Source organism: Paracoccus luteus (genome assembly GCF_004522155.1).
In the GTDB taxonomy this organism is placed as follows: Bacteria; Pseudomonadota; Alphaproteobacteria; order Rhodobacterales; family Rhodobacteraceae; genus Paracoccus; species Paracoccus luteus.
Genome location: NZ_SDEA01000006.1, coordinates 57672 through 167781, shown reverse-complemented (window position 1 = coordinate 167781; position 110110 = coordinate 57672). Strand labels below are relative to the sequence as shown.

Sequence of the window (110110 nt, the reverse complement as noted above, 5' to 3'; positions counted from 1 at the left end):
TCAGGCAGATGAACTGGTGCGGCCGCGCCAGATGCCGGCGCACCCCGCGCGCAAGGTTGTTCACATCCGCCGCGCCATACAGCGTGCCCCATTTCATGCACAGGATCAGCACCGGGTCGGACATCGCGGCTCCAACGCAAAACGCCCCCCGGTGTGGCCGGGGGGCACATCGAAAGTCAACGGGCGGCAGTTCAGGACAGCCCGACCAGCCCCATCTGTTCCAGCTTCAGCAGAACCTGCTGGGCGGCGAAATCGACGTCCACGCCCTCGGTCTGGACGCGCAGCTCGGGGTTCTCGGGCACCTCGTAGGGGTCGGAAATGCCGGTGAACTCCTTGATCTTGCCCTCGCGCGCCAGCTTGTAGAGGCCTTTGCGGTCGCGGCGCTCGCACTCCTCGACGCTGGTCGCCACATGCACTTCAAGGAAGGCGCCGAACTGCTCGACCATCTCGCGGACCGCGCGGCGCGTCGCGGTATAGGGCGCGATGGGGGCGCAGATCGCGATGCCGCCGTTCTTGGTGATCTCGGACGCGACATAGCCGATGCGCTTTATGTTGATGTCGCGGTGCTCTTTCGAGAAGCCCAGTTCCGACGACAGGTGCTTGCGCACCACGTCGCCGTCCAGCAGCGTCACCGGGCGGCCGCCCATCTCCATCAGCTTGACCATCAGCGCGTTGGCGATGGTGGACTTGCCCGACCCGCTGAGGCCGGTGAAGAACACCGTGAAGCCCTGCTTGTGGCGCGGCGGCGAGGTGCGGCGCAGCTGGGCCACGACCTCGGGGAAGCTGAACCATTCGGGGATGTCCAGCCCCTCGCGCAGGCGACGACGCAGTTCGGTGCCCGAGATGTCGAGGATGGTCGCGCCCGCCTCGACCTCGTCGCGCGGCTCGTATTGCGCGCGTTCCTGCACATAGACCATCTGCTTGAAATCGACCATCTCGATGCCGATCTCGTCCTGGTTCTTGCGGAACAGTTCCTGCGCGTCATAGGGGCCATAGAAATCCTGGCCCTGGCTGTTCTTGCCCGGCCCGGCGTGGTCGCGGCCGACGATCATGTGGGTCATGCCGTGGTTGCGGCGGATGATGCCGTGCCACACCGCCTCGCGCGGGCCGGCCATGCGCATCGCAAGGTTCAGCAGCGACAGATGGGTGGTGGCCTGCGGATACTTGTCCAGCACCGCCTCATAGCACCGCACGCGGGTGAAATGGTCCACGTCGCCGGGCTTGGTCATGCCCACGACCGGGTGGATCAGCAGGTTCGCCTGCGCCTCGCGGGCGGCGCGGAAGGTCAGTTCCTGATGCGCGCGGTGCAGCGGGTTGCGGGTCTGGAAGGCCACGATGCGGCGCCAGCCCAGCTTGCGGAAAAAGGCGCGCAGTTCGTTCGGCGTGTCGCGGCGGGCGCGGAAATCGTAATGCGTCGGCGGCTGGATGCCGGTGATCGGCCCGCCCAGATAGACCGGACCCGCGACGTTGTGCAGATAGTTGACGGCCGGATGCGCCAGGTCGTCGGCGCCAAAGACCTTTTCGGCCTCGCGCTTCTTGTTGGGCGTCCACTTGTCGGTGACCGACATGATCGCCAGAATCACGCCCTCCTGGTCGCGCAGCGCGATGTCGGTGCCCGGCTCAAGCCCGTCGGCGAAGGCCTCGCTCACGTCCAGGTTGATCGGCATGGGCCACAGCGCGCCGCTGGTCAGGTGCATGTCCTCGACCACGCCATCGTAATCGGCCTCGGTCAGAAAGCCCTTCAGCGGATAGAACCCGCCGTTCATCAGCAGCTCCAGATCGCAGATCTGGCGCGGCGTCAGATCCCAGGAAGGCATGTTGCCCGCCTCGACCTTCAACTTTTGCGCCGAATCGGCGTTCACATACAGTTCCGGGATCGGCGCAAGGTTCGGCTGCTGGGTCATCGGACAACTCGGGTTCAGGACAGGGCCGCAGGGCCGCCGGATGCGGCCGCGCGAGTGATCGCGGCCGCTTTACGGTGCAAGCCTCGGTTGCGCAACCGGCCCGGCCGCGAAAACCCGCCAGCCGCCTGGCGCATGGGTCGGGGCTAGCTTCAGGCCCGCGCCGCGTCCAGTGCCGACAGGTAATGCTCGGCGTCCAGCGCCGCCATGCAGCCCATGCCGGCGCTGGTGACCGCCTGGCGATAGACGTCGTCGGTCAGGTCGCCCGCCGCGAACACGCCGGGAACCGAGGTGCGGGTGCTGCCGGGATGGACCCAGACATAGCCGCCCTCGCGCAGGTCCAGCTGATCCCTGACCAGCTCCGATGCGGGCGTGTGGCCGATGGCCACGAACACGCCGTCCGCCGCGATGGTGCTGGTGGTGCCGTCCGTCGTGGACCGCAGCACCGCGCCGGTGACGCCCAGGGGGCTTTGGTCGCCGGTGATCTCGACCACCTCGGCGTTCCAGATCACGTCGATCTTTGGATGGGCGAACAGGCGGTCCTGCATGATCCGTTCGGCGCGCAGGCTGGCGCGGCGGTGGACCAGCGTGACCTTGCTGGCGAAATTGGTCAGGAACAGCGCCTCCTCGACCGCGGTGTTGCCGCCGCCGACGACGATCACCTGCTTGCCGCGGTAGAAGAAGCCGTCGCAGGTCGCACAGGCGCTGACGCCAAAGCCCTGGAACATCTGTTCGCTGGGCAGGCCCAGCCAGCGCGCCTGCGCGCCGGTGGCAAGGATCACCGCATCGGCCGTCATCCGCGCGCCGCTGTCGCATTCGGCGAGGAAGGGCCGCGCCGACAAATCCAGCCGCGTCACGGTGTCGGTCACGATCTCGGCCCCCATTGCGCGGGCGTGCGCCTCCATCCTCACCATCAGGTCGGGGCCCTGCACCGACGCGTCGCCGGGCCAGTTCTCGACCTCGGTCGTGATGGTCAGCTGGCCGCCCGGCTGCATCCCCTGCACCAGCCGCGGCTTCAGCATGGCGCGCGCCGCATAGACGGCAGCGGTATAGCCGGCCGGGCCGGAGCCTACGATCAGGACGCGCAGGTGGTCGGGGGCGGGGGCGGGGGCGTCTTGGGCGATGGCGGGGTCTTGGGCGGACATGGCGGGCCTTTCGGAACGGTCGGTGCATCAGCTATGCCACCGGGCGCCCCGTCGCAATGGCGGCTGCCGCACGGCTGACCGATCCTGCACCCGCGCGATAACGCTTGCGCCCTGCCCCCTGTCCCCGGACACTTTCCTGACCCGACGCCGAGGGACCGCCCATGAAACCCGCCCGACAGGACACACCGCCCGAACCGCCGCATTTTCCGGTTTCCGCCGGCATCCTCTTCGGCCTTGGGCTGGGCGGGTTCTTCGACGGCATCGTGCTGCACCAGATCCTGCAGTGGCACCACATGCTGACCAGCGCCGGATTTCCCGCCGACAGCGTGCCCAACCTGCGGCTGAACACGCTGGCCGACGGGCTGTTTCACGCCGCGACCTATGTGTTCGTGGTCCTTGGACTGCTGGTCCTGTGGCGTCAGGCCCGCAGGCGGCATCTGCGCTGGTCGGGCAAGCTGCTGGCGGGGTCGATGCTGATGGGCTTCGGCCTCTTCAACCTGGCTGAGGGGGCGATCAACCATCACCTGCTGGGCATCCACCACGTCAACGAAACGGCGCCAACCACGCAGTGGATATGGTGGGACGCCGGGTTTCTGGCGTGGGGGGCGGCCATGCTGCTGGGCGGCTGGGCGCTGCTGCGGGCGGGCCGCCGCCAGACCCCCGACTAAGGTTTCCGCCGCGTCGCCATTTGCGAAAGAATGTTGCGCCCGCCGCGCCGCATGGGTAAGGAACCGTCGGATTGCGGCAGGGAACAGCATGGCGGGCAACAGACTGGACGACATCGACCGCCGCATCCTCGCCGAATTGCAGGCCGACGGCCGCATGACGAACGTCGAGCTGGCCCGGCGGGTGGGCATCTCGGCCCCGCCGTGCCTGCGACGCGTCCGCACGCTGGAGGAGGCGGGCTATATCCGCGGCTATCACGCCGACATCGACCCGCGCGAACTGGGATTCGAGGTGCAGGTCTTCGCGATGGTCCGCCTGCACAGCCAGTCCGAACGCGACCTGACCGCGTTCGAGAACCGCGCCCGCGACTGGGCGCTGGTGCGTGAATGCCACATGCTGAACGGCGAGATCGACTTCATCCTGAAATGCGTGGCCCCCGACCTGTCCAGCTTCCAGCGGTTCCTGACCGACCAGCTGACCGCCGCCGACAACGTGGCCAGCGTCAAGACCAGCCTGGTGATCCGCTGCGCCAAGGACGAACCGGGCGTCCCCTTCGACGTGGTCGAGGCGCGCGGCTGAGCGGCGCCCCTGGCACCTTCCTGGCCCAGATACTCACGCGACCGCCAAGCCCGCCCGGGCCATCTGACCTGTTCAAGGCGCGCGGCTCAGCGGCGTCCGGGCATTTTTCTGGCCCAAATACTCACGCGACCGCCAAGCCCGCGCGGGCCGTCTGACCTGGTCAAGGCGCGCGGCTCAGCGGGGTCCAGGCATCTTCTTGGCCCAAATACTCATGCAACCGCCAAGCCCGCGCCCGGCCCGCCCCTCTACAGCGCGATGGCCGAGATCAGCCGGCCGTAATCCGCCTGCCCCTGGTGGGTGGAGCGGCGATAGGAAAAGAACCGCTCGGCGTCGGAATAGGTGCAGTGGCCCGTCCAGTCCGCCTCGACCCCCAGGGCGCGCAGCCTGTGCCGGCCAAAGCCGGGCAGGTCGAACATCGGCCGGCCGTGGGGGCCGCCGGCAAAGAACCGGTCGTTTTCCGCGTCCTCGGCCAGGAACCGGTCCATGAACTCGTCGCCGACCTCATAGGCGCGCTGGCTGATGCATGGGCCGATGACGGCGCGGATGCGGTCGGCGCCTAGCGCGCGCATGGCGGCGACGGTGGCGTCCAGGATGCCGTCCACCGCGCCCTTCCACCCCGCATGGGCCGCGCCGATCACCCCGGCGCCCGCATCCGCCAGCAGCACCGGCTGGCAATCGGCGGTCAGCACCGCGATGGCGATGCCGGGGGTGGCGGTGACGATGGCGTCGGCCTCGGTGCGGCAGGCGGCGGCCGGGTCGTCGCCGGGCCGCAGGGTCAACACGCGGGCGGAATGGGTCTGGTGGACCGTCGCCAGCCGGTCCGGCGCGACCCGCATGGCCTCGGCCACCCGGGCGCGGTTCACCGCCACCGCGTCGGCCTGGTCGGACGATCCCCGGCCGCAGTTCAGCCCGGCGAACAGCCCCGACGACGCCCCGCCCTTGCGGGTGAAAAACCCGTGGCGCAGCGGCGCCAGCAGCGGGTGCGTCAGGATTTCCAGCGTTGTCTGCATCGGCGGCAACTCGGGTCTGGACAGGGTGGCGCGGGCAGGGTCGGCGCGGGCGGGGTCGGGGCGGGCGGGGTCGGGGCGGGCGGGGTCGGCGTGGACGAGGTCGGCGCGGGCGGATCGGTGTGGCGGGGCGACAGCGGTCCCGCGGCGCGCGGGGCCGGTCTTCAGGTCTCGGGCGGGCGGCACGGGGCCGGGGCGGGCCGCGTCAGTGCAAGAAAGCCGGGCGGCGGCGGGGCGGGACGTGGCCAGACGGCCATCGCCTTGAACAACTGTCCCATCCGGACGGGGCTGGTCAAGCGGTCAAGCGCCCCGGCCGCGCCCGCGTCGCCCGCGGCCGCCAGCCGCGACGCGCGCTGCGCGATGCCCAGTCCCAGCAGCCAGTCGCCCTGCGGCACAGGCGCCGAGGCGGCGGCCCCCGCCGCCAGCGCCGCCGCAGCCAGCGGTGCGAAATCGACATGCGCCGTCAGGTCGGCCAGCCCCGGCTGGGCCAGCGGGTCCGTGGGCGCATGGCCCCGCAGCGCCTGGAAACTGTCGCCGCGCCCGTCCCATGTGCCATAGTCGATGACGATCGCGGCCCCGCCGTGGCGCGCGATCCTGCCCGCGACGGCGGCCATGACGGGCAGCGCCTCGGCGCAGGTCTCCCACACCTCGCCATCAGATGCCTGCCGGTCCAGCGCGACGGGCGGGGCCAGCGCCATCGCCAGGCGGTCGCCTGCCAGCGTCACCATGCGTTCCGCCCAGCCGCACCGGACCCGCTGGAACTGCCGGATCGGCAGCGCGTCAAAGAACTCGTTGGCGACAAGGAACAGCGGCCGGTCGTCGGGCAGCGCACCGGCGTCGTCGCAATGCGCAACCGCGCCCAGCCGGTCGCGCTGGACGCCGCGCAGATGCGCCGACGCCTCGACCAGCACGACGCGGGCGGCATCGGCAAAGCCGGGCACCTTGCGCGTCGCCCGCAGGATGTCGGCCATCAGCGTGCCGCGCCCCGGCCCCAGCTCGGCCAGCGTGAATGGCGCCGGCGCGCCCTGGTCCAGCCACGCCTGCGCCAGCGCAAGCCCGACCATCTCGCTGAACATCTGGCTGATTTCCGGCGCGGTGGTGAAATCGCCGCCCGCGCCGAACGGGTCGCGGGTCGCGTAATAGCCATGATCGGGGTGCAGCAGGCACAGCCGCATATAGTCGTCCAGCCGCATCGGCCCCTCGGCCGCGATGCGGGCGGCGATGATGCGGCCCAGGGCCGTCATCGCCCCCGCCGCGCCCACAGCACAAAGCCCAGCCCGGCAAGGATCATCGGCAGCGACAGCAGCTGCCCCATCGTCAGCCCCCAGACCGGCCCGCCCAGCACATGCCCCCAGGGGTTGTCCGGCGTGACGAACTGCGCGTCGGCCTGGCGGAAGAACTCGACGATGAACCGCGCAAGGCCATAGCCCGACAGGAACACCCCCAGCGCCAGCCCCGGGCGGCGCAGGCCGCCGCGGCGGACCAGCCACAGCAGGGCAAGGCCCAGCAGGATGCCCTCCATCCCGGCCTCGTACAGTTGACTGGGGTGGCGGGCGCAGGGGCCGGTGACGCCGGGGCAGTCCTGCGCGGCCTGGCCGGGGAAGATCACGCCCCAGGGCAGGTCGGTCGGACGGCCCCACAGCTCGGCGTTGATGAAATTGGCGATGCGGCCCAGAAACAGCCCGACGGGCGTCGCCACCGCCAGCGCGTCGGCCAGCCGCAGGGGCGCGATGCCGTTGCGGCGGGCAAACAGCCACGCGGCGGCGACGACGCCCAGAAAGCCGCCGTGAAACGACATGCCCCCCTGCCACAGGATCGGGATCTGGCCGGGGTTCGCCAGGTAATAGGCCGGCTCGTAGAACAGCACGAATCCCAGCCGTCCGCCCAGCACCACACCCGCGACGATCCAGGTCAGCAGCTCCTCGACCCTTTCGGGGGCCATCGGCGCGGTGCCGCCCCACAGCGCCGGGCGGCGCATCAGCGCGACGATGATCCGCCAGCCGGCGATCAGCCCGACCAGATAGGCCATCGCATACCAGCGCAGGGCGAACTCGCGGCCGAACAGATCGACGGTGAAGATTTCGGGCGAAATGTCTGGAAAAGGGATCATCGGCTCCTCGCGCGGGTGGCGCAGGCTTGGCGGCGCGCGCGCAAGGTGTCAACCGCGGGACATTGAAGCAAACCCGCCCCCGCGCCATATAGGCGGCAACGGACGCGAAAGGATCGCCCATGACCAGCCCCGGACCCAACCGCTTTTTCGACGACATGGCCCGCCTGATGACCAACGCGATGGGCGTGGCGCAGGGCGCCAAGGACGAGGCCGAGACCGCCTTCAAGGGCTGGGTGGACCGCTGGCTGGCCGAGCGCGACTTTGTCACCCGCGAAGAGTTCGAGGCCGTGCGCGAGATGGCGATCAAGGCCCGGACCGAGAATGCGGAACTGCGCGCCCTGATCGGGGGTATGGGCGGGTCCGCAGACGCCTCGGCACCCGGCGGCGCGCCTGCACAGGCCCCGCATGTCAGCCAGGCCGACGCCCCCGCGGCGGACATGACGTCCCCCGACGCGGGCAAGGCGGAGGCGGCAGACGCGCCGCACGTCAGCCAGGCCGACGCACCCGCCGCGGACATGGGTGCCGCCGGGACGACCGACGCGGGCAAGGCGGGCGCGGCAGATGCGCCGCATGTCAGCCAGGCGGACGCGCCGCCTGCCGACATGGAGCCTGCCGGCAAGGGCTGAGATCGCGCCCCGCGCCCCCCCAACCCCCGCGCCCGGCGGCAATCACGCGTCCGGCGCGACCCTTTGGCGCAGCGCGCCGGTGCGGTCGTAAAGCAGGATCTCGCCCCCGTCGGTCACCACCACCGTCCAGTCGCGGGCGAACGTCACCGCCGCCGCCCGCGCGCCTGCGGGCAGGGCGATGGCGCCGGGCAGTTCCGGCAGCGGCGGCTGCGACAGGCGCAGCCATAGGATCGCCACGATCGCCGCGATCCCCAGCCCCATGACCAGCGCCAGGCCGACGACGACGCGGCGCAGCAGGGCCAGTTCCGGCACTTTCGCCGCCGCGCCGGTATCGCTATCATGCCGCGCCATGCCTGACCTCATCCTGACCATACCCGAAGGGCCGCGGGACGGCCCCGCCGACGGGACCGACCCCGAGCGGCTTGATAAGGCGCTGGCCGCCGCCGCGCCAGCGGGTGCGGCGCTGTCACGCTCGCGCCTGTCGCGGCTGATCGCGCAGGGCGCCGTGACCGGACCCGGCGGCCCCGTCACCGACGGCAAGGCCCGCGCCCGGCCCGGCGACTATCGCGTGACCATCGGCGAGCCCGCCCCGATCGAGGCGCAGCCGCAGGCGATGGACCTGTCCGTCGTCTACGAGGACGACGCCCTGATCGTCATCGACAAGCCCGCCGGCATGGTCGTCCACCCCGCCCCCGGCAGTCCCGACGGCACGCTGGTCAACGCGCTGCTGGCGCATTGCGCGGGCAGCCTGTCGGGCATCGGCGGCGCGGCGCGGCCGGGGATCGTGCACCGCATCGACAAGGACACCTCGGGGTTGCTGGTCGTCGCCAAGACCGACCTGGCGCACCAGACGCTTGCCGCGCAGTTCGCCGACCATTCGGCCGCGCGCCGCTATCTGGCGGTGGCGCACGGCACCATCGACGCCGCCGACCCCCGCCTGCGCGGCCTGCGCGGCGTCACGATGGAACCGGGCGGCGTGCTGCGGATCGCCACGGGGCTGGACCGCCACCCGACCGACCGGCAGCGGCAGGCGGTGCGGTTCGACGGCGGCCGTGCGGCTGTCACGCGGGCGCGGATGATCGAGGCGTTCGGCACGCCCCCCGCGGCAATGCTGGCGGAATGCCGGCTGGAAACGGGACGGACACACCAGATCCGCGTGCATCTGGCGCATTGCGGGCTGGGGCTGGTCGGCGACCCGACCTATGGCGGCGCGCGCAAGCCCTCGGCCCGCGCGCTGGGGGCGGAGGCGGCGGCCGCCATCGCGGCATTCCCGCGGCAGGCGCTGCATGCCGCACATCTGGGATTTGCCCATCCCGACGGGCGCTGGCTGGCGTTCGACAGCCCCCTGCCCCCTGACATGGCCGCGCTGCTGGCCCGTGTGCGGGGAACCCCGGCCCCCTAGGGGCGTTCGATTCGCAAGCGGCCGCCCATCCAAGGGGGCCAGACAGGATTCCGATGGCCAGCTATACCAACCTTCCCGCGCCCAGCCCCGAACAGGGGCTGAACCGCTATCTGCAGGAAATCCGCAAGTTCCCCCTGCTGGAACCGGAAGAGGAATACATGCTGGCCAAGGCGTGGGTCGACCACGAGGACAGCGAGGCCGCCCACAGGCTTGTGACCAGCCACCTGCGCCTGGCGGCCAAGATCGCGATGGGCTATCGCGGCTATGGCCTGCCACAGGCCGAGGTCATATCCGAGGCGAATGTCGGGCTGATGCAGGCGGTCAAGCGATTCGACCCGGAACGCGGCTTTCGCCTTGCCACCTATGCGATGTGGTGGATCAGGGCGTCGATCCAGGAATACATCCTGCGATCCTGGAGCCTGGTGAAGATGGGCACCACCAGCGGGCAGAAAAAGCTGTTCTTCAACCTGCGCAAGGCCAAGTCCAAGCTGGGTGCGCTGGAAGAGGGCGATTTGCGGCCCGAAAACGTGGCGCGCATCGCCAAGGATCTCAGCGTGACGGAGCGCGAGGTGGTCGAGATGAATCGCCGCCTGTCGGGCGGCGACGCCTCGCTGAACGCCACGGTGGGCGGGGCCGAGGGCGATTCGGCCGCTCAGTGGCAGGACTGGCTGGAGGACGAGACTGCCAACCAGGCTGAAGCCTTTGCCGAGGCCGACGAGCTGGACACCCGCCGCCAGATGCTGGCGGCCGCCATTGACGTGCTGAACGACCGCGAACGCGACATTCTGGTGGAACGCCGCCTGCGCGACGACCCGATGACGCTTGAGGATCTGTCGGTGCGCTATGGCGTCTCGCGCGAGCGTATCCGCCAGATCGAGGTCCGCGCCTTTGAAAAGCTGCAGGAACGGATGCGCAAGCTGGCCCGCGAACGCGGAATGGCCCCGGCCGAGGAGTGAGCGCCCGCCCTGCCGCCCCCCCTGCCGCCGGACCCGCCATGCGCGCGCCTTGGATGGATGATCTGGACGGCGATCTGGACGGACGGGCCCCAAGGCCGCAAAGTGGCCGTGATCACACGGGCAAGGGGCTTTCGCACAGGTGACCGCGCTTGCGCAGTATCAGCGGCTTGAATCGTCGGGGGTCTGGCGTCCCTCGCCCGACGACCGGCTGCGCGACGTGGTGGTGGCCTTCGGCGACGCCACGCTGATCCTGCGCGATCCGCGGTCCGAGGAACCGCTGTCGCACTGGTCGTTGCCCGCCGTTACCCGGCTGAACCCCGGCCAGCGCCCCGCGATATTCGCCCCCGGCGGGACCGAGCGGGACGAGGTGCTGGAAATCGACGACACGCTGATGGTGGACGCCATCGAGCGTATCCACACCGCCATATCGGCGGGCCGCCCCCGGCCGGGCCGGGTCCGTGGCGGGATGATGCTGGCGCTGGCGGCTGTCGCGCTGGTCGCGGCGGCGGTCTGGATGCCGGGCGCGATCCAGCGCCACGCGGCGCGCATCTCGCCCCCCGCGCAGCAGGTCGCCATCGGCAACCAGATACTGGCCGACCTGCGGCTGGCCACCGGGCCGGAATGTTCGCGCGCCGCCGGATCGGCGGTGCTGGACCGGCTGGCCGGGCGGCTGCTGGGACCGCAGGGGCGCATCGTCGTGCTGCCCGCGACGCTGCGGGGCGCGCGCGCCCTGCCGGGCCGCATGATCGTGATCGGGGACGATCTGATCGCCGGCAAGGACGACCCCGCCATCGCCGCGGGCCACGTGCTGGCCGCGGACGAGGTGGCCAACGCCCACGATCCCCTGCTGGGCGCGATCCAGCGGGCGGGGACACGGGCCGCGATCGAGATGCTGACCGCAGGCGAGATGCCGGCCGGCGCGCTTGCGGGCTATGGTCAGACGCTGCTGGCGGGGCCGGTGGCGCGTCCCGCCGACGAGGCGCTGCTGGCGCGGATGGAACAGGCGGGCGTGCCCAGCGAGCCTTACGCCCGGTCGCTGGACCCCACGGGCGAATCGGTCCTGCCGCTGATCGAGGCCGACCCGTTCCGCACCGCCCCCCCGGCCCGGCCGATCCTGTCGGCGGGCGAATGGGTGCAACTGCAGCAGATCTGCAGCATCTGAGCGGGCGGCGGACGCCCGGCGGGCGCTAGCGTCAGGCTGCAGCGGACGCGCTACGCAGCCCTGATCCTCATGCGACTTGTCCCGGCCTCGCGCCCGAGGATGCGCTACGCGGCCCCCTTCCTCGCGCGGACGACCCGCGCCCCGCGTCAGCGGCCCCAGTCGTCATGCGGGCCGCCCCGCCCCGCGTCCGCGGGGCAACGTCGCCCCCGTCCTATGCGGACTGCCGCCCCGCGTCAGCGGCTGCCATGCAGTCCCCGGCCGCAGGCGGGTTGCGCCGCGCGGTCCACCCGGCGCGGGGGTCGGCGGTGATACGTCGGGCGGGCAATCCCGCCTCAGCGCACGCCAGGCAGCCCTGCCCCGACGCGAATGCCCCGCCGCTGCATCAGCGGCTGCTACGCAGTCCCCGACCTCAGCCGGGTTGCGCCGCGTGGCCCACCCGGTGCGCGGGTCCGCGGCAACACGGCAGGCGGGGCGCCAAGCCCCAACGGATGCGCAACGCAGCCCCCGTCCGCACCCGCGCAAGCCGCCGCCCGCCTCAGCGGTCGCGGAACTGCGCCTCGCGCTTTTCGACGAACGCGGCCATGCCTTCCTTCTGGTCCTCGGTGGCGAACAGCGCCTGAAAGGCGCGGCGCTCGAACAGCAGCCCCTCGCGCAGCGAGGTTTCCAGCGCGCGGTTGACGGTTTCCTTGGCGACGCCCACGGCCACGGCGGATTTCGCGGCGATCTTCTTCGCCGCGCCCATCGCCTCATCCATCAGCTTGTCAGCGGGCACCACGCGGCTGACCAGCCCCGACCGCTCGGCCTCGGTCGCGTCCATGAAGCGGCCGGTCAGGTGCATGTCCATCGACTTGGACTTGCCCACCAGCCCGGTCAGGCGCTGCGTGCCGCCGATCCCGGCCATCACGCCCAGGTTGATTTCCGGCTGGCCGAACTTGGCGTTGTCGGCGCAGATGATGAAATCGCACATCATCGCCAGCTCGCATCCGCCGCCCAGAGCATAGCCCGACACCGCCGCGATGATCGGCTTGCGCGTGGCGCTGATCGCGTCGATGTCTGACCCGAACAGATTGCCGGTCAGCGCCTCGACATAGCTGCGGTCGGCCATTTCCTTGATGTCGGCGCCCGCGGCGAACGCCTTTTCGCTGCCGGTCAGCACGACGCAGCGCACCGCCTTGTCCGCGTCCGCGGCCTTCAGCGCGGCGGCGAGTTCCGACAGCAGCTGCGCGTTCAGCGCGTTCAGCGCCTCGGGTCGGTTCAGGCGGATCAGCGCGACATTGTCGGCGATCTCGACGATCAGGGTCTGATAGGCCATCGAAGCATTCTCCCACAGGGTTGAGGAATGGTTATCAAAGCTGCGTGTGCGGTTCCAGCCGCGACTGAGGGCATGGTTTCCATCCCGTTATCGCCGGGGGTGGCGGTCAGTGCTGGCAGGCGGGACAATACCAGCTGGACCGGCCCGACTGCACGATGCGCCGGATGCTGCCCGCGCAGCCGGGGCGCAGGCAGGGCTGCCCCTCGCGCCCATAGACACGGAAGGCGTGCTGGAAATATCCCAGCTCGCCCGAGGTCTGGCGATGGTCGCGCAGCGACGATCCCCCCGCCTCGATCGCGTCGGCCAGCACGTCGCGGATATGGCCGACCAGCGCCGCCAGCCGCGCGCGCCCGATGCGTCCGGCGGCGCGCGCGGGGTGGATACCGGCACGGAACAGCGCCTCGCACACATAGATGTTGCCCAGTCCCGCGACGAGCCGCTGGTCCAGCAGCATCGACTTGATCGGCGCGCGCCGGCCCGACAACGCGTCGGCCAGCCGGTCCGCGTCGAACTCGGCCGCGAAGGGTTCGGGGCCAAGCGCCGCCAGCAGGGGGTGCGTTTCGCCCTCGCGCACCAGATCGACGGCGCCAAAGCGGCGGGCGTCGTTCAGGGTGATCGTCGTGCCGGCGTCGGTCGTCAGCACCAGATGATCGTGCTGCGGCAGGATCGTCGCGTCATGGTGGAACTGCCCCAGCCCCGCGCCCTCGATGCGGATGCGCCCCGACATGCCCAGATGCACCAGCAGGCTGCCGCCCCGGTCAAGGTCGGCCAGCAGGTATTTCGACCGCCGCCGCAGCGCCGTCACCTGCGCGCCGGTCAGCACCTGCACAAGGTCCGGCGGCATGGGCCAGCGCAGGTCAGGGCGGCGCTGGTCCACCCGCGCGATCCGCCGCCCCGTCAGGTGCGGCTCAAGGCCGCGACGCACGGTTTCCACCTCTGGCAGTTCTGGCATTCCGCCCCCATCCGTCGCATGGTGCCGCGCGCAACGGCACGGAAAGACTGACCTATGACCGACCCCCGCCCGACACAATCCGGCCGCCAGACCCATTTCGGGTTCCGCGACGTGGCCGAGGATGAAAAGGCCGGTCTGGTCCACGGCGTCTTTTCCCGCGTGGCGTCCAAATACGACGTCATGAACGATTTGATGAGCGTGGGCGTCCACCGCGTCTGGAAGACGGCGATGATGGACTGGCTGGCGCCCCGCGACGGCCAGCACCTGCTGGACGTGGCGGGCGGGACCGGCGACATCGCCTTTCGCTTTCTGGGCCGCGCGCCCGCCGCCCGCGTGACGGTCTGCGACATGACGGAATCGATGCTGGTCGAGGGGCGCAAGCGCGCCGAGGCCGACCGGCTGGCCGACCGCCTGGCCTGGGTCACGGGCGATGCGATGGCCCTGCCCTTTGCCGACGCCAGCTTTGACCGCTATACGATCAGCTTCGGCATCCGCAACGTGACCCGCATCCCCGATGCCTTGGCCGAGGCGCGGCGCGTCCTGCGCCCCGGCGGCCGCCTGATGGTGCTGGAGTTCAGCCAGTTGCCGGTGCCCGCGCTGCAATGGGCCTATGACCGCTATTCCTTCAACGTCATTCCGCCGCTGGGCCAGATCGTCGCGGGCGACCGCGACAGCTATCAGTATCTGGTGGAATCCATCCGCCGCTTTCCCGATCAGGAAACCTTTGCCGCGATGATCCGCGATGCGGGCTTTGGCCGCGTCCAGTATCGCAACCTGTCGATGGGCATCGCCGCGCTGCATTCCGGCTGGGTGATCTGACATGCGCGGCCCCCACAACATCTGGCGCCTGATCCGCACGGGCGCCACGTTCGAACGCACGGGCGCGATGGGCGCCGCGCTGGACGCGATGAACGCGCCCCCCCGCGTGCGGCTGGCCGCGCGCATCATGGGCTGGCCCTTTGCGTGGCTGGGCTATCGCGGCGATCCGGCGCTGCCGCCCGTCACGCGGGCGATCACGGCGCTGGGGCCGGCCTATATCAAGTTCGGGCAGATCCTTTCCACCCGCCCCGATGTGGTGGGGGCCGAGATGGCGGGCCAGCTGCGGATGCTGCAGGACCGGCTGCCGCCGTTTCCGCAGGCGACGGCGCGGGCGCTGGTGGCCTCGGAACTCGCCGCCCCGGTCGAGACGCTGTTCACCGAGTTTTCCGAACCCGTCGCCGCCGCCTCGATCGCGCAGGTGCATTACGCGCGCCGCGCCCGCGACGGGGCCGAGGTCGCCGTCAAGGTGCTGCGCCCCGGGATCGAGGCCGCGTTCCGCCGCGACATCGACGCCTTTCACTTTGCCGCCGGGCTGATCGAGCGTCTGTCGCCGTCCAGCCGCCGCCTGCGGCCGCGCGACGTCATCGGGCACTTCGAATCGGTGGTGCTGGGGGAACTGGACTTCCGGCTCGAGGCCGCGTCGGCCTCGGCCTTTGCGGAAAACACCCGCGAGGATGCGGGCTTCGATGTGCCCCGCCCCGACTGGGGCCTGTCGTCGCGCCGCGTGCTGACCAGCGACTGGATGCACGGCGTCCCGATGGGCGACGTCCCCGCGATCCGCGCCGCCGGCCACGACACGCGCGCGCTGGCCGAACGCATGATCCAGCTGTTCCTGTCCCACGCGCTGCGCGACGGGTTCTTTCACGCCGACATGCACCAGGGCAACCTGCGCGTGTCGCCCAACGGCGACATCGCGGCGTTCGATTTCGGCATCATGGGCGAGATCGACGAATACACCCGCCGGATCTATGCCGAGATCCTGATGGGCTTCATCCAGCGCGACTATGACCGCGTGGCCCGCGTGCACTTCGAGGCGGGCTATGTCCCGCGCGACCGCGACGTCGCCGCATTCTCGCGCGCGCTGCGCGCCGTGGGCGAGCCGATCTTCGGCGCCGACGCCAGCCGCATCTCGATGGCGAACCTGCTGGCCTATCTGTTCGAGGTGACCGAACGCTTCGGCATGCAGACCCGGACGGAACTGATCCTGCTGCAGCGCACGATGGTCGTAGTCGAGGGCGTGGCCCGCACGCTGGACCCGCAGATCAACATGTGGAAGGCCGCGGGCCCGGTCGTGGAACGCTATATCCGCGACAGCCTCGGGCCGCGCGCGGCGCTGCGCGACGGGCTTCGGGCGGTGCAGACGCTGGGCCGCTATGGCCCGCTGCTGCCCGAGTTGATCGAGCGCGGGCTGGACGCCGCCACCCGCCCGCCGCCCCCGCCACCCCGCTGGACCCCGGCCCTGCGGGCGCGCGACTGGCTGATCGGCGGCGTGCTGGTCGCCGCCGGGACGGTCATGGGAACGATGCTGGGCTAAAGCCGCACGCGCGGCCGCGCGGTGGCGGCTGTCACTGCATTTTCGCTTTACAGTCCGCCCGATTCCCCCCTTAGCCTATGTTGTATCAGGATCGCGGCTGACCCCCCGGTCTTGTGGCAGCCACCAAAGGTTGGGGGTAAACCCGGCCGCAGACAGGCAGGGCACGACATGGCGCAGCTGGACCATTTCATCCACAGCGACGACATCCACCCCATCGACATCGTCGAGACGGTCGCCGCGCATCACGACTGGGACTTCGACCGTCTGGCCGACGACCAGATCGCGATGGCCGTTCAGGGACAGTGGCGCAACTATTCCCTGACGCTGGCGTGGTCCCCGCGCGACGAGGTTCTGCGCCTGATCTGCAGCTTTGACATGGACCCGCCGGCGGCGCGGCTGCCGGTCCTGCACGAGGTGCTGAACCTTGCCAACGACCAGGTATGGGACGGCGGCTTCACCTTCTGGGCGGCGCAAAAGCTGATGGTCTGGCGCTATGGCCTGGTGCTGGCCGGCGAGGCGATCGCCGGCCCCGAGCAGATCGACCGCATGATTCGCGCCGCGCTTGAGGCATGCGAGCGGTTCTATCCCGCCTTCCAGCTGGCCTGCTGGGCCGATGCCACCGCGCCCGCCGCGATGGAGGTGGCGCTGTCGGCCGCCTATGGCCGCGCCTGAACGCAGGGCGCGCGCCGCCAGCGCGCTTTCTCCTGCGCCAAATATCCCGGGGGCGGCCCGCAGGGCCGGGGGCAGCGCCCCCATCTTTGTCCCCCCTTGCCCATCCCGCCACGCCTGCTAGGCCTTGCGGGACCACGGGGGACGGCGATGGATCTTGCACATCTGAACGAACGCGGACTGGTGCTGGTGGGCTGCGGCCGCATGGGCGGCGGTTTGCTGAAAGGCTGGCTGGCGCAGGGGCTTGCCACGCGGGCCGTCCATGTCGTGGACCCCGCCCCGCTCGCCTGGATCCAGGAACGCGGCATCGCGGTCAACTGGCCGCTGCGCGCCGATCCCGCCGTTCTGGTGCTGGCGGTCAAGCCGCAGATGATGGGCGCCGTGCTGCCGGAACTGACGGCACTTGGCGGACGCGGCACGCTGGTGCTGTCCGTCGCGGCGGGCGTCACCCTCGCGGCCTATGATGCGGCCTTTCCGGGTGCCGCGGTGGTGCGCGCCATGCCGAACACCCCCGCCGCCATCGGGCAGGGCATCACCGCCCTTGTGGGCAACTCCCGCGCGGGGGCGGCCGAGATGGACCTGGCCGAAAGCCTGATGGCCACGGTGGGCCGCGTGGTGCGGCTGGACGACGAAACGCAGATGGACGCCGTCACCGCCCTGTCGGGGTCGGGCCCCGCCTATGTCTTTCACCTGATCGAGGCGATGGCCGCCGCCGGCGTGGCCGAGGGGCTGTCCGCGCCGCTGGCGCTGGAACTCGCCCGCGCCACCGTCGCGGGCGCGGGCGCGCTGGCCGTCCACGAGGATCAGGATCCCGCCGCGCTGCGCGAGGCCGTGACCTCGCCCGGCGGCACCACGGCGGCGGGCTTGGCGCAGCTGATGGACCCGGAAACCGGCCTGCCGCCCCTGATGCGGCGCACCATCGCCGCCGCCGCCGCGCGCGGGCGGGAACTGGGGGCATGAGCGGCACGGCCGACCCTGCCCCGCAGATCGCCTGGGACGATTTCGCCGCCGTCGATATCCGCGCGGGCACCGTGATCCGCGCCGAACCCTTCCCCGAGGCGCGGGTGCCCGCGATCAAGCTGTGGGTCGATTTCGGCCCCGGCATCGGGGAAAAGCGCAGCTCGGCCCAGATCACGCGCCACTATGACCCCGCCGCGCTGGTCGGGCGGCAGGTGCTGGCGGTCGTGAACTTTCCCCCTCGCCAGATCGGCAAGGTCATGTCCGAGGTGCTGGTCCTGGGCCTGCCCGACCCGGACGGCCAGGTGGTGCTGATCGGCCCCGACAGCCCGGTCCCGAACGGCGGACGGATGTTCTGATGCGCCTGCTTGTCACCCGCCGGATGACCGACCGCGCCGAGGCGGCCCTGCGCGCCCGCTTCGACGCCACCCTTCGCGACGACACCGCCCCCCTGACCGAGGCCGAGGCCCGCGCGGCGCTGGCCGGATACGACGCGATCATCCCGACGCTGGGTGACGGCTTCACCGCCGCCGCGCTGGCGGGCGGGCCGCATCGCTGCCGGCTGCTGGCGAATTTCGGCGCGGGGTTCAACCACATCGACGTGGACGCGGCCCGCGCGGCGGGCGTCGCCGTCACCAACACCCCCGGCGTCGTCACCGACGCCACCGCCGACATCGCGCTGACCCTGATCCTGATGACCGCCCGCCGCGCGGCCGAGGGCGAGCGGCTGGTCCGCGCCGGTCGCTGGACCGGCTGGCAGCCGACCCAGTTGCTGGGGATGCACGTCACCGGCCGCACCGTGGGCATCGTGGGCATGGGGCGGATCGGACAGGCCATCGCGCGGCGCTGTCATTTCGGCTTTGGGATGCGGGTGCTGTTTCACAACCGCTCGCGCGTGGCCGTGGATTTCCCCGCCGAGCAGGCGGCCGACCTGCCCGCGCTGCTGGCCGCGTCGGACATCGTGGTGCTGGCGGTTCCGGGCGGCAGCGCCACCCGCCACCTGATCGGCGCGGCCGAGCTTGCCGCCATGCCGCCGCACGCGATCCTGATCAACGTCGCGCGCGGCGACGTGGTGGACGAGGCGGCACTGATCGCGGCGCTGTCTGCGCGCCGCATCGCGGGCGCGGGCCTTGACGTCTATGAGCGTGAGCCGGTCGTCCCCCCTGCCCTGACCGCGCTGGAAAACGCCGTGCTGTTGCCGCATCTGGGCACCGCGGCGGACGACGTGCGCACCGACATGGCGCTGCGCGCGATGGCGAATGTCGTGGCGCTGGACGAAGGGCGCGACCTGCCCGACCGGGTCGCCTGACGGGGACGCCGGAACCGAGACCGCGCGCAGCGCGTTGAAATCCCGTAACCACATCCAAAGGAGGATGCGATGAACTGGGATGTCATCCAAGGCAAATGGGACCAACTCAAGGGCTCGGTCAAACAGCAGTGGGGCGACCTGACCGACGACGATCTGACCCAGATCGAGGGCGACCGCGACCGCATGGCGGGCAAGCTGCAGGAACGCTATGGCTGGGCCAAGACCGAGGTCGACGAGAAGATGAACGACTTTTTCCGCCGCCACGTCTGATCGGCCGGAGAGTTTCGGAAAAAGGGGGGCGCCAGCGGGCGCCCCCTTTGCCGTTCCGGCGCGGTGTCCCAACGGGCACCCCCGCGATTTCGGTCACGGGGTCAGCGCTGCCAGGTCGAAGCGGCGATCAGGGCGCGGGAATATTCCTCGCGCGGGGTCGCAGCGCGCAAGGTCGCGGCGTCCATGATTTCCACGATGCGCCCCGCCTGCATGACGGCCAGACGGTCGCACATATGCGCCACCACCGCCAGATCGTGGCTGACCATCACATAGGTCAGCTGATGTTCGGCCCGCAGATCCTTGAGCAGGTTCAGGATTTCCGCCTGCACGCTGACATCCAGCGCGCTGGTCGGTTCGTCCAGCAGCAACAGCCGCGGTTCTGCCGCAAGCGCCCGCGCGATGGCCACGCGCTGGCGCTGCCCGCCCGACAGCTGGTGCGGATAGCGAAACCGGAAGCCGCGGCCCAGCCCCACATCCTCAAGCAGGCGCGTGATGCGGCGGTCCACGTCGCCCAGACCCTGCAGCGCCAGCGTTTCCGACAGCACCCGGTCCACCGAATGGCGCGGGTGCAGGCTGGCATAGGGATCCTGGAACACCATCTGCACGGTCTTCTGGAACGCCCGGTCGCGGCGCATGGCCGTGACCGCCTTGCCCTCGACCGCGATGCGGCCGGACCAGCCGGAAATCAGCCCGGTCACCGCCCGCAGGATGGTCGATTTCCCCGACCCGCTTTCGCCGACCAGCCCAAAGCTTTCGCCGGGGGCGACGGCAAAGGTCGCGCCCCGGACCGCCGTCACGCGGTCATGCGCGGGGCCGAACCACACGTCCAGCCCGGCCACGTCCAGCATCGGGGTCATCGCAATCCCCCCGGCTGCGCGTCCAGCATCGACCCTTCGATCGCTTCGGTCCGCCAGCTCTCCTCACGCTCGAGCACCGCCAGCCGGTCCACCGGCGCGTCCAGCCGCGGCAGGCTGTCCAGCAGCCCGCGCGTATAGGGGTGGCGGGCGGCGTGCAGGTCGCGCGCGGGCAGTTCCTCGACCACGCGGCCGGCATACATGATCAGCACCCGGTCGCAGAACTGCGCGACAAGGTTCAGGTCGTGGCTGATGAAGATCAGCCCCATGCCGCGGTCGCGCACCAGCGCGTCCATGATGTTCAGAACCTCGGCCCGGACCGACACGTCCAGCGCGCTGGTCGGTTCGTCCGCGATCAGGATTTCGGGGTCGGGGGCCAGCATCATGGCGATCATGATGCGCTGGCCCATGCCGCCCGAGACCTCGTGCGGATAAAGGTCAAAGACGCGTTCCGGGTCGCGGATCTGGACGGCGGCCAGCATTTCCATCGCCTTGGCGCGGGCCTGCGCGCGACCGCCGCCGGCGTGCAGGCGATAGGCCTCGATGATCTGCTGGCCCACGCGCATGACGGGGTTCAGGCTGAACTTGGGGTCTTGCATGACCATGCTGATCCGCCCGCCGCGGATCGCCCGCATCCGCCGCTCGGGCAGGTTCAGGATGGGCTGTCCGTCCAAGTCCATGCGCGCGGCCGTGACCCGTCCCGGCGGGCGCACCAGTCCGAGGATGGCGCGCCCGGTCATCGACTTGCCCGAGCCGCTTTCGCCGACGACGCCCAGACGCTCGCGGCCAAGGTCAAAGCTGACGCCGCGCACGGCCTGAAACTCGCCCTGACGCGTCGGGAACGTCACGCGCAGGTCGCGGATGGACAGCAGCGGGGCGGTCATTCCTTGGCCCCCTTGGGGTCCAGCACGTCGCGCAAGCCATCACCCAGCAGGTTGAACGCAAGGCTGACGATGAAGATCGCCATCCCCGGCATCGCCGCCACCCACCAGTGATCCAGGATATAGGTTCGCCCGTCGGAAATCATCGCGCCCCATTCCGGCAGGGGCGGCTGCGCGCCGAGGCCAAGAAAGCCCAGCCCCGCAGCCGACAGGATGATCCCCGCCATGTCCAGCGCCACCCGCACGATCAGGGAACTCACGCACATCGGCCAGACGTGCCCGATCAGCAGCCGCGCCGGTCCCGCGCCCTGCAGCCGCGCCGCGGCGATATAGTCGGCATTGCGCACCGCCAGCGTCTCGGCCCGCGCGAGCCGGGCATAGGGCGGCCAGCCGGTGATCGCCAGCGCCAGCACCGCGTTGACGATGCCCGGCCCCAGCGCCGCGACCAGCGCCAGCGCAAGGATAAGCTTGGGGAATGCCAGAAAGATGTCGGTGATCCGCATCAGGATCTGGTCCACCCAGCCGCCGGCAAAACCCGCGACCGTCCCGATCAGCAGTCCCAGGATGGGCGAGATCAGCGCGACGGTGCCCACGATGAACAGCGTCACCCGGCTGCCCCAGATGATCCGGGACAGGATGTCGCGCCCCAGCGCGTCCGTGCCCAGCCAATGCGCCGCCGAAGGCGGCATCAGCCGGTCGGCAAGGTTCTGCGCCACCGGGTCATAGGGCGAAAGCCACGGCGCAAAAATCGCCATCAGCGCCAGCGCGATCAGGATGACCAGCCCGACCATCGCCAGCGTGTTGGCGCGGAAGGTCAGCCAGCCCTGATACAGCGACCCCAGCCGCGCCTGCCGCCGCGTGGACGGCGCGTCGGACAGCAGCCAGTCGCGGGTGGACGGAGAGCGGGTGGACAGATCGGTCATGCCGCCCTCGGGTCAAGGAAGCGATACAGCAGGTCGGACAGCACGTTCAGCCCGATGAAGCAGACGCCCACCACGATGGTCCCGCCAAGGACGGCGTTCATGTCGCCCGCCAGCAGCGTCTTGGTGATATAGCTGCCGATGCCGGGCCAGCTGAAGATGATCTCGGTCAGGACCGACCCTTCGAGCAGCGACCCGAACGACAGCGCGATCACCGTGACCAGCGGCACGGCGATGTTGCGGAAGGCGTGGCCCCAGACCACGCGGCGTTCCGACAGGCCCTTGACCCGCGCGGTGGTGATGTATTCCGCAGACAGCTGTTCCAGCATGAAGCTGCGGGTCATGCGGCTGATATAGGCCAGGCTGAAATAGCCCAGCAGGCTGGCGGGCAGGATGATGTGGGAAAACGCGTCGCGGAACGCGCCCCAGTCGCCGGCCAGCGCGCTGTCGATCAGCAGAAGCCGCGTCACCTCGGGGACCATGCCGTCATAGATGATGTCCTGCCGCCCCGGCCCGCCGACCCAGCCGAGGATGCCGTAAAAGACCAGCAGCCCCATCAGCCCCAGCCAGAAGATCGGCATCGAATAGCCGACCAGCGCCGCCACGCGGGCGATCTGGTCCACCCAGCCGCCGCGCCGCGCGGCCGCCACGACCCCCAGCGGGACGCCGATCAGCACCCCGATCAGCGTGCCCAGCGCCGCCAGTTCCAGCGTGGCCGGAAACACCCGGCGCAGGTCTTCCGACACCGGATGCCCGGTCGAGATCGAGCGCCCGAAATCGCCCCGCAGCACGTCGCCGATATAGCCGATGAACTGCACGACCAGCGGCTGGTCCAGCCCCATCGCCTGGCGCGCAGCCTCGTATTGCGCGGGCGTCGCGCGCTCGCCCACGACCTTCAGCACCGGGTCGATGGGCATGACGCGGCCGATGATGAAGGTGACCAGCAGCAGCCCCAGCAGGGTCAGCGCCAGCGACAAAAGGATGCCGCCCAGCGCCTTGGCGCGCCGCCCGGTCGCGGCCATGCGGCCCGATCCCGGCGCGGGACCGGGGGCGGCGGATGCGGGGGGCATGGCCTGCCCCCCGGTATGGTCGCTCACGCTCAACGGCTCATTCGCCCTTGGTGACCTGGTGATACATGACCGAGGTCACGGCCCCGCCCGCCGACCAGCCCTGCACGGTGTCGCGCATGGCGGCCTGTTCGACGCGCTGGAACAGCGGCAGGATCGGGGCGTCGGCGCGGTATTCGGACTGGATGTCCAGATACATCTGCTTGCGCTTGTCGCTGTCGCCTTCCAGCGTCGCGGCCTTGACCGTTTCCTGCATGGCGGCGGGCACGGCATAGCTGTTGCGCCACGCCAGCGTGGACCCCTTGCCCTCGTTGTCGGGGTTCCAGGCGAAGGTGCCGGCGTTGGTCTGCGGGTCGGCGTAATCCGGCCCCCATTCGCCCAAAAAGATCGGCACCTCGCGGGCGCGATAGGCGTCCAGCACCTGCGCGCCGGTCATCTGTTCGATGTTCAGCGTCAGCCCGGCCTGCGCCATCGACGCCTGGATGGTCTGCGCCACGTCCAGATATTCGCGCAGGTCGCGCACCTTGGTCGTGATCGTCGCGTTGGTGATGCCGGCGTCGGCCAGGATCTTCTTCGCCGCCTCGACGTCGTATTTCCACGGGTTCTCGTCGGACGCGCCAAGATACCCCTCGGGGATGAAGTTCTGGTGGATCTTCCACTGGCCTTTCAGGAAGCTGTTGGCCATCCCCTCGAAGTCGATCAGGTGGCGCATGGCCTGCTGCACCGGTGCCTGGGACAGCATCGGGTCGCGCTGGCTCATCCCCATGTACAGGATGCGGCCGCGGGGTTCGTCCTTGATGACGATCCCCTCCTTGCCGGTCACGCCCTCGATGTCGCTGGGGGTCAGGTTGCGGGCCACGTCGATGTCGCCCGCCTCAAGCTGCAGGCGCTGCGCGCTGGATTCCTGCACGTTCTTGACGATCACCCGCTTCATCTTGGGCGCGCCGCCGAAATACCCGTCGAAGGCCGTCAGCTGCACCACCTCGTTCGGACGCCACGCCGCCAGCGCATAGGCGCCCGACCCGGCCGAGTTCGTGGTCAGCCAGGTGTTGCCCATGTCCTCGCCCTCGACGTGCTGCATGACCGTTTCCTTGTCGATCACGCTGGCCACGCTGGCCGACAGGCAGTTCAGCACGAAGGACTGGGCATAGGGCTGGTCCATCGTGATGGACACGGTGTTGCCGTCGGCCTTGACCATCTGGTCCACGTTGTCGGGCGTCAGGCCGAACTGGGTCAGGATGAAGGCGGGCGACTTGTCCAGCTTGACCGCGCGCTGCAGCGACCATGCCGCGTCTTCGGCCCGGACGGGGTTGCCGGACTGGAAGGTCACGCCCTCGCGCAGGGTCAGGGTGATGGTCTTGCCGTCCTCGCTCACCTCCCATTTCTCGGCCAGGCTGGGCTGGAAGCCTGCTTCCAGGTTCAGCGGGTCGAAATCGACCAGGCGGCTGTAGAGGTTCTGCGTGACGTCGTTGCCCGAGAACTCGAAGCTCTGCGCGGGGTCCAGGCTGATGATGTCGTCGATGGTCCCGGCGACGACCAGCACGTCGGCGGGCGTGTCGGCCCATGCCGCCGACAGGGGCGCGACGGCGATGGCGGACGCCAGCAGGATCGCACGGGGGGAAAATCGGGTCATGTCAGTCTCCCTGTTGGTCCCCGTCGTTCAGCGGGGTTGATCGCGTTTTTGTGCGCTGTTCCGCAACGCGGGGCAAGAACCTGTGTTCGCCCCGGGCGAAATGCCGTTCAGTCCGGCAGAATGACGGAGCCCGCGTCCTTCACCGCCTCCATCGCGACATAGGTCGAGGTGGCGGCGACATGCGGCAGGGTGCTGATGCGGTCGGCCATCACCCGGCGATAGGCGGCGATGTCGGTCGTGCGCACCTTCAGCAGGTAATCGAAGCCGCCGGCGATCATGTGGCATTCCTCGATTTCCGGCACCGCCATGACGGCCCGGTTAAAGGCGCGCAGCGCCGGCTCGCGCGTGTCCGACAGCTTCAGCTCGACAAACGCCACATGCGCCGCGTTCAGCCGCACCGGGTCCAGCACGGCGCGATAGCCGCGGATCACGCCCGCCTGTTCCAGCCGCCGCATCCGCGCCTGCACGGGGGTCTTGGACAGCCCCACGCGGGCCGCAAGGTCGGTCACGCTGATGCGCCCGTCGGCGGCCAGCGCGGCCAGAATGGCGCGGTCGATGCGGTCCAGCGCGATCGCGTCGCGCGCGCCCGCGTCTTTGGTGGAAACGGCCATGCGTCTGCCTCTCTTTGGCCGAACGGCCTGCCTGCCGCCGCTTATCATGCGCCATCCGACAGGGACAGCGACATGACCTATACCACCGCCCTTTCCGCCATCGACGCCGCCACGCTTGCGCCCGAACCGCCGCTGATCCGCGACCTGATCGCGCAGGCCGCGCTGTCGTCCGCCGACCGGGCGCGCATCGCGGCCGCCGGGGCCGATCTGGTCGCCCGCATCCGCGCCGACCTGCACCCCGGCATGATGGAGGTGTTCCTGGCCGAATACGGCCTGTCCACCGACGAGGGGCTGGCCCTGATGACGTTGGCCGAGGCGCTGTTGCGGGTGCCCGACGCCGAGACTTCGGACGCGCTGATCGCCGACAAGATCGCGCCCGCCGACTGGTCCAGCCACAAGGGCCGGTCGCGGTCGCGCATGGTCAACCTGTCCACCCGCGGGCTGATGCTGACCGGCGGCGTGCTGGACCGCCGCCACGCCGGGCTGATCCGGGGCGCGGTGCGCCGGCTGGGCCAGCCGGTGATCCGCGCCGCCGTCACCCGCGCCATGCGCGAGATGGGCCGCCAGTTCGTGCGGGGCCAGACCATTCAGGACGCGATGGACCGCGCCCGCGAGACGCCGACCGCCACCCACAGCTATGACATGCTGGGCGAGGCCGCGATGACGCAGGGCGACGCCGACCGCTATGCCGACGCCTATGCCCGCGCCATCGCGGCCATCGCGCGGGCCTGCAAGCCCGGCGCGGTGCGCGACAACCCCGGCATCTCGGTCAAGCTGTCGGCGCTGCACCCGCGGTATGAGACGGCGCAGGAAGGCCGCGTCATGGCCGAGCTTGTGCCCGTGCTGGCGCGGCTGGCCCGCGCGGCGGCGGCCGCCGACATGGCCCTGACCATCGACGCCGAGGAATCGTTCCGCCTGACCCTGTCGCTGCAGGTGATCGAGGCGGTGCTGGCCGACCGCCGCCTGGCGGGCTGGGACGGCTTTGGCGTCGTCGTGCAGGCCTATGGCCGCCGCGCCGGGCCAGTCATCGACTGGCTGCACGACCTGGCGGTGCGGACGGACCGCAGGCTGATGGTGCGGCTGGTCAAGGGTGCCTATTGGGACGCCGAGATCAAACGCGCGCAGGTGCTGGGGCTGCCCGATTTCCCCGTGTTCACCCGCAAGATCGCGACCGACGCAAGCTATGTCGGGCTGGCCCGCAAGCTGCTGGGCATGACCGACCGCATCTATCCCCAGTTCGCCACCCACAACGCCCACACCGTCGCCGCCGTCCTGGACATGGCCGGGGACAAACCGTTCGAGTTCCAGCGCCTGCACGGCATGGGCGAGAACCTGCACCGCATCGTGCAGGCCGACCGCGGCACCCGCCTGCGCATCTATGCCCCCGTCGGCGCGCACCGCGAGCTGCTGGCCTATCTCGTGCGGCGGCTGCTGGAAAACGGGGCGAACTCGTCGTTCGTCAACCAGATCGTGGACGAGGCGATCCCCCCCGCGACGGTCGCCGCCTGCCCGCTGACCGCGGTGGAGACGCTGGCGCAGGTCGAGAACCCGGCGCTGGCGCGCGGCCCCGCGCTGTTCGCGCCGCAGCGGGAAAACTCGGCCGGGGTCGATCTGGCCGACCGGCCGGTTCTGGCGGCGATGCAGGGGGCGCGCGCGGCCCACATGGGCGACCTGCCGGCCGCGGCGCCGATCCTTGCGGCGCCGGTGCCGGACGGCCCCGCCCGCCCGGTCCCGAACCCCGCCACCGGCGCGGCGGCGGGCACCGTCGCCGACGCCACGGCCCCGCAGGTCGCCGCCGCCATCGACGCCGCCCGGCCGTGGACCGCGGGGGCGGCGCAGCGCGCCGAGACCCTGCGCCGCGCCGCCGATCTTTACGAACAGCACGCGCCCGAGATCATGGCCCTGCTGACGCGCGAGGCGGGCAAGACCTGGTCCGACGCCGTCAACGAACTGCGCGAGGCCGTGGACTTCCTGCGCTATTACGCGGCAGGTGCCCCGGCCCTGCGCCACCCCGCGCGCGGCGTCTTCGCGGCGATCAGCCCGTGGAACTTTCCGCTGGCGATCTTCACCGGCCAGATCGCGGGCGCGCTGGCGGCGGGCAACGCGGTGCTGGCCAAGCCCGCCGAACAGACGCCGCTGATCGCGCATCTGGCGACCCGGCTGATGCTGCAGGCGGGCGTCCCCGCCGCCGCGCTGCAACTGTTGCCGGGCGACGGCGCGACGGTGGGCGCGGCGCTGTCCGCCGATCCCCGCGTGGCGGGCGTCGTCTTTACCGGCGGCACCGACACCGCGCAGGCGATCCGGCGCAGCATGGCCGACCATCTGGACCCGACCGCGCCGCTGATCGCGGAAACCGGCGGGCTGAACGCGATGGTGGTCGATTCGACCGCCCTGCCCGAACAGGCGGTGCGCGACATCGTGGCCAGCGGCTTTCAGTCGGCGGGCCAGCGCTGTTCGGCGCTGCGCTGCCTGTATCTGCAGGACGACATCGCCGCCCCGGTGCTGGACATGCTGACGGGCGCGATGCGCGAGCTGACCGTGGGCGATCCGGCCGACATCGCCACCGACATCGGCCCGGTCATCGACGCGGACGCGGTGGCCGCCATCCGCGCGCATATCGACGCGGCGCGGGCCGAGGGGCGGGTGATCCTTGAACTGCCCTCGCCCGATCCGGCGCGGTTCGTCGGGCCGACGCTGATCCGGGTCGAGGCCATCGGCGACATGGGGCGCGAGATCTTCGGCCCCGTGGTCCATGTCGCGACCTTCCCCGCCGACGGGCTGGACCGGGTGATCGCCGAGGTGAACGCCAGCGGCTACGGCCTGACCTTCGGCCTGCACAGCCGGATCGAGGCACGGGCGGACCGCCTGTCGGGCGCGGTCCACGCGGGCAACATCTATGTCAACCGCAACCAGATCGGCGCGGTCGTGGGCAGCCAGCCCTTTGGCGGCGAGGGGCTGTCGGGCACCGGACCCAAGGCGGGCGGGCCGCTGTATCTGGACCGCTTCACCGCCGCGCCCGCCAGCCCTGCGGGCGTGCCCCAGCCGCCGGGCGGCGCATCGGTGCAGGCGCTGATCGACCGTGCCCGCGCGCCGCGTCCGGCGCTGTCCGACACCGCCCTGCCCGGCCCCACGGGCGAATCGAACCGGCTGGCCGTCCTGCCCCGCGATCCCGTGCTGTGCCTTGGGCCCGGTCATGACACCGCCAAGGCGCAGGCGGCCGAGCTGGCGCGGCTGGGCGGCGTCGGGGTCGCGCTGGACACCCTGCCCGACCCGTCCGCGCTGACCGCCGCGCAGGGGTTCGGGGGCGCGGTCTGGTGGGGTGATACGGAACGCGGCCGCGCCTATGCCCGCGCGCTGGCCGTCCGCCCCGGCCCGATCCTGCCGCTGATCGGCGGCATCGACGCGGGCCACGCCGTCGCCGAACGCCATGTCTGCATCGACACCACCGCGTCGGGCGGCAACGCCGCGCTGCTGGCGGGCGAGGCGCTGGGGGCCGCCGCCACGCGCTAGCCGCCCCGGCGGCGGGCGCACTTGCATCGCGGCGCGCCCCTTGCCACATCGGGGTAACCAACAAGGCGCGCCATGCACAAGATCAACCTTCCCGAACGTCCCGGCTGGCGCGACCGCGCCGCCGAACTGGGTTTCACCTTCGCCGACATGGGGGGCGAACCCTATTGGGACGAAACCAGCGCCTATCGCCTGACCCTGCGCCAGGTCGAGGACGACATCGAAGACCCCGCGACCGAACTGCACGCCATGTGCCGCGAGGCGGTGGCGGCGGCGGTCGTGTCCGAGGAATGGATGGAGCGGCTGGCCATCCCCCGCCCCTATTGGGATTTCGTCGAACGGTCCTGGGCCGCAGGCGAGCCCGAGCTTTATGGCCGGTTCGACCTGGCGTATGACGGCCACGGCCCGGCGAAACTGCTGGAATACAACGCCGACACGCCGACCTCGCTTTACGAATCCGCGTCCTTCCAGTGGCTGTGGTTCGAGGAAAGCCGCGACGCGGGCGTGCTGTCCCCCGACACCGACCAGTTCAACCGCATCCACGAGGCGCTTGTCGAACGCTGGGCCGAGATCTGCGCCCCCGGCGAGGACGTGCATTTCGCCGCCGACCGCGACAACCCCGAGGATTACGCCACCGTCGAGGCCATCGCCTGGGCCGCGCGCGAGGCGGGACTGGGCGCGCATTTCACCGCGCTGACTGAAATCGGTGTCACCGAGGAAGGACAGCTGGCCGACGACAAGGACCGCGTCATCGGCACGCTTTTCAAGCTGTATCCGTGGGAGGACATGCTGCGCGACGCCTTCGCGCCGAACCTGCAACCCTCGCAGACCCGGTTCATCGAGCCGCCGTGGAAATCGGTGCTGTCGAACAAGGGGCTGCTGCCCTTGCTGTGGTCGATGTTCCCCGGCCACCCGAACCTGCTGCCCGCGTTCTTCGCCGCCGACGTCGAGGCCGCGCGCCGGGGCGAGCCCAGCCCCTTTGCCGACGCCATCGCCGAGGCCGGGCCCGCGCTGGCCCGCGGCCACGTCACCAAGCCGATCTTTTCGCGCGAAGGGTCCGGCGTCGTCATCACCGAGGGCGGGCGCGAGACCGGCCGCGCCCCCGACGACAGCTATTCCCATCACCCGCAGGTCGTGCAGGTCCTGGCGCCGTTGCCGGTGTTCGACGGGTTCCACCCGGTTCTGGGCGCGTGGATGGTCGGGCAGGCCTGCGCGGGCCTTGGCATCCGCGAGGACCGGGCGCGCATCACCCACAACCTCAGCCGCTTCAAGCCGCATTTCATCGAAGGGTAAGCCATGACCGACCTGTCGCCCCCCCGTTGCCGCAAGCGGTCGCGCCACGTCGCGCTGATGCTGGCCGGCGCCGCCGTGCTGACCCTGGCCGCGTGCGAGGATGACAAGACCGACGCGCAGGCGTTCCCCAACCTGGACGCCTGCCTTGCCGCCGCCAAGGAAGGCGGGCTGTGGTTCACCGCCGACGACTGCCGCACCCAGTTCGCCGAGGCGGAAAAGACCCATCTGGAAACCGCGCCGCGCTATGAATCGCGCGAGTTGTGCGAACAGGAACACGGCGCGGGGGCCTGCGGGGCCGATCCCGCGCAGACGGCGGCGGCGGACCCGAACGCGCCCGTCGATCCGAACGCCCCGGCGGCGCAACAACAGGGCGGGGGCGGGTTCAGCTTCATGCCGCTGCTGGTGGGCTATATGATGGGGTCGATGCTGTCGCGCGGCGGCGGGGTGTTCAGCCAGCCGATGGTGCGCACGCCCGGCGGCTATTCGACGCCGAACGGCGGGCAGACATTTTCCAGCAACACCGGCGCGGGCCGGGTGCCGGCGACGACCTTCAACCGCGCGCCCGCCACCATCGGGCAGCAGCCCATGACCCGCGCGCAGGTGGCGCAGCGCGGCGGGTTCGGCGCGGGCGCGACCGCGCGCACCGCCACCGGCGCGGCGCGCAGCGTCGGCGGCTGACCGGCGACGCTGCGCAACGGGCGGCGAGACCCGGCGCGCCCTCTTGCGCCCCTGCTCCGCGGCTGCTCTCNCGCTGCGCAACGGGCGGCGAGACCCGGCGCGCCCTCTTGCGCCCCTGCTCCGCGGCTGCTCTCCGCGTCCGTGCATCCCGCCCCGTCCCGGCGCGCCCCCATGCGGCCCCGCGCAATCGCCTGCCCCGCGGCTGCTCTCCGCATCCCTCTGCATCGCGCCCCGTCCCGGCGCCCCCTCGTGCGGCCCCGTGCGCCCCTGCCCCGCGGCTGCTCTCCGCGTCCCTGCATCGCGCCCCGTCCCGGCGCGCCCTCGCGCGGCCCCCCGCAATCGCCCTGCCCCGCGGCGGCTCGTCGCGGCCCGTCGCAGCCGCCTTCGCCGCGACCCGGCCGTGCCAAAGCCCGCTTGCAGCCGCGCCGCGCCTGTCGCAGGGTGCGCGCGCAGCAGACGAAAGATCCACCATGACCCCCGAACACCAGTCGGCGCGCACGCGCGCCCTGTGCGGTCTTGCTCCGGTCATCCCGGTGATCGTCCTGTCCAACCCCGACTGGGCCGAACCGCTGGCCCGCGCGCTGGTCGCGGGCGGCCTGCCGGTGCTGGAGGTGACGCTGCGCACCCCCGCCGCGCTGGAGGCGATCGGCATCATGGCGCAGGTGCCCGGCGCGCAGGTCGGCGCCGGCACGGTGCTGAGCGCGGCCGATGTCCACCGCGCGCGCAAGGCGGGCGCGACCTTCGCCGTCTCGCCGGGGCTGACCGACGCGCTGGCCGACAGCTGCAAGGACGCGGCCCTGCCGCTGCTGCCCGGCGCGGCGACGGCGACCGAGGCGATGCAGGCCGCCGATCGCGGCTATACCATGCTCAAGTTCTTTCCGGCCGAGGCGGCGGGCGGCGTGGCCATGCTGAAATCGCTGGGCGGGCCGCTGCCGGGGCTGTCGTTCTGCCCGACGGGCGGGATCACGGCGGACAATGCGGCCGCCTATCTGGGGCTGCCGAATGTCGCCTGCGTGGGCGGCAGCTGGATCGCGCCGGAAACGCTGATGGCCGCTGGCGACTGGGCCGGAATCGAGGCGCGGGCCCGCGCCGCCGCCGCCCTGCGCCGTTGACCGTCCGTCAGCCAGCCGTGCCGGGCAACCCGCCATGACCACCATCGCAGACACGCCCGCCGCCCGCCGGCAAAGCTGGCGCAACCTGGGGGTGCTGATCGCGGCGCAGGCGATCCTGGGATCGCAGATGTCGATGATCTTCATCGTCGGCGGGCTGGCGGGGGCGACGCTGGCGCCCAACCGGTGCCTTGCGACCCTGCCGCTGTCGATGGTGATGCTGGGGTCGGCGGTGTCGGCGCGCTGGCTGTCGGGCTTCATGGCGCGGCACGGGCGGCAGGCGGGGTTCACGCTGGCCTGCATGATCGCGGCCGTGGGCGCGATGCTGGCCGTGGCGGGCCTGCGCGCGGGCAGCTTTGCGCTGTTCACCGCCGGCACCACGCTCTGCGGCGTCTATATGTCGGCGCAGGGGTTCTATCGCTTTGCCGCGACCGATACCGCGCCTGTGGACCTGCAGCCGCGCATGATCAGCCTGGTGCAGGCGGGCGGGCTGTTTTCCGCGCTGCTGGGGCCGGGGCTGGTCACGCTGACGGCGGAACGCACGGCCATTCCGTTCGCGCTGACCTTTGCGGTGATCGCCGGGCTGAACCTGCTGGGTCCGCTGCTGTTTGCCGCGCTGGACATGCCCCGCGCGACCGCGGGCACGGTCCGGCTGTCGGGCGGGCGCAGCGTGGGGCAGATGCTGCGCGATCCGCGCATCGCGGTGGCGATGATCTGCGCGATGGTCAGCTATGCGCTGATGAACCTGGTCATGACCTCGACCCCGCTGGCGATGGTCGGCTGCGGCTATGGCACGGCCGACGCCTCGCAGGTGGTGTCGGCGCATGTGCTGGCGATGTTCGTGCCGTCGTTCTTCACCGGGCACCTGATCGTGCGGTTCGGCGCGGCGCGGATCGTGGCGGTGGGGCTTGCGATCCTGGCCGCCGCGGGCGCAGTCGCGCTGAGCGGGGTCGAGATCGAGCGCTTCTTCGCCGCACTGGTCCTGCTGGGGATCGGCTGGAACTTCGGCTTCATCGGGGCGACGGCGATGCTGACCGCCGCCCATTCGGTCGAGGAACGGGGCCGCATCCAGGGGATCAACGACGCCGTGGTGTTCGGCGGCGTGTTCCTGGCGTCGCTGTCGTCAGGGGGGCTGATGGGCTGCACCGGCGGATCCGCGCAGGCGGGCTGGTCGGCGGTCAACATGGCGATGCTGCCGTTCCTGGTGCTGGCCGGGGGCGCGCTGATCTGGCTGACCCTGCGCCCCCGCGAGACGCGCTAGAACAGCGACCCCTGATCTGGGGCCTTATCCGGTTCCCGGTCGCGGGCTGGGGGCCGCCGCCGGCGCGGGGCCGGGACGTCCGCACGGGTGGCCGCGTCGGGTTCGCCCGCCTCGGTCTTTTGCCGGGAGGCTGCTGGCGCGACGGATGCCGCCTCGGCCTTGCCGGGCACCCTTGCCCTGTTTCCGGGCGCATGTCCGGGCGGCGCTGCGGTGTCCCCGACTGCGGGTGTGCCATCGACGGTCGCGCCCGGGCCATCTCGGCCGCCTTTGCCGTCGCCACCTTCGCCGCCCCCGCCATCGCCGCCGTCCAGCGGCCGGACGGCCAGATCTCCGTCGTGGAACTGCACCTGCAGCCTTGGGACCGCAGCGGCGGCGGCCACCGATGTGACCAGCCCGTCCGGGCCGCGCACGATGGCAAAGCCCCGCCGCAGCGTTTCGGTGTGGCCCAGCGTCTGGCGCAGGCGGTCCAGCGCGGACAGCGCCTCGGCCCGGTCGGCGGTCAGGCGCGGACCTTGCGCATCCAGCCGCCGGGTCAGGCCGTCAAGCGCCGCCCGGCGCTGCACGGTCCCGCGTCGCGCATCGGCCAGCGTGCGCGCCCGGGCGCCGTTCAGCCGCGCGCCCAACCCGTCCAGCCGCTCGGCCTGACGGGCAGCGCCGCGCCGCGCGGCCGGGTCCAGCCCGCGGCCGGCCGCGTCCAGCGCCCGCCGGGCATCGCCCGTCGCGCGCGCCAGCCACCGGGCGTTCAGCGCGGGCAGCATCGCCCGCCGCCGGTCGCGGTCGCGCCCCCGCGCCTGCGTCAGGGCCAGCGACGCGCGGTCGAACCACTCGCGCCGCGCCGCCATGAACCCGCGCAGCGAGGCGCGGGGCAGCCCCAGCCCCTCGACCCCGCGGCGGCGGTCGCGCAGAAAGCCGCGCAGCGCCGGGTCCAGACGCGGCCCCGTCAGGTCCAGCCGCTGCCGCGCGGCGCCCGTCAGCGCCTGCGGCCGCCCAAGGCCGCGTCCCAGATCGGCCAGCCGCTGTCCCGGACGGTCCAGCCGCCCGCGCACGCCGCGGATCAGCCGCCCCTGCGTGTCGGCCAGCCGCCCGGCCAGTTCCGCCAGCACCGGCACCGCCATTTCGGCGGCGGCCGTGGGCGTCGGCGCGCGCAGGTCGGCCGCGTGGTCGATCAGCGTGGTGTCGGTTTCATGGCCCACGGCGGAAATCAGCGGGATCGTCCCGCCCGCGACGGCGCGGATCACCGCCTCGTCGTTGAAGCCCCACAGATCCTCGACCGAGCCGCCGCCGCGCGCCACGATGATCAGATCGGGGCGCGGCACGCGGCCGCCGGGGGCCAGCGCGTTCAGCCGCCGGACCGCGTCGGCGACCTGAGGCGCGCAAGCGGTGCCCTGCACCGCCACGGGCCAGATCAGCACGCGCGACGGAAAACGGTCGCGCAGCCGGTGCAGGATGTCGCGGATCACCGCCCCGCTGGGCGAGGTCACGACCGCGATCACGCCCGGCAGATAGGGGATCGGCCGCTTGCGGGCGGGGTCGAACAGCCCCTCGGCGGCCAGCATCCGGCGGCGCTTTTCCAGCATCGCCATCAGCGCGCCAAGGCCGGCGGGCTCGACCTGTTCGACCAGCAGCTGGTATTTGGACTGGCCGGGAAAGGTCGTCAGCCGGCCGGTGACGACGATCTCCATCCCCTCTTCGGGGCGATGGGTCAGCCGGCCCGCCTGGGTCTTCCAGCAGACCGCCGCGATGCAGGCGTTGTCGTCCTTGAGGTCGAAATACAGGTGCCCCGATCCGGGCCGCGACACGCGCCCGACCTCGCCGCGCACGCGGACGCGGCCGAACTCGCCCTCGATCACGCGCTTCACCGCGCCCGAGATTTCGGACACGGTCAGGGCGGGCGCGTTTCCGGCGGCGGTTTCGGCGGCGGGGGTGCCGCTGTCCTCGAACAGATCCATGCGTTCAGATGTGGCGCAGCCGCAGGGCGGGCGCAAGCGCACGGGAATGGCGCATTGATCGCGCGCCCCGGCCGTCCCAGATTGGGGCCATGATAAAGCTGACCCCGATCCTGCTGATCGTCCTTTACGCGCTGGCGATGTGGGCGTTTTCCGCCTGGCGCCTGCGGGCCGAACTGAACGCGAGGTCCACGCCGCTGACCGATCCGCGGCTGGCGGCGGCGCTGGACCGGCTGGGTGCTGCGATGGGGCTGGGGCGGGTGCGCGCCCATGTCTATGAGATCGCGCCCGTGAACGGGCTGGCCGCGCCGGACGGGCGGGTGTTCCTGACGCGGGGCTTTCTGGACCAGCTGGACGCCGGCCGCGTGACCGAGGCCGAGCTGGCCTCCGTCATCGCGCACGAGCTGGGCCACGTCGCCCACGGCCACACCCGCCGCCGGATGCTGGACTTCGCCGGCCAGAACGTCGTGCGCGCCGTGCTGGTCGGCGTCTTTGGCCGGATGGTGCCGGTGGTCGGCCCGTGGCTGGCCGGGCTGGTCGCGACCGCGCTGGCCGCCCGGCTGTCGCGTCAGGATGAATACCAGGCCGACGCCTTTGCCGCCGCGCTGATGATCAAGGCAGGCTTCGGGACGGGACCGCAAAAGGCACTGCTGGGGCGGCTGGACGCGATGACCGGCGCGGGCGGCGCGCGGGGGCTGGCGTGGGCGCAGTCGCATCCCCCGGCGGCAAGCCGCGTCGCCGCGATCGAGGCCTTGGAGGCGCGCTGGCAGGTCCGCTGACGCCGCCCCGGCGCGGTCGGCCGGCCCGCGCCGTGGCCTGCGGCGGCATCGCCTTTCCCTGCGCCGCCCACGCCGCTATGCTGCGGCTGCATTGCACGGGCAGACCGCATGACCCGACCCTTTCGCCGCCGCGTCCTTTACATCCCCGGCTACGACCCGATCCCGCCCCGCCGCTATCGCGAGCTTTACCGGCGCGAGGGGGCCGCGCAGGCGGCCATCGCGGGCTATCGGCTGGACTTCGGCCCGCGCCGCGACCGCACCGGCTTTGGCTGGGGGGTCAGCGGCGACTTTCCGGGCGGCGCAGCGCAAACCGACATCGAGGTGCTGGTCTGGGCCGATGTCGTGCAAGGGTCGATGGGGCGCAGCATCGCGGCCACCTATGGCCAGCTTGTCCGCACCGCCTGGGCCTATGTGGCGTCGGGGGCGCTGTTCCGGCTGATGCGCCTGCGGCGGGGGCCGGTGATCGCGGCGCTTTATCCCATCGCCGTGCTGATCGCGCAGCTTGCGGTGGCGATGGCCGTCGGGGCGCTGGCGGGGTGGATCGCCGCGCGGGCGCTTTCGGCGGCGGGGCTGCCCGGACCCGGCCCGGCGCTGGCCGCGCTTGCGCTGGCGGCGGCCGTCACTGCCGCCGGGCTGATCCTGTTCCGCCGCATGGATGGCCGGTTCTTCGCCTATTACCTGATGCATGATTACGCCTTTACCGCGCGGGACGGGGGCGCCTATCCGCCGGAACTGGCGGCGCGGATCACCCGCTTTGCCGACCGCGTGGCCGAGGTGCTGGCCGACGACTGGGACGAGGTGCTGGTCGTCGGCCATTCCTCGGGGGCATATCTGGCGGTGTCGGTGCTGGCCGAACTGATCGCATCGGGCCGGGCCGATTGCGACGGGCGGCTGGCGCTGCTGACGCTGGGCCATGTCGTGCCGATGGCGTCGTTCCTGCCGCGCGCGGGCCGCCTGCGGTCGGACCTGCGGTATCTGTCGGCGCGGGCCGAACTGGACTGGGTGGACGTGACCGCGCCGGGCGACCCCTGCTGTTTCGGTCTGTGCGATCCGGTCGCGGTGTCGGGGGTGGAACCCCCCGGCCGCCGCCACCCGCTGGTCCTGTCCGCGGCCTTTCGCCAGACCCTGTCGCCCGACCGGCGGCGGACGCTGCGCGGGCGGTGGTTCCGGCTGCATTTCCAGTATCTGTGCGCCTTTGACCGGCCCGAACGCTATGACTATTTCGCCATCACTGCCGGGCCGCAGCGGCTGGGCGCGCGCTTTGCCGGGCGCGGGCATTCGCCGGGCCGCATCACCCGCGCGGTGAACGACTGGCCGGGCCGGTCGCGGGGCGCGCCGTGATCCCGCCGCGCCCCGACGCAGCGCCCCCCGGCCGCGGGCTGGTCCGCATCGCGCGGGCGTTCCGGCGCGACCTGCTGTCGGCGCTGCCCGACAAGCTGTATCGCGCCTGGATGGCCGAGTTCCGCAGCCCGCTGGTCCGCAGCGTGCTGTGCAACGACCCCGCGCTGGTGCGGCTGGTGCTGTCGGAACGCCCGCGCGATTTCCCGAAATCCGGCCGCCTGCGCGAGGGGCTGGCGCCGCTGCTGGGCCAGTCCGTCTTCGTCACCAACGGCGAGACATGGGCGCGCCAGCGCCGCATCATCGACCCCGCGTTCGAGGGCGGCCGCATCCGCGAGACCTGGCCCGCCATGTGGCAGGCCGCTCGCGCCGCCACCCTGCGCCTGACCGCCGCCGCGGGAACCCAGATCGACGTCGAGCCGGAAACCAGCCACGCCGCCGCCGACGTGATCTTTCGCGCGCTGTTTTCCATGCCCATCGAACACCGCATCGCCGCGCGGGTCTTTGCGGCCTTTCGCGCGCATCAGGACGCGCAGCCGCTGGTCAACCCGGCCGCGCTGATCCCCATGCCGCGCTGGCTGCCGCGCTGGCATTCGCGGCGCACCCGCGCCACCGCCGCGACGATCCGCGGCCTGATCCGCGACCTTGTGGCGGCACGGACCGCCGCCATCGCGGACGGCACCGCGCCCGACGACCTGGCGACAAAGATCATGACCACCCCCGATCCCGTCACCGGCCGGTGTTTCGCCCCGGCCGAGATGGTGGACCAGGTCGCGATCTTTTTCCTGGCCGGGCACGAGACGTCGGCCAGCGCGCTGGCCTGGGCGCTGTGGCTGCTGGCCGCCAACCCCGACTGGCAGGACCGCGTCGCGGCCGAGGCCGCCGAGGCGCTGCAACCGGCCGGCGACCCGCCCGATTTCGGGGCCGTCAGCCGCCTGCGCGCCGCCCGCGCGGTGTTCCGCGAAGCGATGCGGCTTTATCCGCCCGTGCCGATGATGGTGCGCGAGACTGCGCGGCCGGAAACCCTGCGCGGCCGGCCCCTGCCCCGCGGCACGCAGGTCGTGCTGTCGCCCTGGCACCTGCACCGGCACCGGCGGCTGTGGGACGATCCCGACAGCTTTGACCCCGGCCGCTGGGATACGCCGAATGGCCGGGCCTGCGCGCGCGAGGCCTATGTCCCCTTCAGCGCCGGGCAGCGGGTCTGCCCCGGCGCGGGGTTTGCGATGATCGAAGGGCCGCTGATGCTGGCGATGATCTGCCGCGACCTGCGGCTGTCGCGGGGCGACGCCGATCCGGTGCCGGTCGCACGGCTGACGCTGCGGGGCCGCGACGGGGTCCGCCTGCGGATCGACCGGCGCTGATGGAACAGGCGGGGCGTCAGTCCCGCCAGCGATCCACCAGCCACAGCAGGATCAGCGCCCCGGCCACGGCCCCAAGCGCGCCGACCAGCAGACCCAGCAGCCCGATCAGCACCCACAGCCCGACACCCCCCGCCGCGCCGCCGACCGCGCCGACAACCGCCGAGGTCACGCGCCCGCGCCCGATCTGCCCGGCCGCAAGCCAGCCGATGACGGCGCCGACGATTGCAAAGATCACGATCATGCCCATCCGCCCGACATAGGGCCGCCCGTGCCGACCGCAAGTCCCCTAGCGCAGGATCGGCGGTGCCGCGCGGTCGTCGCGCAGGTCGCGCACGCCCATCCGCAGCCCCGCGCCGATCCGGTGCGCCAGCGCCGACCAGGCCCGCGCCGTGGGCTGGGGCAGCGTGCGGATCAGCGTCGCATCGAACAGCATCAGCCAGGGGTCGAAATGTTCGGCCCGCACGTCGCCCGCCGCCATGTGGACGCGCATCGGATTGCCGTCATAACTGCGCTCATACAAAATCGCGTTGCGCCAGAAGGCGGCGATCCTGCTTTCGTGCGCAGGCCAGTCCGCGACATGACGGCCAAAGACCGGACCCAGCACCTCGTGCCGGCGGACGGCGGCGTAAAACACGGCGACCACGCGGTCGATCTGTTCGGGGGTGACGTCGAAACGGGGCGGGATCATGGCGCCTATGTGGGGGCCGCAGGCGGCGGGGGCAAGCGGCGGGGTGTCACAGGCGGCCGTCCAGCCATGCCTGCAGCAGCCAGCCCGCGATGGCGCCCGGACGCGGCGCGCGCAGGCTGGCGTGGGTGCCCGCGCATACCGCCGCCAGCTCGTCCCGGCCGACCCAGCGCGCGTCCTCCAGCTCGACCGGATCCAGGGTGATCGTCTCGGTTTCCGCATCGCCCGCGCAGCCCAGCATCAGCGACGCCGGGAACGGCCAAGGCTGGCTGGCCGCATAGCGGACCACGCCGACGGTGACGCCGGTTTCCTCGGCCACCTCGCGGCGGACGGCGGCCTCGATCGTCTCGCCCGGCTCGATAAAGCCGGCAAGGCAGGAATACATCCCCTCGGGCCAGCCGGGCGAGCGGCCCAGCAGCACGCGGTCGCCGCGCGCGACCAGCATGATGACGACCGGATCGGTGCGCGGGAAATGCATCGCCCCGCAGGACGGACAGCGCCGCTGCCAGCCCGACTGCGCCGGTTCCGACCGCGCCCCGCACGCGGCGCAGAACCGGTGCGCGCCATGCCAACCGGTCAGCGCCCGCGCGGTCGCGGCCAGTTCGGCGTCCAGCGGGGACAGCCGCGACATCACGCCGCGCAGTTCCACAAAGCGCGCGTCCGGGATCAGCGGGTGGACCTGTTCGGTCGGGTCGAAGAACAGCTGCGTCTCGGGAAGGCTGGGGGGCGCCCAGGCGCTGATGTCCTGCGCGGCGGCGGCCGTCGCGCCGTCCAGTCCCAGCAGCACCGGCGGCTCGGCCCCGGCCAGCGCTGGGTGGTCGGCGGGCAGTCGCGCCAGCCGGTCGTCGCCGCCCACCAGCACCTTGCCGCGCCAGACCGGCAGCACGGCCGCGCCGTCGCGCCAGCCGTCGCCGCCGCGCCGGTCCGCCGCCCGGTCCAGCCCGCCGCCCGCAAATGCCAGCCCTGTCGTGTCGATGCCCATGCCGCGCCCCCGCCCCGGTCCGCCGCCACGCTGCCGCGCGTGGCCGGGAATGCCAAGGCCGCGCGCGGCCCATCTGCCGTTGCGCCCCCGTGCCGCCCCCCCTACATTCCCGCGCAAGCCCAGGGGACCGCATGACCGAAACGCAAGCCTATCAGGTGCTGGCCCGGAAATACCGGCCCGAGACGTTTGCCGATCTGGTCGGTCAGGACGCGATGGTCCGCACGCTGCAGAACGCGTTCGCGGCCGACCGCATCGCGCAGGCGTTCATCATGACCGGCATCCGGGGCACCGGAAAGACGACCACCGCGCGGATCATCGCCAAGGGCATGAACTGCACCGGGCCGGACGGCACCGGCGGGCCGACGACCAGCCCCTGCGGGGTCTGCGAGCATTGCGTGTCCATCGCCGAGGGGCGGCACGTGGACGTGCTGGAAATGGACGCGGCGTCCAGAACCGGCGTCAACGACATCCGGGAAATCATTGATTCCGTTCACTATCGCGCCGCTGTCGCGCGCTATAAGATCTATATCATCGACGAGGTCCACATGCTGTCCACCAGCGCGTTCAACGCGCTGCTGAAGACGCTTGAGGAACCGCCCCCGCATGTGAAGTTCATCTTTGCGACGACCGAGATCCGCAAGGTGCCGGTCACGGTCTTGTCGCGCTGCCAGCGGTTCGACCTGCGCCGGATCGAGCCGGAGGTGATGATCGCGCTCTTGCGCCGCATCGCCGCAGCCGAGGGCGCGCAGATCGCCGACGACGCGCTGGCGCTGATCACCCGCGCGGCCGAGGGGTCGGCCCGCGACGCGACCAGCCTGCTGGATCAGGCGATCAGCCACGGCGCCGGTGAGGGAGGGGCGGGCGAGACGACCGCCCCGCAGGTCCGCGCCATGCTGGGGCTGGCCGACCGCGGCCGGGTGCTGGATTTGTTCGACATGATCCTGCGCGGCGCGGCGGCCGAGGCGCTGGCCGAGCTGCAATCGCAATACGCCGAAGGCGCCGACCCGCTGGCCGTCCTGCGCGACCTGGCCGAGATCACCCACTGGGTCAGCCTGGTCAAGATCACGCCGGATGCCGCCGAAGACCCCACGGTCGGTCCCGACGAACGCGCCCGCGGCCGCGACATGGCCGAGCGCGTGCCCATGCGCGCGCTGACGCGGCTGTGGCAGATGCTGCTGAAATCGCTCGAGGAGGTGTCGGCCGCCCCGAACGCCATGATGGCGGCGGAAATGGCGGTCATCCGCCTGACCCATGTCGCCGACCTGCCCGACCCCGAGGCGCTGATCCGCCGCGTGCAGGCCGGACAGGCGGCGGGCGAGTTCGCGCGCCCCGCGCCCGCGCCGGGGGCCGCCCCCGGTTTAGCGCCGTCGCATGCGCCCCGCGCCGCCGCCGCACCGCAGGCCGTCCGGGCGGCAGCCGTCGCCGTGCAGGCGGGCGGCACGAACGGCGCGCTGGCGCTGGCCACCGCCCCCGACGCGGTGGCGGCGCTGACCGACTTCGAAGCCGTGGTCGAACTGATCCGGCGGATGCGCGACATGACCCTGCTTCTGCAGGTCGAAAGCCACGTCCGGCTGGTGCGCTATGCCCCCGGCCGGATCGAGTTCCAGCCCACCCCCGACGCGCCCCGCGACCTCGCGCAGCGGCTGGGCGAGCGGCTGCGCGGCTGGACCGGCGGCGCCCGCTGGGCGGTGTCGGTCGTCGACGCGGGCGGCGGCCCGACGATCGCGGAAACCCGCGCCGCCGCGCAACAGGCGGCCGAGGTGGCGGCGCTGGACAACCCGGTGATCCGCGCCATCTTTGACGCCGTGCCCGGCGCGCGCTTTGCCGCGATCCGCCACGACGCGCCCCCTGCCCCGGACGACGACGGCGCCGCCGCCCCGGACCTGCACGCCACCGCGCAGGGGGGCCTTGCCGAGGCCGAGGAATGGGATCCCTTCGAGGACGAGGAGTGACAGGATGAAGAACCCCTTTGGCGGGCTGGGCGACCTGAACAAGATGATGGCCGCCGCCCGCGACATGCAGGGCAAGGTGGCCGAGCTGCAGGCGAAACTGGACACGATCACCGTGACCGGCGAGGCAGGCGCCGGGTTGGTCCGCGCCACCGCCACCGCCAAGGGCGAGCTGACGGCGCTCGACATCGACCCGTCGATCTTTGTCGCCAGCGAAAAGCAGGTGGTCGAGGATCTGATCCTGGCCGCGATCAAGGACGCGCAGCGCCGCGCGCAGGACCGGCTGGCCGAGGAAACCCAGCGCATGGGCGCGGGGATGGGCCTGCCGCCGGGCATGAACCTGCCGTTCTGAATGGCCGAGGGCAGCGACGAGATCCAGGCGCTGATCGCGCAGATGGCGCGGCTGCCGGGGCTTGGCCCGCGGTCGGCCAGGCGCATCGTGCTGGCGCTGATCCGCCGCCGCACCGGCCAGATGGCGCAGCTGGCCGCGCAGATGGCGCGGGTGGCCGAAACCTCGCGCGAGTGTTCCCGCTGCGGCAACATCAGCGACGCCGCGTTGTGCCCGATCTGCGCCGATCCCGCGCGTGGGAATGGCGAATTGTGCGTCGTCGCGGACGTGGCCGATCTGTGGGCGCTGGAACGCGGGCGCGCGTTCCGCGGGCGCTATCACGTGCTGGGCGGCACGCTGTCGGCGCTGGACGAGATCGGGCCGGACGAACTGGGCATCCCGCGCCTGGTCGCGCGCGTCGCGGACGAATCCGTCACCGAGGTGATCCTGGCCCTGAACGCCACCGTCGAGGGCCAGACCACCGCCCATTACATCGCCGAGGCGCTGGAACCCGCGCAGGTCACCGTCACCGGGCTGGCGCAGGGCGTACCCATCGGCGGAGAACTGGACTATCTGGACGACGGCACCATCCTGGCGGCGCTGCGCGCAAGGCGGCGGCTGTGAGCGCGCCGTTCCTCACGGCGCCGATGACGGTCGAGGAGGGCTGGACCGATTACAACGGCCACCTGAACATGGCCTATTACCACGTGCTGTTCGACCGCGCGCTGGACGTGGTGCTGGGACCGCTGGGGCTTGGCCCGCAGGTCGCGGCGGCGGACGGGGTGTCGGTGTTCACCGCGCAGGCGCAGGTGCATTACCTGCGCGAATTGAACGCGGGCGACCGCGTGACCGTGGAAACGCGGCTGATCGCGCATGACGCCAAGCGCCTGCATTACGTCCAGACCATGCGCCACACGGACGGCTGGGTCGCGGCGGTCAGCGAGAACCTGTTGCTGCACGTCGATCTGGCGACGCGCCGCGTCACCCCGTTCGCGCCCGCGGTGGCGGACCGCATCGCGGCGGCGGTCGCGCGGCATGCGGACCTGCCCCTGCCGGAACAGGTCGGCCGGCGGGTGGGGCTGATGCGCGGCTGACCCCGCCGCACCTGACGACAGTTCCGGCCACCCGCGCGCCACATGCGGACCGCCCCCGCCCGAAAAGCCGGGCGGCGTATCGGACTGACCGCGCGGGATGAAAAAGGGGCGCAAGGCTTGCGCCCGCGCCCCCCGTGATTATGGCCGAACGGCCGGGCCGATCAGGCGTCCAGCCGGTTCGCCTGCGCCTCGACCGTGGCGGCGGGGCCGGCGGCCTTGGCGATCTCGATCCGGCGGGGCTTCAGCGCCTCGGGGATCTCGCGCACCAGATCGATGTGCAGCATCCCGTCGACGTGGCTTGCGCCCTGCACGCGCACGTGATCGGCCAGCGCGAACTTGCGTTCAAAGGCGCGGGTGGCGATGCCGCGGTGCAGATAGCTGCGGCCCTCGTCCTCGGCCGCCTTTTTCGCGGCAACGATCACGGCGCCGTCGCGCATGTCGACGGACAGATCGTCGGCGGCAAAGCCGGCCACGGCGATGGAAATACGATACGCATTCTCGCCGGTCTTTTCGATGTTATAGGGCGGATAGGTCGGCGCCGCGACGTCCGAGGTCAGGGCGCGGTCCATCAGGTCCGCGATGCGGTCGAACCCGACCGAGGCGCGGTAAAGCGGGGCAAGATCCATGTTGCGCATAATGTGTCATCCTTTGCAGCGATGAGAGTTGTGCTGCCCCCCGGTGACCGGGCGGGCGGTTGACGCCGGCGCCGATTGGCCGTCCGACAGGGCGGATGTGGGTGGGTGCGGCGGCGCTTTCAAGGGCGGCTTCAAGGATCGGCGGGCCGCCGGGATCAGCGGTCGGCGGCCCAGATCGCCGGGTCGGCCAGTTCGATGGAATTGCCCGCCGGATCGCGGAAATAGATCGAGCGCGCGCCGTTGGGCCAGCGGAAATCGGCCTCGATGGCGATGCCGCGCGATTCCAGATGCGCGCGCCAGTCGTCCAGCGTGTCGGGCGCGGCGGCAAGGCAGGCGTGGCCCGGCCCGGTGGCCCCGTGCGGCGGCACCGGCAGCCGCGCGTCCGGGGCGGGCGGACGCGCGGTCGCGCGCGGATCGAACACCAGCAGCACCTGCGGGCGGGGGGTGTCGGTCGTGCGAAAGAACACATGCCGGCCGGGGACGCGGGTGATGACGGTCAGGCCGATGACGCCGGTCCAGAACGCCTCGGCGGCGGCCAGATCCTCGGCGTAAAGCGCCGTTTCCAGCGTGCCGAGGACCGGCGGCGTCATGCGGCCGCCCCGGCGCCTGCCCCCGCGCCCAGATCGGCCAGCGCGGGCGGCTGCGGCCCGCCCGTCGCCCAGTCCAGCAGTTCGACCGTGTGGACGACGGGGATGCGCGTCCCCTGCCCGATCTGGACCATGCAGCCGATGTTGCCGGCGGCCACGACCTGCGGGGCCAGCGCCTCGATCGTGCGGACCTTGCGGTCGCGCAACTCGGCCGACAGCGCCGGCTGCAGCAGGTTATAGGTGCCGGCCGAGCCGCAGCACAGATGGCTGTCGGCGGGCGTCATCACCTGAAACCCCGCCTGCCCCAGCAGCGATTTCGGCGCGGCGACGATGCGCTGGCCGTGCTGCAGCGAACAGGCCGCGTGATAGGCGACGCGCAGCGCGCCCGGCGGCGCGCCATACCCGGCAGGTGCCGCGCCCGCGCCGCCCGGCCGGGTGACGGGGGGCAGGCCGTGGGCATCGAGGAACTCGGTCACGTCGCGGGCCAGCCCCGCCACCCTTTCCGCGCCCGCGCGGTCGGGGTCATGCGCGAACATATGGCCATAATCCTTGACCGTCGTCCCGCAGCCCGAGGCGTTGACGATGATCGCGTCCAGCGGTTCCGCCGCGTCCGCCGCCAGAAAGACGCGGATCGCCGCCCGTGCCGTCGCCATCGCCTGGCCTTCCTTGCCCATGTGGTGGGTCAGCGCGCCGCAGCAGCCCAAATCCTTGGGGATCACCACCTGACACCCCGCCCGGCGCAGCAGGCGGATGGTGGCGTCGTTGATGTCGGGGTTCAGCGCCCGCTGCGCGCAGCCGGTCAGCAGCGCGACCCGCGCCCGGCGCGGCCCTACCGGCTCGAACGTCGCCCCCAGATCGTCACGGGTCGGTCCCGCGATGCGTCGCGGCGCCATCGAGATCATCGCCCGCAGCCGCGCGTCCGGCATCAGCCGCGCGAACGGCCGCGCCAGCCGCGCCCCCAGCAGCGCCAGCCGGAACCGCCCCGGATACGGCACCACCGCCGCCAGCAGCGCCCGCAGCGCCCGGTCGGTCCACGGCCGGCGGTAGGTGTTCTCGACATGCACGCGGGCGTGGTCGATCAGGTGCATGTAATCGACACCCGACGGGCAGGTCGTCATGCAGGCCAGGCACGACAGGCACCGGTCGATGTGAAGCGCGGTGCGGTCGTCGGCGGCCCGGCCGGATTCCAGCATGTCCTTGATCAGGTAGATGCGGCCGCGCGGGCTGTCCAGCTCGTCCCCCAGCACCTGATAGGTGGGACAGGTGGCGGTGCAGAACCCGCAATGCACGCAGGTCCGCAGGATGCCGTTCGCCGTCGCGATGGCCGGATCGGCCAGCTGTTCGGGGGTAAAGTTCGTCTGCATCTATCGCATCCCGGAGAACAGGCCGCGCGGGTCGAACTGCGCCCGCAGCCGGTCGTTCAGCTGCTGCACTGCCGCGTCGGGCGCGGGAAAGGCCGGGGCGGGATCGCCGTGGACACGGACGCCAAAGGCCCCGGCGGGCAGGTCGCCGGGCAGGTCGATGGGCAGCCAGTCGGGCGGCGTCTGCGCCCAGACCAGCGCGCCGCCCCAGTCCAGCGCCACCGGGCCGGGCAGCGCGGCGACCAGCGCCGCCGCCTGCGAGGGGCGGCAGACGATGCGCCAGACCGCGCCCCCGCCTGCCGCCATGTCGCGCGGCATCTGGCGCAGCGCGGCAAAGTCCGCGTCGCCCTCCGTGACCTGAACCGTACCGAAGGGCGCCAGCCGCTGCGTCAGCGTCCCGGCGCGGATGGCGACGGACCCGGCCAACCCCTCGATCCGCAGGATGGTGCGGCCGGACGGCAGCACGCCCGCCCCCGTCACGTCCCAGGGGCCGGTCAGCGCGGCGGTCATCACGGCGACGGCGCGGGCCGGGTCCAGCCCGTCCAGCGCCAGCGTGGCCGCTGACGGGGGCACCGGCTGGGTCTTGAACGCGACCTCGGTCAGCACGCCCAGCGTGCCGCGGCTGCCCGCCATCAGCTTGACCAGATCATAGCCGGTGACGTTCTTCATCACCCGGCCGCCGTTGCGGACGATGTCGCCGCGCCCGTCCACGAAGGTCACGCCGATCAGGCTGTCGCGGGCCGCGCCGTCCTTGACCCGGCGCGGGCCGCTGGCGTTGGCGGCGACGACGCCGCCGATGGTCGATCCGGGCGCGGCCGGCGGCTCGAACGCAAGGCGCTGATCCTCGGCCGCAAGGGCCGCCTGAACCTCGGCCAGAGGCGTGCCGGCGCGCGCGACGATGGTCAGCGCGGCCGGTTCGTACAGCGTGATGCCGGTCAGCCCGGCGGTGGACAGCCGGTCCCCGCCCCCCTCGCCCGGCAGCAGCCGCGTGCCGCCGCCCACGGCGGTCAGCGGGGCCGCGGCGTCGCGGACCAGCGCCGCGACTTCCCGGTCCGAGGCGGGCGCGGCCGCGCCGTCAAGCGACATTGCGGCGCCCCTCGCGGCGGCTGGCCGAGGTGGCCAGCGGGAACACCTTGGCCGCGTTCAGCAGCCAGTGGGGATCGAACACGTCCTTGACGCGCATCTGCGCCTGCATGTCGGTGTCGGAAAACTGCGCCGCCATCAGGTCGCGCTTTTCGACGCCCACGCCGTGTTCTCCGGTCAGGCAGCCGCCGACCTCGACGCACAGGCGCAGGATGTCGGAGCCAAGAGCCTCGACGCGTTCCAGGTCGCCGGGGCGGTTGGCGTCAAAGATGATCAGCGGGTGCATGTTGCCGTCGCCCGCGTGAAAGACGTTGGCGACCGGCAGGCCCGCGGCGTCCGACAGCTGGGCTATGCGCCTCAGCACCTGCGGCAGGGCGCTGACCGGGATGGTGCCGTCCAGGCACATATAGTCGCCCATCTGCCCCATCGCGCCGAAGGCCGACTTGCGGCCTAGCCAGATGCGGCGCGATTCATCCTCGGACCGGCTTTCGCGGAACTCGACGGGGTGGAAGCCCTCGGCGATGGCGCGGATCAGGGCCAGCTGCTCGTCGATCTCGGGCGCGGTGCCCTCGACCTCGACGATCAGCAGCGCCTCGCAGTCAGGGTATCCGGGGCGGGCAAAGTTCTCCGTGGCCACGATGCAGGGGCGGTCCATGAACTCGATGGCGACCGGCAGGATGCCCGCGCGGATGATCGCCGCCACGCAGGCGCCGGCGGTTTCGGACGAATCGAAGCCGATCAGCACGGGCCGCGCGCCCGCGGGCTTGGGCAGGATGCGCAGCGTCGCCTCGGTCACGACGCCCAGCTGGCCCTCGGACCCGCAGATGACGCCCAGCAGGTCAAGGCCCGGCGCCTCGCCCATCGGGCCGCCCAGCTGGACCACGGTGCCGTCCATCATGACCACGGTCGCGCCCAGCAGGTTGTTGGTCGTCACGCCGTATTTCAGGCAATGCGCCCCGCCCGAGTTCATGCCGATGTTGCCGCCGATGGCGCAGGCAAGCTGGCTGGACGGGTCGGGGGCGTAAAAGAACCCCGCGTCGTCCACCGCCCCCGACACCGACAGGTTGGTGCGCCCGGCCTGCACGCGGATCAGCCGGTCGCCGTAATCGACTTCGATCACGGCATTCAGCCGCGCCAGTCCCAGCACCACGGCGTCCGCGGTCGGCATCGAGCCGCCGGCAAGGCTGGTCCCCGCCCCGCGCGGAACCACCGGCACGCGTTCCGCGTGGCAGACGCGCAGGACCGCCGCCACCTCGGCCGTCGTGGTCGGCAGCGCCACGGCCAGCGGCGGGCAGCGATAGGCCGACAGCGCGTCGCATTCATAGGCGCGGGCCTCGACCGGGTCGTCGATCACGGTGCCCGCGCCGACGGCCGCGCGCAACCGCGCGACGATGGCGGCGCGGCGGGCGATGATCGAGGCGTCGGGCGCGGGCATCTGCATCGGCGGGTTCCTGTTCGCGGGCTTGCTGCGGACGGCCGGCGCGCGATCCCGTCCGCGACCGGGGCGCTGCCTCAGGCATAAAGGCGCGGCGGACCGCTGACAACCGCGACCGCGGCCCGGCCCGGCAAGCCGCTGGCCTTGGGCGGGCGGCGCGGCTAGGTTCCGGCCATGCACTGGATCGCGCAGCTGCCCCTTGGCCTGACGGCCGCCGATCTGCTGGCGCTTGCGCTGCTGGCGCTGGCCTGGTTCGGCGTCGGCCACGTGGTGGAACATCCGCCCGCCAACCGCCCGTCGGTGTCGGTCCTGATGATGCGTTACCGGCGCGAATGGATGCGCCAGTTCCTGCACCGCGACCCGCGCATCTTCGACGGCAACATCCTGACGACCCTGCGCGAGGGGACGTCGTTCTTTGCCTCGGCCTGCATGATCGCGCTGGGCGGCGGCATGGCGCTGGTCGGCAACGTCGACGCGCTGGAAGGCATCGCCCGCGATCTGGCGGCCGAGGGGGTTCCGCATCTGCTGTGGCGGGTCAAGATCCTGCTGATGATGCTGTTCGTCGCCAACGCCTTCATGAAGTTCGTCTGGGCGCACCGGCTGTTCGGCTATTGCGCGGTGATGATGGCGGCGGTCCCCAACGAACCCGGCCACCCCCGCGCCCTGGACCGGGCGATGGCCGCGGCCGAGGTCAACATCAACGCCGCGCGCAATTTCAACATCGGGCTGCGCGCGGTGTATTTCGCGCTGGGATCGGCGGGCTGGATGGCCGGGCCTTGGGGGCTGATGCTGGGCACCGCGATCGTCAGCTCGATGACGCTGCGGCGCGAATTCGCGTCGGGGTCGCGCCGGGCGATCCTGCGGGACATGGGCCGCGACTGCTGAGGCTGGGCCGCGCCGGCCTATTGGTGCCAGCGCGGTTTGCGCTTGTCGAAAAAGGCGGCGATGCCCTCGGGGGCCTCGTCATCCTCCCACGCGGCGACAAGGCGGTCGATGGTCATGGCGATCACCTGGGCGTCGATGCGGGGGCCAAGCGCGCGGGCCAGCGCCTTGGCGGCGGCGACGGCCTTGGGCGCGGTCTGCAGATAGGGCGTCACCTCGTCCTGCACCGCCGCGTCCAGATCGGCGGCATCGACGGCATAGGCCAGCAGGTTCAGCGACACCGCCTCGGCCGCGTCGAACAGGCGCGCGGACATGAAGACGCGGCGGGCGCGATCCTCGCCCATGCGGGCCAGCACATAGGGGCCGATGGTGGCTGGGATCAGGCCCAGCCGGGTTTCCGTCAGCCCGAAGGTCGCGCCGCGCGCGCCCACGGCCACGTCGCAGACCGACATCATGCCGACGCCGCCGCCAAAGGCGTTGCCGTGGATGCGCCCGATCAGGGGCTTGGGCAGTTCGTTCAGCGCGTTCAGCATCGCCGCCAGCGCCTGCGCGCCCTGCCGCCTTGTGGCGGCGTCGGCGCCCATCTGCTCGCGCATCCAGGCCAGGTCGCCACCGGCGCAGAACGTCCGGCCCTCGGCCGCCAGCACCACCGCGCGCACGGCGGGGTCGGCGCCAAGCCGTCCGGCGGCCACGGTCAGTTCGTCGATCAACTGCGCCGACAGCGCGTTGTGCTTGTCCGCGCGCGCCAGCCACAGCGTGGCGATGCCGCGGGCGTCGGTCTCGATGCGGATCGTTTCCATTCAGCTCTCCCGTTTCCGCGCTTGCCCGGATGGTGCGGGCCAGGCCCGCGCCACGCCTAGCCCCGCATCCCCTGCGCCATTGCCGCCGCCCGGCGCAGCACATCCATGTCCAGCCCGATGTCGAACCCGCGCGCGGCCAGATGCGCGGCGACCTTTTCCGTCGCCACGTTCCCCGCCGCGCCGGGGGCATAGGGGCAACCGCCCAGGCCGCCCACGGCCGCGTCGAACACCCGGACCCCGCGCGCAAGGCTCGCGTCGATGTTGTCCAGCGCCCGGCCCGCGGTGTCGTGGTAATGCCCGGCCAGCATCGCCGCCGGCATCTCGTCCAGCACCGCGGCCAGCATGGCGTCGATCGCCTCGGGGAAGGCCTGCCCGATGGTGTCGGCCAGGCTGATTTCATAGCAGCCCATGCCGCGCAGGGCGGCGGCCACGCGGACCACGTTTTCGGGCGGAATCTTGCCGTCAAAGGGGCAGTCGGTAACGACGCTGACATAGCCGCGCACCGGCACGCCGTCGGCGCGCGCGGCCTGGACCACCGGGGTAAAGCGTTCCAGGCTTTCGGCGATGGTGCAGTTCAGGTTCGCGCGCGCGAACCCTTCCGAGGCGCTGGTGAACACCGCCACTTCGGACGCGCGGGCGGCGCGCGCGCCCTGATAGCCCTTGAGGTTCGGGGTCAGCGCCGCATAACTGACGCCGGGGGCGCGGGCGATACCCGCCAGCACCTCGGCCGCGTCGGCCATCTGGGGCACCCATTTCGGCGACACGAAGCTGGTCACCTCGATCCGGCGGAAGCCCGCGCGGGACAAAAGGTCCACAAGGGCGATCTTGTCGGCGGCCGGGATCAGCCGCTTTTCGTTCTGCAGCCCGTCGCGCGGGCCCATCTCGAAGATCTCGACGAACTCAGGCATCGGGCAGCTCATAGAAGTCGCGGTCATACAGCACCACCTCGCCCGCTTTCGGCAGGGCGGCGCGGAAGGCGGGCCGTTCGGCGCAGCGGTCGGCATAGGCCTGCAGCGCAGGCGTCAGCCGGACAAAGCGCCCGGCGGTCCAGACCGACCAGCCGACGGCGCAATCGACGCCCGAAAACCCGCCCGACATCAGCCAGTCCTGCCCCTCGACCGTCTGTTCGACCAACCGCAGGGTGCGGGTCAGGCGCGCCGTTTCCAGCCGCATCACGGTCGGCGAGCGGGTCGCCGGATCGCGCAGCATCAGGTGGCTTTGCGTCAGGTTGGCGATGTGCTGGCCGATGGTTTCGGCGAAATGCAGCCAGTCGAGCCAGCCCAGCCGGCCGTCATCCCCCGGCGCGCGCCACAGGTCGCGGCCGCGGGTTTCGCAAAGGTATTCGATCATCGCGCCGGATTCGTGGATCACGTGGCCTTCGATCTGCATCGCGGGCGCGCGGCCCACGGGATGGATCGCGGCGTATTCGGCGGCGCGCATGTCCTTGGACCGCAGGTCCATGACCCGCAGGCTGAACGGCACGTCCAGTTCGTTCAGCAGCCACAGGATGCGCATCGAGCGCGACAGCGGGACGTGCCACAGGACGATGGCGTCGCCCGCGTCGTGAACCGGGCCGCCGCTGGCGGGGGGCGCGTCGGTCATCAGCGGCGGCCCAGCGTGACGCCGCCGGCCTTGATCGAGACGGTGACGGCCGCGCGGCCGGTGCCGATGCCGGCGGCGGCACTGACCGTGCCCCGGGGTGTCCGGGTGACCGGGCCACTGAGGACGTTGTGCGCGCTGGGTGTCATGGCGTTCTCCTTTACCGGTGGGGCCAGCCTAGAGGGCCGCGTCCTCGTCCGACAGCCGGATCAGGGGCGCGCCGGCCTCGACCTGGTCGCCCGCCTGCGCCAGCACCTCGGCCACGGTGCCGTCGCGGGCGGCGGTCAGGGTGTGTTCCATCTTCATCGCCTCGAGGATGGCCAGCCGGTCGCCCGCCGCGACGTCTTGCCCGGCGGTCACGAACACCGCCTTGACCAGTCCCGGCATGGGCGACAGCGTCAGACCGCTGCCTGTCGCCTCGGTCTGGCGGTCCAGCGGATCCTGCGGCACCAGCGTCAGGCTGCGCCCGCCGAAGACGCTGACGCCCGCCGGGTGGCTGACGATGCGCGACCGGCGCGGCGCGCCGTTCACCCACCAGCGCCCGCCCTGCCAGGCGACGTGATGCGCCACGCCGTCCAGGGTGACGCGCGCGGCGCCGGGGCCAAGCACCTCGACGATGGCCTCGCCACCGTCCCATGTGACCGTGCGCCTCAGCGGTGCCCACAGGCTGACGCCGCCGCGCACGTCCGGGTCGTGCAGCCCCGCCACGCCCAGCGCCGCCAGCGCCCGCGTCTCATCCGGGGGTTCGGCCTGGTCCAGCAGCCGGGGCAGGTCGCGGTCGATCAGGCCGGTATCGACCTCGCCCCGCCGAAAGCCGTCATGCCGGGTCAGCGCGATCAGGAAATCCAGGTTGGTGACGGTGCCCGCCACCTCGGTATCGACCAGCGCCTGTTCCAGCGCCTTCAGCGCGATGGCGCGGGTGGGCGCGTGGGTCACGACCTTGGCGATCATCGGGTCATACCAGGGGCTGATGGCGTCGCCCTGCCGCACCCCGGTTTCGTTGCGCGCGCCATCGGCAAAGCGCAGATGCGCCAGCCGCCCCGTCGCGGGCAGGAAACCGGCCGGCACGTCCTCGGCGTAAAGCCGCGCCTCGAACGAATGGCCGGTGATGGTCAGATCCTGCTGGCGCGCGGGCAGCGGCTCTCCGCTGGCGACACGCAACTGCCATTCGACCAGATCGACGCCGGTGATCGCCTCGGTCACGGGATGCTCGACCTGCAGGCGGGTGTTCATCTCCATGAACCAAAAGCCGTCAGGCCGCAGGCCGTGGCTGCCGTCCACGATGAACTCGATGGTGCCCGCCCCGGCATAGCCGATGGCCTCGGCCGCGCGGACGGCGGCGCTGCCCATCGCGTCGCGCATCTCGGGGGTCATGCCGGGGGCCGGGGCCTCCTCGATCACCTTCTGGTGGCGGCGCTGCAGGGAACAGTCGCGTTCGAACAGATGGACGGCGCGCAGGCCGTCGCCGAAGACCTGCACCTCGATGTGGCGGGGGGCGGTGACGTATCGCTCGATCAGGACGGCGGGGTTGCCGAAGGCGGTCTGCGCCTCGCCCTGCGCGGATGCCAGCGCGTCGGCAAAGCCGCCGGGGCGATCAACCTTGCGCATCCCCTTGCCGCCGCCCCCGGCGACCGCCTTGATCAGCACGGGATACCCGATGCGGTCGGCCTGACCGGCAAGGAAGGCCGCATCCTGGTTGTCGCCGTGATAGCCGGGAACGACCGGCACGCCCGCCTTTTCCATCAGCGCCTTGGCCGCGTCCTTGAGGCCCATTGCCCGGATCGCGTCGGCCGACGGGCCGATGAAGACCAGCCCCGCCGCCGCCACCTCGTCCACGAAGGCGGGGTTTTCCGACAGGAAGCCATAGCCCGGATGGATCGCCTGCGCGCCGGTGTCCAGCGCCGCCTGGATGATCGCGTCGCCGCGCAGATAGCTGTCCTTGGGCGCGGGGCCGCCGATATGGACGGCCTCGTCCGCCATCGCCACGTGCCGCGCGCCGCGGTCGGCGTCGGAATAGACCGCGACGGTGCCGACGCCGAGCCTGCGGCAGGTGTCGATGACGCGGCAGGCGATCTCGCCCCGGTTGGCGATCAGGATCTTGCTGAACATGCGGGTGCCTCATGTTGCCGCGCCGGATCGAGGCTTCGCGCCCCCATCGTCGTATACGACGATCCCGCGGGATATTTGTGCAAAGAAGAAAGACCCGGAAGCCCGCGCATCGTCACATCCTGAAGACGCCGAAGCGCGTCGGCTCGATCGGGGCGTTCAGGCTGGCCCGCAAGGACAGCGCCAGCACGTCGCGGGTCTTGCGCGGGTCCACCACGCCATCGTCCCAGAGGCGGGCCGAGGCGTAGAGCGGGTGCGACTGACGGTCGAACATCTCGACGGTGGGACGCTTGAACTCGGCCTCATCCTCGGCGCTCCAGCTGCCGCCCTTGCGCTCGATGCCCTCGCGGCGGACGGTGGCCAGCACGCCCGCCGCCTGCTCGCCGCCCATGACGCTGATGCGGCTGTTGGGCCAGGTCCACAGGAACCTCGGCGAATAGGCGCGTCCCGCCATGCCGTAGTTGCCGGCGCCGAAGCTGCCGCCGACCAGCATGGTGATCTTGGGCACCGCCGTCGTCGCCACCGCCGTCACCATCTTGGCGCCGTGGCGGGCGATGCCCTCGTTCTCGTATTTCCGGCCGACCATGAAGCCGGTGACGTTCTGCAGGAAGACCAGCGGGATCGATCGCTGCGAGCAAAGCTCGATGAAATGCGCGCCCTTCTGGGCGGCCTCGCTGAAGATCACGCCGTTGTTGGCGATGATGCCGACGGGGCAGCCCTCGACATGGGCGAAGCCCGTCACCAGCGTTTCCCCGAAACGCGGCTTGAACTCGTCGAAGCGGCTTCCGTCCACGGTGCGGGCGATGACCTCGCGGATGTCGTAGGGGGTGCGCAGGTCGGCGGGGACGACGCCGAGGATTTCCTCGGGGTCGTAGAGGGGGGCTTCCGGCGATTGCCAGACCACCGTCTGCGGCAGGCGACGGTTCAGGTGGCTGACGGCGCGGCGGGCCAGCGCGAGCGCATGGGCGTCGTCCTCGGCCAGATAATCCGCCACGCCGGACAGGCGCGTGTGGACGTCGCCGCCGCCCAGATCCTCGGCGCTGACGACCTCGCCGGTCGCGGCACGCACCAGCGGCGGGCCTGCGAGGAAGATGGTGCCCTGATCGCGCACGATGATGGTGACGTCCGACATGGCGGGGACATAGGCGCCGCCCGCCGTGCAGCTTCCCATCACCACGGCGATCTGGGGGATGCCGCGGGCCGACATCTGCGCCTGGTTGAAGAAGATGCGGCCGAAATGGTCGCGGTCGGGGAAGACCTCGTCCTGGTTGGGCAGGTTCGCCCCCCCGGAGTCGACCAGATAGACGCAGGGCAGGCAGCAGGCCTCGGCGATCTCCTGCGCGCGCAGGTGCTTTTTCACCGTCATCGGATAGTAGGTGCCGCCCTTCACGGTGGCGTCGTTGGCGACGACCATCACATCCTGCCCGTGGACGCGGCCAACGCCCGCGATCACGCCCGCGCCCGGCGCGGCATCGTCATACATCCCGTGCGCCGCCGTCGCCCCGATCTCCAGGAACGGCGAGCCGGGGTCCAGCAGGTTCGCCACCCTCTCGCGCGGGGGCATCTTGCCGCGCGCGGTGTGTCGGGCCAGCGCATCCGCCCCGCCCCCCGCCGCCGCGGCATCCGCCGCCTGCCGGATGGTGTCGAGCATGTCCAGATGCGCCTGCCGGTTGGCGCGGAAGCCCTCTGACGACGGCAGGGCCGATGTGGCAAGCTTCATTGTCCCTGCTCCCCCGTCATCGCGCCCAGGCGCAGCGCCTGATCCGCGGTCAGTTCCATCATGCAGCCTGCCGCCGCCGGGCCGCCTGCGGTTCCACCCTGAAATTGCAGGGAGGCATAGCGGCAACTGGCATCGCGAAAGGCGATCCAGTCGCGCTGCGCCTGTTGCAGCACGGGCGCGGCGGGTTCCGCAGCGGAACCCAACTGCATCAATTCGGCATCGGCGGCCTTCGCGGCCGTCAGCGCCTTGCCATAGCTGGCGTTCAAAAGATTGTCCCAAGCCTTGCTTTCGGCGCTCAGGCACTCGACCATGCCGACTGTCGTATCCCCGCCCGGACCCGCCATGCATGCGTCGGATGCCTTTCCGATACAAACGCGCGGATTATCGCCGGCGCCCTCGAGGCAGGAGGAAAGCAGCTTGCCGTCATAGGGCGGTCCGTTCTGCGCCAGCGCGGGCGAGGCCAGCAACAATGTCAGGATCAGCACGCGCATCAGTCCAGCGCCATCAGTTCGCGCCCGATCAGCATCCGCCGGATCTCGCTGGTGCCCGCCCCGATCTCCATCAGCTTGGCGTCGCGGAACAGGCGGCTGACCGCGCTGTCGTTCAGGAACCCCGCGCCCCCCAGCGCCTGCACGGCCTGATGGGCCTGCACCATCGCCTGTTCACTGGCGTAAAGCACCGCGCCCGCCGCGTCCTGCCGCGTGACGCGGCCCGCATCGCATGCGCGCGCCACCTCGTAGACATAGGCGCGGGCGGTGTTCAGCGCGACATACATGTCGGCGATCTTGCCCTGCATCAGCTGGAACGACCCGATGGGTTGGCCGAACTGTTTCCGCTCGCGGACATAGGGCATCACCTCGTCCAGACACGCCGCCATGATGCCGGTGCCGATCCCCGACAGGACCAGGCGCTCATAGTCCAGCCCCGACATCAGGACGCGCACGCCCTTGCCTTCGGACCCAAGGACATTCTCGAACGGAACCTCGCAGTTCTCGAAGATCAACTCGCCGGTGTTGGACCCCCGCATCCCCAGCTTGTCGAAATGCGGGCCGGTGGAAAAACCCTTGAAGCCGCGCTCGACGATAAAGGCGGTCATGCCCTTGCTGCCCGCCTCGGGGTCGGTCTTGGCATAGACGATCAGCGTGTCGGCGTCGGGGCCGTTGGTGATCCAGTATTTGTTGCCGTTGAGAACATAGTAGCCGTTGCGCTTCTCGGCCCGCAGCTTCATGCCGACGACATCCGACCCTGCCCCTTCCTCGGACATGGCCAGCGCACCGACGTGTTCGCCTGAACACAGTTGCGGCAGGTATTTCGCCTTCTGCTCGTCGGACCCGTTCAGCTTCAGCTGGTTCACGCAAAGGTTGGAATGCGCGCCATAGGACAGGCTGACGCTGGCGCTGGCCCGCGCGATCTCCTCGACCGCGATGGTGTGGGCCAGGTATCCCATGCCCGCGCCGCCGAACTCCTCGGGGACGGTGATGCCCAGCAGGCCCAGATCGCCCATCTCGCGCCACAGCGCGGCCGGAAAGTCGTTGCTGCGGTCGATTTCGGCGGCCATCGGCCGGACCCGGTCCTGCGCCCAGCGATGCACCATGTCGCGCAGCGCGTTCACATCCTCGCCCAGATCGAATTCCATGCCGCGGGTGAACATCCGACCCCTCCCCAGATTATTGAACGATCGTTCAGTTAACCGGCTTATGCCGCAGGACGGGACCGCCGGTCAACAGAAAGCTTAGCGCGGGGCGGCGCGCCTGTCTGCGGTCACGTGGGGCGGGGCGTCGCGGCTTGCGCATGGCGGCCGCGGTTGCAATAAGCGGCGGCGCGGGCGGTTAGCTCAGTTGGTAGAGCGTTTCGTTTACACCGAAAATGTCGGGGGTTCGAGCCCCTCACCGCCCACCACACGCCGTTGCGTCACTTGCGCACCGCGTGACATTTTTATCACCCTCCCCGCGCCGCTGGCCCCTCCGTTCGCTGGAAGTTCCGGGCCGCGGACCATAGGTCGGCGGTTGCTAACGAAGAAGGATAAAGCATGTTCAAGACCAGTCTCATCGCCGCCGCCCTGCTGTCGGGCAGCGCCGCAGTTGCCGTGGCCGGCGGTTATGTCGCCCCTGTGGTCGAAACCGCGCCCGTCGTCGTCACCCCGGTCGTCGAGACGACCGCCGACTGGACCGGCTTCTATGGCGGTCTGCAGTTCGGCAAGTCGGACGTCGAGGTTGACGGTGGCGCCGAGCTGGACGGCAACCACTATGGCGTGCACGCGGGCTATCTGCGCGACTTCGGCCGGTTCGTGGGCGGCGCCGAGCTGTCCTATGACAAGCTGGACGATCTGGAAGGCGACGGCTTCGATGCCGAAGGCAACCTGCTGCGCGGCAAGCTGCTGGCGGGTTATGACGCCGGCCGGGTGCTGCCCTATGCCGCGATCAGCGTCGCGCGTGGCGAACTCGAGGTCGGCGGCGCCGATGCCGACGAGACCGGCTTCGGCTATGGCGTCGGGGTCAAGTTCATGGCGACGCCGCGTTTCATGCTGGGCGCCGAATACATGGTCAACACGTTCGAGGTCGACACCGGACTCGGCGATGTCGACATCGACGCCAGCACCATCGGCGTGAACGCATCGTTCCGGTTCTGAAGCCGGTCCTGACCGACACTGGAAAGACGCCGCACCCGCGGCGTCTTTTTCCGTTTCGGGGCCGCCGGTTCGTCGCGAACGATCCTTTCAGCGGCCGGCCCTGGCCCCCGGCACCTACCCGCCCCAGGTGCGTTCCAGCACGCCCACCCAGTTGCGCCACGCGATCTTTTCGACCAGCGCCGGGCCATAGCCGTGGGCCTGCATCGCGTCCAGCAGCCGCGGCAGGGCGGCGGCATCGGGCAGGTCGGCGGGCATCAGCGCGCCGTCGAAATCAGACCCCAAGGCGACGCCGTCCTCGCCCAATATGCCCAGCAAATGGTCCAGGTGGCGCAGAATCGTGTCGAACCCCTCGACCGGCAGGCGCTTGCCGTCGGGGCGCAGGAAGCCGCTGGCAAAGTTCAGCCCGACCAGCCCGCCCGAATCCGCGATCTGGCGCAGCTGCCGGTCGGTCAGGTTGCGCGAGCTGGGCGCGATGGCGTGGGCGCAGGAATGGCTGGCCACCAGCGGCGCGTCGCTGATCCGCGCCACGTCGTCGCAGCCCTTTTCGTTCAGGTGCGACAAATCCAGCATGATCCGCAGCGCATTGCATTCGCGCACCAGCGCGTGGCCCAAGGGCGTCAGCCCCTCGCCCGTGTCGGGGGACGACGGGAAGGCGAACGGCACGCCGTTTCCATAGGCGGTCGGCCGCGACCAGACCGGCCCCAGCGACCGCAGCCCCGCCGCGTGCCACAAATGCAGCGCGTCCATGTCGCGGATGGCCTCGGCGCCCTCCATGTGCAGGACTGCGGCGATTTCGCCCGCGTCCATCGCGGCGCGGATGTCGGCGGCGCTGCGGCACAGGCGCAGCAGCCCGGCGCGGTCCAACGCCAGCAGATGCGCGGCCTGCGCAAAGGCCTGCGGCAGGGCGGCGTCATGGGGCACCTGCGCCGGCAGGTCCAGCGCAAAGGGCGGGTTCTGCATCTGCGTCAGCAGCGCGTCCAGGTCGCCGTGCTGGCTGTCGGGCATCCACATCGCGAACAGCCCGCCCGCCATGCCGCCCGCGCGCACGCGCGGCAGGTCCAGGTGGCCGGTGCCGTCGCCACAGCGCCACAGCGCCTCTGCCCCCGGCCCCGCGGCCACCAGCCGCTGAACGAAATCATTGTGCCCGTCGAATACCGGAATCACCGCGCGCCCCCTTTGCTGCCCGGCGCGACCTTGCGCCGCGGCGCCGGGCGGACACAAGCGGGGGGCCGCGCAGAATGCGCCGTCATGCCCTTTGCGCGGGCCGCGCGGCGTGTCATCCTGCACCCACGCCGCTGGAGGAGTGCCATGACCCAGATCCGCGCCGATGCGCCGGTCCAGACCGTGATCTGCACCTTTGACGTGACGCCCGGCACCGCCCAGGACGTGCTGGATGCGTTGAACGACGCCTATGTCGGCGTCATCTCGGCCCAGCCGGGGTTCGTGTCGGCGGCCGTCCACCTGAACGACGCCCAGACCCGCATCGCCAGCTATTCGCAGTGGCAATCGCGCGAGGACTACAAGGCGATGCTGCGCTCGGCCGAGATGCGGACGCGCAACCGCGCGATCCACGCCATGTGCCGCAGCTTCGAGCCGGTGATGTACGAGGTCGCCTCGGTCTTCTAACAGGCAGCCCGCGCCGCACGGCATTGCCATCGGAGAGGTTATGCTGCAATGCAGCATGATCCTGAACCGGCAGCGGGGGGAACAGTCGTGACCGGACGCATCATCACTGTGGCGCAGCAAAAGGGCGGGTCCGGCAAGACCACGCTGACCGTCAACCTGGCCGTCGCGCTGCGCCGCCGGGGTCTGCGCGTCGCCGTCCTGGACACCGATCCGCAGGGCAGCCTGGGGCGCTGGTTCATGGAACGGCTGGACCGCATGGGCGAGGACGAGGGGCTGGAGTTTTCCACCTCGTCCGCCTGGGGCGCCAGCTATGAAAGCGAAAAGCTGCGCAAGCGGTTTGACGTGGTGCTGATCGACACGCCGCCCAAGATCGAAAGCGACCTGCGCCCGGCGCTGCGCGTGGCCGACCTGGTGGTGGTGCCGGTGGCCTCCAGCCAGGTGGATTTGTGGGCGACCGAGGGCGTGCTGGATCTGGCCGCGCGCGAGAAACGCCCGGTGCTGGTCGTGCTGAACCGCACCCGCCCGAACACCCGCCTTGGGGCCGAGGTCGCGGCCGGGGCGGCGGCCCTGGGCGTCGCCGTGGCGCAGTCGCAACTGGCCAACCGCGTGGCCTATGCCGAAACGCTGGGCCGCGGCGAGGCGGCGATGGAGATCCCCCGCTCGGCCGCGCGCGACGAGGTGGCGGCGCTGACCGACGAAGTGCTGGCCCACGCGGGCGGGTAAGGGGCAATCCGGCCCGGTGCGGCGGGTCGGGCGAGGATCGACGCAGGCCCGTGCCGATCTGTCCCGCGCGAACACGGTTGCAAACGCGCCCGGAAAGCGCCACCTGCCGCGGGCCGCGGCTTGCAGGGATAAACGACGTGATAATACGCCCGGAACAGGCGAACGATCAGGATGCAATCGCCAGCATCGTGGCCGCAGCGTTCGCGCAGGCCGCGCATAGTCGCCAGACCGAACCGGCCATCATCGCGGCCTTGCGCGACGCGGGCGCGCTGACGCTTTCGCTGGTTGCCGTGGGTGCCGGCGAGATCGTCGGGCACGCAGCCTTTTCGCCCGTGATGATCGACGGAAGGGACGTCGGCTGGCACGGCCTCGGCCCCTTGGCGGTCCGCCCCGATCGACAGGGGCAAGGCATCGGCGCCGCGCTGGTCCGCGAGGGACTTGACCGCCTTCGGGCGTCCGGGGCGGCGGGCTGCGTCGTTCTGGGAGAGCCGGACTATTACCGCCGCTTCGGTTTCAGGAACGACGACGCCCTGCGCTACGAGGGCGCTCCGGCCGCGTATTTCATGAGCCTGAGCTTCACGGGCCACTCGCCGGATGGGCGGGTCGAATATCATCCCGGCTTTGGCGCGGAGTGACGACCGGCGGGCCGCCGCGGCGATGCATCGGCGGTCCGGGGCAGGCTGGCCCATCGCAGCCCGATCGACCGCTGCCCTCGTTCGCGCCCTTTCGACCGCTGATCCGCACCCGTGCCTGCGCCCTTCCCTTTTAGGGTGACAGGAACTCGACCCCCGGCAATGCCGCGATCTCGGCCACGTCGTCCTCATAGGCCTCGGTGATGGCGTCCACGATGTCCTGGCTCCATGCGGCGCCGTTCACCTCGGCGTGGACGGCCTCGGGGCGGGCGTGTCGGCCCAGCACATCGGCGAACAGCTCGCGCCGGGCGGCGACGGTCAGGCGGCCGCCTTGGGTCAGACGCTCGCGCAGTTCGGCCAGCCCCTCGGGGGTCAGGATGTCGCCCAGCACCGCAAGGCCCGCCTTCAGCGGAACGTCCGTCGGCATGGTGGCCACGCGGCGCACCGCCTCGGGCCAGATCAGGGGCGTGTCCTCATAGCACCAGACGATCAGCCGCCGGCCCTGCAGCGCCTCGCGGATCGCGCGGACCGACGGCGCCCAGCGCATCGCCAGCGGGTCCAGCCCCGCCATCGCGCGGTCGAACGACGGGTCGGGCAGCCGCGACACCAGATGCGGGATCTGCAGCGCCGGGTTCTGGATCGCCAGCGACACCTCGACCTCGGCGCTGGGAAACAGGTTGGCCAGCGCCCGGATGCGCCCCGCCGCCTGCGCGAAATAGCCGCTGGGCGACAGGCTGCGGGCGGGCGTGCCCAGCAGCGACGCCTGCGAGATGATCAGCCGGCGGACATCGTCGCCGTCCAGCAGCGCGTCATAGATCACCTCTTCCATCTGCGCGGTGGCCTGCCCCCCCGCCAGCGACGAGACCGCCTCGTCCAGCACGCCTTTCAACCGGCCGGGCGCCACGACCTCGACGCCGTTCGCCAGCAGCCAGTCGCGGTTCTCCATCAGGGTCTTGATCATCCGTTCGGGTTCGGTGCCGTGGCTGCCGAAGTGAAACGCCACCTGCATGTCAGTCCCCTTGCGGATCGTTGGCCGGCCGTTCCGGCGGGCGCAACTTAGCGGCCCGGCGTGGACAGTCAAACCGCTTTGGGCTAGCGCATGGGCGATGACGGACGCATCGGTTCCCCCGCGCCCCACCCCACGCCGCGCCGTGCAGGAACTGCGGCACGGCGCCGGTCTGCTGTGGTCGGCGGGCGCGCTGGTCATCGCGGCGCTGGTCATGGCCCCGGTGCTGGCGGTGGGCTGGATGGCGCTGAACCCGTCCGACAACATCTGGCCGCATCTGATCGCCACGACGCTGCCGCGCTATTTCGCCAACACCGTCGTTCTGGCGCTGGGAACCGGCGTGCTGGCCGCCTGCATCGGAACGGGTGCTGCGTGGCTGGTCACGATGTTCGACTTTCCCGGACGCCGCGCGCTGGGATGGCTGCTGATGCTGCCGCTGGCGGTGCCCGCCTATATCGGGGCCTATGCGCTGGCGGATTTCCTGGATTACTCCGGCCCGGTGCAGACCGCCCTGCGCGAGGCGGCGGGCTGGCAGTCGGCCCGCGACTATTGGTTCCCCGAGATCCGGTCGATCGAGGCCGCGATCCTGGTCCTTGCCGCGGCGCTCTACCCCTATGTCTATCTGCTGGCGCGCACCGCCTGGGCGGAACAATCGGCCAGCGCCTATGAGGTGGCGCGCGCCCTGGGCACCGGCGGCTGGGGCCTGTTCCGCCGCGTGGGCCTGCCGCTGGCGCGCCCCGCCATCGTCGCGGGCGCGGCCATCGCGATGATGGAATCCGTCGCCGATTACGGCGTCGTCAGCTATTTCGGCGTGCAGACCCTGAACACCGGCATCTTCACCACCTGGCTGGAGGGGCAGAACGCCGGCGGCGCGGCGCAGATCGCACTGGTCATCCTTGCGATCGTGGTGGTGCTGTCGCTGCTGGAACGGGTCAGCCGCCGCCGCGCCCGCTATCACCAAAGCGCGCGCCAGCCCCGCCCCGTCACCCGCCAGCGTCTGCGCGGCTGGCGCGGCTGGCTGGCAACCCTGGCCTGCGCCCTGCCCTTCGCGATGGGTTTCGTGCTGCCGGTGGCGGTGATCGGGCATTACGCGCTGTCCTATCCGCAGGGCTGGTTCGGGCCGGGGCTGCTGCGGGCGCTGGTCCACACGCTGACGCTGGGCGGCGCGGCGGCGGTCGCCACCGTCGCGCTGGCGCTGTTCATGGTCTATGGCGTGCGCCTGTCGGGGCTGCGCCTGCCCCGGCTGCTGCTGCCGGTGACGACCATCGGCTATGCCGCGCCGGGGGCGGTGCTGGCGGTGGGCATCCTGGTGCCGCTGGCGGCGCTGGACCACCGGATCGCCGATGCGCTGGAACGGCTGACCGGCACCGACCCGGGGCTGATCCTGACCGGCACCGGCTTCGCCATCGTCGCGGCCTATGTCGTGCGGTTCTTTGCGCTGGGACAGGGGGCGCTGGACGCGGCGTTCACGCGGGTTCCGCCGTCGCTGCCGATGGCGGCGCGGTCCTTGGGGCGCAACGCGGGCGGCGTGCTGCGCGACCTCTATGTGCCGCTGATGCGCGGGTCGGTCGCCTCGGCGCTGCTGCTGGTGTTCGTCGACTGCTCGAAAGAGCTGCCGGCCACCTTGCTGCTGCGCCCCTTCAACTATGAGACGCTGGCGACGCGGGTGCATGAAAAGGCCAGCCTGGAGGATCTGGGCAACACCGCCCCCGCCGCGCTGCTGGTCATGGCGGTGGGGCTGGTGGCCGTCGCGCTGCTGGCGCGCGCGAACCTCGGCCCCGCGCGCCGCTGACGCCCTTGCCCGCCGCCCGCCCAGCGCGTATCTGCGAAAGCGCGCGCCGGTTTAGCTCAGTGGTAGAGCGTCTGATTTGTAATCAGGGGGTCGGGGGTTCAAATCCCTCAACCGGCACCAGCGCCTGCGACGGCGGGCCCCATTGCATCGGCCCGATCCCCGGATCAGTGTCGCCGCCAGACGCGCATGGGGGAGCGACTCGGATTGGCCATCATCGACATTCGGCAGCCTGTGAACATGCTGGACCTGGGGTTCCACTATGGAGCGATCAGCAGCTATGACAGCCGACAGATCACCGTCACCGCGGGCGAGATGCGGACGCGGTATCAGGGCCATTTCAGCTATGACGATTACAACGTCTATGGTCAGCTGACCGGCATCACGCAAACCCGCGGCGGGGCGACGGTGTTTTCCGTCACCGGCCTGTATCTGGACGCCTATGAGTTTGCCTGGATGCTGGATGACGAGGACGCCGGCGGCATCCTGAGTGCCGTCCTGGCCGGCGCCGACCGGATCAGCGGCAGCGCGGGTCACGACACGCTGGTCGGGCTGGCCGGCAACGACACGGTGCTGGGCAACGGCGGCAACGACCTGATCGACGGCGGACGCGGCAGCGACCTGATGCAGGGGGGCGCGGGCAACGACCGTTACGTCGTGGACACCACCCTTGACCGCGTGGTCGAGGCGGCGGGCGGCGGCATCGATCTGGTCACCTCGTGGGTCGACCACCGGCTGGGGCTGCATGTCGAACACCTGACCCTGGCGGGCGCGGCCGTAGAGGGCATCGGCAACGCCCTGGCCAACCGCATCACCGGCACGGCGGGCAACAACGTGCTGGGCGGGGGCTTTGGCGCCGACACGCTGATCGGCGGAATGGGCAACGACCTGTATCGCGTGGACGCGACCGACGTCATCCTTGAGGCCGCGGGGGCCGGCATCGACACCGTCGAAACCGCGGCCAGCCACACGCTGGCCATTCCGCTTGAACATCTGCGGCTGGTCGGCACGGCGGCGATCGACGGCACGGGCAATGGCGGCAATAACGCCATCTGGGGCAACGCCGCGGCCAACACGCTGCGCGGCCAGGCGGGCCACGACGTGCTGAACGGGAATGGCGGCAACGACGTCCTGATCGGGGGTGCCGGCAACGACCAGCTGACCGGCGGCGCGGGCGCGGACCGCTTTGTCTTTGCGGCCGGACGCGACGTGGTCACCGACTTCCAGGACGGGGTGGATGTGATCGTGATCGACCGCGCCGCGCTGGGCGTCGCGTCCGCGGCGCAGGTGATTGCCGCCTGCGCCGAACAGAACGGCGACGTTCTGCTGACGTTGGGTGGCCATGCGCTGATCGTGCGGGACACCACCATCGACGCGTTCAGGGACAGCTTCCTGCTGCAATGACCCCTGCCGCCCCCGACCTGACGGAGCTTTTGCGATGCCCGCCTCGATCCTGGTCCTGAACGGGCCGAACCTGAACCTGCTGGGCACCCGCCAGCCCGATGTCTATGGCACCACCACGCTGGCCGATGTCGAGGCGATCTGCCGCGCCGCCGCCGCCCGCGCGGGGCGCGAGGTGGCCTTTGTCCAGTCGAACCACGAGGGGGCGCTGATCGACGCCGTCCACGCCGCGCGGGGCGCGCATGGCGCCATCGTCGTGAACGCCGGGGCGTTCACCCACACCTCGATCGCGCTGATGGATGCGCTGTCGTCGGTCGATCTGCCGGTGGCCGAGGTGCATCTGTCGAACATCCACCGGCGCGAGGCGTTCCGCCACACCAGCTATGTGTCGCTGGTGGCGGTGGGGATGATCGCGGGGTTCGGGGCGCAGGGCTACGCGCTGGCGATCGACGCGCTGGACGCGCATCTGGCGGCCGCGGGGCGCTGACCTTCCCCCGGCCTGTCCCTGCCGCCGCCCCGGCGCGGGTCACATGCCCAGCGCGGCCTTGTACATGTCCAGGATCGCCTCTTCCTCGGCGATGTCGTCCTTGTCGCGCTTGCGCAGCGCGATGACCTTGCGCATGACCTTGGTGTCATAGCCGCGCGCCTTGGCCTCGGCCATCAGTTCTTTCTGGCGCTCGGCCACGTCGCTTTTCTCGGCGTCGAGCTGTTCGTATTGTTCGATGAACTGGCGCAGTTCGCCCGCCGCGATGCCATAGGCCTGATCGTCGCTCATCCGCTGTGTCCCTTCGCTTGGTCGAGGCCGTGGTCTAGGGCGTCTTGCCCCGCCGCGCAATCGCCGCTAACGCGCGCCAAACCGCAGAAGGAGGCCGCCATGACCGTCTTTGACCTGGTGATCTGGGGGGGCGCCGCGCTGACCGCGGCGGGGCTGGCGGGGATCGTCTGGTGCATCGTGGCCGTGGCGCGGGCCAAGCGCGCCCGGCTGGACGACGCCGCCATGCGTGCAAGGATGGGCCGAGTGGTCGCCGTCAACATGGCGGCGCTGGCCGCGTCGATGCTGGGGCTGATGGCGGTCGTGCTGGGGATCATGCTGGGGCGTTGACGTATTCCGCAACCGGAATGTATCCTGCGACAGGTGAAGGAACGGGGGGCGCCATGCCTTTGGACTGGCTGCTGGGCCTGCTGGGCGGGCTGATGATCGGCGCGGCCGCGGCCGTCTTTCTGATCGGCATGGGCCAGGTGATGGGGGCCAGCGGGCTGATCGCCGGGCTGATCGCGCCCGCGCCCTCAGCCCGCCGGGCCGAGCGCGCGGCCTTCGTCGCGGGGCTGGTCCTGGTGCCCGCGCTGCTGGTCCAGCTGGGGCCGGGGCCGGCGTTCGCGCCGGTGGTCGGCTGGCCGGTGCTGATCCTCGCGGGGCTGCTGGTCGGGTTCGGCTCGCGGTTGGCGAACGGCTGCACGTCGGGTCACGGGGTCTGCGGGGTGTCGCGGCTGGCCCCGCGCGGGATCGCGGCCACGCTGACCTATGTCGCATCCGGGGTCGCTGGCGTCCTGCTGGCCCGCTGGGCGGGGTGGGCATGATGGCGATGCGCATCGTCATCGCCCTGCTGACCGGCGCGCTGTTCGGCGCGGGGCTGGTCGTTTCGGGCATGACCGACCCCGGCAAGGTGCGGGGGTTTCTGGACCTGTTCGGGGCATGGGATCCCACGCTGGCCTTTGTCATGGCCGGGGCGGTCGGCGTGATGGCGGTCGGCTGGCGCGTGGCCGCCCGGCTGGACCGGGCCGCCACCGGCGACCCGATGCCCGGCCCCGCAGCGGCCCGGCTTGACGCGCGGCTGTTAGGAGGCGCGGCGCTGTTCGGCTTGGGTTGGGGGCTGGCGGGCTATTGCCCCGGCCCGGCCGCCGCCTCGCTGTTGACCGGCGGGGCGGGTGTCGCGCTGTTCGTCGCGGCGATGCTGGCGGGCATGCGCGCCGCCCGGTGGCTGGGATGAGGGCGCTGGTCCAGCGCGTGACCGAGGCCGAGGTGACCGTCGCGGGCCGGTCCACCGGCCGCATCGGCGCGGGGCTGCTGGTGCTGGTCTGCGCAATGCAGGGCGACGACGCGGCGCAGGCCGACAGGCTGGCCGGCCGCATCGCCCGGCTGCGCATCTTCAGCGACGATGCGGGCAGGATGAACCGCTCGGTCCTGGACACCGGCGGCGCGGTGCTGGTCGTCAGCCAGTTCACGCTGGCGGCGGACACCCGCACCGGCAACCGGCCGGGTTTTTCCACCGCCGCCCCGCCGGATGTGGGCGAGGCGCTGTATCTGCGCTTTGCCGCGGCCTTGCGCGATCAGGGCCTGCCGGTCGCGACCGGAGAGTTCGGCGCGGACATGCGCGTGGCGCTGGTCAACGACGGTCCGGTGACGATCTGGATGGACACCACCGACCGCGCCTGAATTTGCGGCGCGCTGCGGGTTGACTCGGGGGGCGTTGCAGCCCATCTGTTGCCAGTCGCCGTCCGCTGCCGCGTGAGCAGCCGCAGGTTTCCTGCCAGGGCCCGACGCTTCATTGGTTCCCAGGTCACGCAAGGGTTGCCGGCGGGTTTCGTATCTGACCCGCGCCCTTACGTCTGTCCCGTCGCGGCCCATCGGCCCCGCGGGGCCAATGCGTGCGGCCCGATACGGGGGCCGACGCGTTTCAGGAACGAACGATGACGATGACCGACACCCGCCCGGCGCGCCCGGGCAAGCCGCGGTTCGACCGCAACGCCTCGGCTGGCGCGGCCGCCAAGCCGAAATCCGAAGGCTTCATGGCCAAGCGCGGCGCGCGCAAGCGTGGCCCGGCCGAGGCCGAACCCTTTATCCGCCGCGCGATCCCCGACATGGACACGCCGTTCACGCGGATGGGCATCGACCCGCGCGTGGCGATCAACCTGCCCGATTTGGGGCTGGCCGAGCCGACGCCGATCCAGGCGCAGGCGATCCCCTCGATCGTGGCGGGCCGCGACCTGCTGGGGCTGGCGCAGACCGGGACCGGCAAGACGGCCGCATTCTCGCTGCCGATGCTGACGCGGCTGCTGGTGGCGGGCAAGCGCCCGGAACCGGGCACCTGCCGCGCGCTGATCCTGGCGCCCACCCGCGAACTGGCCACCCAGATCGCCAAGAACGTCGAATCCTTCGCCCACGGCACCGGCATCCGCGCGTTCCGCGTGGTCGGCGGCGCGTCGATCAACGTGCAGGTTGACCGCCTTGCGCGTGGCGTGGACGTGCTGATCGCCACCCCCGGCCGCCTGATCGACCTGATCGAGCGCCGGGCGATCCGCTTCGACGACACCCGCTATCTGGTGCTGGACGAGGCCGACCAGATGCTGGACATCGGCTTTATCCACGCGCTGCGCCGCATCGCCAAGCTGCTGCCGGCCGACCGCCAGACGCTGCTGTTTTCCGCCACCATGCCCAAGCTGATGGAAGAACTGGCCGACAGCTATCTGCAGGAACCCGTCCGGGTCGAGGCGAACCCGCCGGGCCGCCCCGCCGACAAGATCGACCAGGGCGTGCATTTCGTGAACCAGGGCGACAAGGCCGCGCTGCTGGCGGAATATCTGTCGAAGCATCCGGGCGAGCTGGCGATCGTCTTTGGCCGCACCAAGCACGGGTCGGAAAAGCTTTCCACGCTGCTGCAGAAATGGGGCTTCAAGGTGGCGGCGATCCACGGCAACAAGAGCCAGGGCCAGCGCGAACGGGCGCTGGCGTCGTTCCGCGCCGAGGAAACGCAGGTGCTGGTGGCGACGGACGTGGCGGCCCGTGGGCTGGATATCCCGCAGGTCGCGCACATCTATAACTATGACCTGCCGAACGTGCCGGAAAACTATGTCCACCGCATCGGCCGCACCGCGCGGGCCGGGCGCGACGGCCGCGCGGTCGCGTTCTGCGCCCCCGCCGAGATCGGCGAACTGCGGGCCGTCGAAAAGGCGATCAAGGCCGTGATCCCCGTCGTGGGCGGCGAGCCGCCGGTCGGCCCCGTGCCGGCCGCGCGCAAGGTCGGCGGCAAGCCCGCGATGACGGCCGACCCGTTGCGCAAGCGCCCGGCCCGCCGCCCGTCGCGCGCGCCGAAATCCGGCCAACGCTGAGCGGACCACCCGTCCCCGCGCGTTTGTTGAAGCGTTCCCCGGCAGGATCGGCATCTTGCCGGGGAACCGCGCCTTTGGCAGATGGCATGCATGGCCAAGCTGTATTTCCATTATTCGACCATGAACGCCGGCAAAAGCACGCTGCTGCTGCAGGCGTCGTGGAATTACCGCGAACGGGGGATGGCCACGCTGCTGCTGACGGCGGCGCTGGACCAGCGCGCGGGCGCCGGGCGCATCGCCAGCCGCATCGGCATCTCGGAACCCGCCACCGGTTTTGGCCCCGAGACCGACCTGTTTGCGCTGGTGCGCGACCGGGGCGCAGGCTGCGCCTGCATCTTCGTGGACGAGGCGCAGTTCCTGACGGCCGGGCAGGTCTGGCAGTTGGCGCAGGTCGCCGACGACCTTGACCAGCCGGTGATGGCCTATGGGCTGCGCACCGATTTCCGCGGCGCGCTGTTTCCGGGGTCGGCCGCGCTGCTGGCGCTTGCCGACGACCTGCGCGAGGTTCGCACCATCTGCCATTGCGGGCGCAAGGCCACGATGGTGGTCCGCCTTGGTCCCGACGGCGAGCCGCTGCACGAGGGCGCGCAGATCCAGATCGGCGGCAACGAGAGCTATGTCTCGCTTTGCCGCCGCCACTGGCGCGCCGCGATGGGGCGCTAGCCGCGGCGGAAGGTGATGCCGCATTTCCGCTGGATGTTCGCCTGCTCCAGCGCCTGCATTTCGCCTTTCAGCCGCGACACCTCGGCCGCCGTCTGCCCGTCACCCTTGATCATGAAGGCGGCCGGCCAGAACAGGACCAGGCTGACGGCCGTGGCCGCGGCGTCGTTCGACGCCTTCTTGTCCTGGACCTGCGCGGCCTGCTGGGCGCGCACGGCGACGCGCTGCGCCTCCTCGGCCAATTGGGGGCAGGACATGCCCTGATAGTTCATGGGCGAGACATAGGCCGCCGCGATGCTGTCGCTTTTGTCGGCACAGGCGGACAGCGTCGCGACCGCGGCGGCGACGGCAACAAGACGTTTCATGATCAATTCCCTTGTGTTCTGCACAGGCCGTCGCTAGCGCAGCGGCGTCGAAACACAAAGCGAACATTCCAGATAATTTTATGTGAATCAGTCGGTTAACAGACTGGTAACCCTGACCTCCCTGCTTTGTTGCGGGGGGGGCCTGGTTCCTGTAACCCTCGCCTGAACAGCCGAAGGAGCGACCGATGCGCGCATTTCTTCTGATCCTGCTGGCGGCGCTGGCCCCCCTGCCCGCGCTGGCATTCGACACCAACGCGCAGGCCGCCTGGGTCTATGACATGTCCACCGGCAGCGTGCTGATGGAAAAGAACGCCGACCAGCCGCTGCCGCCCGCGTCGATGTCCAAGCTGATGACCGTCTATATGCTGTTCGAGGCGCTGCACGAGGGGCGCGTCAGCATGGACACGCAGTTTGCCGTCTCGACCAAGGCGCGCGAGATGAAGGGCTCGACCATGTTCCTGAACGAACGGGACCGGCCGACCGTCGAACAACTGATCAAGGGCATCATCGTGCTGTCGGGCAACGACGCCTGCGTCGTGGTGGCCGAGGGGCTGGCCGGCACCGAGGAGGCGTTTTCCCGCCAGATGACCGAACGGGGTCGCGCGCTTGGGCTGACGCAGTCGAACTTCGCCAACGCCTCGGGCTGGCCCGCGCCCGACCACCGCATGTCGGCGCATGATCTGGGGCTGCTGGCGCAGCATCTGATCACGGATTTCCCCGAACTCTACAAGACCTTCGCCATTCAGGAATACGCCTTTGACAACCGCGCGCCCGCCAACCGCAGCAACCGCAACCCGCTGCTGGGACTGGGGATCGGGGCGGACGGCCTGAAGACCGGCCACACGGTCGAGGCGGGATTCGGCCTGGTCGGTTCGGCCGTGCAGGACGACCGGCGCATCGTGTTCGTGCTGGCCGGGCTGGAAAGCGAGCGCGCCCGCGCCGAGGAATCCGAGCGCATCGTGAACTGGGCCTTCCGGCAATTCACCATGAAGACGCTGATTCCCAAAGGTGAAACCGTGGCCGAGGCGCCGGTCTGGCTGGGCCAGTCGGGCCGCGTGGCCCTGACGACGCCCGACGGCGTGCGCGTCCTGATCCCCGCCGGCGCCGCAAACGGCGTCGCCGCCGAGGCCGTGTTCGACGGCCCGGTCGAGGCGCCGATCACCGCCGGGCAGCGGCTGGGCGATCTGGTCGTGACGATCCCCGGCGCCGTGGAATCGCGGCTGCCGCTGCTGGCCGCGACCGACGTGCCGCGCGCGGGGGTGCTGGGAAGGCTGCGCGGGGCGGCGATGCGGCTGGGCAGTCGCGCCGTCACCGCCGCCGGCGGCTGACGCGACCGGGGCCGGCGGTGTTCATCAGCCTTGAAGGGATCGACGGGTCCGGCAAGTCGACGCAGGCGCATCTGCTGGCCGATCACCTGCGCGCCGCGGGGCGCGAAATCGTGCTGACGCGCGAGCCGGGCGGCTCGCCGGGGGCCGAGGAGATTCGCCGCCTGCTGGTCGAGGGGCGGGGCGAGCGCTGGTCCCCGCAAGCCGAGCTTTTGCTGTTCAACGCCGCCCGCCGCGACCATCTGGAACGCACGATCCGCCCCGCGCTGGCCCGCGGCGCGGTCGTGGTGACCGATCGTTTCGCCGATTCCAGCCGCGTCTATCAGGGCGCCGCCCGCGGCGAGCTGCGGGCGCTGGTCGATGCCCTGCACGCGCTGGTGATCGGGGTCGAGCCGGACCTGACGCTGGTCATCGACCTCGACCCGGCCGAGGCTTTGGCCCGCACCTCGATGCGGCAGGCGGCGATGCTTGCCACGGCGGCCGTGGTCGCGCCCGGTGTTCGCGGCGCGGCCCATGCCGTCGCGACGGCGGCCAGCGCCCCTGGTTCCGGCGATGCCGAGGACCGGTTCGAATCGATGGGCCTGCCGTTCCAGCTGGCGCTGCGCGACGGGTTCCGCACACTGGCCTTCGAGTTTCCTGCCCGCGTGCGCCTGATCGACGGAAGCGGCGACCCCGACATCGTCGCAGCGCGCGTCCGCGCGGCGCTGCCTGCCGCCCTGCGATGACCGACGACGCCGCGCCTGAACCCGACCGCGTCCCCGGCGCGCCCCACCCGCGCGAGACGCCGCGCGTCTTCGGGCAGAACAGCGCCATCGCCGATTTCGCAGGCGCGGCGCTGTCCCGGCGCCTGCATCACGGATGGCTGATCACCGGCCCGCGCGGGACCGGCAAGGCGACGCTGGCATGGGCGATGGCGCGCTGGCTGCTGGCGGGCGGCACCGCCCCCGACCTGTCCGTCGCGCCCGATCACCCGGTCGCGCGCCGCGTGCTGGCGCTTTCGGAACCGCGCCTGCATCTGGTCCGCCGCGGGGCCGACGAAAAGACCGGCCGCCTGCGGGCCGAGATCACGGTGGACGAGATCCGCCGCCTGCTGTCCTTCTTCCAGATGAGCGCGGCCGAGGGCGGGCGGCGCGTCGCCATCATCGACGCCGCCGACGAGATGAACCCCTCGGCCGCGAACGCGGTCCTCAAGCTGCTGGAAGAGCCGCCGCGCGATGCCGTCCTGCTGCTGGTCGCGCATCAGCCGGCGCGGCTGCTGCCGACGATCCGGTCGCGCTGCCGCGAACTGCGGCTGGCGCCGCTGTCGCCCGATGCGATGGCCGCGGCGCTGGGGCCGCTGGACGTCGCGGGCGATCCCGCGCGGCTGGCCGCGCTGGCCGGCGGGTCGGTGGGCGAGGCATTGCGCCTGGCCGGACAGGACGGGCTGGAACGCTATCAGCAGATCGTCGATCTGTTCGCCACCCTGCCCCGGATGGACCGGCCCCGCGCGGCGGCGCTGGCCGACGCGGCGGGCGGCCGCGCCTCGGCCGCGGGCGATCCGTTCGACCTGACGATGACGCTGCTGGACCGGTTCCTTGCGCGGGCGGCGCGCGCCGGGCTGATGGGCCCGCCCCTGCCCGAGGCTGCGGATGGCGAGGGCGCGGCGCTGGCCCGGCTGTCGCCCGACGACCGCGCGGCGCGCGGCTGGGCGGCGGCGCAGGCGGCGCTGTCGGCCCGCGCCCGGCGCGGGCGTGCGGTCAACCTTGACCCTGCGGCGCTGGTGATGGATATGCTGATGACCCTGGCGCAGGGACCCGAGGCCGGCGACGCCACGGGCCAAGGATGACCCGATGACCCATACCCAGCCGGCCCTGGTCGACAGCCACTGCCACCTTGATTTCCCCGATTTCGACGGCCAGCACGCCGAACTGGTCGCCCGCGCCCGCGCCGCCGGGGTGACGCGGATGGTCACCATCTGCACCCGCCTGCGCCAGGAACCCCAGGTCCGCGCGCTGGCCGAGGCGCATGACGGCGTCTTCTATGCCGCCGGAACCCACCCGATGTCGGCGGCGGACGAGCCGCTGGTCACGGTCGATCAACTGACGGCGCTGTCCGCGCATCCCAAGTTCGTCGGCATCGGCGAGACCGGGCTGGATTACCACTATACCGCCGACAGCGCCCCCATCCAGCAGGAAAGCCTGCTGATCCATATCGAGGCCGCGCGCCGGACCGGCCTGCCGCTGATCATCCATTCGCGCGGCGCCGACGACGACATGGCGCGCATCCTGGCGCGCGAACACGCGGCGGGGGCGTTTTCCTGCGTGATGCACTGCTATACCTCGGGGCCCGCGCTGGCGGAAACGGCGCTGGGGCTGGGATTTTACCTGTCGATGTCGGGCATCGCGGCCTTTCCGCGATCTGCCGACATCCGCGCGATCTTTGCCGCAGCGCCGGTCGACCGGGTGCTGGTCGAGACCGACGCCCCCTATCTTGCGCCGCCGCCCCACCGCGGCAAGCGCAACGAACCGGCGTTCGTCGCCCACACCGCCCGCGCGGGCGCCGAAATCTATGGCCTGACGCCCGAGGCGTTCGCGGCGCAGACCTCGGCCAACTTTGACCGGCTGTTCACCCGGGCCGCGGGATGATCCGGGCCACGATCCTGGGCTGCGGATCGTCGGGCGGCGTGCCCCGGCTGGGCGGCCACTGGGGCGGCTGCGACCCGGCGAACCCGAAAAACCGCCGCCGCCGCTGCTCGCTGCTGGTCGAGCGGCAGGGCGCGGCCGGCACGACGCGGGTGCTGATCGACACCGGCCCCGACCTGGTGCCGCAACTGACCGACGCCGGCGTCGGGCTGCTGGACGCCGTGGTCTGGACGCATCCGCACGCCGACCACATCCACGGCATCGACGACCTGCGCCAGATCGTCCACAACCGCCGCAGCCTGCTGCCGGGCTGGGCGGACGAGCCGACGACGCAGGCGCTGCTGACCCGGTTCCGCTATGTGTTCGAGACGCCGCCGGGGTCAGGCTATCCCCCCATCGTGGCGCTGAACCGGATCGAGGGGGCTTTCGCGGTGGACGGCGCGGGCGGCCCGGTGCGGCTGACCCCCTTTGCCGTCGATCACGGGGGCATAACCGCACTGGGTTTCCGCATCCTGGGCGACGGCGGGGCGCTGGTCTATCTGCCCGACGTGCTGACGATCCCGGACGCGGCCTGGCCCGCGATCATGGGGGCGGAAATCTTCGTCTGCGACGCGCTGCGCTATACGCCGCACCCCAGCCACGCCAATCTGGCGCAGGCCATCGAGTGGATCGAACGCGCGCGCGCGCCGCGCGGCGTCATCACCAACATGCATATCGACCTGGATTACGACGCGGTCATGGCGCAGACGCCGGCGCACGTGGTCCCCGCATACGACGGGCTGGTCCTGACGGTATGAGCGCGCTGTTCACCGTCATCATGCCGGTGTTCCTGGTGATCGGCTTCGGCTATGTCGTGGCCTGGCGCCGGATGTTCAGCCCCGAGGGCGTGGACGGGCTGATGCGTTTCGCCCAGAACTTCGCGGTGCCGGTGCTGCTGTTCAAGTCGATGGCGGGGCTGGACCTGTCGGCCAACTTCGATCCGCGGCTGCTGGTGTCCTTTTACGCCGGGGCGTTCGCGTCGTTCTTTCTGGGCTGGGCGGCGGCGCGGCGCGTGTTCGGGCGTTCGCCGCAGGACGCCGTGGTGATCGGCTTTGCCTGCCTGTTTTCCAACTCGCTGCTGCTGGGCGTGCCCATCACCGAACGCGCCTATGGGCCCGAGGCGACGGCCGGCAACTTTGCCATCATCGCGATGCATTCGCCGCTGCTTTACACCTTCGGCATCACCTTCATGGAGTTCACGCGCGCCCACGGGTCCGGCGTGTCGGCAGGCCGCGTCGCGATGCGGGCGCTGAAGGGCGTGGTGCGCACGCCGCTGGTGATCGGCATCCTCAGCGGGCTGGCCATGAACCTGCTGACCTCGGCCGGGCTGGTCATGCCGCAGGGGTTCTGGGGCGGCGTGGACATGATCGCCGCCGCGGCGCTGCCTGCGGCGCTGTTCGGTCTGGGCGGCATCCTGCTGCGCTATAAGCCCGAGGGGGACGCGGCCACCATCGCGGTGTGCTGCGCCTGTTCGCTGGTCGTCCATCCCGCGATCACCTGGGGGCTGGGCCAGACGCTGGGGCTGGATACCGCCGCGCTGCGGTCGGCGGTGCTGACGGCGGCGATGGCGCCGGGGGTCAACGCCTATCTGTTCGCCAGCCTTTACGGCGCGGCGATGCGGGTCGCCGCATCGACCGTGCTGGTGGCGACGGGCCTGTCGATGCTGTCGATCTGGGTGTGGCTGGCGATCCTGCCCTGACCGGGTGTCCGCCCTGCCCCGCCGGTCAGGCGGGGGTCAGCCCCCGCAGCCTTTCGCCGCGCCGCCGCAACAGCTCGACCGTGGTCAGCAGGGCGATGGAAAAGATCACCAGCAGCGTGGCGACCGCCAGGATCGCCGGGCTGATCTGTTCGCGGATGCCGTTCCACATCTGCCGGGGGATCGTCTGCTGGTCGGGACCGGCGATGAACAGCACCGCCACCACCTCGTCGAACGAGGTGACAAAGGCGAACAGCGCGCCCGAGATGACGCCGGGCAGGATCAGCGGCATCGTCACCTTGAAGAACGTCGTCCGGGGATTGGCCCCCAGCGACGCCGCCGCCCGGTTCAGCGACTGGTCGAACCCGATCAGCGTCGCCGTCACGGTGATGATGACGAACGGGATGCCCAGCGTCGCATGCGCCAGGATCACCCCCAGATAGGTGTTGGCAAGGCAGCCCGAATTGGACAGCACCGGGGCCAGCACCCGGCCCAGGGCCGAGGTCGTGTCGACGCAGGTCGAGGAATAGAAAAAGAACATGCCCGTCGCCGTGATGATGATCGGCACGATCATGGGCGAGATCAGCACCGCAATGATGATGCGGCGGAACGGCATTTCCGGCCGCGAAAGGCCCAGCGCCGCCAGCGTGCCCAGCACCGTCGCAAGGATGGTCGAGAAGAATCCGATGATCAGCGAGTTCTTGGCCGCGCCGATCCATTTCGCGTTCGCCCATGCGTCGGCCCACCAGCTTGCGTCGCGCGGCGCGTCGCCCCGCACCATGCCAAAGGTCAGCAGGCTGTCATACCACCGCATCGAATAGCCGTCGGGGTCGAACGACAGCATGCGGTCGGTAAAGGTGAAATATGGCTCGGCGTTGAAGGACAGCGGGATCACGACGATGATCGGGGCGATCAGGAATACAAAGATCGCCACGCAGATCGCGATATAGGTCCAGTGCCAGACCCTCTCCAGCGGCGAGGCATAGGTCGGAAGCGCCATCGGTTCACCCCAGCTTGAGATTGTCGATCCCGACCAGCCGGTCGTAGACCCAGTAAAGCGCCAGCACGCCCCCCAGCAGCAGCGCCGCCAGCGCCGCGGCCATCGACCAGTTCAGCGTCTCGGTCATGTGCATCGCGATCATGTTGGAGATCAGCTGGCCCGACGACCCGCCCACCAGCGCCGGCGTGATGTAATAGCCGACCGCAAGGATGAAGACGAGCAGCGCCCCCGCCCCCAGCCCCGGCAGGGTCAGCGGGAAATAGACGCGGCGGAACGCCGTCCAGCTGGTCGCGCCAAGGCTGCGCGCGGCCCGGACATAGCTGGGATTGATCGTCCGCATCACCGAATACAGCGGCAGGATCATGAACGGCAGCAGGATATGGGTCATCGCGATGACCGTGCCGATCTGGTTATAGATCATCGCCAGCCGGCCCTGTTCGTCGATCGCGCCGATCCAGACCAGGATGTCGTTGATGACGCCCTGCTGCTGCAACAGCACCATCCAGGCGGTGGTGCGCACCAGCAGCGAGGTCCAGAACGGCAGCAGCACAAGGATCATCAGCAGGTTCGATTTCCGCATCGGCAGGGTCGCCAGCAGATGCGCGATGGGGAAGCCCAGCAGGAACGTCGTCGCCGTGATCAGCAGCGACAGCCCCAGCGTGCGCTTGAACAGCATGACATAGACCTGCTGCTGCCCGGCCACCTGGACGATCTCGTTCTGGTCGTTGCGGGTCCGGTCCAGCGCGGCCAGGTAAAAGTTCGCCGTATAGGCGGTCGAGGCGCTGCGCATCGCCCGCCACAGCGTCGGATCCTGCCACTTGGCGTCGGCCTCGACCAGCGCGTCGCGATAGGGCGGCGCGAACCCGGCGCGCGCCTTGCGGCCGGTCGCGGTGAACAGCGACCGGGTGCCGGGCACGTCATAGTTCATCCGCGTGCCGACGATGCCGATGGTGCGCGCCTCGGCCGCCGCGGTCAGGTCGGCGGCCAGCGCGGCAAAGGCCGCCTCGTCGGGCTGCGTGCCGGGCGGATTTTCGGCGAACCATGCGGAAACCTGCGGCATGTTGGCCGAAAACCCGTCGTTGTACATCGACCGGTGCAGCATCTGCCCGATCGGGATCACAAAGGTGATGACGACAAACAGCAGCAGCGGCGCGACCAGCAGGAACGCGCGCCTGCGCGCCCGCGCCGAACTGCGCGCCAGCGCGCGGGCCAGCGGCCGCCCGTCGGCGGTCGTCAGCGCCGCCGCCCGGCCGCCGCCGGCCTTGGCGACGATTGCTGCGTGGGGATCGAGAGCAGTGGCCATTCCGGTCCTATCGATGTGGCCCTGGGATCGGGCCGGTCGTCATTCGTTGCCCAGCCATGCCGTAAAGCGCTCGCGCAGCTGGGGTTCGTGGTCGGCCCAGAACTCCGGGTCCACGAACAGCGCATTCGTCATGTTCTGCGCCGAGGTCGGCAGATGCGGGCCCATCTGCGTGACGCCGTCGCCCGCGTATTCCCCGACCATCGCCTGCGCCGACGCGCGCGGTGGTCCATAGGGCAGGATCTCGGCGGCGCGGGCCAGCACCTCGGGCGACGTCGAGAAGCTGACGAAAGCGCGCGCGGCGTCAGGGTTGGGCGCGCCACTGGGGATGACCCAGCCCTCGACCTCGAGCATCTGGGCGTCCCACAGGATCGCCAGCGGCAAGCCGTCAACCTGCGCGGCCTTGAAGACGCGGCCGTTATAGGCGTGGGTCATCGCCACCTCGCCGTCGGCGACAAGCTGGATCGGCTGGGCGCCTGCTTCCCACCAGACGATCTGGTCGCGGATGGTGTCCAGCCGGGCAAGCGCACGCTCGACCCCCGCCGGGGTGGCCAGCACGTCATAGACCTGATCCAGCGGCACGCCGTCGCCGACCAGCGCCAGCTCCATCGTGAACTGCGGCGTCCGGCCAAGGCCCCGGCGGCCCGGAAACCGCTCGAGATCAAAGAAATCGGCGGCCGAGGTCGGCGCCGCCGCCAGCCGGTCCGCGTCATAGGCGATCACGGTCGAATAGATGTCGGTCGCCACGAAACATTCGGACAGGGTGCGCGGCAGGAAATCATCGGCCACGGTGCCGCTGGCGGGCGGCACAAGGATGGCTGGGTCGATCGGCTGGGCGTCGCCCTCCTCGCACAGCCGCAGCCCCGCGCCCTGCCCCACGCTGGCCACGTCGGCGGTGACGTTGCCCGCCTCGACCTGCAGCTTGATCATGCCGGCGGGGTCGTCGGTATCGACAAAGCGGACGGCCGTGCCCGTGCGTTCGGCGAACGGCCGGGCCATTGCGCGGTCCTGCATGGCCGCAAAGTCGCCGCCCCACGAAATCACCGTCAGCGCCCGGTCCTGTGCAAAGGCAGGGGCGGCTAGCAGCGTGGCGGCAAGGATCAGCGGTCTGCGCATGGGGTCATTCGGGTCGGGGCGCCGGGGCGGCGAACGCCCCGGCGCGGGTTTCAGCTTGCCAGCCAGGCGTTGAACCGCTCGGTCAGCTCGGTCCCGTGGTCGGCCCAGAAGGCGGCGTCGTTGACCAGCGCGCGTTCGGCGTTGGCGGGCGTCGTCGGCAGGAAGGGCGCCATCCCGGTGGTGCCGTCCTTGTATGTGCCGACGCTGGCCGACGCCGATTTCCGGGGCGGGCCATAGGCGATGTATTTCGACAGATCCGCCTGCCGCGCCGGGTCCGAGGCAAAGGCGATGAACTGCATCGACGCGTCAAGGTTCGGCGCGCCCCTGGGCACCACCCAATAGTCCATGTCCAGGTTCGCCCCGTCCCAGACAAAGGCGAAGGGCTTGCCCTCCTCGACGATGGCGTCGAAGATCCGGCCGTTATAGGCCAGCGTCATCGACACCTCTTTGTCGGCCAAAAGCTGCGGCGCCTGCGCGCCCGCCTCCCACCAGACCACCTGATCCTTGATGCTGTCCAGCTTGGCAAAGGCGCGGTCCACGCCCTCGGGCGTTCCCAGCACCTCATAGACCTGGTCGGCCGGCACGCCATCACCCAGCAGCGCGAACTCCAGCGCGTATTTGGGCCGCTTGATGATGCCGCGCTTGCCGGGGAACTTGGCGGTGTCAAAGAAATCCGCGACCGTGGCCGGGGCTGCGCCCGTGAACGCCTGCGTGTCATAGGCGATCACCGTGGACCATACCATGATCGCGGTCGCGCAGTCATGCAGCGCCTGCGGCAGGTAATCGTCGGCGGCCGCCGTCCCGTCCGCCGCCGCGGGCAGGATCGCGGGGTCGATCGGCTCGATCAGCCCCTCGTCGCACAGGCGGATCACGTCGGACTGCTCGACGTCATAGACGTCGCTGGTGACGTTGCCCGCCTCGACCTCGGCCTTCAGCTTGGCGGGCGGGTCCGAATTGTCCACCATCGTGGCCTGGATGCCGCTGGCCTGGGTGAAGGGCTTGGCGAAGGCCTCGTTCACCGCCGCGCCGAAGGCACCGCCATAGGTGGTGATGTTGATCGAGCCGTCTTGCGCATGGGCCGCCCCGGCGGCGATCAGCGCCAGCGCCGTTCCTGCGATCAGTCGTCGTGTCATGATCCGCTCTTTCCCAACGTTGGGTGTGAAGGCGGCGCCGCCCGCGCGGGGCGGCGCCGCCGGCCATCAGCCGGCCAGCCAGGCGTTGAACCGCTCGCTCAGCTCGCCATCGTGATCGACCCAGAAGTCGAGGTTCGAGGCGATGCCCTTGTCGATGTTCTCGGGCGAGGTCGGCAGATGCGGCCCCATCGGGACGTCCTTGCCCGCGACATTGCCGACCAGCGCCGACGCCGACTTGCGCGGCGGGCCATAGCTGATCTGCTCGGCGGCCTTGGCAAGCTGTTCCGGGCGGGTCGAGAACTCGATGTATTTCAGCGCGTTTTCGACGTTGGGCGCACCCTTCGGGATCACCCAGCCCTCCATCTCATAGATCTGGCCGTCCCAGATGATGTTGAACGGCTTGTTCTCGCCGATGGCGGCGTTGAAGATCCGGCCGTTGAAGGCATAGGCCATCGTGACCTCGCCATCCGCCAGCAGCTGCGGCGGCTGGGCGCCCGCTTCCCACCAGATCACGTCGTTCTTGATCGTGCCCAGCTTGGCGAAGGCGCGGTCAACGCCTTCGGGCGTCGCCAGCACGTCATAGACCTCGGCCGGGGGGACGCCATCGGCCATCAGGGCCAGTTCCAGGTTGAACTTGGCGCCCTTGCGCATCGTGCGCTTGCCGGGGAACTTGGCGGTGTCGAAGAAATCGGCGGGCGTCGCGGGCTTGGCGTCGGGGAACTTGCCGTCGTCATAGGCCAGCACCATCGAATAGACGTCGGTGGCGACAAAGCAGTCGGTCAGCGCGCCCTCGATGAAATCGTCCTGCGCGGTGGTGCCGTCGGACGCCGCGGTCAGCACCGACAGGTCGATCTGTTCCAGCGCGCCCTCGTCGCACAGCCGCACGGCGTCGGCGTATTCGACCGAGGCGACGTCGGCGGTCACGTTGCCCGCCTCGACCATCGCCTTGATCGGGGTCGCCGGGTTGTCGGCGTCGGACACGGTGATGCGGATGCCCGTCTCGGCCTCGAAGGGCGCGTTATAGGCGATCGCGTGCGACTGGCCGTAAGCCCCGCCCCAGTCCAGGACGTTCAGGACCTTGTCCTGCGCCCAGGCCGTGCCGGACAGCGCGATCAGCGCGGTGGTCGAAATCAGAAGGCCTCTCATTCCATTCTCCCTGTGTATTTTCTTGTCAGACGAGGTCGAGCGCCCGCGCGTCCTGGGGGTGCCAGCCGATGCGGATGTGCTGGCCGGGGTCCAGCCGTGTCTGGCCCAGCGTGTTGCGGAACTTCATCACGAAATCGTCGCTGCCCGCGACCTTCATCCGGGCGCGCAGGATGTCGCCCATATAGATGACGTCGCGCACCTCGGCGTCGATGGTGTGGGCGCCTGCGGGCATCATCTCGGGCTTGAACTCGACCCGTTCGGGGCGGATCGACACCAGCGTCTGCTGACCCACCTCGCGCACGTTGACAGGGGTCGCGTCGATCAGCTCGCCCGTGGCCAGCCGGACCAGCGCCTTGCCGCCGTCCAGCCGCTCGATGACGCCGGGCAGCGCGTTGTTTTCGCCGATGAACCCCGCGACAAAGCTGTTGTCGGGCTTTTCGTAAAGCTGCGACGGGGGGGCCAGCTGCTGGATGCGCCCGTCGTTGAACACGGCGATGCGGTCCGACATCGTCAGCGCCTCGCCCTGGTCGTGGGTCACATAGACGACGGTAATTCCAAGATTGTTGTGCAGCGCCTTGATTTCATACTGCATATGCTCGCGCAGCTGCTTGTCCAGGGCGCCCAGCGGCTCGTCCATCAGCACCAGCTTGGGGTCGAACACCAGCGCACGGGCCAGTGCGATGCGCTGCTGCTGGCCGCCCGACAGCTGCGCCGGACGGCGCGACTTGAACCGGCCCATCTGCACCATGTCCAGCGCCCGCATGACCCGCGTCTCGCGGTCGGCCTTGCCCATGCCGCGGACCTCCAGCGGAAAGGCCAGGTTCTCGCCCACGGTCATGTGCGGAAACAGCGCATAGTTCTGGAACACCATGCCGATGCCGCGCTTGTGGGGGGGCACGTCGTTGATGTTGCGCCCGTCCAGCCGGATCTCGCCGTTGGTCGCCGTCTCGAACCCGGCCAGCATCATCAGGCAGGTGGTCTTGCCCGACCCGGACGGGCCGAGCATGGTCAGGAACTCGCCCTGGCCGATGGAAAGGTTCAGGTCTTTGACGACAAGCGTCTGACCGTCATAGCTTTTCTGCACATGATCAAAGACGACGAACCCGTCGTTGCCCGATGGCGGTGTCAATGCGCGGCTCCCTGTCTTTTGTCGTTGGTCGTTGGTGCGCGACGCCAGACTATGCGGCGGCGGCGACGCGATGCAACGACGATTTGCGGCAGGCCGGTCATCGGGATGCGCCCGAGGCCGCCCCGGTGCCGCCGCGGCGGGCGGTTGGCCAATGCCGTGCAGGGCAGGTTCGGCTGGGGGATCAGTCGGGGGCAGCCCGCCCCGCGAACGACAACGGGCCAGGGATTTCAAACCCCTGGCCCGTAAATCTGGTGCGGTCGAAAAGACTCGAACTTTCACTCCGGTTAAGGAACAGCGACCTCAACGCTGCGCGTCTACCAATTCCGCCACGACCGCGATCCGTGACGGCCGTGACATAGCCACGGATCGCGCGCTTGAAAAGGGCTATTCCGCAGCCACCGCCGCGCCGGGGACATAGTTCAGCACCGGGGCCAGCCAGCGTTCCGCCTGCGCCACCGTCATGCCCTTGCGCGCGGCATAGTCGGCGACCTGGTCGGCCTCGACCTTGGCCACGCCGAAGTAATAGGCGTCGGGGTGGGCCAGATACAGGCCGCTGACCGACGATCCGGGCCACATCGCCATCGACTCGGTCAGTTCCACGCCGGTCGCGGCGGTGGCGTCCAGCAGGTCGAACAGCGTCTCTTTCTCGGTGTGATCCGGCTGGGCCGGGTATCCCGGCGCGGGGCGGATGCCGCGATAAGGCTCGGCCACCAGCTCGGCGGGGGTATGGGCCTCGTCCGGGGCATAGGCCCAGAACTCGCGCCGCACACGTTCGTGCAGCAGTTCGGCCAACGCCTCGGCAAAGCGGTCCGACAGCGCCTGCAGCAGGATGGCCGAGAAATCGTCGTGCGCGTCCTTGAACGCCTGCACGCGCGCGGTCTCGTCCCCCGCGGTCACGACAAAGCCGCCGATCCAGTCGGGCTGCCCCTCGGGCGCGACGAAATCGGCCAGCGCCACGTTCGGGCGGCCGTCGCGTTTCGTCACCTGCTGGCGCAGCGTGTGCAGCGTGGCGCGGGGCGTCCGGCGCGTCTCGTCCGTCCACAGGCGGATGTCGTCGCCCACGCGGTTGGCGGGCCAGAACCCCATGACCGCGCGGGGCGCCAGCCAGCGTTCGGCGATGATGCGGTCCAGCATCGCCTGCGCGTCGGCGAACAGCGCGCGCGCGGCCTCGCCCTGCCGCTCGTCGTCCAGGATGCGGGGATAGACGCCCTTCATCTCCCACGTCTGGAAAAAGGGCGTCCAGTCGATATAGCGGGCGATCTCGGCCAGATCCCAGTCGGCCAGCGCGCGGGTGCCCGTGAACGTGGGCTGCGGCGCGGCATAGCCGGCCCAGTCCACCGCCACGGCATTGGCCCGGGCATCCGCCAGCGGCAGCCGGGCGCGGTCGGCGTCGCCGCGGTTATAGCGTTCCGCCATCGCCTGATAATCGCCGCGCACGTCGCTGACAAAGCCCGGCTTTTCATCCGACAGCAGGTTTGACACCACGCCGACCGCGCGGCTGGCGTCGGTCACATAGACGGTCTGGCCGCGGCGATAGCGCGGGTCGATCTTGACCGCGGTGTGAACCTTGCTGGTCGTCGCGCCCCCGATCAGCAGCGGGATGTCGAACCCCTCGCGCTCCATCTCGGAGGCGACATGCACCATCTCGTCCAGGCTGGGCGTGATCAGGCCCGACAGGCCGATGATGTCCACCTGCTCGGTCCGGGCGGTTTCCAGGATCTTCTGCGCCGGGACCATCACGCCAAGGTCGATGATCTCATAGTTGTTGCAGGCCAGGACCACGCCCACGATGTTCTTGCCGATGTCATGGACGTCGCCCTTGACGGTCGCCATCAGCACCTTGCCCGCTGAACTCGACCCGCCGCCGTTCGCGGCCTTCTCGGCCTCCATATAGGGCAGCAGGTGGGCCACGGCCTGCTTCATCACGCGGGCCGATTTCACCACCTGCGGCAGGAACATCTTGCCCGCCCCGAACAGGTCGCCGACGACGTTCATCCCGGCCATCAGCGGCCCTTCGATGACGTGCAGCGGGCGTTCGGCGGACTGGCGCGCCTGTTCGGTGTCGGCGACGACGTATTCGGTGATGCCGTTGACCAGCGCGTGTTCCAGACGCTTGTCCACGGGCCAGTCGCGCCAGGCCAGATCCTTTTCGCGGGCCTTCGCCCCGCCCTCGCCCTTGAACCGCTGGGCAAGGTCCAGCAGGCGCTCGGTCGAATCGGCGCGGCGGTTCAGGACCACATCCTCGCACGCCTCGCGCAAGCCTGCGTCGATCTGGTCATAGACGGCCAGCTGGCCCGCGTTGACGATGCCCATGTCCATGCCCGCCTGGATCGCGTGATACAGAAAGACGGCGTGCATCGCCTCGCGCACGGGTTCGTTGCCGCGAAAGCTGAAGGACAGGTTCGACACGCCGCCCGAAACATGGACATGCGGCAGCGACTGGCGGATGCGGGCGGTCGCGCCGATGAAATCGACGCCATAATTGTCGTGTTCCTCGATCCCCGTCGCCACGGCGAAGATGTTGGGGTCGAAGATGATGTCCTGGGGCGGGAAGCCCTCGGCCACCAGCAGGTCATAGGCGCGGGCGCAGATTTCGACCTTGCGGTTCTCGGTGTCGGCCTGCCCGGTCTCGTCGAACGCCATGACGACGACGGCCGCGCCATAGCGGCGGCACAGCCGCGCGTGGTGCAGGAACGCCTCCTCGCCCTCCTTGAGGCTGATCGAGTTCACGATCGGCTTGCCTTGGACGCATTTCAGCCCGGCCTCGATCACCTCCCATTTGGAGCTGTCGATCATCAGGGGCACGCGGGCGATGTCGGGTTCGGCCGCGATCAGGTTCAGGAACGACGTCATCGCGGCGGCGGAATCGATCAGCCCCTCGTCCATGTTCACGTCGATGATCTGGGCGCCGTTTTCCACCTGGTCCCGCGCGACCTCCAGCGCCGCCGGATAGTCGCCCGCGGTGATCAGCTTGCGGAAACGGACGCTGCCGGTGACGTTGGTGCGTTCCCCCACGTTGACAAAGGGGATGTCGTCGGTCTTGACGAACGGCTCCAGCCCCGACAGGCGCAGGCGCGGCGGGATTTCGGGGATGGCGCGGGGCGGCTTGCCCGCGACGGCATCGGCGATGGCGGCGATGTGGTCGGGGGTGGACCCGCAGCAGCCGCCGACGATGTTGACCAGCCCCTCGTCGGCGAAACCGCCGATCTGGGCGGCCATCTGGGCGGCGGTCTCGTCATACTGGCCCATCTCGTTCGGCAGGCCCGCGTTCGGATAGGCGCAGATCAGCGTGTCGGCGACCTCGGACAGTTCCTGCAGGTGCGGGCGCATGGCGTTGGCCCCCAGCGCGCAGTTCAGCCCGACCGTCAGTGGCGCGGCGTGGGCCACGGAATGCCAGAAGGCGGTCGGCGTCTGCCCCGACAGCGTGCGCCCCGACAGGTCGGTGATCGTGCCCGAGATCATCACCGGCAGGCGCAGGCCGGTTTCCGCGAACACCTCCTCGGCGGCAAAGATCGCGGCCTTGGCGTTCAGCGTGTCGAAGATCGTCTCGATCAGGATCAGGTCGGTCCCGCCCGCGATCAGCCCGCGGATCTGCTCGGCATAGGCGACGCGCAGCTGGTCGAAGGTGACGGCGCGGAACCCCGGATCGTTCACGTCCGGGCTGAGCGAGGCGGTGCGGTTCGTCGGCCCCAGCGCCCCCGCCACCCAGCGCGGGCGGGCGTCCTGCGCGGTCGCCGCGTCCAGCGCCCGCCGGACCAGCCGCGCGCCCTCGCGGTTCAGCTGGAACACGCGGTCCTGCATGCCATAGTCGGCCTGCGCGATGGTGGTCGAGGAAAACGTGTTGGTTTCCACGATATCGGCGCCCGCCAGCGCATAGCGCAGGTGGATCGCCTCGATCGCCTCGGGCTGGGTCAGGTTCAGCAGGTCGTTGTTGCCCTGCTGGGGGTGGTTGCTGTGGATGTGGCAGGCGCAGCCGCCGCCGTGGTTCGCCTCGCCCAGGAAATCGCCCTCGGACAGGCCCAGCCGCTGGATCTGCGTGCCCATCGCGCCATCCAGGATCAGGACACGGTCGCGGGCGGCGGCGCGGATCGCGGCAAAGGCGGGGGACAGCGGCAGGGCGGGCATGGGCGATCCTTACGGCACGGGCGGCAGGGCTGTTGTCTAACGCACGATGGCGGGAAAAGTGAAACGCATGATTCTCAGCGCCATCATGCACCACGCTCATGTTAAGCCCCCCTTGCATCGGAGGCGGGCCGGGGGCAACCCTGATCCATGCAGCCTTCGCCCCTTTCCCTGCCGGTTCTGCGCGACGACGATCCCGAATGGCTGATCTCGCCCGGCCTGACCGACCATCCCGCCGCCGTCGCCTGGATGGAGGCGCGCGTCGCCGCCATCCACGACGGCACCGCGCCCGAGGCGATCTGGCTGGTCGAGCATCCGCCGCTTTACACGGCCGGCACCTCGGCCCGGCCCGCCGACCTGACCGATCCGGGCCGCTTCCCGGTGTTCCCGACCGGGCGCGGGGGGCAATACACCTATCACGGGCCGGGCCAGCGCGTCGTCTATGTCATGCTGGACCTGAACCGTCGCGGCCGCGACGTGCGCCGCCTTGTCGCCGCGCTGGAGGCCTGGGTGATCGCCGCTCTGGCCGAGTTCGGGCTGCGCGGCGAGATACGCGCGGGCCGCGTCGGCGTCTGGATCGCGCGCCCCGACAAGCCCCCCCTGCCCGACGGCGCCATGCGCGAGGACAAGATCGCCGCCATCGGCATCAAGCTGCGCCGCTGGGTCAGCTTTCACGGCATCTCGATCAACGTCGAACCCGACCTGGACCATTACGCGGGAATCGTTCCCTGCGGGATACAGGGGCACGGCGTCACCAGCCTGGTGGATCTGGGCCTGCCGGTCACGATGGACGACGTGGACGCCGCGCTGCGCGCGACGTTCCCCGTGATCGGGACGGTCATGGGGCCGGCGGAACCGGCCTGATCCCGCCGGAGGCGTCACATTCCCGCAAGCGGGTCATGAAAACGGGGCACTTTTTGACTTTTGCGGTGTTGAGTGGCCACAGCCCCATGCTAGCCATGCGGCGCAGGGGCCGCGAACCCCCACGATCCATAACTTCGCTGCAAAGGATAACGCGATGAAGATCAGCCTTTATGCCACGCTCGCCGCGCTTGCACTGGCGGTTCCCGCCGCCGCCCAGGATGCCGCCGGCGGCGACGCCGCCAAGGGCGAATCCGAGTTCAAGAAGTGCAAGGCCTGCCACATGGTCCAGGCCCCGGACGGCACCGACATCGTCAAGGGCGGCAAGACCGGCCCGAACCTGTATGGCGTCGTCGGCCGCAAGGCCGGGACCGAGGAAGGGTTCAAGTATTCCGAGGCGCTGATCAAGCTGGGCGAAGCCGGCGAGGTCTGGACGCCCGAGGATCTGGTGCACTACATCACCGATCCGAACGGCTACACCCAGGAAAAGACCGGCGACCCCAAGCTGAAGACCAAGATGACGTTCAAGCTGAACAAGAACCAGCCCGACATCGTGGCGTTCCTGGCGGCCCATTCGCCTGACGCGGCCGGCGGCGCCGCTGCCGCCCCCGCGGCCGACGCAGCCGCGGCCCCGGCCGCCGGCGCGGCTGCGGCCCCCGCCACCAACTGATCCGCGCCGGCCCGTCGCGGGCCGCGTGCCGAATTGCCCCCCGGTCGCACCGACCGGGGGTCTTTCATTCGCAAGAACCCTCGGCGCCACATTGCCGCACCCGGATTACTGGTCTAGAACCGGGCCGAGTCCGCCGGCCCAGCAGCCGGTCCGGCATCGATTCTGAGGGAGAGCATCGCATGGCTGACGCCGCCGTTCACGGCCACGGTGAGCACCATGATACCCGCGGGTTCTTTACCCGCTGGTTCATGTCCACCAACCACAAGGACATCGGAGTCCTTTACCTGTTCACCGCCGGCATCGTCGGCCTGATCTCGGTCGCCTTCACCGTCTATATGCGGATGGAGCTGCAGAACCCCGGCGTGCAGTTCATGTGCCTGGAAGGCGTGCGCTTCATCGCCGACGCGTCCGCCGAATGCACGCCGAACGGCCATCTGTGGAACGTTCTGATCACCTATCACGGCGTCCTGATGATGTTCTTCGTCGTCATTCCGGCGCTGTTCGGCGGTTTCGGCAACTATTTCATGCCGCTGCACATCGGCGCGCCGGACATGGCGTTCCCGCGGCTGAACAACCTGTCCTATTGGCTTTATGTCTGCGGGGTGTCGCTGGGCGTCGCCTCGCTGCTGTCGCCGGGCGGCAACGACCAGATGGGGTCGGGCGTCGGCTGGGTGCTGTATCCGCCGCTGTCCACCACCGAGGGCGGCTATTCGATGGACCTGGCGATCTTTGCCGTCCACGTCTCGGGCGCGTCGTCGATCCTGGGCGCGATCAACATCATCACCACCTTCCTGAACATGCGCGCGCCCGGCATGACGCTGTTCAAGGTGCCGCTGTTCGCCTGGTCGGTGTTCGTCACGGCCTGGATGATCCTGCTGTCGCTGCCGGTGCTGGCGGGCGCCATCACCATGCTGCTGATGGACCGCAACTTCGGCACCAACTTCTTCAACCCGGCGGGCGGCGGCGACCCGGTGCTGTATCAGCACATCCTGTGGTTCTTCGGCCACCCCGAGGTCTACATGATCATCGTGCCGGGCTTCGGGATCATCAGCCACGTCATCGCCACCTTCGCGCGCAAGCCGATCTTCGGCTATCTGCCGATGGTGCTGGCGATGATCGCGATCGGGGTGCTGGGCTTTGTCGTGTGGGCGCACCACATGTATACCGCCGGCATGTCGCTGACCCAGCAGGCCTATTTCATGCTGGCCACGATGACCATCGCGGTGCCCACCGGCATCAAGGTGTTCAGCTGGATCGCGACCATGTGGGGCGGCTCGATCGAGTTCAAGACGCCGATGCTCTGGGCCTTCGGCTTCCTGTTCCTGTTCACCGTCGGCGGCGTGACCGGCGTGGTGCTGAGCCAGGCGCCGCTGGACCGCGTCTATCACGACACCTATTACGTCGTGGCGCACTTCCACTATGTTATGTCGCTGGGCGCGGTCTTCGCGATCTTTGCCGGGGTCTATTACTGGATCGGCAAGATGAGCGGGCGCCAGTATCCCGAATGGGCCGGCAAGCTGCATTTCTGGATGATGTTCATCGGCTCGAACATGATCTTTTTCCCGCAGCACTTCCTGGGCCGTCAGGGGATGCCCCGCCGCTATATCGACTATCCGGTCGAGTTCGCCTATTGGAACTGGTTCTCGTCGGTGGGCGCCTATCTGTCCTTCGCCTCGTTCCTGTTCTTCATCGGGATCGTGTTCTACACGCTGTTCGCGGGCAAGCGCGTGACCCAGGACAACTATTGGAACGAATACGCCGACACGCTTGAATGGACCCTGCCCTCGCCCCCGCCCGAACACACGTTCGAGCAATTGCCCAAGCGCGAGGATTGGGACCGCCGCCAGGCCCACTAGGACCGGGCCAGGCACAGCCAAACGGCCCCGGAGCGATCCGGGGCCGTCTTTCGTTCGGCGGACCCGCGATGCCCCATGAATGGCACGACCACATCGACCCCGCCGGCCAGCCGGTCCGCCGGCTGGTGATCTGGCGATATCGGTCGCTGACACCCACGGGCTTTGCCTGGGCCATCGGCGGCGCTGCGGCGGCGCTGGTGCTGCCGCTGCTGGCGCTGGTCGGTTCGGCGGTGATGTGGGGGCTGCTGCCGTTTGCCGCCGGGGTCGTCTGGGCGCTGTGGTATGCGATGCAATACGCCTGGCGGCGCGGCGGCACCGTCGAGGAGCTGGTGCTGCGCCCCGACCGGCTGCACGTCACGCGGCGCGATCCCGGCCGCGCGGCCCGCGTCTGGCAGGCCAACCCCTATTGGGTGCGCCTGACGCTGCACGACCAGCCGGTCGAGGCGTATCTGACCCTGACCGACGGCGGCCCGCGCGACATCGAACTGGGCGCGTTCCTCGCCCCTGACGAACGCCGCCAACTGCGAGACGAGCTGGCGCGCGCGCTGGCGGCGCTGCGGGCCCCGCCCGGCGGCTGACGCCCCCGAGGTCAGGCTTTCGCCCGCCGCCCGCGGAACGCCGCCAGTTGCACGACTGACGCGCGCTGGCGGCGCTGCGCGCCCCGCCGGGCGGCTGACGCCCCCCTCAAGGTCAGCGCTTTCGCCCGCCGCCCGCGCGTGGCAATGAGGCCTTGCCCGCCCTGTCCCGGAACGACCGTGATGCCCCGCAAGCCGCCCCGTTCCCCGACCGCCCCGCCGCGCGACGCGGCCGGGCGCAGCGCGGGCAAGGCCGCAAAGCTGTTCGTGCTGATGACGGTGCTGATCGACGCCACCGGCATGGGGCTGATCTTTCCGGTCATGCCCGACCTGCTGGAAGAGTTGACCGGGCAGGGTCTGGCCGGTGCGGCGGTCTGGGGCGGCGTGCTGGGCACGTCCTATGCCGCGATGCAGTTCCTGTTCGGCCCGGTGATCGGCAATCTGTCGGACGCCTATGGCCGCCGGCCGGTGATGCTGACCGCGCTGCTGGTGATGACGCTGGACTATGTGCTGCTGGCGCTGGCGCCGACGATCACGCTGATCCTGGTGGGCCGTCTGATCGGCGGCATCATGGCCGCGACCCACGCCACGGCTGCCGCCTATATGGCCGACATCTCGCGCCCCGAGGAACGGGGCCGCAACTTCGGCCTGATCGGGGCTGCGTTCGCGGTGGGCTTTGTCCTGGGACCGGTGCTGGGCAGCATCATGTCCACCATCGACCTGCGCGCGCCGTTCTGGACGGCGGCCGTGCTGGCGGGCGCGAACCTGATCTTCGGCTGGTTCGTCCTGCCGGAAACGGTGACGGATGCGATCCGCCGCCCGTTCACCTGGCGGCGCGCCAACCCGCTGTCCGCCTTTGCCGCGATCGGGCGGCTGCCGCGGATCGGGCCGTTGCTGCTGACATTCGCGCTGTTTCACGTCGCGGCCTATGTCTATCCCGCGGTCTGGAGCTTTTACGGCAAGGCCCGCTTTGGTTGGGATCCGCTGCACATCGGCCTGTCACTGGCGGTGTTCGCGGTGGCGATGGCGCTGGTCCAGGGGGTGCTGGTCGGCCCCGCGATCCGCCGTTTCGGCGTCTGGCGGACCGCGACCGCCGGCTTCCTGCTCGAGGTCGTGGCGCTGTGTTTCTATGGCGTCGTGACCGACCCGATGCTGGCCTTGGCCTTCATGCCGCTGGCGGCGATGGCGGGGCTTGGCGGCCCCGCGCTGCAACAGATCATGTCGAACCGCGCACCGCCCGGCCAGCAGGGAGAGTTGCAGGGCGTGCTGGCCTCGGTCGCGGCCGTCGCGATGGGGCTGTCGCCGCTGCTGATGACGGCGATCTTCGCCTTTTTCACGCGCGCGGGCGCGCCCGTCTATGCGCCGGGCATGCCGTTCCTTGCCGCCGCGGGGATGATGATCGTCGCAGTGGCGATCCTGGTCGCCACCCGACCCCGCCGGCGCGGGCTGGGGCTGGGGCGCGACCTGCGCGACGCCCGCCGCGCGGCCCGGCAGGCCGGCCGGCAGGACCGGCCCTGACGGGGCGCCGGGCTAGTCGTCGTCCTCGGCCCGTTCGGGCAGGTCGTCATGGTCCGTGGCGGCCAGATCCGCCAGCTCCGCCTCGGTCATGGTGTCGAACATCTGCCGGGATGCGCCCTTCAGATCGTCGGGGCTGGAGGAGCCCCGCTTGGCGGACAGGGCCGCGCCCGCGGCCCGCTGCTGCGCGCGCGACTGCGCCGGCATCGCTCAGGCCATCAGGCGGGACTTGACCACCGCTCCCGCCGCGCCGAAATCCATCTGCCCCGCGTGGCGTTCCCGCAGGCCCGCCATGACACGGCCCATGTCGCGCACGCCGGTCGCGCCCAGATCCGCGATCACGCGGTCCACAGCCTCGGCCATCTCGGCGCTGGTCAGCTGGCGGGGAAGAAACTCCTGGATCAGCGCGATTTCGGCCTGTTCCTTCTCGGCCAGTTCCAGGCGCCCGCCCTCCTCATAGGCGCGGGCGGATTCGTGGCGCTGCTTGACCATGCGCGACAGCAGGGCGATCAGGTCGTCGCCGCTCAGCCCGCCGTCGTCGCGGCCTTCGCCCCGCAGCGCGATCTCGCGGTCCTTGATGGCCGCGCCGATCAGGCGCAGCGTGGACAGCCGCGGCGCGTCCCTGGCCTTCATCGCGTCCTTGGTGGCGGCGGAAATCCGGTCGCGCAGGTCCATGTCATCCTCCGGCTGTGCTCGGTCCACCGTTGGCAAACACCCGCCGCCGGGTCAAGGCGCGGCGGTCCCGCGCTTGCGGCACTTGACCGCCCCGACCCCCTGCCTTAGCAGTCAGCCGATTTTTCCCGGGGGTTCCGTCATGGCAAACAAACCGACTGCCTGCCTTGCGCTGGCCGACGGCACGGTCTTTTACGGGCAAGGCTTCGGCGCCACGGGCGAGGTGGTGGCCGAGCTGGTGTTCAACACCGCCATGACCGGCTATCAGGAAATCATGACCGACCCCAGCTATGCGGCGCAGGTCGTGACCTTTACCTTTCCCCATATCGGCAACACCGGCGTAACGCCCCAGGACGACGAGGCCGCCGAGCCCGTCGCGTCCGGCATCGTGGTCAAGTGGGATCCGACCGAGCCGTCGAACTGGCGTGCGGCGTCCGACCTGGTGGACTGGATGGAACGGCGCGGCCGCATCGGCATCGGCGGCGTCGACACCCGCCGCCTGACCCGCGCCATCCGACAGCAGGGCGCGCCGCATGTGGTGCTGGCCCACAGAACCGACGGCCAGTTCGACATCGCCGCGATGGTGGCGCGCGCGCGCCTGGCCGGGGCTGGTCGGCCTTGATCTTGCGCGCGAGGTCAGCTGCGCGCAAAGCTATCGCTGGGACGACGGCGTGTGGGAATGGCCCGGCCAGTTCAGCGCCCCGCGCGCCGACAAGCCGTTCCGCGTCGTCGCCATCGACTATGGCGCCAAGCGCAACATCCTGCGCTCGCTGGTGCAGTCGGGGGCCGAGGTGACGGTCCTGCCCGCCACCGCGACCGCCGACGAGGTTCTGGCGCATTCGCCCGAGGGGGTTTTCCTGTCGAACGGCCCCGGCGATCCGGCGGCCACCGGCGAATACGCCGTGCCCATGATCCGGCAGCTGCTGGACCACGACCTGCCGATCTTCGGCATCTGCCTTGGCCACCAGATGCTGGCGCTGGCGCTGGGCGCGCAGACCGTCAAGATGAGCCACGGCCACCACGGCGCCAACCATCCGGTGCGCAACGTCGAGACCGGCAAGGTCGAGATCACGTCGATGAACCACGGCTTTGCGGTCGATTCGCAGACCCTGCCCGCGGGCGTGCTGGAAACCCATGTCAGCCTGTTCGACGGGTCGAACTGCGGCCTGCGCGTGGCGGATCGTCCCGTCTTTTCCGTGCAGTATCACCCCGAGGCAAGCCCCGGCCCGCAGGACAGCACCTATCTGTTCGACGGATTCGCGCAGGCGATGCGCGACGGCCGCCGGGGCTGACCGGCCGTCACGGACCGGCACGGGGGCGTTAACCGGGCCTTAAGACGTCATGCGGCAGAACAGGCGCATATCGCCTGTCCAAAGGTCGCCCATGTCCGTCACGCCGATTCGCCGACCCGATGCGCCAGCCGCCGACGCGCTGCCGGGCAACACGGTCCGCTTCCGCCCCCGTGCCGCGCGCGTTGACGACCGGCCCGCGCCCGCGGCCCCGGCCCGCGACCGCCGCCCGCTGGGCCAGATCCTGATCGAGGATGGCGCGGTCGCGCCCGGCGACCTGCTCAAGGCGCTTGTCCTCAGGCGCAGGCAGGCGGCGCGGCTGGGCGAGGTGCTGCTGGCGAACGGCTGGGTCAAGGAACCCGCGCTGGCCCGCGCGCTGGCGCGGCAGTGGCGCACCAGCCATGTCGACCTTGCGGCCTCGCCCCCCGACGCCCGGCTGATCGACATCGCGGACGCGGGCTGGTGCCTGAACAACGGCGTCGTGCCCTGGCGGCGGGTCGGGGGCGTGACTTTCGTCGCAGCGTCGCGCCCACATGATTTCGACGCCCTGCGCGCCCGGCTGGCCGGGCATTTCGGAACGGTGCGGATGCTGCTCTGCGAACCCAGCGCGGCGCGCGAGGCGATCCTGAACAGCCGCCGCACCCGCCTGATCCGCGCGGCGGAAAGCTGCGTCGCCCCCGAATTCAGCTGCCGGACGCGCAACGAACTGCGGCTGGGCCAGATCATGCTGGCGGGGATGGGCGCGCTGGCCGCCGGCCTTTGGTTCGCCCCCGTCGCGGTGCTGGCGCTGGTGACCGCGCTGGTGACGGCGACGCTGGCGGCCACCACGCTGGTCAAGGCGCTGGCCTTCCGCGCCACCGTCGCCGCCGACGCCGAGGCGCGACGCGCCGCCCTGCGCCCGCAGCCCGAGATGCTGGCGGAACTGCCGGTGATCTCGGTCATGGTGCCGATGTTCCGCGAGGAGGACATCGCCGACCGCCTGATCGGCCGCCTGTCGGCCCTGACCTATCCGCGCGAACTGACCGACTGCCTGCTGGTGGTCGAGGAAAGCGACGGCATGACCCGCGCCGCGCTGGCCGCGGCAAGCCTGCCGTTCTGGATGCGCGTGGTCACGGTGCCCGACGGGCCGATCCGCACCAAGCCGCGGGCAATGAACTATGCGCTGAACTTCTGCCGGGGCAGCATCATCGGCGTCTGGGACGCCGAGGACCGGCCCGAACCCGACCAGCTGCATCGCGTGGCGCGCCACCTGCATTTCGCCGACCCCCGGGTCGCCTGCGTGCAGGGCGCGCTGGATTTCTATAATCCCCGCACCAACTGGCTGGCGCGCTGCTTTACCGTCGAATATTCCGCGTGGTTCCGCGGTGTGCTGCCGGGGCTGGCCCGCATGGGGCTGGTCGTGCCATTGGGGGGCACGACGTTCTTCATCCGCCGGGCGGCGCTGGACCGGGCCGGCGGCTGGGACGGCTGGAACGTGACCGAGGACGCCGACCTGGGCGTCCGGCTGGCCCGCATGGGCTATCGCACCGAGATCGTCGACACCACCACGCACGAAGAGGCGAACTGCCGCGCCGTGCCGTGGGTCAAGCAGCGGTCGCGCTGGCTCAAGGGCTTTGCGATGACCTGGGGCGTCCACATGCGCGCGCCGTGCCGCCTGTGGCGCGAGCTTGGACCGGCGGCGTTCGTGGGGTTCCACCTGCAGATGTTCGCCACCGTGCAGCAGTTCCTGCTGGCCCCGGTGCTGTGGAGCTGCTGGCTGATGCTTGCCGGGCTGCCGCATCCGCTGGACGGCGCGGTCGGCCGGACCGCCACGGTGGCCGTGATCGCCCTGTTCATCGGGTCCGAGGCGCTGAACCTGGTCGTCGGCATCTGGTCGGTCCGCCGCACCCACCGCCACCTGATCCCGTGGGTCGCCACGCTGCCGCTGTATTTCCCGCTGGCCTGCCTGGCGGCGTGGAAGGCGGTGTATGAAATCGTGGTCAAGCCGTTCTACTGGGACAAGACGGCGCATGGCGTCTTCGACGCGGCCCCCGAGCCGGCGTCCTGCGAACCGGCCCCGGCAACGGATCGGGTTGCCCCCGGCCCGCGCCCCGTGCCGGTCCGCCCGCTGGCACTGGACATCGTGGCCGCCGCCGGCGCCGCGCAGGGCGGCGAGGTGGCTGACCGCCCGGTGCAGGTCATCGGAAAGATCGGCTGACCATGTGCCGGCGCCGCGCAGGGCGGCGAGGTGGCTGATCGCCCGGTGCCAGTCATCGGAAAGATCGGCTGACCATGTGCCAGCGCCGCGCAGGGCGGCGAGGTGGCTGACCGCCCGGTGCTAGTCATCGGAAAGATCGGCTGACCATATGCCGGCGCCGGGTTCCGCGGCGCGTGGCGGGTCGGGCGATGTTGATACGGGCGCTGTTCACGCTTTCCCGAACCCCCGCGCCGCACGGGCGCTGTCCGGGCAGCCCCAACGCCCGCGCGGCGCTGTTCAGACAGCCCCAACCCCCCGCCGCACCGGGCGCTCTGTACAAACAGCCCCAATGCTCGCGCGGCGCTGTTCAGGTAGCCCCAACCCCCCGAGGGCTGTTCACACAGCCCCGAACGCCCGCGCTATACCGCGGGCCTCGGGGCCAGTCAGCGCGCGGGGTGCCCGGCGTGTGGCCCCGCGTCGCCCGGCAAACCGGCCGCCGCCGGTTCCGCTCCCTCCAACGCCCTGTCGATGACGCCCGCCGCGCGCGATGTCACATCCGACAGCCGCCGGTCCAGCGCATCAAGGCTGTCCGATCCCGTCTCGCGCAGCAGCATCTCTTGCCCGCCCTGGCCGACGGTCGCCATGTTCAGCGGCTGGTCGGTCAACAGCCGGGCGCTGCAACGCAGCCGCCACAGAAAGCGATGCGCCTCGGCCAGCGTCGCGGCGTCGCCCGGCGCGATCAGCCCCGCACGCTGCCCCGCGCGCAGCTGCATCGCCGCGCCGCGCGCGGGCGAGCCGGCGCGCAGGGCCAGCGACTGCGCATAAAGCTCGATGTCCTGCAGCCTGCCGCTGCCGGTCTTGATCTCCCACGCGGCGCCGTCGGGGGACTTGGCGGCAAGAATGCGGCGGCGCATGTCGGCCAAATCGGGCAGCACCCGCGGATCGCGCCCCCGCGCGGCCAGCACGGCGACGCGCAGCGCCTCGACCTCGTCGGACAGCGACGGTGCGGCGTCAGGCCCTGCCGCCTGCGCACCGGCGCCCGACCCGGACGGCCCCTCCCCCGGCAACGCCCCTGCGGCGGCCGCTGCGGAAAGGCCGCCGTCCGGGTCAGCCAACAACCGCGGCCTGTTGGAAGACGTCCCTGCCCCGGCAGCGTCCGCCGCGGCGGGGTCGCCGTCCGCGTCAGCCGACAACAGCGCGCCGCCCGGCCCCTGCTCCGACGACGCCCCTCCAGCGGCCGGGCCGCCGTCCGTGTCACCCGACGCCGCAGCACCGCTTGTGCCGGGGATCGCGGCCACGACGCGGGCGCGCGTCAGGGCCAGGTGTTCCCATGTCCACGCCTCATCCATCTGATAGGCGCGAAACGACCCGACCGAGGTCGCGACCGGCCCCTGCCGCCCGGATGGCCGCAGGCGCATGTCCACCTCGTAAAGCCGGCCGGCCGCGGTCGGGGCCGACAGCGCCGTCACCAGCGACTGGGTCAGCCGCGCGAAATAGGGCCGGGACGCCAGCGGCCGCGGCCCGGCCGAGCCGTCGTCGCCCGCCGCGTCATAGATCACGATCAGGTCCAGATCCGATCCCGCATGCAGCAGCCGCGCCCCCATCGAGCCCATGCCCAGCACCGCCGCGCCGCGCCCCGGCGCAGCCCCGTGGCGGCGCGCGAAATCCTGCGCCACCAGCGGCGCCAGCGCCGCGACCGCGGCGTCGGCGATGTCGGCGTATTGCTGCCCGGCCTCGCCGGCCTCGACCAGGCCGCGCAGGTGGTGGACGCCGACGCGGAACTGCCATTCATGGACCCAGCGGCGGGCGGCATCCAGCGCCCGTTCATACCCGCCGTCGGGGGCCGCCGTCGTCGCCGCCAGCAGATCTGACAGCGCCTGCCGCAGCGTCTCGCCGCCGGGCCAGGGCGCAAAGAAGCTGCCGCCCAGCACGGCGTCCAGCACCTCGGGGTGGCGCGCCAGATGGGCGGCCAGCCGCGGCGAGGTGGCGCAGATGTCGCCCAGAAGGTCGATCAGCGACGGGTTCGATTCGAACAGCGAAAACAGCTGCACCCCGGCGGGCAGGCCGCGCAGGAAGCTGTCGAAGCGGCGCAGCGCCTCGTCGGGGCGTGCGGCGCGGTAAAGGCTGGTCAGGATCTTGGGCTCGATCCGGGAAAACACCTGCTGGGCGCGCCCCGACCGCAGCGCGGGATAGCCGCGCCAGCCGTCGACCATCACCTGCGCGTCGGACGTCAGCTCGGGGCGCCCGGCCTCGCCCTCGGGGGCGAAGAAATCGCCGGTCAGCGCCTCGACCCGGTGCAGCCGTTCGACCAGCGCCCGCGACCACGCCGCCGGATCGGCGCAGCCGTCCAGCGCCGCCACGACCGCCACCCCCTCGGCCGACGCGGGCAGGCTGTGGGTCTGGGCGTCGTTCACCATCTGGATGCGGTGTTCGATGTCGCGGTGGCGGCGATAGTGGCGGGTCAGCTCGTCCGCGACATCCTGCGGGATCCAGCCCTTGGCGGCCAGCGCCGCCAGCCCCGCGACAGTGCCGCGCGGCCGCAGGTCGGGGTCGCGCCCCCCCGCGATCAGCTGCCGGGTCTGGGTGAAGAACTCGATGTCGCGGATGCCGCCCGGCCCCAGTTTCAGATTGTGGCCCTGGGCCGCGATCGGCCCGTGCAGGCCCTTGTGGTCGCGGATGCGGCGGCGCATGTCCTGGGTATCCTGGATGGTGGCGAAATCCAGATGGCGCCGCCAGACGAACGGCCGCAGGTCGCGCAGAAACCGTTCGCCGGCCGCGATGTCGCCCGCGCAGACCCGCGCCTTGATGAAGGCGGCGCGTTCCCAGCTGCGGCCCTCGGCCTCGTAATACGACAGCGCCGCCGCGGCCGAGATGCAGACCGGCGTCACCGCCGCATCCGGCCGCAGCCGCAGGTCGGTGCGAAAGACATAGCCATGCTGGGTCAGGTCCGACAGCGTGGCCGCCGCCTTGCGGGTGGCGCGGATCAGCGCGCCGCGCACCTCGTGCTGGTCGGCGGGGCCATAGGCCGCATCGTCGTAAAGCACGATCAGGTCGATGTCCGACGAATAGTTCAGTTCGCCCGCGCCCATCTTGCCCATCGCCAGCGCAAAGATGCCGCCCGCGTCGGGGGCGGCCCCGGTGCGCGGGGCGGGCAGCTTGCCGCGGCGGATCTCCTCGGCGACATGGGCGCGCAGGGCGAGATCGGTGGCGCGGTCGGCCAGTTCGGTCAAGGCGCCCGTGACCTGTTCCAGCGACCAGGCCCCGCCCAGATCGGCCAGCGCCGTCCACAGGGCCACCCGCCGCTTGGCGCGCCGCAGCGCCGGGCCCAGGTCGGCCGGGGACAGCGCGTCCAGCCCCGCGGTTTCCCCGCGCACCACGTCGCCGCGGTCCAGCGCGGGCAGCAGCCAGTCGCCCTCGCGTGCGATCAGCCCGGCCAGATAGGGGCTGGACCCGGCAGCGCCCGCCACAAGGCGGCGCAGGGGCTCGGGCATGGGCGGCAGGCCGGCGGCGGCGGCGGCGCCGCGGGCAGGGTCGGCGGCAAGGGGAAAGCGGGTGATGGCGCTGGCGAAATCCATTGCGAGAGCCTTAGCCAAGGGGCTGGCGGGGTCAACGGCGCCCGGCGGCGCGCGCGTTTGCAGGGTCGGACTGTTGCCTTCGGGAATCGCGGGAAAACTGCGGCGAATGTTTGGCATTGTCCGCTTGGCGGGGCAGAAATCTGTTGTTACGGTCTGCGGGATCGTCCCAACTACGGTTCACAAGCCGTGTCCCTGCCTGCGTCCGCAGCCCTGTTGCCGTCCCCCACGTCGCCGGCCGCATCGGCCGGCATGGGCCGGGTGCGGGCCATGCCATTCATGGCGAAAGCGTCGCCGCCGGGGGCCGGATGATGCGTCATACGCTGCCCAGCGCGCCGCAGTTCTATGTGACGGCGCCCCAGCCCTGCCCGTATCTGCACGGACGGGCCGAACGCAAGCTGTTCACCGCGCTGACCGGCGACGGCGCGCGCGACCTGAACAACACGCTGTCGCGGCAGGGGTTTCGCCGGTCGCAGAATGTCGTCTATCGGCCCAGTTGCGAAAGCTGCGTGGCCTGCATGTCGGCGCGCATCCGGGTGCGCGACTTCCAACCCTCGCGCAGCCAGCGCCGGGTCCAGCGCCGCAATGCCGGGCTGGTCAGGGTCGCCACCAGCGCCTGGGCCACCGACGAACAGTTCGACCTGTTCCGCCGGTATCTGGACACGCGCCACGCCGACGGCGGCATGGCCGACATGGACATCTTTGAGTTCGCAGCGATGGTCGAGGAGACGCCGGTCCGCACCCGCGTCATCGAATACCGCGAACCGGGAACGGACGGGACGCCGACCGGCGCGGGCTCGCGGTTGGTGGCGGTCTGCCTGACCGACCTGCTGGATGACGGGCTGAGCCTCGTCTACAGCTTTTACGACCCGGCCTGGCGGGTCCACAGCCTGGGCACGCATGTGATCCTGGACCATGTCGCCATCGCGCGGGATGCGGGGCTGCCTTACGTCTATCTGGGCTATTGGGTGCCGGGCAGCCGCAAGATGGCCTACAAGGCGCAGTTCGACGCGCTGGAGATCTATAAGGGCGGCGCGTGGCAGGATCTGGGCGACCCCGCCCGGCATGAGACCGAGACCCATCCCCTGTCCGTGGACCCCATCGTCGAACAGGTCGCGCGCATCCACCTGCCGGGGATCTGAGACGTCGCGCAACAATGTTGCGCAAGAACGCCCGTTCCGCGCCATTTTTCTTTCCCGCGCCCGTTGACCCTGCCGGCCGGCTTGCCTAGTTTGCGGCGGCGCAGCGGGCAAATGCCGCCCTGCCGCATTTCTGGTGATGGAGAGTTGGGATGTCCCGAAGCATGACGGGTGCGAGGATGGTGGTCGAGGCGCTGCGCGATCAGGGCGTCGACACTGTATTCGGCTATCCCGGCGGCGCGGTCCTTCCGATCTATGACGAGATCTTCCAGCAGAACGACATCCGCCACATCCTGGTCCGCCACGAACAGGGCGCCGTCCACATGGCCGAGGGTTATGCACGGTCCACCGGCAAGCCCGGCGTGGTGCTGGTGACGTCCGGGCCGGGCGCCACGAACGCCGTCACCGGCCTGACCGACGCGCTGCTGGATTCCATTCCGCTGGTGGTCCTCAGCGGGCAGGTTCCGACCTTCATGATCGGCACCGACGGCTTTCAAGAGGCCGACACCGTGGGCATCACCCGCCCCTGCACCAAGCACAACTGGCTGGTGCGCGAAACCGACCAGCTGGCGCAGACCCTGCACCGGGCGTTCCACGTCGCCACCTCGGGGCGGCCGGGGCCGGTGCTGATCGACATCCCCAAGGACGTGCAGTTCGCGACCGGCACCTATGTCGGGCCGAAACAGGCCGACGTCGCCCGCTATCAGCCGGCGCGCAAGGGCGACATCGCCGCGATCACCCGCCTGGTCGAGCTGATGGAGCGCGCGCGCCGGCCGGTGTTCTATACCGGCGGCGGCGTCATCAACTCGGGGCCGGGCGCCAGCCAGCTGCTGACCGAACTGGCCGACGCCACGGGCTTTCCCGTCACCTCGACCCTGATGGGTCTGGGGGCCTATCCGGCCAGCGGCAAAAACTGGCTGGGCATGCTGGGGATGCATGGGTTGTACGAGGCCAACATGGCCATGCATGGCTGCGACCTGATGATCTGCGTGGGTGCGCGGTTCGACGACCGGATCACGGGGCGCGTGGCGGATTTCTCGCCCGGCTCGGTCAAGGCGCATATCGACATCGACCCCAGCTCGATCAACAAGGTCATCACCGTCGATCTGCCGATCCTGGGCGACGTCGGCCACGTGCTGGAGGATCTGCTGCGGCTGTGGAAATCGCGCGGACGCAAGACCGACACCGCCGGGTTGGGCGAGTGGTGGGACCAGATCAAGCAGTGGCGCGCGCGCGACTGCCTGGCCTATGCGCCCTCGGCCAGTGTCATCAAGCCGCAGCAGGCCGTCGAGCGGCTTGAGGCGCTGACCCGCGGGCACGACCGATACGTCACGACCGAGGTCGGCCAGCACCAGATGTGGGCGGCCCAGTATCTCAAGTTCGACGGCCCGAACCGCTGGATGACCAGCGGCGGGCTGGGAACGATGGGTTACGGCCTGCCCGCGTCCATCGGCGTGCAGGTCGCCCACCCCGACGCGCTGGTCATCAACGTCGCGGGCGATGCGTCCTGGCTGATGAACATGCAGGAAATGGGCACGGCGGTGCAGTTCCGCGCCCCGGTCAAGCAGTTCATCATGAACAACGAACGACTGGGCATGGTGCGCCAGTGGCAGCAGCTGCTGCACGGCGAACGCTATAGCCAGTCGTGGTCCGACAGCCTGCCCGACTTCGTCAAGCTGGCCGAGGCCTTCGGCTGCAAGGGCCGGCAGGTCAGCGACCCGGCGGAACTGGACGACGCGATCCGCGAGATGATCGACTATGACGGCCCGTTCATCCTGGACGTGCTGGTCGAAAAGCACGAAAACTGCTTCCCGATGATCCCGTCGGGCAAGCCGCACAACGAAATGCTGCTGGGCGACCAGGTGGCGGCCGAGGACATCGGCACCGCCATCCAGTCCGACGGCGCGGTCCTGGTGTAAGGGGGCGAACCATGTCGGCACTGAAACTGGAACGCGGCGCGTCCAGCCATTCCGCCTATGACCTGCGCGACTATCACGCGGCGGGCGAGGAACGGCACACGCTGGCCGTCATCGTGGACAACGAGGCGGGCGCGCTGGCCCGCGTGATCGGCCTGTTCTCGGGCCGCGGCTATAACATCGACAGCCTGACCGTGGCCGAGGTGGACCACACCGGCCACCGGTCGCGCATCACGCTGGTCACCCGCGGCACGCCCGCGGTGATCGAGCAGATCAAGGCGCAGCTTGGCCGCATCATCCCCGTCCACGAGGTCCACGACCTGACCGTCGAGGGGCCGTCCGTCGAACGCGAACTGGGTCTGTTCAAGGTCGCGGGGGCGGGCGACAAGCGCGTCGAGGCGCTGCGGATCAGCGACATCTTCCGCGCCAAGGTGGTTGATTCGACGCTGGAAAGCTTTGTGTTCGAGATCACCGGCACCCCGGAAAAGCTGGACGCATTCGCCGAGATGATGCGCCCGCTTGGTCTGGCCGAGGTCGCCCGGACGGGCGTCGCGGCCTTGGCCCGCGGCGCCTGACGGACTGCGCGGGCGCGCTGCGCCGAGTTGGCGCGGCGCCTTTTAACGCGCGGCGGCGGGGTCAGCCGACGGCGCGTTCCCGCAGGTCACGAAGCGGCACATCCTGGGACGGCTGCGCCGCGCCGCCGGGGACGACGGTCAGGCGCACCGGCCTGGCTGGTGCGTTCGTGGCCAGGCGCGTGCGCAGATCGCAATGGCCCGGCATCTGCTGCACCTGCCGGGCGATGCGCAGCTCTCCGTCGGTTTCGGGTTCAAAGGCGACGATGTCGCCCGACTCGGGCCACCGGGCGCCATCGACATCGCCCCGGTCGCGCAGATAGGCCAGCGCGCCGTTATCCTCGCACCAGATCACAGCCTTTTGGCGAAGCGAATCGCTCCACAAGACCACGCCGATCACTTCGCAATCCCTTCCGGCCGACGCCCGGTTGCCCTTGCGCACGCCCTACTCAATTGTTACCTTCGGAAACCTTGGTCGTTGAATGACAGCGATATAGGTCTGACGACAATGCTTATCGTCCGCGCGGCATCTGAGTCAAATATAAGCAAATATTCGCTCAAGAAGTGACGCAACGTTGTTTTATTGCAACGTATACGTGTGGTCGCGGTCGCCCTAGCCCGCGCGTCCGCTGCGGACATCGGCCACGGCGCGCGAGACGACCGCCTGCCGCTGCGCCCGCGACGGGTGGGTGCCCATCACGCGGTTGCCGGGATCGGGGATGCGGGCAAAGAACTGCGCGCCGTATTCGGGGTCAAAGCCGGCGTTCAGGGCGACGATGGCGCCCAGATAATCCGCCTCAAGCTCCCAATCCTTGGAATAATAGCGCGCGCCCATCTGCGCGCCCAGACGCTGCGCCGACTTGATCGCCACCGCGTCTGCGCCCGACGCCGCGGCGATCCCGGACAGGATCACCGCCCCGGCGGACGCGGCGCTGTTTTTCTGGTTGATATGGCCCAGAATATGGTGCGACGCCTCGTGCCCGACGACAAAGGCCAGCTCGTCCGCGTTCCGCGACGCCGCCAGCAGCGCCAGCGTAAAGCCGATGATCGGCCGCCCCGTCGAATCGACGGTCTGGAAGGCGTTCGCCTCAAGCCCGACGCGGTCGTCCACGACGAACTGGAAATCGCAGTTGATGGGCGTCTGGCGGCGCTGGATGCATTCCCGCTCGACCGCGGGTTCCAGGGTGCGGATGACCTGGGCAAAGGCAAGGGCGGACCCGCGGGCGGTGTTCGGCGTGGTCGACGGCGGCGCGGCCGAGGCGGTGGGCGACGGCACGCCGACGATGACCGGGTCCGGGCCGGGGGCCTGAACCGCGCAGCCGGCCAGCGCCGCAATCAGCGCCATCAGGGCCGGCACCCGCAGGCGGCGGCCCCGCAGGCCGGTCTTGTCGCTGATCGTCGTCCGGCTGCGTCTGGCCTGCATCGTCGTCCCCGTCCCGTGCGGCGGCCCGGTCGCACGCGCGCGCCGCTGCACCCTAGCGGCAAACGCCGGCGCTGGCCAAGCCCCGCCCCTTGCATCCCGCCGGGCGATCACGCGAAAGTTGCCTTGGCAATCAAGCGACAGGTCCGCATGTTCACCATCGAGCACGAATTCGACGCGACCGTCATCACCCTCATCGACGAGGCCCCGGCCGGCGAACTCCCGCTGGCCCACGACGTCACGATCCTGACCTTTGACGACCGGGTGGTGATCGAGCAGGCCGACGCCGACGGCGCCGTCGCCCGCGTCACGCTGAGCCTGCTTCAGGTCGAGGAATTGCGCGCGGCGCTGAACCTGCCCGAGGGGAGCTATCGGCTGGACCGCTGAGGCGATCCGCTCCGCAGCCAGCCGCGCCCCCGTCCCCTCGCGGCGTCCGGCGCGTCCGTGACACGCGACGCCCCTCGACGCGCGCCCGGCGCCCAGCTTTACGACCCGCCTGCGCCGTGGCATGGCGGCGGACGGCGCGGCCCGCGCCTTGCGCGCATTGCGGAAAGGACCGACGATGACCCCTCTCTCAGCCGAGGCGCTGCAGTTCCTGCGCCACCGCCGGTCGCACCCGCCCCGGACGCTGGCCGCGCCCGGCCCCAACCGGGATCAGCTGGCGGACCTGCTGACGCTGGCCGCGCGGGTGCCCGACCACGGCAAGCTGGAACCGTGGCGGTTCGTGGTGCTGGAACGCGCGGCGCTGGACCGGCTGGCCCCGGCGCTGGCCGATGCGGTCGCCGCGCAGGGCGGCGACGCGGCGGCGGTGGACAAGGCCCGGTCGGCCTTCGACTCGCCGCTGATCGTCGCGGTGGTGTCATCCCCCGCGCCGCACGCCAAGGTGCCGGAATGGGAACAGTTCCTGTCGGCGGGCAACGTCTGCCTGTCGCTGGTCAATGCCGCGCTGGCCGCGGGCTTTGGCGCGGCCTGGCTGACCGGACCCGCGGCCCAGCCCGAGTTTGCCCGCACCCACCTGGGCGTGACCGGGGACGAGCGGATCGTCGGCCTGATCCACATCGGCCGCCCCGGACCGGCCGCGATCCCCGACCGGCCCCGGCCGGACGTGGCGGCCAAGACGGTGTTCCTGTGATCGCCGCCCTTCGCGCGTTGGTGCTGGGCTGGCTGGACCTGCTGCGCCCGCGCGTGTTCGGCGTCGTGGTGCTGGGGGTGGGGCTGACATTGGCGCTGTTCGTCGCGCTGCAGGTCGCCCTGTTCTGGGCGCTGCGCGCTTGGGGCCCCGAGACGCTGGCGCTGCCCTGGATCGGCGATATTCCCGTGAATGGCGCGCTGTCCTGGGGCTCGCTTGCGCTGCTGCCGGTCATCAGCCTGTTTCTGGCCGCCCCCGTGGCCGCGGCCTTCGCAGGCCTGTTCTCGGAACGGGTGGCCGAAACGGTCGAGGCGGCGCATGGCTATCCGCCCGGCCGATCGCTGGATTTCGTCGATGGCCTGCTGGATTCCCTGGTCATCCTGGGGGCGGTCGTGATCGTCGGCGTCGTCGGTCTGATCCTGACGCCGCTGGTCGGGCCGCTGGCGCCCGTCGTGTTCTATGGCGCGAACGGCTGGCTCTTGGGGCGCGAGTTCTTTTCGCTGGCGGCGCGCCGCCACCTGGACGCCGGGCAGGCCGATGCGCTGCGGCGCGCGCGCGCCGGAACCGTCACCGCGCTGGGTGTCGGCATCGCGCTGCTGCTGACCGTGCCTGTCTTGAACATCGTGGTTCCGGTGCTGGCGGCGTCAGCCTTTACCCATCTGTTCCACGCGCTCAGCCGCGGTGGCCGAACTGCATGATGTGGTCGCGCGTGATCCAGCCCGACCAGATGACCGCCACGATCAGGCCGAAGATCGCCAGCGACAGCAGCGTGGCCATGACCGCCAGGCGGCCGACCCGCAGATCGTGGGGGGCGCCCTCGGGCGTGCCGGGGACGACCCGCCCCGCATCGGCCTGGCTGCGGTGGCCGAAGGGGATCAGCAGGAACAGCGACAGGAACCACAGCGTCGCGTAAAGCACCAGGCCGCCGGTCAGGGACATCAGACCTGCTCCAGCTCGATCAGGCAGCCGTCGAAATCCTTGGGGTGCAGGAACAGGACCGGCTTGCCGTGGGCGCCGATCTTCGGCTCTCCGCCGCCCAGCACGCGGGCGCCCTGCGCCTTCAGCGTGTCGCGGGCGGACAGGATGTCGTCGACCTCAAAGCACATGTGGTGGATGCCGCCGGTCGGGTTCTTGTCCAGAAAACCCCGGATCGGGCTGTTGTCGCCCAGCGGATACAGCAGCTCGACCTTGGTGTTCGGCAGCTCGATGAAGACGACGGTGACGCCGTGGTCGGGTTCGTCCTGCGGCGCGCCGACACGGGCGCCCAGCGTGTCGCGGTATCGCGCGACCGCGGCCTGCAGGTCCGGCACGGCGATGGCGACATGGTTCAGGCGACCGATCATGGCAATTTCCCCTTGCGATCCGGCCCCTCAATAGGGCCGGGCGGCGCCGGGGGAAAGACCTGCCGTCCGGGTGGCATTAACCGGACGTTAGCACTGATGCCGCTAGCCTTGGATCAAGCGCGATTCGGGAAGGAAACGCCATGCACCGAACTGAGACAGCCATCCGCGACGACGCCATCCCGCTGTGGCGCGCCGCCCTGCCCGGCCGGCCGCTGACCGGGTTGACCGTGCTTGTGGTCGAGGACTCGCGTTTCGCGTCCGAGGCCGTCCGCCTGCTTTGCCTGCGCTCGGGCGCGCGGATCCGTCGCGCCGACAGCCTGCGGACCGCCGCGCGCCATCTGCAGACCTATCGGCCCGCCGTGGTCATCATCGACATGGGCCTGCCGGACGGCAACGGGGCCGACCTGATCGCGCAGATGTCGGCGTTGGACCCTCGCGTGCCCGTGGTGCTGGGAATGTCGGGCGATCCCGACAACAAGGCCGTGGCGATGGCCGCTGGCGCGGACGGTTTCATCGAAAAACCCATCGAAAGCCTGGCGCTGTTCCAGCACCTCATCCTCGAGGCGCTGCCGGCCGAGGCCCGTCCGCTTGGGCCCCGGCTGCTGCCCGACGACATCGTGTCGCCCGACCCCGGCGCGCTGCGCGACGATCTGGCCCACGTGGCCGAGGTGCTGGCCGCGGCCGAGGACACGGGCGCGATCGACTATATCGCCCGCTTTCTGGCCGGCGTCGCCCGCTCGTCCCGCGATCGCCCGCTGGAGGATGCCGCCACGGCGCTGGCTCGCGACCATTCGGCAGGCCGCGCGCTTGCCGCCGACCTTGCCCGCATCAGCGGGCTGGTCCAGGACCGGCTGTCGGCGGTGGGCGCAATCTAGGCGGGCCGCGCCGCGACACCCGTTGTGGACGGTTCGATCTTTTTCGCGTTGGCGTGCGCAGCCCCGTGATCCTGCGATTGCAGGTTGCCGGTGCGTGGACCGCGGTCCGTGTCCTTCATCGGCTGGTGTCCGCTTTAACGGCGACGGCAGGTTGATGGCCAGCTATTCAGCCAGATATCCGATTGACGCGGTTGGGCCAGAATCAGGCGCTCGGTATCGCGCCGCGAAAGCTGGCTATTCAGCCGAGGTTTCCGATGGGCGCGGTTGCGTTGGCCGAGGGTGCTGCTCGGGTTCGATACCGCGGCGGCCCGCTTGCCGTGGACGCGCGGGCTGCGCGACCGCCCGCGTGCGGCGACCGCGCAAAGGGCCGCGAGACGATTGGGCGGCTTGTCCCGTTGGCTTGCGGCAGAACCATCGGGGCGTTGGCACATTGACCGTGATCCGGCGCTCATCGGCAAGCGGAACCCCGGACACTGCCCGCCCGCTGCCGGAACCTGCTATGCAGGCAAAATGTGGAACACCGCGGACGCGGCACCAAAGCCGCCGGACAGCGCCTCTGGTCGAGTGGTTCTGAAAGCACGTCGCCCCAGCGGCGAGAGTCCAGCGCCGCAGCCCCCAGGCGGGCGCGACGTCTGTTCCAGCCACAACGCACCCCCGCACTGCCGGCTGTCCGCGCGTCTGGGCCTGTGCAACCAACGGGATGCGACTGCCACCCGGCAGCCGCGATCCGGCAAGGGCGACCGCGCGCCCGCCATAGCGGACGCGCGGTCGCCGCCCTGCCGTCAGTCTTCCGTCAGATCCTCGCCGTCCTCGGCGTCCGCGCCGAATTCCAGGCCGTGGCTGGCGCGGATCTTGTCCTCGATGGCAAGTGCCACCGCGGGATTGTCGCGCAGGAACTGCTTGGCGTTCTCGCGCCCCTGCCCGATCCGTTCGTCGCCGTGCGAATACCACGCCCCGGATTTCTCGACCACGCCGGCCTTGACGCCCAGATCGATCAGCTCGCCGACCTTCGAGATGCCCTCGCCATACATGATGTCGAACTCGACCTGCTTGAACGGCGGGGCGACCTTGTTCTTGACGACCTTGACCTTGGTCGAGTTGCCCA

The 110110-nt window shown here is 70.7% G+C and carries 108 protein-coding genes, 3 tRNA genes and 2 pseudogenes (2 of these 113 only partly in view); 61 read left to right on the top strand and 52 right to left on the bottom strand.

Going from position 1 to position 110110, the window contains the following annotated elements; translation table 11 throughout:
* From EPA64_RS09890 to trxB, 3 genes are all read right to left on the bottom strand, one after another.
* Positions 1-124 carry the 5' portion of a hypothetical protein gene (locus tag EPA64_RS09890; protein WP_134726186.1) on the bottom strand. Its footprint begins 656 nt before the window's first position, so 124 of the gene's 780 nt are visible here — the first part of the coding sequence; its start codon is at positions 122-124; the stop codon falls past the left edge of the window.
* A 67-nt stretch (positions 125-191) separates the two neighbouring features.
* Positions 192-1904, bottom strand: coding sequence for a bifunctional sulfate adenylyltransferase/adenylylsulfate kinase (locus tag EPA64_RS09885; RefSeq protein WP_134726185.1), 1713 nt, complete (start codon positions 1902-1904; stop codon positions 192-194).
* Positions 1905-2053: 149 nt separating this feature from the next.
* Complete coding sequence (trxB, locus tag EPA64_RS09880) at positions 2054-3046, bottom strand: thioredoxin-disulfide reductase (RefSeq protein WP_134726184.1); 993 nt, start codon at positions 3044-3046, stop codon at positions 2054-2056.
* 161 nt (positions 3047-3207) lie between these two features.
* On the opposite strand from trxB, the gene EPA64_RS09875 reads away from it, so the two are divergent.
* Both EPA64_RS09875 and EPA64_RS09870 read left to right on the top strand, forming a co-directional pair.
* Entirely contained in the window at positions 3208-3714 is a 507-nt protein-coding gene (locus tag EPA64_RS09875) for a DUF2243 domain-containing protein (RefSeq protein WP_134726183.1), read from the top strand.
* A gap of 88 nt (positions 3715-3802) precedes the next feature.
* Entirely contained in the window at positions 3803-4291 is a 489-nt protein-coding gene (locus tag EPA64_RS09870; RefSeq protein ID WP_134726182.1) for an Lrp/AsnC family transcriptional regulator, read from the top strand.
* Between the two features lie 245 nt (positions 4292-4536).
* Here the strand turns inward: EPA64_RS09870 and pgeF are convergent, their stop codons facing one another.
* From pgeF to lgt, 3 genes are all read right to left on the bottom strand, one after another.
* Positions 4537-5301 (bottom strand): peptidoglycan editing factor PgeF, encoded by a 765-nt coding sequence (gene pgeF / locus EPA64_RS09865; protein ID WP_134726205.1) that lies wholly within the window; start codon positions 5299-5301, stop codon positions 4537-4539.
* Positions 5302-5462: 161 nt separating this feature from the next.
* On the bottom strand, positions 5463-6542 hold the full coding sequence (locus tag EPA64_RS09860; protein ID WP_134726181.1) for a class I SAM-dependent methyltransferase: 1080 nt from the start codon (positions 6540-6542) through the stop codon (positions 5463-5465).
* Entirely contained in the window at positions 6539-7408 is an 870-nt protein-coding gene (gene lgt, locus EPA64_RS09855) for a prolipoprotein diacylglyceryl transferase (RefSeq protein WP_134726180.1), read from the bottom strand. Before lgt ends, EPA64_RS09860 begins: the two co-directional genes overlap by 4 nt.
* 119 nt (positions 7409-7527) lie before the next feature.
* On the opposite strand from lgt, the pseudogene EPA64_RS09850 reads away from it, so the two are divergent.
* A pseudogene (locus tag EPA64_RS09850) lies at positions 7528-7761 on the top strand (accessory factor UbiK family protein); the annotation flags it as partial.
* 315 nt (positions 7762-8076) lie between these two features.
* Here the strand turns inward: EPA64_RS09850 and EPA64_RS09845 are convergent.
* Positions 8077-8385, bottom strand: coding sequence for a DUF6476 family protein (locus EPA64_RS09845; protein ID WP_134726179.1), 309 nt, complete (start codon positions 8383-8385; stop codon positions 8077-8079).
* On the opposite strand from EPA64_RS09845, the gene EPA64_RS09840 reads away from it, so the two are divergent.
* The 3 genes from EPA64_RS09840 to EPA64_RS09830 all read left to right on the top strand — a co-directional run bounded on the left by EPA64_RS09840 (position 8384) and on the right by EPA64_RS09830 (position 11554).
* Positions 8384-9436 carry an RluA family pseudouridine synthase gene (locus EPA64_RS09840; protein ID WP_134726178.1) on the top strand — a complete coding sequence of 351 codons (1053 nt, stop codon included), beginning with the start codon at positions 8384-8386 and terminating at the stop codon, positions 9434-9436. The genes EPA64_RS09845 and EPA64_RS09840 overlap by 2 nt on opposite strands.
* A 53-nt stretch (positions 9437-9489) precedes the next feature.
* The gene (rpoH, locus tag EPA64_RS09835) at positions 9490-10392 is read left to right on the top strand and encodes an RNA polymerase sigma factor RpoH (protein ID WP_134726177.1); all 903 of its coding nucleotides are present in this window, start codon (positions 9490-9492) and stop codon (positions 10390-10392) included.
* A gap of 139 nt (positions 10393-10531) precedes the next feature.
* Complete coding sequence (locus tag EPA64_RS09830) at positions 10532-11554, top strand: hypothetical protein (protein WP_134726176.1); 1023 nt, start codon at positions 10532-10534, stop codon at positions 11552-11554.
* Between the two features lie 535 nt (positions 11555-12089).
* Here EPA64_RS09830 and EPA64_RS09825 read toward each other — a convergent pair.
* Both EPA64_RS09825 and mutM read right to left on the bottom strand, forming a co-directional pair.
* A complete protein-coding gene (locus EPA64_RS09825; protein WP_134726175.1) occupies positions 12090-12866 on the bottom strand; it encodes an enoyl-CoA hydratase in 777 nt (258 codons plus the stop codon).
* Between the two features lie 106 nt (positions 12867-12972).
* On the bottom strand, positions 12973-13818 hold the full coding sequence (gene mutM / locus EPA64_RS09820) for a bifunctional DNA-formamidopyrimidine glycosylase/DNA-(apurinic or apyrimidinic site) lyase (RefSeq protein ID WP_134726174.1): 846 nt from the start codon (positions 13816-13818) through the stop codon (positions 12973-12975).
* A gap of 54 nt (positions 13819-13872) precedes the next feature.
* On the opposite strand from mutM, the gene ubiE reads away from it, so the two are divergent.
* The 7 genes from ubiE to EPA64_RS09785 all read left to right on the top strand — a co-directional run bounded on the left by ubiE (position 13873) and on the right by EPA64_RS09785 (position 19376).
* Positions 13873-14637: a bifunctional demethylmenaquinone methyltransferase/2-methoxy-6-polyprenyl-1,4-benzoquinol methylase UbiE gene (gene ubiE / locus EPA64_RS09815; protein WP_134726173.1), complete on the top strand. Its 765-nt coding sequence runs from the start codon at positions 13873-13875 to the stop codon at positions 14635-14637.
* A 1-nt stretch (position 14638) separates the two neighbouring features.
* A complete protein-coding gene (ubiB, locus tag EPA64_RS09810) occupies positions 14639-16171 on the top strand; it encodes a 2-polyprenylphenol 6-hydroxylase (protein ID WP_134726172.1) in 1533 nt (510 codons plus the stop codon).
* Positions 16172-16339: 168 nt separating this feature from the next.
* A complete protein-coding gene (locus EPA64_RS09805; RefSeq protein ID WP_134726171.1) occupies positions 16340-16843 on the top strand; it encodes a type III secretion system chaperone family protein in 504 nt (167 codons plus the stop codon).
* A 147-nt stretch (positions 16844-16990) separates the two neighbouring features.
* Positions 16991-17800: a pyrroline-5-carboxylate reductase gene (gene proC, locus EPA64_RS09800; protein ID WP_134726170.1), complete on the top strand. Its 810-nt coding sequence runs from the start codon at positions 16991-16993 to the stop codon at positions 17798-17800.
* Positions 17797-18156, top strand: coding sequence for a tRNA-binding protein (locus EPA64_RS09795; RefSeq protein ID WP_134726169.1), 360 nt, complete (start codon positions 17797-17799; stop codon positions 18154-18156). Before proC ends, EPA64_RS09795 begins: the two co-directional genes overlap by 4 nt.
* On the top strand, positions 18156-19106 hold the full coding sequence (locus tag EPA64_RS09790) for a 2-hydroxyacid dehydrogenase (protein ID WP_134726168.1): 951 nt from the start codon (positions 18156-18158) through the stop codon (positions 19104-19106). The genes EPA64_RS09795 and EPA64_RS09790 overlap by 1 nt, the downstream gene beginning before the upstream one ends.
* Before the next feature lie 69 nt (positions 19107-19175).
* Positions 19176-19376: a CsbD family protein gene (locus tag EPA64_RS09785; protein WP_134726167.1), complete on the top strand. Its 201-nt coding sequence runs from the start codon at positions 19176-19178 to the stop codon at positions 19374-19376.
* Positions 19377-19477: 101 nt separating this feature from the next.
* Here the strand turns inward: EPA64_RS09785 and EPA64_RS09780 are convergent, their stop codons facing one another.
* The 6 genes from EPA64_RS09780 to EPA64_RS09755 form a co-directional block, all read right to left on the bottom strand.
* Complete coding sequence (locus EPA64_RS09780) at positions 19478-20233, bottom strand: ABC transporter ATP-binding protein (RefSeq protein WP_134726166.1); 756 nt, start codon at positions 20231-20233, stop codon at positions 19478-19480.
* Positions 20230-21114, bottom strand: coding sequence for an ABC transporter ATP-binding protein (locus tag EPA64_RS09775; protein WP_134726165.1), 885 nt, complete (start codon positions 21112-21114; stop codon positions 20230-20232). Before EPA64_RS09775 ends, EPA64_RS09780 begins: the two co-directional genes overlap by 4 nt.
* A complete protein-coding gene (gene nikC, locus EPA64_RS09770; RefSeq protein WP_134726164.1) occupies positions 21111-22034 on the bottom strand; it encodes a nickel transporter permease in 924 nt (307 codons plus the stop codon). The genes EPA64_RS09775 and nikC overlap by 4 nt, the downstream gene beginning before the upstream one ends.
* Positions 22031-23053, bottom strand: a complete 1023-nt coding sequence (locus tag EPA64_RS09765) for an ABC transporter permease (protein ID WP_134726204.1) — start codon at positions 23051-23053, stop codon at positions 22031-22033. The genes nikC and EPA64_RS09765 overlap by 4 nt, the downstream gene beginning before the upstream one ends.
* An 85-nt stretch (positions 23054-23138) precedes the next feature.
* Positions 23139-24731: an ABC transporter substrate-binding protein gene (locus EPA64_RS09760; protein ID WP_134726163.1), complete on the bottom strand. Its 1593-nt coding sequence runs from the start codon at positions 24729-24731 to the stop codon at positions 23139-23141.
* Between the two features lie 107 nt (positions 24732-24838).
* Complete coding sequence (locus EPA64_RS09755) at positions 24839-25342, bottom strand: Lrp/AsnC ligand binding domain-containing protein (protein ID WP_134726162.1); 504 nt, start codon at positions 25340-25342, stop codon at positions 24839-24841.
* 72 nt (positions 25343-25414) lie between these two features.
* On the opposite strand from EPA64_RS09755, the gene putA reads away from it, so the two are divergent.
* The 5 genes from putA to EPA64_RS09730 all read left to right on the top strand — a co-directional run bounded on the left by putA (position 25415) and on the right by EPA64_RS09730 (position 33190).
* The gene (putA, locus tag EPA64_RS09750) at positions 25415-28852 is read left to right on the top strand and encodes a bifunctional proline dehydrogenase/L-glutamate gamma-semialdehyde dehydrogenase PutA (protein ID WP_134726161.1); all 3438 of its coding nucleotides are present in this window, start codon (positions 25415-25417) and stop codon (positions 28850-28852) included.
* 72 nt (positions 28853-28924) lie between these two features.
* The gene (locus tag EPA64_RS09745; protein ID WP_134726160.1) at positions 28925-30142 is read left to right on the top strand and encodes a glutathionylspermidine synthase family protein; all 1218 of its coding nucleotides are present in this window, start codon (positions 28925-28927) and stop codon (positions 30140-30142) included.
* A gap of 3 nt (positions 30143-30145) precedes the next feature.
* Complete coding sequence (locus EPA64_RS09740; RefSeq protein ID WP_134726159.1) at positions 30146-30820, top strand: DUF1190 domain-containing protein; 675 nt, start codon at positions 30146-30148, stop codon at positions 30818-30820.
* 470 nt (positions 30821-31290) lie between these two features.
* Positions 31291-31932 carry a bifunctional 4-hydroxy-2-oxoglutarate aldolase/2-dehydro-3-deoxy-phosphogluconate aldolase gene (eda, locus tag EPA64_RS09735; RefSeq protein WP_134726158.1) on the top strand — a complete coding sequence of 214 codons (642 nt, stop codon included), beginning with the start codon at positions 31291-31293 and terminating at the stop codon, positions 31930-31932.
* Between the two features lie 34 nt (positions 31933-31966).
* A complete protein-coding gene (locus EPA64_RS09730) occupies positions 31967-33190 on the top strand; it encodes an MFS transporter (protein WP_134726157.1) in 1224 nt (407 codons plus the stop codon).
* Here EPA64_RS09730 and xseA read toward each other — a convergent pair.
* Positions 33187-35139: an exodeoxyribonuclease VII large subunit gene (gene xseA / locus EPA64_RS09725; RefSeq protein WP_134726156.1), complete on the bottom strand. Its 1953-nt coding sequence runs from the start codon at positions 35137-35139 to the stop codon at positions 33187-33189. The genes EPA64_RS09730 and xseA overlap by 4 nt on opposite strands.
* An 89-nt stretch (positions 35140-35228) precedes the next feature.
* On the opposite strand from xseA, the gene EPA64_RS09720 reads away from it, so the two are divergent.
* The 3 genes from EPA64_RS09720 (at position 35229) to EPA64_RS09710 (ending at position 38614) form a co-directional block, all read left to right on the top strand.
* Entirely contained in the window at positions 35229-35915 is a 687-nt protein-coding gene (locus EPA64_RS09720; protein WP_134726155.1) for a M48 family metallopeptidase, read from the top strand.
* A gap of 108 nt (positions 35916-36023) precedes the next feature.
* Positions 36024-37256: a hypothetical protein gene (locus EPA64_RS09715; RefSeq protein WP_134726154.1), complete on the top strand. Its 1233-nt coding sequence runs from the start codon at positions 36024-36026 to the stop codon at positions 37254-37256.
* On the top strand, positions 37253-38614 hold the full coding sequence (locus EPA64_RS09710) for a cytochrome P450 (protein ID WP_134726153.1): 1362 nt from the start codon (positions 37253-37255) through the stop codon (positions 38612-38614). The genes EPA64_RS09715 and EPA64_RS09710 overlap by 4 nt, the downstream gene beginning before the upstream one ends.
* Positions 38615-38630: 16 nt before the next feature.
* Here the strand turns inward: EPA64_RS09710 and EPA64_RS09705 are convergent, their stop codons facing one another.
* The 3 genes from EPA64_RS09705 to nudC are packed head-to-tail and all read right to left on the bottom strand — an operon-like array spanning position 38631 to position 40281.
* Positions 38631-38855: a GlsB/YeaQ/YmgE family stress response membrane protein gene (locus EPA64_RS09705; protein ID WP_134726152.1), complete on the bottom strand. Its 225-nt coding sequence runs from the start codon at positions 38853-38855 to the stop codon at positions 38631-38633.
* Positions 38856-38900: 45 nt separating this feature from the next.
* Positions 38901-39302: a group III truncated hemoglobin gene (locus tag EPA64_RS09700; protein ID WP_134726151.1), complete on the bottom strand. Its 402-nt coding sequence runs from the start codon at positions 39300-39302 to the stop codon at positions 38901-38903.
* A gap of 46 nt (positions 39303-39348) precedes the next feature.
* Positions 39349-40281 carry an NAD(+) diphosphatase gene (gene nudC, locus EPA64_RS09695; RefSeq protein WP_134726150.1) on the bottom strand — a complete coding sequence of 311 codons (933 nt, stop codon included), beginning with the start codon at positions 40279-40281 and terminating at the stop codon, positions 39349-39351.
* Positions 40282-40412: 131 nt separating this feature from the next.
* Here nudC and EPA64_RS09690 point away from each other — a divergent pair, with 131 nt between their 5' ends.
* The 4 genes from EPA64_RS09690 to EPA64_RS09675 are packed head-to-tail and all read left to right on the top strand — an operon-like array spanning position 40413 to position 43652.
* A complete protein-coding gene (locus EPA64_RS09690) occupies positions 40413-42233 on the top strand; it encodes a DNA polymerase III subunit gamma/tau (RefSeq protein WP_134726149.1) in 1821 nt (606 codons plus the stop codon).
* Positions 42234-42237: 4 nt separating this feature from the next.
* Positions 42238-42582, top strand: a complete 345-nt coding sequence (locus tag EPA64_RS09685) for a YbaB/EbfC family nucleoid-associated protein (protein ID WP_134726148.1) — start codon at positions 42238-42240, stop codon at positions 42580-42582.
* A complete protein-coding gene (gene recR / locus EPA64_RS09680; RefSeq protein ID WP_134726147.1) occupies positions 42583-43182 on the top strand; it encodes a recombination mediator RecR in 600 nt (199 codons plus the stop codon).
* Entirely contained in the window at positions 43179-43652 is a 474-nt protein-coding gene (locus EPA64_RS09675; RefSeq protein WP_220443740.1) for a thioesterase family protein, read from the top strand. Before recR ends, EPA64_RS09675 begins: the two co-directional genes overlap by 4 nt.
* Before the next feature lie 161 nt (positions 43653-43813).
* Here the strand turns inward: EPA64_RS09675 and EPA64_RS09670 are convergent, their stop codons facing one another.
* The 5 genes from EPA64_RS09670 to EPA64_RS09650 form a co-directional block, all read right to left on the bottom strand.
* Positions 43814-44287 (bottom strand): Hsp20 family protein, encoded by a 474-nt coding sequence (locus tag EPA64_RS09670; RefSeq protein WP_134726146.1) that lies wholly within the window; start codon positions 44285-44287, stop codon positions 43814-43816.
* Between the two features lie 155 nt (positions 44288-44442).
* Complete coding sequence (locus EPA64_RS09665) at positions 44443-44877, bottom strand: VOC family protein (RefSeq protein WP_134726145.1); 435 nt, start codon at positions 44875-44877, stop codon at positions 44443-44445.
* The gene (gene glcF, locus EPA64_RS09660) at positions 44874-46238 is read right to left on the bottom strand and encodes a glycolate oxidase subunit GlcF (protein ID WP_134726144.1); all 1365 of its coding nucleotides are present in this window, start codon (positions 46236-46238) and stop codon (positions 44874-44876) included. Before glcF ends, EPA64_RS09665 begins: the two co-directional genes overlap by 4 nt.
* Positions 46239-47321 carry an FAD-binding protein gene (locus EPA64_RS09655; RefSeq protein WP_134726143.1) on the bottom strand — a complete coding sequence of 361 codons (1083 nt, stop codon included), beginning with the start codon at positions 47319-47321 and terminating at the stop codon, positions 46239-46241. It abuts the gene before it with no gap.
* Positions 47311-48759 (bottom strand): FAD-linked oxidase C-terminal domain-containing protein, encoded by a 1449-nt coding sequence (locus tag EPA64_RS09650; RefSeq protein WP_134726142.1) that lies wholly within the window; start codon positions 48757-48759, stop codon positions 47311-47313. Before EPA64_RS09650 ends, EPA64_RS09655 begins: the two co-directional genes overlap by 11 nt.
* 168 nt (positions 48760-48927) lie before the next feature.
* Here EPA64_RS09650 and EPA64_RS09645 point away from each other — a divergent pair, with 168 nt between their 5' ends.
* Positions 48928-49638, top strand: a complete 711-nt coding sequence (locus EPA64_RS09645; protein WP_134726141.1) for a DUF599 domain-containing protein — start codon at positions 48928-48930, stop codon at positions 49636-49638.
* A 17-nt stretch (positions 49639-49655) separates the two neighbouring features.
* Here EPA64_RS09645 and EPA64_RS09640 read toward each other — a convergent pair whose 3' ends face one another.
* From EPA64_RS09640 to EPA64_RS09610, 8 genes are all read right to left on the bottom strand, one after another.
* Complete coding sequence (locus tag EPA64_RS09640) at positions 49656-50435, bottom strand: crotonase/enoyl-CoA hydratase family protein (protein WP_134726140.1); 780 nt, start codon at positions 50433-50435, stop codon at positions 49656-49658.
* A 56-nt stretch (positions 50436-50491) separates the two neighbouring features.
* Complete coding sequence (locus EPA64_RS09635) at positions 50492-51343, bottom strand: hydroxymethylglutaryl-CoA lyase (RefSeq protein WP_134726139.1); 852 nt, start codon at positions 51341-51343, stop codon at positions 50492-50494.
* A complete protein-coding gene (locus EPA64_RS09630; RefSeq protein WP_134726138.1) occupies positions 51336-52037 on the bottom strand; it encodes a glutathione S-transferase family protein in 702 nt (233 codons plus the stop codon). The genes EPA64_RS09635 and EPA64_RS09630 overlap by 8 nt, the downstream gene beginning before the upstream one ends.
* Positions 52037-52183: a hypothetical protein gene (locus EPA64_RS16295; RefSeq protein WP_167626642.1), complete on the bottom strand. Its 147-nt coding sequence runs from the start codon at positions 52181-52183 to the stop codon at positions 52037-52039. Before EPA64_RS16295 ends, EPA64_RS09630 begins: the two co-directional genes overlap by 1 nt.
* 28 nt (positions 52184-52211) lie before the next feature.
* Positions 52212-54143 carry an acetyl-CoA carboxylase biotin carboxylase subunit gene (locus EPA64_RS09625; RefSeq protein ID WP_134726137.1) on the bottom strand — a complete coding sequence of 644 codons (1932 nt, stop codon included), beginning with the start codon at positions 54141-54143 and terminating at the stop codon, positions 52212-52214.
* Between the two features lie 112 nt (positions 54144-54255).
* The gene (locus tag EPA64_RS09620; RefSeq protein WP_134726136.1) at positions 54256-55860 is read right to left on the bottom strand and encodes a carboxyl transferase domain-containing protein; all 1605 of its coding nucleotides are present in this window, start codon (positions 55858-55860) and stop codon (positions 54256-54258) included.
* On the bottom strand, positions 55857-56351 hold the full coding sequence (locus tag EPA64_RS09615) for a lysozyme inhibitor LprI family protein (protein WP_134726135.1): 495 nt from the start codon (positions 56349-56351) through the stop codon (positions 55857-55859). The genes EPA64_RS09620 and EPA64_RS09615 overlap by 4 nt, the downstream gene beginning before the upstream one ends.
* The gene (locus tag EPA64_RS09610; protein ID WP_134726134.1) at positions 56351-57511 is read right to left on the bottom strand and encodes an isovaleryl-CoA dehydrogenase; all 1161 of its coding nucleotides are present in this window, start codon (positions 57509-57511) and stop codon (positions 56351-56353) included. The genes EPA64_RS09615 and EPA64_RS09610 overlap by 1 nt, the downstream gene beginning before the upstream one ends.
* A gap of 172 nt (positions 57512-57683) precedes the next feature.
* Here EPA64_RS09610 and EPA64_RS09605 point away from each other — a divergent pair.
* A tRNA-Val gene (locus EPA64_RS09605) sits at positions 57684-57759 on the top strand.
* 130 nt (positions 57760-57889) lie between these two features.
* Positions 57890-58489 carry a porin family protein gene (locus tag EPA64_RS09600; protein ID WP_134726133.1) on the top strand — a complete coding sequence of 200 codons (600 nt, stop codon included), beginning with the start codon at positions 57890-57892 and terminating at the stop codon, positions 58487-58489.
* A gap of 114 nt (positions 58490-58603) precedes the next feature.
* Here the strand turns inward: EPA64_RS09600 and EPA64_RS09595 are convergent, their stop codons facing one another.
* Positions 58604-59653 (bottom strand): dipeptidase, encoded by a 1050-nt coding sequence (locus tag EPA64_RS09595; RefSeq protein WP_134726132.1) that lies wholly within the window; start codon positions 59651-59653, stop codon positions 58604-58606.
* A 144-nt stretch (positions 59654-59797) separates the two neighbouring features.
* On the opposite strand from EPA64_RS09595, the gene EPA64_RS09590 reads away from it, so the two are divergent.
* From EPA64_RS09590 to EPA64_RS09580, 3 genes are all read left to right on the top strand, one after another.
* Entirely contained in the window at positions 59798-60115 is a 318-nt protein-coding gene (locus EPA64_RS09590; RefSeq protein ID WP_134726131.1) for an antibiotic biosynthesis monooxygenase family protein, read from the top strand.
* A gap of 87 nt (positions 60116-60202) precedes the next feature.
* Complete coding sequence (parA, locus tag EPA64_RS09585; RefSeq protein ID WP_134726129.1) at positions 60203-60838, top strand: ParA family partition ATPase; 636 nt, start codon at positions 60203-60205, stop codon at positions 60836-60838.
* A gap of 137 nt (positions 60839-60975) precedes the next feature.
* On the top strand, positions 60976-61473 hold the full coding sequence (locus tag EPA64_RS09580) for a GNAT family N-acetyltransferase (RefSeq protein ID WP_134726127.1): 498 nt from the start codon (positions 60976-60978) through the stop codon (positions 61471-61473).
* A 130-nt stretch (positions 61474-61603) separates the two neighbouring features.
* On the opposite strand, the gene EPA64_RS09575 is transcribed toward EPA64_RS09580, so the two are convergent.
* Positions 61604-62479: a hypothetical protein gene (locus tag EPA64_RS09575; protein ID WP_134726125.1), complete on the bottom strand. Its 876-nt coding sequence runs from the start codon at positions 62477-62479 to the stop codon at positions 61604-61606.
* Positions 62480-62690: 211 nt separating this feature from the next.
* Between EPA64_RS09575 and EPA64_RS09570 the strand changes: the two genes are divergently transcribed.
* The 4 genes from EPA64_RS09570 to aroQ all read left to right on the top strand — a co-directional run bounded on the left by EPA64_RS09570 (position 62691) and on the right by aroQ (position 66153).
* Positions 62691-64268, top strand: coding sequence for an ABC transporter permease (locus EPA64_RS09570; RefSeq protein WP_246026707.1), 1578 nt, complete (start codon positions 62691-62693; stop codon positions 64266-64268).
* Positions 64269-64313: 45 nt separating this feature from the next.
* A tRNA-Thr gene (locus tag EPA64_RS09565) sits at positions 64314-64388 on the top strand.
* Between the two features lie 84 nt (positions 64389-64472).
* Positions 64473-65669, top strand: a complete 1197-nt coding sequence (locus EPA64_RS09560) for a calcium-binding protein (RefSeq protein ID WP_167626640.1) — start codon at positions 64473-64475, stop codon at positions 65667-65669.
* A gap of 34 nt (positions 65670-65703) precedes the next feature.
* Positions 65704-66153: a type II 3-dehydroquinate dehydratase gene (gene aroQ, locus EPA64_RS09555; protein ID WP_134726119.1), complete on the top strand. Its 450-nt coding sequence runs from the start codon at positions 65704-65706 to the stop codon at positions 66151-66153.
* Positions 66154-66192: 39 nt separating this feature from the next.
* Here the strand turns inward: aroQ and EPA64_RS09550 are convergent, their stop codons facing one another.
* The gene (locus EPA64_RS09550; RefSeq protein WP_112874769.1) at positions 66193-66441 is read right to left on the bottom strand and encodes a DUF2312 domain-containing protein; all 249 of its coding nucleotides are present in this window, start codon (positions 66439-66441) and stop codon (positions 66193-66195) included.
* Between the two features lie 99 nt (positions 66442-66540).
* Between EPA64_RS09550 and EPA64_RS09545 the strand changes: the two genes are divergently transcribed.
* The 6 genes from EPA64_RS09545 (at position 66541) to EPA64_RS09520 (ending at position 70436) form a co-directional block, all read left to right on the top strand.
* Positions 66541-66768 (top strand): hypothetical protein, encoded by a 228-nt coding sequence (locus EPA64_RS09545; protein ID WP_134726117.1) that lies wholly within the window; start codon positions 66541-66543, stop codon positions 66766-66768.
* A 53-nt stretch (positions 66769-66821) separates the two neighbouring features.
* Positions 66822-67244, top strand: coding sequence for a YeeE/YedE family protein (locus EPA64_RS09540; RefSeq protein WP_134726115.1), 423 nt, complete (start codon positions 66822-66824; stop codon positions 67242-67244).
* A gap of 5 nt (positions 67245-67249) precedes the next feature.
* Positions 67250-67654, top strand: coding sequence for a DUF6691 family protein (locus tag EPA64_RS09535; protein WP_220443742.1), 405 nt, complete (start codon positions 67250-67252; stop codon positions 67652-67654).
* Positions 67651-68100: a D-aminoacyl-tRNA deacylase gene (dtd, locus tag EPA64_RS09530; RefSeq protein WP_134726111.1), complete on the top strand. Its 450-nt coding sequence runs from the start codon at positions 67651-67653 to the stop codon at positions 68098-68100. Before EPA64_RS09535 ends, dtd begins: the two co-directional genes overlap by 4 nt.
* Positions 68101-68525: 425 nt before the next feature.
* Entirely contained in the window at positions 68526-69773 is a 1248-nt protein-coding gene (locus EPA64_RS09525) for a DEAD/DEAH box helicase (RefSeq protein ID WP_425467024.1), read from the top strand.
* Between the two features lie 90 nt (positions 69774-69863).
* Positions 69864-70436, top strand: a complete 573-nt coding sequence (locus EPA64_RS09520) for a thymidine kinase (RefSeq protein WP_134726107.1) — start codon at positions 69864-69866, stop codon at positions 70434-70436.
* Here the strand turns inward: EPA64_RS09520 and EPA64_RS09515 are convergent.
* Entirely contained in the window at positions 70433-70798 is a 366-nt protein-coding gene (locus tag EPA64_RS09515; protein WP_134726105.1) for a hypothetical protein, read from the bottom strand. The two genes, EPA64_RS09520 and EPA64_RS09515, sit on opposite strands and share 4 nt — an antisense overlap.
* A gap of 185 nt (positions 70799-70983) precedes the next feature.
* On the opposite strand from EPA64_RS09515, the gene EPA64_RS09510 reads away from it, so the two are divergent.
* The 6 genes from EPA64_RS09510 to EPA64_RS09485 are packed head-to-tail and all read left to right on the top strand — an operon-like array spanning position 70984 to position 76482.
* Positions 70984-72126: a D-alanyl-D-alanine carboxypeptidase family protein gene (locus EPA64_RS09510; RefSeq protein WP_134726103.1), complete on the top strand. Its 1143-nt coding sequence runs from the start codon at positions 70984-70986 to the stop codon at positions 72124-72126.
* Positions 72127-72143: 17 nt separating this feature from the next.
* The gene (tmk, locus tag EPA64_RS09505) at positions 72144-72848 is read left to right on the top strand and encodes a dTMP kinase (RefSeq protein WP_134726101.1); all 705 of its coding nucleotides are present in this window, start codon (positions 72144-72146) and stop codon (positions 72846-72848) included.
* Positions 72845-73948: a DNA polymerase III subunit delta' gene (locus EPA64_RS09500; RefSeq protein WP_134726099.1), complete on the top strand. Its 1104-nt coding sequence runs from the start codon at positions 72845-72847 to the stop codon at positions 73946-73948. Before tmk ends, EPA64_RS09500 begins: the two co-directional genes overlap by 4 nt.
* A 4-nt stretch (positions 73949-73952) precedes the next feature.
* On the top strand, positions 73953-74747 hold the full coding sequence (locus tag EPA64_RS09495) for a TatD family hydrolase (protein WP_134726097.1): 795 nt from the start codon (positions 73953-73955) through the stop codon (positions 74745-74747).
* On the top strand, positions 74744-75541 hold the full coding sequence (locus tag EPA64_RS09490; protein WP_134726095.1) for an MBL fold metallo-hydrolase: 798 nt from the start codon (positions 74744-74746) through the stop codon (positions 75539-75541). The genes EPA64_RS09495 and EPA64_RS09490 overlap by 4 nt, the downstream gene beginning before the upstream one ends.
* Entirely contained in the window at positions 75538-76482 is a 945-nt protein-coding gene (locus EPA64_RS09485) for an AEC family transporter (RefSeq protein ID WP_134726093.1), read from the top strand. The genes EPA64_RS09490 and EPA64_RS09485 overlap by 4 nt, the downstream gene beginning before the upstream one ends.
* A gap of 25 nt (positions 76483-76507) precedes the next feature.
* Here EPA64_RS09485 and EPA64_RS09480 read toward each other — a convergent pair whose 3' ends face one another.
* The 8 genes from EPA64_RS09480 to metH form a co-directional block, all read right to left on the bottom strand.
* Positions 76508-77479, bottom strand: a complete 972-nt coding sequence (locus EPA64_RS09480; protein ID WP_134726092.1) for an ABC transporter permease — start codon at positions 77477-77479, stop codon at positions 76508-76510.
* Between the two features lie 4 nt (positions 77480-77483).
* Positions 77484-78782 (bottom strand): ABC transporter permease, encoded by a 1299-nt coding sequence (locus tag EPA64_RS09475; protein ID WP_134726090.1) that lies wholly within the window; start codon positions 78780-78782, stop codon positions 77484-77486.
* A gap of 39 nt (positions 78783-78821) precedes the next feature.
* Positions 78822-79895 carry an ABC transporter substrate-binding protein gene (locus EPA64_RS09470; RefSeq protein WP_134726088.1) on the bottom strand — a complete coding sequence of 358 codons (1074 nt, stop codon included), beginning with the start codon at positions 79893-79895 and terminating at the stop codon, positions 78822-78824.
* 50 nt (positions 79896-79945) lie between these two features.
* Positions 79946-81028: an ABC transporter substrate-binding protein gene (locus EPA64_RS09465; protein ID WP_134726086.1), complete on the bottom strand. Its 1083-nt coding sequence runs from the start codon at positions 81026-81028 to the stop codon at positions 79946-79948.
* Between the two features lie 66 nt (positions 81029-81094).
* Positions 81095-82174, bottom strand: a complete 1080-nt coding sequence (locus EPA64_RS09460; protein WP_134726085.1) for an ABC transporter substrate-binding protein — start codon at positions 82172-82174, stop codon at positions 81095-81097.
* A 25-nt stretch (positions 82175-82199) separates the two neighbouring features.
* A complete protein-coding gene (locus tag EPA64_RS09455) occupies positions 82200-83303 on the bottom strand; it encodes an ABC transporter ATP-binding protein (protein ID WP_134726083.1) in 1104 nt (367 codons plus the stop codon).
* 249 nt (positions 83304-83552) lie between these two features.
* A tRNA-Leu gene (locus EPA64_RS09450) sits at positions 83553-83639 on the bottom strand.
* Positions 83640-83687: 48 nt separating this feature from the next.
* Entirely contained in the window at positions 83688-87428 is a 3741-nt protein-coding gene (metH, locus tag EPA64_RS09445; protein WP_134726082.1) for a methionine synthase, read from the bottom strand.
* Positions 87429-87575: 147 nt separating this feature from the next.
* On the opposite strand from metH, the gene lipB reads away from it, so the two are divergent.
* From lipB to EPA64_RS09420, 5 genes are all read left to right on the top strand, one after another.
* Positions 87576-88289, top strand: a complete 714-nt coding sequence (gene lipB / locus EPA64_RS09440) for a lipoyl(octanoyl) transferase LipB (RefSeq protein ID WP_134726080.1) — start codon at positions 87576-87578, stop codon at positions 88287-88289.
* A 154-nt stretch (positions 88290-88443) separates the two neighbouring features.
* Complete coding sequence (locus EPA64_RS09435; RefSeq protein ID WP_134726078.1) at positions 88444-88956, top strand: c-type cytochrome; 513 nt, start codon at positions 88444-88446, stop codon at positions 88954-88956.
* Between the two features lie 179 nt (positions 88957-89135).
* Positions 89136-90812, top strand: a complete 1677-nt coding sequence (gene ctaD, locus EPA64_RS09430) for a cytochrome c oxidase subunit I (RefSeq protein WP_134726076.1) — start codon at positions 89136-89138, stop codon at positions 90810-90812.
* A gap of 68 nt (positions 90813-90880) precedes the next feature.
* Complete coding sequence (locus EPA64_RS09425; protein ID WP_134726074.1) at positions 90881-91390, top strand: DUF2244 domain-containing protein; 510 nt, start codon at positions 90881-90883, stop codon at positions 91388-91390.
* Between the two features lie 180 nt (positions 91391-91570).
* The gene (locus tag EPA64_RS09420) at positions 91571-92905 is read left to right on the top strand and encodes an MFS transporter (RefSeq protein WP_134726072.1); all 1335 of its coding nucleotides are present in this window, start codon (positions 91571-91573) and stop codon (positions 92903-92905) included.
* 12 nt (positions 92906-92917) lie between these two features.
* Here the strand turns inward: EPA64_RS09420 and EPA64_RS09415 are convergent, their stop codons facing one another.
* A complete protein-coding gene (locus tag EPA64_RS09415) occupies positions 92918-93109 on the bottom strand; it encodes a DUF3008 family protein (RefSeq protein ID WP_134726070.1) in 192 nt (63 codons plus the stop codon).
* Between the two features lie 3 nt (positions 93110-93112).
* On the bottom strand, positions 93113-93577 hold the full coding sequence (locus tag EPA64_RS09410; protein ID WP_134726068.1) for a GatB/YqeY domain-containing protein: 465 nt from the start codon (positions 93575-93577) through the stop codon (positions 93113-93115).
* Positions 93578-93716: 139 nt separating this feature from the next.
* Between EPA64_RS09410 and carA the strand changes: the two are divergent.
* Both carA and EPA64_RS09400 read left to right on the top strand, forming a co-directional pair.
* Positions 93717-94866, top strand: a pseudogene (gene carA, locus EPA64_RS09405) (glutamine-hydrolyzing carbamoyl-phosphate synthase small subunit).
* Positions 94867-94957: 91 nt separating this feature from the next.
* A complete protein-coding gene (locus EPA64_RS09400; protein ID WP_134726066.1) occupies positions 94958-97060 on the top strand; it encodes a glycosyltransferase family 2 protein in 2103 nt (700 codons plus the stop codon).
* A gap of 422 nt (positions 97061-97482) precedes the next feature.
* Here the strand turns inward: EPA64_RS09400 and EPA64_RS09395 are convergent, their stop codons facing one another.
* Positions 97483-100614: a [protein-PII] uridylyltransferase family protein gene (locus EPA64_RS09395; protein WP_134726064.1), complete on the bottom strand. Its 3132-nt coding sequence runs from the start codon at positions 100612-100614 to the stop codon at positions 97483-97485.
* A 308-nt stretch (positions 100615-100922) separates the two neighbouring features.
* On the opposite strand from EPA64_RS09395, the gene EPA64_RS09390 reads away from it, so the two are divergent.
* The 3 genes from EPA64_RS09390 to ilvN all read left to right on the top strand — a co-directional run bounded on the left by EPA64_RS09390 (position 100923) and on the right by ilvN (position 104241).
* Positions 100923-101753, top strand: coding sequence for an arginyltransferase (locus EPA64_RS09390; protein WP_134726202.1), 831 nt, complete (start codon positions 100923-100925; stop codon positions 101751-101753).
* Between the two features lie 149 nt (positions 101754-101902).
* Positions 101903-103669: an acetolactate synthase 3 large subunit gene (locus EPA64_RS09385; RefSeq protein ID WP_134726062.1), complete on the top strand. Its 1767-nt coding sequence runs from the start codon at positions 101903-101905 to the stop codon at positions 103667-103669.
* 11 nt (positions 103670-103680) lie between these two features.
* Positions 103681-104241, top strand: a complete 561-nt coding sequence (ilvN, locus tag EPA64_RS09380) for an acetolactate synthase small subunit (protein ID WP_134726060.1) — start codon at positions 103681-103683, stop codon at positions 104239-104241.
* A 61-nt stretch (positions 104242-104302) separates the two neighbouring features.
* On the opposite strand, the gene EPA64_RS09375 is transcribed toward ilvN, so the two are convergent.
* A complete protein-coding gene (locus EPA64_RS09375) occupies positions 104303-104638 on the bottom strand; it encodes a hypothetical protein (RefSeq protein WP_134726058.1) in 336 nt (111 codons plus the stop codon).
* A 213-nt stretch (positions 104639-104851) separates the two neighbouring features.
* Positions 104852-105661 carry a M48 family metalloprotease gene (locus tag EPA64_RS09370; RefSeq protein WP_246026702.1) on the bottom strand — a complete coding sequence of 270 codons (810 nt, stop codon included), beginning with the start codon at positions 105659-105661 and terminating at the stop codon, positions 104852-104854.
* A 147-nt stretch (positions 105662-105808) separates the two neighbouring features.
* Between EPA64_RS09370 and EPA64_RS09365 the strand changes: the two genes are divergently transcribed.
* The 3 genes from EPA64_RS09365 (at position 105809) to EPA64_RS09355 (ending at position 107485) form a co-directional block, all read left to right on the top strand.
* On the top strand, positions 105809-106045 hold the full coding sequence (locus tag EPA64_RS09365) for a hypothetical protein (protein WP_134726056.1): 237 nt from the start codon (positions 105809-105811) through the stop codon (positions 106043-106045).
* A 175-nt stretch (positions 106046-106220) separates the two neighbouring features.
* Positions 106221-106790 (top strand): nitroreductase family protein, encoded by a 570-nt coding sequence (locus EPA64_RS09360; RefSeq protein ID WP_134726054.1) that lies wholly within the window; start codon positions 106221-106223, stop codon positions 106788-106790.
* On the top strand, positions 106787-107485 hold the full coding sequence (locus EPA64_RS09355; RefSeq protein ID WP_246026701.1) for an EI24 domain-containing protein: 699 nt from the start codon (positions 106787-106789) through the stop codon (positions 107483-107485). Before EPA64_RS09360 ends, EPA64_RS09355 begins: the two co-directional genes overlap by 4 nt.
* Here the strand turns inward: EPA64_RS09355 and EPA64_RS09350 are convergent.
* Positions 107460-107726 carry a DUF1467 family protein gene (locus EPA64_RS09350; RefSeq protein WP_134726052.1) on the bottom strand — a complete coding sequence of 89 codons (267 nt, stop codon included), beginning with the start codon at positions 107724-107726 and terminating at the stop codon, positions 107460-107462. The two genes, EPA64_RS09355 and EPA64_RS09350, sit on opposite strands and share 26 nt — an antisense overlap.
* Positions 107726-108130, bottom strand: coding sequence for a methylmalonyl-CoA epimerase (gene mce, locus EPA64_RS09345; RefSeq protein WP_134726051.1), 405 nt, complete (start codon positions 108128-108130; stop codon positions 107726-107728). Before mce ends, EPA64_RS09350 begins: the two co-directional genes overlap by 1 nt.
* 140 nt (positions 108131-108270) lie before the next feature.
* On the opposite strand from mce, the gene EPA64_RS09340 reads away from it, so the two are divergent.
* Complete coding sequence (locus EPA64_RS09340) at positions 108271-109005, top strand: response regulator (protein WP_134726049.1); 735 nt, start codon at positions 108271-108273, stop codon at positions 109003-109005.
* A gap of 782 nt (positions 109006-109787) precedes the next feature.
* On the opposite strand, the gene recA is transcribed toward EPA64_RS09340, so the two are convergent.
* Positions 109788-110110: the final stretch of a recombinase RecA gene (gene recA, locus EPA64_RS09335; protein ID WP_134726047.1), read on the bottom strand. It continues 748 nt past the right edge of the window; 323 of the gene's 1071 nt are visible here — the last part of the coding sequence; its start codon lies off the right edge, out of view; the stop codon is at positions 109788-109790.

Bases quoted from the DNA above. Each gene is read 5' to 3' on its own strand.
- EPA64_RS09885 (WP_134726185.1), bottom strand. From the start codon at position 1,904: ATGACCCAGCAGCCGAACCTTGCGCCGATCCCGGAACTGTATGTGAAC.
- trxB (WP_134726184.1), bottom strand. From the start codon at position 3,046: ATGTCCGCCCAAGACCCCGCCATCGCCCAAGACGCCCCCGCCCCCGCC.
- EPA64_RS09875 (WP_134726183.1), top strand. From the start codon at position 3,208: ATGAAACCCGCCCGACAGGACACACCGCCCGAACCGCCGCATTTTCCG.
- EPA64_RS09870 (WP_134726182.1), top strand. From the start codon at position 3,803: ATGGCGGGCAACAGACTGGACGACATCGACCGCCGCATCCTCGCCGAA.
- pgeF (WP_134726205.1), bottom strand. From the start codon at position 5,301: ATGCAGACAACGCTGGAAATCCTGACGCACCCGCTGCTGGCGCCGCTG.
- EPA64_RS09860 (WP_134726181.1), bottom strand. From the start codon at position 6,542: ATGACGGCCCTGGGCCGCATCATCGCCGCCCGCATCGCGGCCGAGGGG.
- lgt (WP_134726180.1), bottom strand. From the start codon at position 7,408: ATGATCCCTTTTCCAGACATTTCGCCCGAAATCTTCACCGTCGATCTG.
- EPA64_RS09840 (WP_134726178.1), top strand. From the start codon at position 8,384: ATGCCTGACCTCATCCTGACCATACCCGAAGGGCCGCGGGACGGCCCC.
- EPA64_RS09845 (WP_134726179.1), bottom strand. From the start codon at position 8,385: ATGGCGCGGCATGATAGCGATACCGGCGCGGCGGCGAAAGTGCCGGAA.
- rpoH (WP_134726177.1), top strand. From the start codon at position 9,490: ATGGCCAGCTATACCAACCTTCCCGCGCCCAGCCCCGAACAGGGGCTG.
- EPA64_RS09825 (WP_134726175.1), bottom strand. From the start codon at position 12,866: ATGGCCTATCAGACCCTGATCGTCGAGATCGCCGACAATGTCGCGCTG.
- mutM (WP_134726174.1), bottom strand. From the start codon at position 13,818: ATGCCAGAACTGCCAGAGGTGGAAACCGTGCGTCGCGGCCTTGAGCCG.
- ubiE (WP_134726173.1), top strand. From the start codon at position 13,873: ATGACCGACCCCCGCCCGACACAATCCGGCCGCCAGACCCATTTCGGG.
- ubiB (WP_134726172.1), top strand. From the start codon at position 14,639: ATGCGCGGCCCCCACAACATCTGGCGCCTGATCCGCACGGGCGCCACG.
- EPA64_RS09805 (WP_134726171.1), top strand. From the start codon at position 16,340: ATGGCGCAGCTGGACCATTTCATCCACAGCGACGACATCCACCCCATC.
- proC (WP_134726170.1), top strand. From the start codon at position 16,991: ATGGATCTTGCACATCTGAACGAACGCGGACTGGTGCTGGTGGGCTGC.
- EPA64_RS09795 (WP_134726169.1), top strand. From the start codon at position 17,797: ATGAGCGGCACGGCCGACCCTGCCCCGCAGATCGCCTGGGACGATTTC.
- EPA64_RS09790 (WP_134726168.1), top strand. From the start codon at position 18,156: ATGCGCCTGCTTGTCACCCGCCGGATGACCGACCGCGCCGAGGCGGCC.
- EPA64_RS09785 (WP_134726167.1), top strand. From the start codon at position 19,176: ATGAACTGGGATGTCATCCAAGGCAAATGGGACCAACTCAAGGGCTCG.
- EPA64_RS09780 (WP_134726166.1), bottom strand. From the start codon at position 20,233: ATGACCCCGATGCTGGACGTGGCCGGGCTGGACGTGTGGTTCGGCCCC.
- EPA64_RS09775 (WP_134726165.1), bottom strand. From the start codon at position 21,114: ATGACCGCCCCGCTGCTGTCCATCCGCGACCTGCGCGTGACGTTCCCG.
- nikC (WP_134726164.1), bottom strand. From the start codon at position 22,034: ATGACCGATCTGTCCACCCGCTCTCCGTCCACCCGCGACTGGCTGCTG.
- EPA64_RS09765 (WP_134726204.1), bottom strand. From the start codon at position 23,053: ATGGCCGCGACCGGGCGGCGCGCCAAGGCGCTGGGCGGCATCCTTTTG.
- EPA64_RS09760 (WP_134726163.1), bottom strand. From the start codon at position 24,731: ATGACCCGATTTTCCCCCCGTGCGATCCTGCTGGCGTCCGCCATCGCC.
- EPA64_RS09755 (WP_134726162.1), bottom strand. From the start codon at position 25,342: ATGGCCGTTTCCACCAAAGACGCGGGCGCGCGCGACGCGATCGCGCTG.
- putA (WP_134726161.1), top strand. From the start codon at position 25,415: ATGACCTATACCACCGCCCTTTCCGCCATCGACGCCGCCACGCTTGCG.
- EPA64_RS09745 (WP_134726160.1), top strand. From the start codon at position 28,925: ATGCACAAGATCAACCTTCCCGAACGTCCCGGCTGGCGCGACCGCGCC.
- EPA64_RS09740 (WP_134726159.1), top strand. From the start codon at position 30,146: ATGACCGACCTGTCGCCCCCCCGTTGCCGCAAGCGGTCGCGCCACGTC.
- eda (WP_134726158.1), top strand. From the start codon at position 31,291: ATGACCCCCGAACACCAGTCGGCGCGCACGCGCGCCCTGTGCGGTCTT.
- EPA64_RS09730 (WP_134726157.1), top strand. From the start codon at position 31,967: ATGACCACCATCGCAGACACGCCCGCCGCCCGCCGGCAAAGCTGGCGC.
- xseA (WP_134726156.1), bottom strand. From the start codon at position 35,139: ATGGATCTGTTCGAGGACAGCGGCACCCCCGCCGCCGAAACCGCCGCC.
- EPA64_RS09720 (WP_134726155.1), top strand. From the start codon at position 35,229: ATGATAAAGCTGACCCCGATCCTGCTGATCGTCCTTTACGCGCTGGCG.
- EPA64_RS09715 (WP_134726154.1), top strand. From the start codon at position 36,024: ATGACCCGACCCTTTCGCCGCCGCGTCCTTTACATCCCCGGCTACGAC.
- EPA64_RS09705 (WP_134726152.1), bottom strand. From the start codon at position 38,855: ATGATCGTGATCTTTGCAATCGTCGGCGCCGTCATCGGCTGGCTTGCG.
- EPA64_RS09700 (WP_134726151.1), bottom strand. From the start codon at position 39,302: ATGATCCCGCCCCGTTTCGACGTCACCCCCGAACAGATCGACCGCGTG.
- nudC (WP_134726150.1), bottom strand. From the start codon at position 40,281: ATGGGCATCGACACGACAGGGCTGGCATTTGCGGGCGGCGGGCTGGAC.
- EPA64_RS09690 (WP_134726149.1), top strand. From the start codon at position 40,413: ATGACCGAAACGCAAGCCTATCAGGTGCTGGCCCGGAAATACCGGCCC.
- EPA64_RS09685 (WP_134726148.1), top strand. From the start codon at position 42,238: ATGAAGAACCCCTTTGGCGGGCTGGGCGACCTGAACAAGATGATGGCC.
- recR (WP_134726147.1), top strand. From the start codon at position 42,583: ATGGCCGAGGGCAGCGACGAGATCCAGGCGCTGATCGCGCAGATGGCG.
- EPA64_RS09670 (WP_134726146.1), bottom strand. From the start codon at position 44,287: ATGCGCAACATGGATCTTGCCCCGCTTTACCGCGCCTCGGTCGGGTTC.
- EPA64_RS09665 (WP_134726145.1), bottom strand. From the start codon at position 44,877: ATGACGCCGCCGGTCCTCGGCACGCTGGAAACGGCGCTTTACGCCGAG.
- glcF (WP_134726144.1), bottom strand. From the start codon at position 46,238: ATGCAGACGAACTTTACCCCCGAACAGCTGGCCGATCCGGCCATCGCG.
- EPA64_RS09655 (WP_134726143.1), bottom strand. From the start codon at position 47,321: ATGTCGCTTGACGGCGCGGCCGCGCCCGCCTCGGACCGGGAAGTCGCG.
- EPA64_RS09650 (WP_134726142.1), bottom strand. From the start codon at position 48,759: ATGCAGATGCCCGCGCCCGACGCCTCGATCATCGCCCGCCGCGCCGCC.
- EPA64_RS09645 (WP_134726141.1), top strand. From the start codon at position 48,928: ATGCACTGGATCGCGCAGCTGCCCCTTGGCCTGACGGCCGCCGATCTG.
- EPA64_RS09640 (WP_134726140.1), bottom strand. From the start codon at position 50,435: ATGGAAACGATCCGCATCGAGACCGACGCCCGCGGCATCGCCACGCTG.
- EPA64_RS09635 (WP_134726139.1), bottom strand. From the start codon at position 51,343: ATGCCTGAGTTCGTCGAGATCTTCGAGATGGGCCCGCGCGACGGGCTG.
- EPA64_RS09630 (WP_134726138.1), bottom strand. From the start codon at position 52,037: ATGACCGACGCGCCCCCCGCCAGCGGCGGCCCGGTTCACGACGCGGGC.
- EPA64_RS16295 (WP_167626642.1), bottom strand. From the start codon at position 52,183: ATGACACCCAGCGCGCACAACGTCCTCAGTGGCCCGGTCACCCGGACA.
- EPA64_RS09625 (WP_134726137.1), bottom strand. From the start codon at position 54,143: ATGTTCAGCAAGATCCTGATCGCCAACCGGGGCGAGATCGCCTGCCGC.
- EPA64_RS09620 (WP_134726136.1), bottom strand. From the start codon at position 55,860: ATGAAGCTTGCCACATCGGCCCTGCCGTCGTCAGAGGGCTTCCGCGCC.
- EPA64_RS09615 (WP_134726135.1), bottom strand. From the start codon at position 56,351: ATGCGCGTGCTGATCCTGACATTGTTGCTGGCCTCGCCCGCGCTGGCG.
- EPA64_RS09610 (WP_134726134.1), bottom strand. From the start codon at position 57,511: ATGTTCACCCGCGGCATGGAATTCGATCTGGGCGAGGATGTGAACGCG.
- EPA64_RS09600 (WP_134726133.1), top strand. From the start codon at position 57,890: ATGTTCAAGACCAGTCTCATCGCCGCCGCCCTGCTGTCGGGCAGCGCC.
- EPA64_RS09590 (WP_134726131.1), top strand. From the start codon at position 59,798: ATGACCCAGATCCGCGCCGATGCGCCGGTCCAGACCGTGATCTGCACC.
- EPA64_RS09575 (WP_134726125.1), bottom strand. From the start codon at position 62,479: ATGCAGGTGGCGTTTCACTTCGGCAGCCACGGCACCGAACCCGAACGG.
- EPA64_RS09570 (WP_246026707.1), top strand. From the start codon at position 62,691: ATGGCCCCGGTGCTGGCGGTGGGCTGGATGGCGCTGAACCCGTCCGAC.
- aroQ (WP_134726119.1), top strand. From the start codon at position 65,704: ATGCCCGCCTCGATCCTGGTCCTGAACGGGCCGAACCTGAACCTGCTG.
- EPA64_RS09550 (WP_112874769.1), bottom strand. From the start codon at position 66,441: ATGAGCGACGATCAGGCCTATGGCATCGCGGCGGGCGAACTGCGCCAG.
- EPA64_RS09545 (WP_134726117.1), top strand. From the start codon at position 66,541: ATGACCGTCTTTGACCTGGTGATCTGGGGGGGCGCCGCGCTGACCGCG.
- EPA64_RS09540 (WP_134726115.1), top strand. From the start codon at position 66,822: ATGCCTTTGGACTGGCTGCTGGGCCTGCTGGGCGGGCTGATGATCGGC.
- EPA64_RS09535 (WP_220443742.1), top strand. From the start codon at position 67,250: ATGCGCATCGTCATCGCCCTGCTGACCGGCGCGCTGTTCGGCGCGGGG.
- dtd (WP_134726111.1), top strand. From the start codon at position 67,651: ATGAGGGCGCTGGTCCAGCGCGTGACCGAGGCCGAGGTGACCGTCGCG.
- EPA64_RS09525 (WP_425467024.1), top strand. From the start codon at position 68,526: ATGGACACGCCGTTCACGCGGATGGGCATCGACCCGCGCGTGGCGATC.
- EPA64_RS09520 (WP_134726107.1), top strand. From the start codon at position 69,864: ATGGCCAAGCTGTATTTCCATTATTCGACCATGAACGCCGGCAAAAGC.
- EPA64_RS09515 (WP_134726105.1), bottom strand. From the start codon at position 70,798: ATGAAACGTCTTGTTGCCGTCGCCGCCGCGGTCGCGACGCTGTCCGCC.
- EPA64_RS09510 (WP_134726103.1), top strand. From the start codon at position 70,984: ATGCGCGCATTTCTTCTGATCCTGCTGGCGGCGCTGGCCCCCCTGCCC.
- EPA64_RS09500 (WP_134726099.1), top strand. From the start codon at position 72,845: ATGACCGACGACGCCGCGCCTGAACCCGACCGCGTCCCCGGCGCGCCC.
- EPA64_RS09495 (WP_134726097.1), top strand. From the start codon at position 73,953: ATGACCCATACCCAGCCGGCCCTGGTCGACAGCCACTGCCACCTTGAT.
- EPA64_RS09490 (WP_134726095.1), top strand. From the start codon at position 74,744: ATGATCCGGGCCACGATCCTGGGCTGCGGATCGTCGGGCGGCGTGCCC.
- EPA64_RS09485 (WP_134726093.1), top strand. From the start codon at position 75,538: ATGAGCGCGCTGTTCACCGTCATCATGCCGGTGTTCCTGGTGATCGGC.
- EPA64_RS09480 (WP_134726092.1), bottom strand. From the start codon at position 77,479: ATGGCGCTTCCGACCTATGCCTCGCCGCTGGAGAGGGTCTGGCACTGG.
- EPA64_RS09475 (WP_134726090.1), bottom strand. From the start codon at position 78,782: ATGGCCACTGCTCTCGATCCCCACGCAGCAATCGTCGCCAAGGCCGGC.
- EPA64_RS09470 (WP_134726088.1), bottom strand. From the start codon at position 79,895: ATGCGCAGACCGCTGATCCTTGCCGCCACGCTGCTAGCCGCCCCTGCC.
- EPA64_RS09465 (WP_134726086.1), bottom strand. From the start codon at position 81,028: ATGACACGACGACTGATCGCAGGAACGGCGCTGGCGCTGATCGCCGCC.
- EPA64_RS09460 (WP_134726085.1), bottom strand. From the start codon at position 82,174: ATGAGAGGCCTTCTGATTTCGACCACCGCGCTGATCGCGCTGTCCGGC.
- metH (WP_134726082.1), bottom strand. From the start codon at position 87,428: ATGCCCGCCCTGCCGCTGTCCCCCGCCTTTGCCGCGATCCGCGCCGCC.
- lipB (WP_134726080.1), top strand. From the start codon at position 87,576: ATGCAGCCTTCGCCCCTTTCCCTGCCGGTTCTGCGCGACGACGATCCC.
- EPA64_RS09435 (WP_134726078.1), top strand. From the start codon at position 88,444: ATGAAGATCAGCCTTTATGCCACGCTCGCCGCGCTTGCACTGGCGGTT.
- ctaD (WP_134726076.1), top strand. From the start codon at position 89,136: ATGGCTGACGCCGCCGTTCACGGCCACGGTGAGCACCATGATACCCGC.
- EPA64_RS09425 (WP_134726074.1), top strand. From the start codon at position 90,881: ATGCCCCATGAATGGCACGACCACATCGACCCCGCCGGCCAGCCGGTC.
- EPA64_RS09420 (WP_134726072.1), top strand. From the start codon at position 91,571: ATGCCCCGCAAGCCGCCCCGTTCCCCGACCGCCCCGCCGCGCGACGCG.
- EPA64_RS09415 (WP_134726070.1), bottom strand. From the start codon at position 93,109: ATGCCGGCGCAGTCGCGCGCGCAGCAGCGGGCCGCGGGCGCGGCCCTG.
- EPA64_RS09410 (WP_134726068.1), bottom strand. From the start codon at position 93,577: ATGGACCTGCGCGACCGGATTTCCGCCGCCACCAAGGACGCGATGAAG.
- EPA64_RS09400 (WP_134726066.1), top strand. From the start codon at position 94,958: ATGTCCGTCACGCCGATTCGCCGACCCGATGCGCCAGCCGCCGACGCG.
- EPA64_RS09395 (WP_134726064.1), bottom strand. From the start codon at position 100,614: ATGGATTTCGCCAGCGCCATCACCCGCTTTCCCCTTGCCGCCGACCCT.
- EPA64_RS09390 (WP_134726202.1), top strand. From the start codon at position 100,923: ATGCGTCATACGCTGCCCAGCGCGCCGCAGTTCTATGTGACGGCGCCC.
- EPA64_RS09385 (WP_134726062.1), top strand. From the start codon at position 101,903: ATGTCCCGAAGCATGACGGGTGCGAGGATGGTGGTCGAGGCGCTGCGC.
- ilvN (WP_134726060.1), top strand. From the start codon at position 103,681: ATGTCGGCACTGAAACTGGAACGCGGCGCGTCCAGCCATTCCGCCTAT.
- EPA64_RS09370 (WP_246026702.1), bottom strand. From the start codon at position 105,661: ATGCAGGCCAGACGCAGCCGGACGACGATCAGCGACAAGACCGGCCTG.
- EPA64_RS09365 (WP_134726056.1), top strand. From the start codon at position 105,809: ATGTTCACCATCGAGCACGAATTCGACGCGACCGTCATCACCCTCATC.
- EPA64_RS09360 (WP_134726054.1), top strand. From the start codon at position 106,221: ATGACCCCTCTCTCAGCCGAGGCGCTGCAGTTCCTGCGCCACCGCCGG.
- EPA64_RS09350 (WP_134726052.1), bottom strand. From the start codon at position 107,726: ATGTCCCTGACCGGCGGCCTGGTGCTTTACGCGACGCTGTGGTTCCTG.
- mce (WP_134726051.1), bottom strand. From the start codon at position 108,130: ATGATCGGTCGCCTGAACCATGTCGCCATCGCCGTGCCGGACCTGCAG.
- EPA64_RS09340 (WP_134726049.1), top strand. From the start codon at position 108,271: ATGCACCGAACTGAGACAGCCATCCGCGACGACGCCATCCCGCTGTGG.